This is a genomic window from Glycomyces amatae, assembly GCF_020991375.1.
Lineage (GTDB): Bacteria > Actinomycetota > Actinomycetes > Mycobacteriales > Micromonosporaceae > Glycomyces > Glycomyces amatae.
Window position 1 is genome coordinate 1 of record NZ_JAJLQZ010000005.1, and the last position, 114,555, is coordinate 114,555.

The following is a 114,555-nucleotide window of genomic DNA, read 5'->3' on the forward strand; positions in this document are numbered from 1 at the left end:
CCCGTACCCGCCCTGCTGCTGCTGCCCGTACGGGTCCTGCTGCTGCCCGTAGGGGTCGTTCGGGGCGTAGCCCTGCCCGAAGGCGGGGGACTGCGGGGGCTGGCCTTGCTGCCATGCCGGGTTGGGCGTCCCGCACTGCTCGCAGAACTGGGCTTGCGGAAAGGCGCCGCAGGCGCACTGGTACCCGCCCGGCTGCGGGGCACCGCCGTAGGTCGGCTGGTAGGTCAAGGTCGTCCCCCTCCAAGCATTTGGGTGTACTCGGCCTCGCTGACGACACCGAGCAGCGGGGCGGCCCCGTCGCCCTGGTCCTGGGGGCCAGGATCGGCATGCTCCTGCGCATGCGCGTCTCCCTGGACCGAACCGGGGGATTCGAGTTCCACCACCGCGACACTGATGTTGTCATGCCCGCCGTTGGCGAGCGCTTGTCGTGTCAACGCTACCGCCTTGTCGCCAACACCGCCCTCCGGCAGTGGCAGAAGGTCGTGATCGTCATTGAAATAGCGCGACAGACCGTCGCTGCACACTACGACATGGCCGCCCCCGAGCTCCACGCGGAGGAGGTTCGGGTTCAGGGTCGGCGCATCGGCCCCGAGCCACGCCAGCAGGGCTTTCGCATACGGGTTCTTGTAGCGATCGTCCGAGGGGTCCACGCCCTGGTACTCCAGCCGGGCCTGGATCGTGTCGTCCACGGTCAGGCACCGGGCCTCCTTCTCGCCGGCCCAGTACGCCCGCGAATCGCCCACCCAGCACAGGATCGCCTGGTTCCCCTCCACGACCGCCGAGACGTACGTCGAGGACGGCGGCGAGTTCGGGTACTGCTTGCCGACCGCGGCCACGGCCGAGTGGGCCGCGCCCACCCCGCGCCGCGAGGCGTCCTCCGCCGACAGGCCCTCGCCGAGCGCGGCGCGGATCTCCGTGACCGCCGCTTCCACCCCTGCGAGTGACGCCCGCTCCGAGTCCGAGGCCCCCGAGACCCCGTCGCAGACCACGGCGATCTTGCGCCCGTCGTCGGCGACGGCGATCGCGATCGAGTCCTGGTTGTAGTGGTGCCGCTTGCCCACGTCGGTGGCCGCCCCGATCGACGGCAGCGTGAACGCCAGGTGGTCGTCCGAACCGCCCGGGTGCTCCGGGTTCTCCTCGGCCGCGGCCGAGGACAGCCACGGCGCCGACTCGGCCGGCACCGCGAACTCCTCCAGCTCGCCGCCGCAGTCCTCGCAGTATCGGCCGAGGTCGGCGGGGAGTCCGCAGGCGGTGCACCGCTTCGCGGCGCCCATGGTGGGTGAGGGCTGCATAGGGCTCCTTCGCTACAGCATCGTGCGGGGGCGGTGACGGTTGGCCAGGTCGAAGTAGTACACCTGGTCCTCTCTGCGGGTGCAGGCGTGGGCCAGGTCGCGGTAGGCCCGCTCCAGCGCCAGCCGCAGCTCCCGCTCCTCGGGCGGGGCCCCGAAGACCCGCGGCTCCTGCGCCGGCCCGGTGAGCCGGACCGTCTCCAGCGCCTGGTGGAGGATGCGGGTCGACACCAGGTGGCGGCGGCGCGGCTCGAGCTTGAGCTCGTCGAGGCGCCCGGCCATGTGGTGCAGGTCCAGCAGCGACGGCGGGGCCGTGCGGCTGTGCAGCGCGGTCTGGATGGCCGCGGTCTGCGCGATCCCGTACTGCGCCGAGGTCTTCGGCACCTGGTGGAGCGTCGTGATCGCGTCGGTCGAGTGGCCCTCGAGGTCCAGCAGGCGCGCCCGCCCGTACGCGGCCGAGACGAACCGGTGGTCGCAGGCCCAGATCCGCGTGTAGTGCGGGAGCGCGAGGTCCCGGCGCCCGGCCAGCTCGGCGCAGGCCGCCAGCGCCAGGCGCGGGGCCAGCTCGCCGGGGAGGTGGGAGTAGACGGCGTCGAAGTGCGCCGCCGCCGTCGCGAAGTCCGCGGCCAGCAGCGAGATGGTCCCGCGCAGCCACGTGACCTGCCACGTGTTCCCCTCGCGCTGCGCGAACTGGTCGAGCGCGGCGGCGGCCTGGTGGAGCTCCCCGGCGTTGACGAGGGTCCGCACCCGCCGCAGCTGCACCTCGGGGCTCTGGGACGGCGCGGCGGCGAGCTCGGCGAGGATGCCCGCCGCGTCGGTCGCCTGGAGCGTCGCCAGGAACGCGGCCATCGGGTCGGCCAGGTCGACCATCGGCGTCGGCAGCGCGTGCGCGACGTCGAAGGGGTCGCCGACGGCGTGGACGTCGTAGTCCACGTCCGGCTCGCCGAACACCGACTGCTCGCCGCTGAACAGCGTCGAGGGCTCGAACCGCGGCTCGCCCCGCTGGACCGACAGGACCTCGTGGAGGACCCCGCGCACCTGGGTGCGCATCTCGTCGGCGTCCTGGAACCGCGAGCGCGGCTCGGCGTGGGTGGCGCGCAGCAGCAGCCGGTGGAACGCCCCGTACTCGGCGAACACCGGCGCCTCGGAGGCCGGCGGCAGCTTGTCGCGGTAGGTGCTCGTGAAGCCCTTGAAGTCGAGCGCGAGCACGGCCATCGAGCGGCCGATGGTGTACAGGTCCGAGGTCACCGACGGGCCGACGGACAGGATCTCGTCGTTGGGCACCGAGTAGCCGGGCGTGCCGTAGATCGCCGACTCCATGTCGTCGATGTGGCGCACGGCCCCCAGGTCGATGAGCTTGAGCCAGGTCTCGACGTGGATCATGTTGTCCGGCTTGAAGTCGCAGAACAGCAGGCCCCGGTCGTGCAGGTAGCTGAACGCGGGCAGCAGCTCGGCGGTGTAGGTGAGCACCCGCTCCAGCGGGAGCGGGCTGCGCTCGCCGTTCTCGTCCACCGCCTCCCGGATGTCGCGCAGGGACTTCCCGGCCAGGTACTCCATGACGATGTACGACTGGAGCTGGCCCGAGCGCGGGTCGGCGGCGGTGACGAAGTCGTGGATGTCGACCACGTTGGGGTGGTCGATGCCGACCAGGAAGCGCCGCTCGTTGATGGCGGCCTCGATCGCGTCCTCGTCGGAGGTGTTGATGAGGCCCTTGATGACGACCCACCGCTGGGTCAGGTCGTCGGCGAAGTTCTTGTCGTTGGCGAGGTAGATCCAGCCGAGCCCGCCGTGGGCGATCGCGCCGAGCACCTCGTACCGCTCCGAGAGCACGTCGCCGGGCCGGAGCGCGGGCGTGAACCAGTAGCGGGTGCGGCAGTGGGCGCAGTAGCCCTCGACGCGGCCGCCGCGGCCCGCCTGGGGCCGACCGACGGGCTTGCCGCACGAGGAGCAGAACCGCTTGTGCTCGGGCACCTGCGGGTGCTCCATGACCGCCTCTGCCGGGTCCCTGGGGGGCACCGGCGGCATGTCGGACAGGCCGCCGCGCTGGCGGGCGCTGGTGGTCGAGGAGCGCGTGACGGGGCCGGTGATCGGCTGCGGCAGCGGCGCGGCGGGGGCCCGGTGGGGCGCCGGGGGCGGCGAGATCGCGATGCTCACGGGCGCGACCTGCTGCGACTGCGCCACGTGGGCCTGCGGCGGCGCCGACACGGGCGGCACGGACGGCGACACCGGCGGCACCGACATGGGCGGGGCGGTGGTGCCCGGCGGGGCCGGCGGCGAGGGCGCGAAACCCGGCTGCGGCGGCACCGCGGGCGGGGTGCTGAGGCGCTTGCGCACGCGGAGCGTGTCGCTCTCCTCGGCGCTCGGCTGCGGCGGCTGCACCTGGCCCGGCTGGTACCGCTGGGTGTGCTCGGGCGGCGGCTGGTCGCTCATAGGCTCCCCTTAATCCCGGTACTGGGGGCTCGGCGGGGCGGCCTCCACGGCCAGCGGGCCCTCGAGCCACTCGTCGTAGGCCTGCTGCCACGTGCCCTCCGCGATGACGTCCTCGAGCGCCCCGTTCACGAAGCGCGCCAGGTCGGTGTTGCCAAGCTGCATCGCGATGCCGTAGGGCTCGTCGGAGAACGCCTCGCCGACGACGTGGAGCGTCGGGTCCTGGACGGCCATGCCCGCGAGGATCGTGTCGTCGATGGCGATCGCGTCCACGGTGCCCTGCTGGAGCAGCACCAGGCAGTCGTTGTAGTCCGGGACGGTGACCATCTCGGACTCGGCCTGCTCGGCGATGGTCCGCACCGACGTCGAGCCGTGCCCGGTGCACACCAGGTCCTCGGCGGTGAGGTCGGCGAGGCCGGTGATCCCCGAGGCCTTCGGGACGAGCAGGCGCTGCCCCGCGTGGTAGTACTCGGCGGAGAACTCGACCTCCGTCCACCGGTCGCAGGTCATGGTCATGGTCCGCACGATCATGTCGACCCGGTCCTCGTCGAGGGACGGGACGCGCTCGCTGGAGGTCATGGGCACCCAGCGGATGTCGGCGCCCTCGCCGAGGAGCTTCTCGGCGATCGCGGTGGCGATGTCGATGTCGAAGCCGGCGAGCGCGTTGGTCTCGGGGTCGCGGTAGCCCATGAGGTTCGTGGACTGGCTGATGCCGATGCTGATCCGGCCGTCGTCGTCGAGCTGGGCCCGCGCCTGCTCGGCGGTGACGGCGCCGGGGGCGTAGGACGCGAGGGCGTTGCACTCCTCGGGCGCCGCGGTCTCGACGTCGGGGTCGAAGTCGATGCCCGAGGGCAGCGGCGTGGGCACGTCGACGCTCGGCGGCTCCATGCTGGTCGGCCCCGAGCAGGCGGCGAGGACGAGGCACGCGGCCGCAGCGGCCGCGAGTCGGATCTGGTGTCGAATCATGCGTAGTACTCCGCCACTCGCATCTGGATGCCGACCGCGGCGCCGATGAGCGCGGCCAGGGACAGGGCCGCGAGCCCCGCCGCCGCGCCCGAGAGGGACCGCTGGGCGTCGCTCGTGGCCTCGACGAACCGGTCGGCGCTGACGTCGGTCGCCTCGGTCAGCGCGGTGTTGAGGGTCCTGAAGGAGGCCCACAGGCTCGTGTCGTCCTCGCCGACGGCCATGGCGACGGCGTCGGTGTACTGGCCCTCCTGGGCGAGCTTGATGACGTCGTCGTGGCCGGCGCGCCAGGTGTCGGCGGCCTCGCGGGCCGTGTCGACCTTCGCCGACATCCCGGCGTCGCCCGCGAAGGCCTCGTCGAGCCGGTCGAGCAGCCCGCCGTCCTCGGTGAGCTCGGTGAAGTGCGCCTCGTAGCGCGCGAGGGCGTCGGCGTCCTCGCCGCGGGCGATGAGCATCAGGGACTCCTCGGCGCGCGCCTGCTGGGCGGTGATCTCGGCCTGCGCGAGCAGTTCGAGCGGCCCGGCGCCCTCCTCGTGGGACCGGTCGGTGTGCCCGGCCGAGGCCAGCGACGCGAACGCCAGCCACCCCGCGAACAGCACCAGCAGCCCCGTGGCGCCCACGAGCCCGAGGTTGAACACGCGGTTGGTCTTGCGCGAGAGCCACAGCTGCGCCCACACCAGCGTTCCGAGCGCGGCGACCGCGAGGACCGCGGCGGCCCACGGGAAGGCCTGGGCGTCCGAGCGCGACTCGTTCAGCTGCCCGAGCGCGTTGTCCTGGAGGTCGTGCGCCGAGGGCAGCATCTCCTCGCGCATGAGCGTCGAGGCCTGCTCCTGGTAGGTCGCGCCGACCGGCTCGCCGAGCCGGTTGAAGGTCCGGGCGGACTCGACCAGCCCGGTGTAGACCGGCAGCCGCGCGTTCAGCTCCGCGACCAGCTGCGCGTCGTCCGCGGTCTTCACCTCGCCCGCGGCCGTGGCGAGCGCGACCGTGGCGTCGCGCAGGGCCTCGCGGTAGGTCTCGTTCATCTCGTCCGAGGGCGTGCCGGCCGTCAGGTACGAGGAGGTCGCGGCCGCGTCGGCCTGCGAGAGCGCCTGGTACAGCTGGAGGGCGGCCACCGACAGCCGGCCCGACTGGCCGGTGGTCTCCTCGATGACGGCCGACTTCGCGATGATCGCGGTCATGCCGGTGACGCCGGCGCCGAGGATCAGGGCGGCCAGGACGGCGAGCACGCCGCGCAGCTGCCCGGGCGTGTACCGCAGCGCGGCCAGGGCGCGGTCGAACCGTCCCGGAGCGGCTCCGGCGGCCGGTGCGGGCGCTTGCGCCTGCGCTGGAGGGGACTGGACGGACAACTACTGCACCTCACTAGGTTCGCGTCTCGCGAGTGTTCACGGAACCGCTGCGCTCGCCGTCGCGCGCACGTGGACGCGGCTGGAGTGTCGGGGGACTCCCACATGGTATCGGCCCGCGGCAACGGTCGCTGACGACCGTCTCGCGGCGGTCGGGGACGTGTCGGCGACGGTACCGTAGGCGCGTGACGAACGCCGAACCGGAATCCACAGTGGAAGACGAGCGCTGGATGGCCCGCGCCGTGGAACTGGCCGGGCGCTGCCCGCCGTCCGCGACCGCCTTCAGCGTCGGGGCCGTGATCGTCGCGGGCGGGCGCGCCGTCGGCGAGGGCTGGTCGCGCGCCGAGGACCCGCACGACCACGCCGAGGAGGTCGCCCTGCGCCGCGCCGGGGCGGCCGCGCGCGGCGCGACCGCCTACTCGTCCATGGAGCCGTGCGGGCGCCGCGCCTCCCGGCCCGACCCGTGCGCGCGCCTGCTCCTCGCGGCGGGCGTCGCCCGCGTCGTCTACGCCCTCGGCGAGCCCCCCAACTTCGTCGACGCGCCCGGCGGCGACGCGATCCTGCGCGGGGGCGGCGTGGCCGTGGCCGTGATGCCCGAATTCGGTGCGGCGGCCGAACGCCCCAACGCGCACCTCCTATAGCCTGGTGCACATGAGGCCACTGATCGACGCAGACCAGGCCGCCGCCCGGTCCGGAGCGGTCCGACTGGACGTCCGATGGACCCTGGGCGGGCCCCCGAGGGACGCCGACTACGCCGAGGGGCACCTGCCCGGAGCGGTCCGGCTCGACCTCGACCGCGACGTCTGCGGCCCCGCGGGCCCCGCGGGCGGGCGCCACCCGCTCCCCGACCCCGGGGCGCTCCAGGAGGTGCTGCGGGCCGCCGGGATCGACGACGACTCCACGGTCGTCGTCTACGACGACGGCGACCACATGGCCGCCGCCCGCACCTGGTGGACCCTCCGCTGGGCGGGCCTGGAGGACGTCCACGTCCTGCGCGGCGGCATCGAGGCCTGGACCGGCGCCGGGCTCCCGCTGGAGACCCAGGCGCCGCAGCCCCGGACCGGCACCGTCACCGTCCGGCCCGGGAGCCTCCCGGTGCTCGACGCCGACGGCGCCGCCGCGTGGGCCGAGGAGCGCGAGCTGGTCGACGTGCGCGCCCCCGAGCGCTACCGGGGCGAGTTCGAGCCGGTGGACCCCGTGGCGGGCCACGTGCCCGGCGCGGTCAACCTCTTCCTCGGCGAGGACGACCTCGCCGACACCGCGCGGCTGCGCGAGCGCTACGAACCGCACCCGGACGCCGCGTTCTACTGCGGCTCGGGCGTCGGCGCGGCCCGCACCGCCCTGGCCGTCACCGCGGCCGGGCTGCCGACGCCGCCGGTGTACATCGGCTCGTGGAGCGACTGGGTCGCGCAGGGCCGCGAGGCGGCCCGAGGGGAGGAGCGGTGAAGGCGCTCGCACTCGTCCCCGCCGCCATGCTGCTCGCGCTGGCGGCGTGCACCGCCGACGGCGAGGAGCCGGCCGAGGACCCGACGGACGCCCCCGCGAACGAGGCCTCCGACACCGTCCAGGAGGAGCCGGACCCGGTCGAGCTCGACCTGGCCGACGCCGAGGGCGCCTGCCCGTTCATCGACCCGGCGCTGCTCAACTCGACCACCGGCGAGGACTTCCGGTTCGCCTCGGGCGGGCCGGGCGAGGCCGCCGAGGACGAGGAGCTCCCGGCGCAGCTGACCTGCGCGGTCCAGACCGGCGAGGCCGCCTACCCGGACCTGACGCTGTTCATCATCGGCACCGACGCGAGCGCCGAGGTGTACGAGGAGGAGCTGGCCGACGGCACCGAGACGGTCGACGACCTCGGCGAGGCCGCCTACTGGATCGTGCACACCGAGGACACCGGCGCGGGCCCGGCCCTGGAGATGGGCTGGTACGACGGCGGGACCATCTTCGAGCTGCGCTACACCACGCCCGAGGGCACCGACGCGGCCGCGGTCGAGGAACTCGTGGGCGGCTTCACCGACCTGTCCAAGGGCATCTCGCAGGCCCACGCCGACGCCGGATAGGACACCGACGCGAACGCCGCCGCCGGGCAGAGCCCGGCGGCAGCGTCGTCGTTCGAACGCGGAAGGCGAGCGCCCTCCCCGCCGGGGGTGCGGGGAGGGCGCTCAGGTGCGGAGTCGAGTCGTCGCGTGCCCGTTTCCGGTGCTCGAGCCCCCGGAAGCGTGCTTCCGGCGTGTTGGAAACGTTTGCAACGCTTTGGACAGCCTACGCCGCGGTAGCGCACGGGTCAAGACTCGACACGAGGGACGTTCGCGACACGTGGTCGTTCCGCGACGCGGGAGTCAGACCGCCGGGACGGCGAAGATCTTGGCGGCGTCGTCGACCGACAGCCGGATGGTCGCCGCGCCCGAGGTCACCGCGACCTGGCCGTCGAGCCGGTCGATCGCGACCTCCGCGCCCGGGTCCACGCCCGCGTCGTGCAGCGACGCCAGCAGCTCGGGGTGGGTCTGCGCCGACTCGCACAGGCGCGTCACGCGCACCTTCGCACCGGAGGAGACCACGCTCATCGGCCGCTCGTCGGCCTCGTGCCCGACCGCGACGGCCGCCGCGTCGAGCTCCTGGAGCCCGGGGATCGTGTTGCCGTACGGCGAGCGGGTGGGGTGCTGGAGCAGCTCGTACACGCGCTTCTCGACCGAGTCGCTCATCACGTGCTCCCACTTGCAGGCCTCTTCGTGGGCCTCGGTGTAGGACATCCCGATGACGTCGACCAGGAGCCGCTCGGCGAGCCGGTGCTTGCGCATCACCGCGACCGCCTGGCGGCGGCCCTCCTCGGTGAGCTCCAGGTGCCGGTCGCTCTTGACGTTGAGCAGGCCGTGGCGCTGCATGCGCCCGACGGTCTGCGAGACGGTGGGGCCGCTCTGCTCGAGCCGCTCGGCGATCCGGGCGCGCAGCGCCGGCACGCCCTCCTCCTCGAGCTCGAGGATGGTTCGCAGGTACATCTCAGTGGTGTCGACGAGGTCCGTGGTCACAGCTTCGTTCCTTCACGTTGTCCGCCCGCAGGGCACCGAGCGGGGTGGGTCGGTAGCCGCCAGACCCCCTGTCCGCCTCAATGGTATACGGCCATCAGGCCGCATAACCACGCAGAGCCGGGGCGAACGCCGCGCTCAGGCCACGTAATCGGCGAGGCGGCCCGCGTAGTCGGGCTGGCGGAGGCGGTGCAGCGCGTTCTTCTCGATCTGCCGCACCCGCTCGCGGGAGAGGCCGAAGTCGGCGGAGACCTCTTCGAGGGTGCGCTGGCGCCCGTCGTCGATGCCGAAACGCAGGCGGAGCACGGTTTGTTCCCGCTCGGGCAGCGAGGCCAGCACGTTCGCGATGTGGCGGCGCAGCAGCGCGTACGACACCGCGTCCTCGCCGGCGTGCTCGCGCGGCAGGTGCGCGACCAGGTCGCCCAGGGCGGTCGAGTCGTCCTCGCCGACGGTCTGGTCCAGGCTCACCGGCTCCCGGTCGTAGGACATGAGCTCGAGGACCTTGCCGGGGGTGACGTCCAGCTCGGCGGCGATCTCCTCGTAGCGCGGCTCGCGGCCCAGCTCGGCCATGAGGTCCTGGCGCACGCGGTTCATCCGCTTGATCTGGTCCACGGTGTGGGCGGGCACCCGGATCGTGCGCGACTGGTCGGTCACGGCCCGGTTGATGGCCTGGCGGATCCACCAGGTGGCGTACGTGGAGAACTTGTAGCCCTTCTGGTAGTCGAACTTCTCGACGGCGCGGATGAGCCCGAGGTTGCCCTCCTGGATCAGGTCGAGCAGGCTCATCCCGGCACCGGAGTAGCGCTTGGCGACGGAGACGACCAGGCGCAGGTTCGACTCGAGCATCCGCTGCTTGGCCGCGCGGCCCTCGGCCGCGACGCGGGCCAGGTCCGAGCGGAGGTCGGGGTGGGTGATCTCGGCGATGCGGCACTCGGCCATGAGGCCGGCCTCGATGGCCTTGGCGCACTCGACCTCTTCGGAGGCGGTGAGCAGCCGGTGCTTGCCGATGCCGTTGAGATAGGCGCGAACCGGGTCGCCGGAGTACTCGGTCGCGCGCTGCGCCGGTCGCTGGGCCGGACGCTGACGGATGCTGTCGACAGGTGCCATCGAATTCGCCTTTCGCTGCATACCCCCCGTGCGGGAGAAACCGCACGTCACCCCCGGTGGGCACCGGGTGTCGGGCTACCAGCTTGCAGCGGATCCGGGGCTTTGCGACCTCCCGGCCGCAAGGGTGGCACGAAGTCGGGAGACAGCGTCAGAATTTCGGTTTCGGGGCTTCCCAGCGATACCTGATGGCCACCATCCGTACGACGAAGACCGCCGCGATGGCGATCAGCATCAGCGTCCAGTGGCCGATCCGCGACTCCCACCGCTCGCCCACCGACACGATGACCGCGCCGATCACCGCCGCCATGGCGTAGAAGTCCTCGCGCAGGACCGCCGGGATCTCCTGGACCAGGACGTCCCGCAGGATGCCCCCGCCGATTCCGGAGAGTACACCGACGATGCAAGCCGCGTACACGGCGAAGCCGTACTCCAGGCCCTTGACGGTCCCGACCACCGTGAACAGGGCCAGGCCCGCCGCGTCGAGCACGAGCATCGTCGCCCGCATGCGCGAGAGCGCCGGATGGAAGCGGAAGACGACCAGCGCGGCGGCCACGGCCACGAGCGGGTAGCGCCAGTCGGTGAGCACCAGGGGCCTGGCGTCGATGAGGACGTCGCGCACCGCGCCGCCGCCGAGGGCGCACAGCACCCCGATGACCACCACCCCGAACAGGTCCAGCCGCTTGCCGACCGCGGCGCTCGCGCCGGAGGCGGCGAAGACCGCGGTGCCGACCAGTTCGGCGACCAGGCTCATCGTGTTCGCGTCGATCTCCACAGCATCAGGCCCCACCCGAGCGTTATAGCAGGTGGGGCCGGGTAGAACGGCTCGTCTCGCGGAAGGCGGAGACTAGCCGCGCATCTTCTCGAAGATGTCCTTGCAGTTGGGGCAGATCGGGAAGCGGTCGGGATCGCGGGTGGGGACCCACATCTTCCCGCACAGCGCCTTCACCGGGATGCCGTCGACCATAGCGGCCATGAGCTTGTCCTTGGGGACGTAGTGCGAGAAGCGGTCCTCGTCGCCGTCCTCGTAGGTGTAGTTCGGCTTGGTCTCGGTCTGCTCCTCGAGCAGGGTCGAGCCGGAACCGGTCGAATCGGATCCGCCAGTGGTGGGCAGCTCGCTCACGTCAACTCACTCCTCATTCGCGGGCAAGACCCGTCAATCTTGCCACGCCGGAGCCGATAACTCCGAATCGATCATGGGACGCTCGGGCGCCTCGAGCGTCCGGGCGCGTCGGCCCCGCCCCCCGAACCGGGGCGGCTTCTCCTTCGCCAGGCGGTCGTTCGCCAGCAGGACCGCCAGCCACGGCAGGACGGCCATGCCGACCGCGCACAGCGGCAGCCACACGACCAGGAACGGCGCGTCGGCCATGACCAGGACGCCGCACAGGACCACCAGCACGATCCTGATGGACATCATGACGATGTACCGGGTCGTCCTGATCCGGCGCTCGTCCTCGACCGACATCACCGCGTCGGTGATGTTCACTGCCTTCTGCCGTGCCACCCTTCGAGCGTACGCCTGGAGCGTGCGGCAGGATCGACGGCATGAGAGCCGTGGTCCAGACCGTCAGCGAAGCCGAAGTCACCGTCGAGGGGAGGAGCGTCGGCGCCATCGGCGAGGGCCTCCTCGTCCTCCTGGGCGTCACCCACTCCGACGGCGGCGACGAGGCCCGCTGGATCGCCGAGAAGATCTGGAGCCTCAGGATCATGCGCGACGAGCGGTCGGCATCCGATCTGGACGCGCCGGTACTCCTCGTCAGCCAGTTCACCCTCTACGCCGACACGCACAAAGGCCGCCGCCCTTCCTGGAACGCCGCCGCGCCCGCGCCGGCGGCCGAGCCCCTCGTCGAGGCCGTCGCCTCCCACCTGCGAGGACTCGGCGCCCGCGTCGAGACCGGCGAGTTCGGCGCCATGATGGAAGTGCGCAGTGTCAACGTCGGCCCCAACACGATCCTCCTGGAGCGCTGAACCCGCCCGCCGCCGCGGCCTAAAATCAACCGGGTCCGCCGCCGTCCGAGAGGAGCCCGCATGATCCCGGCCGCCCCACCCGAAACGCTTCCCTCGCTTCGGGTCTGGCAGCGCAAGGCAATGGTCTCCTACCATCGGGGTCAGGCGCGCGACTTCCTGGCCGTCGCCACGCCCGGCGCCGGCAAGACCACGTTCGCGCTGCGCATCGCCTACGACCTGCTCGCCGACGGCACCGTCGACACCGTCACCGTCGTCTGCCCGACCGAGCACCTGAAGACCCAGTGGTCCGGCGCAGCCGCCCGCTTCGGCATCCAGCTCGACCCGGCCTTCAGGAACGCGCACGTCCACAACGCCGCCGACTACCACGGCGTGGTCGTCACCTACGCCCAGATCGGGGCCGACCCCGCGGTGCACCGCCGCCGCACCCTGGCCCGCCGGACCCTCGTCATCCTCGACGAGATCCACCACGCCGGGGACGCCCGCACCTGGGGCGAGGGCGTCCAGACCGCCTTCGACGAGGCCGAGCGCCGCCTGGCCCTGACCGGCACCCCCTTCCGCAGCGACGACAACCCGATCCCGTTCGTGGAGTACGAGGAGGACCCCGACGGCACGAAGCGCTCGCGCCCCGACGCCCTCTACGGCTACCGGGACGCCCTGGCCGACGGCGTGGTCCGCCCCGTCATGTTCATGGCCTACTCGGGCGAGACGAAGTGGCGCTCCAGCGCGGGCGACGAGCTCGCCGTGCGGCTGGGCCAGCCGCTCACCAAGGACCTGACGAGCCAGGCCTGGCGCACCGCGCTCGACCCGGCGGGGGAGTGGATCAAGCAGGTCATCCGGGCCGCCGACCGGCGCCTCTCCTCGCTGCGCGCGGCGGGCATCCCCGACGCGGGCGGGCTCATCATCGCCTCCGACCAGGACAGCGCGCGCGCCTACGCGGGGATCCTCAAGCGCACCACCGGCAAGAGCGCCACCATCGTCCTTTCGGATGATGTGGGCTCCTCCGATCGGATCGCCAAGTTCGCCGAGTCCGATGAGGAGTGGCTGGTCGCCGTCCGCATGGTCTCCGAGGGCGTCGACATCCCGCGCCTGTCGGTGGGCGTCTACGCCACCAACGCCCACACGCCGCTGTACTTCGCGCAGGCCATCGGCCGCTTCGTGCGCTCCCGCCGGCCCGGCGAGACCGCCTCGGTGTTCCTGCCCAGCGTCATCCCGCTGCTGAGCCTGGCCGAGAACCTCGAGGCCGACCGCGACCACGTCATCAAGGCCAAGTCCGAGGACGCCGACCCCGAACTGCTGCTGGAGCAGGCGCAGCGGGTGCTCGACGAGGGCACCGAGCTCGGCGGCCAGCGCGAGACCCTGGAGTCGAGCGCCGAACTCGACCAGGTGATCTTCGACGGCGGCTCGTTCGGCCTGCCGGTGCAGGCCGGCAGCGCCGAGGAGCAGGAGTACCTGGGCCTGCCCGGGCTCCTGACGCAGGAGCAGGTGCACCTGCTGCTCCAGAAGCGCCAGCGCGAGCAGCTGGCCAAGCAGAAGAGCGGGCCGCGCCCCCAGGCTCCCGAGCGCCCCGCCGAACCGGCGATGACCAACGCGCAGAAGCGCCTCAAGCTGCGCAAGCAGCTGAACGCGCTCGTGGGCGCCCGCTCGTTCGCCACGAACGAGCCGCACGGGAAGATCCACGCGAAGCTGCGGTCCTCCTGCGGCGGCCCTCCGAGCGCCCAGGCGACCATCGAGCAGCTGGAGGAGCGGATCGCGACGATCCGCTCCTGGTGAGCCCCCGGAGGGCCCGAACGCGCCGAAGGGCGGCCGGTCTCCCGGCCGCCCTTCGGCGTCGGCGCCGCGGCAGCGGCGCCCCGTTCTTCACCTGTACGTGTGAGGGCCCGGGCGGTCTCCCGCCCGGGCCCTCCCCTAAGTCTGCGTGGGCGTCAGTTCTCAGAGGCCATGAGGTCGGTGCCCCGCCACTCGAATTCGGGGTCTGCCGTGAAGTCGATGGCGATCGGCACGAGCTTCTCAGCGAACTGGTTCGCGTGGTGACCGCAGAAGACGAGGTCGCCGCCTTCGGCCAGGGTCACGCGAAGCTTCGCCGCGGCGCTACACCGATCGCAGCGCTCGCCCGCGATCGGACGTTCCTCCGTCTGGGGCGGGGGCGTCAGGGTGGATGTCATACCAGGTCCTCCGCTGCGTTCGGTCGCTGTGTCTATGACACAGATGGATACTTACGTCGAACCGTTGACCGGCTCGTTCCGTTCAACGCCTGCACTGTACTACCTCTTCCCGACACCGACCGACTGAGACTCGGCTCACTCGGCGGCTCGCTCGCGATAGTTGCTCCACACCGTAGCCCACGGAACGGCGATCGACAACCCGGCGCGTCCTGTGGGTACCCACCCGTTCGGGTGATACACCCCCGCTCGCGGCCTTGTTCGAAAAGCGAGTCCGCAAGCGCGGGCGGTGAAAAGCGAGTTTCGCGGCCCTGATCGAGGTAGTCAGTCGAGGTAGTCGCGCAGGACCTGGGAGCGGGACGGATGACGCAATTTGGACATCGTCTTCGACTCGATCTGGCGGATCCGCTCGCGGGTGACGCCGTAGACCTGTCCGATCTCGTCCAGGGTCCGCGGCTGGCCGTCGGTGAGTCCGAAGCGCAGCCGCACGACGCCCGCCTCGCGCTCGGAGAGGGTCTGGAGCACCTGCTGGAGCTGGCCCTGGAGGAGCGAGAAGGAGACCGCGTCGACGGCCACAATGGCCTCGGAGTCCTCGATGAAGTCGCCGAGCTGGCTGTCGCCCTCGTCGCCGATGGTCTGGTCGAGGCTGATCGGCTCGCGCGCGTACTGCTGGATCTCGAGGACCTTCTCCGGGGAGATGTCCATCTCCTTGGCCAGCTCGTCGGGGCTGGGCTCGCGGCCGAGGTCCTGGAGCAGCTCGCGCTGTATGCGGCCGAGCTTGTTGATGACCTCCACCATGTGGACCGGTATGCGGATGGTCCGCGCCTGGTCGGCCATGGCGCGGGTGATGGCCTGCCGGATCCACCAGGTGGCGTACGTGGAGAACTTGTAGCCCTTGGTGTAGTCGAACTTCTCGACGGCGCGGATGAGGCCGAGGTTGCCCTCCTGGATCAGGTCCAGGAACGCCATGCCGCGGCCGGTGTAGCGCTTGGCGAGCGAGACGACGAGGCGGAGGTTCGCCTCCAGGAGGTGGTCCTTGGCGCGGTCGCCGTCGCGGATGATCCACTCGAGGTCCCGGCGCATCTGCGTGGGGATCTCCTCGCCGCCCTCCTTGAGCTGCTTGAGGCGCTCGACGGCGTACAGGCCGGCCTCGATGCGCTTGGCGAGCTCGACCTCCTGGGCCGCGTTGAGGAGCGGGACCTTGCCGATCTGCTTGAGGTAGGCGCGGACCGAGTCGGCCGAGGCGGTCATCTCGGCGTCCTTGCGAGCCTGCTTGAGCGCTTCGGAGTCCTCCTCGTCCCACTCGAAGCCGTCCTCGTCGTCGCCGTCCTCGTCGTCCTTCTTGGACTTGCCGCGGGTCGCCGCCTTCTTCGCGGCCTTCTTGCGGGAGGCCTTCTTGGCGGGGGCCGCCGCGGCGGCCTCGGCGAGCGCGTCGTCGTCGGCGCCCGCGTTCAGCTCGGCCTCGTCGGGCTCCTCGCCCTCGGCGGGCTTCTTCGGGGCGGCCTTCTTGACGGCCTTCTTGGCGGTCGCCTTCTTCGCGGTCTTCTTGGCCGCCTTCTTGACCGGGGCGGCCTCGTCGGCATCGACCACGGCGGCGGCCTTCTTCGCAGTCGTCTTCTTCGCCGTGGCCTTCTTGGCGGTCTTGGCGGTGGCGGTGCGCGAGGAGGTGGCGGTGCGGGCGGCGGGGACGCGCTTGCGCGTGGAGGAGGAGCCGTCCACGACCACGGTGACGTCGGCCTCGGCGAGCGCGCGCAGGACCTTCTTGCCCTCGGCGGGGGAGGCCTGCACCGACTCGAGGACCTGAGCGACTGTCGCGGACGTCAGCTGCCCGTTGCTCTCTCGGGCCAGAGCGAGCAGCGAGTCGGTCAGGGAATTGACGTCTGTGCCGGTGGGACGTGCGTCAGTCACGAGCAACCTTCCGAGGCAATGGCGGGCACGGCGCGGCCGGGCTCCATGGCGGGTGAGCGTTGGATATTGGATCGGCAGCCCAGGTCGGCACACGACCGGGCAGGCGTGAATTGTAGCGCCGAAATTCGCTATCGGCCCGTCCGTGGTGCTGTTTCGAGCTGAGTTTCCGCATTTTCAGTTTCAGTGTCGCGGGCCGGGGGCGGCGGCGTCCTATTCTACCGCGCAGGTGCCCTCGGGCGGCTCGATGCCGCCGCTCTGCGCGAACGACTGGCGCGCGTCGGAGGTGGATCGGACCTCCTGGAAGCCGTCGCCGAGGATGATGGTGATGGGCTTGTCCCAGTCGAGGGAGAACTCCTGGCGCCCGCCGAGGAAGTACGCGTGCGCGTGGACGCCCGAGGCGAACTGCTCGGGTCCGAAGAACACGACCGCGGGCTCCTCGACCTTCTCGTCGGTGTCGCCCACTTCGGTGACGACGAACCCGCGGTCCTCCAATTGGGAGGCGGCCTGCTCGCCCAGGCCGGTGCGGTCGGTGCCGTTGAGGACGACCACCTCGATCTCGGAGGGGTCCGGGATGGGCGCGGTCTTGATCTCCACGGCGCCCGGTTCGCAGTCGTCGCTCGCCGACACCTGCGAGTCGTTCCGGATCGCCCACAACGTGACCAGACCCGCCACCAGCGCCAATGCGCACAACACCGTCAACGCGCGGATACGAGCGATACGCACGGCTGCCTCCCCGAATCTCCAGAACAGAGCGAACTGATCTCCGGCCCTTAGACGAGCCGACGCCCCGAAAACGTTGCCATGGGAAGGCTATCGTGCGCAGGACCTCCCCGTGGGCGAGAGGCGGTACACTCGCTCTCCCTGCCACGTAAGTGTTGTTCACCACAATGGGGATGAAAAAGTGGGGGGCATCGTGTATAGGAATGGACTGCACGCGGTAAGGTACGCCGCCTGCAGGGACGGAACCGAACCCGCCAGGAACCCGAGCCGAGCCGCCGTGTCACCCGAACACTCCGGCGGCACCCGTCGCGCTCGGGTCCGGAGCCGCAGAAGCAACCAATGGGAGTGGAAAACGATGGCAACCGACTACGACGCCCCGCGCCGGGACAAGGAAGAGAACGCCGGCCCCGACGGCATCGAGGCCCTTGCCAAGGGACGCACCGATCAATCGGGGTCGGTGGACGTCGACGAGGCGGAGGTGGCCGAGAACTTCGAGCTGCCGGGGGCCGACCTCGGCGACGAGGAGCTGTCCGTCAAGGTGCTGCCCATGCAGCAGGACGAGTTCCGATGCTCGAGCTGCTTCCTGGTCCACCACCGCAGCCAGTTCGCCAAGGAGAAGAACGGCCAGCCGGTCTGCAAGGACTGCGCGTAAGCACTGAACCGACCCCTCAGACGGCGCACGGCTCGCGGGTCCGCCCGCGGGCCGTATCGCTGCCCGGGGTCAGCCCCGCGGCCCGCCCGAGGCCGCCGCGCCTTCGAGCGCGGGCGCCAGGGCCGCCCGCAGCCGCTCGGGGCGCCGTGAGGCGACCACCCACGACGGGGTCGGGTCCTCGGGGTCGTCCAGGACGATCCGCACGCCGCGGTTGATCCACGGCCGCTGGACCACGAACGTCAGCGGGTGCAGGGCCACCCCGAGCGCGTCGGAGTAGGCCACCGGCTCCAGGACCTCGACCTCGGCGACCGCCGACATCGGCAGCCGCGCGTCGTCGACGTGGAGCCACACCTCGCCGTCGGTCTCGACCACGCGCACCGGCAGCCGGCCCATCCACCACGCGGCCGCCACGGGCGCGACCAGGATCACCAGGCTCGCGGCCACCCGCCACCAGCGCATGTCGCCCAGGTTGGACAGGGCGGCGGCGATCACCGCCGTGGCGAGCACGGCGAGCCAGCCCCCCGCCGGCAGCGACATCCGCTCGGCGTACCGTTCCCCACTCCTCATGTCTGAGACCATATCCCCGCGGCGCCGGCGCCTACCGGCCCGTACGCCGGGAGTGACGACCGCGCCGGGCCCCGCGGTGAGACCGAGACCACGCCGCCGGCCCCGGCCCCGATCGGACCGCCGTCGCCGAAGGCGGGGGCCGTGTCGCACAATTGGTAGTCCAACCGGTTGTGCGAACCCGTCTCACCGGGGGCCGCGACCCGGCGCCGAAGCGGCGCGGGCGGCCGCGGGCCGCCGGCGGGCACCGCCGACTTGCAGAGGAGAGCGAACGTGTTCAAACGGCGACGGTCGTCGAAGAAGCAGCGCCCCGCCGAGGGCGCGGTCCTCGACTCCCTGGCCGAGAGCGGCGAGGAGTACGAGTACGAGGCCACCGAGGGCCCCTACGACGTCGCCGACGCCCCCGACGACGACGTGCGGCGCATCGACCTGGGAGCGATCCGCCTGCCCGTCCCCAAGGGCGTGGGCTTCCAGGCGCAGACCGACGCCAAGGGCAACATCAGCCAGGTCCTGCTGACCACCGGCTCCTCCGCGCTCCAGCTGCTCGTGCGCGCCGCGCCCCGCAGCGAGGGCATCTGGCCGGAGTTCCGCGAGGAGCTCGCCGCCCAGGTCACCGGCCAGGGCGGGAAGGTCGAGGAGGTCGAGGGCCGCTGGGGCGCCGAGCTCATCGCCAAGGTCGCCTCCAAGAAGGGCACCAACACGGTGCGCTTCTGCGGGGTCGACGGCCCCCGCTGGTTCGTGCAGGCCACCTTCCAGGGCCAGCGGGCCCTCGACGAGGCGGCCGCCCCCGAACTCGACGAGGCCCTGCGCGACCTCGTCGTCGACCGCGGCTCGACCGCGATGCCGGTGCGCGAGCCCCTGCCGCTGAAGCTGCCGCCGAAGATGGCCGAGGAGGCCGCCGCGCGCATCGCCCAGCGCAAGGCCGAGGGCGGCGACGGCAACCGCGCCATCATCGCCGCGGGGGACACCCCCAAACCGCAGGTGCGCCGCAAGCCCTCGCCGCGCCCCAAGCGGTGAGCCCCGCCTCGGCGATGGCGCGCGGACGCCGCGACGCGGGACCGCGGCGGGGCGGCCGGTTCAGGTCCTGGCTCCGCCTGCGGGCGCTGCGGCGCCTCGCCCTGCCGCCCCAGGAGCTGCTCGCCGAGGAGATCCGGCGCGAGTCCGACCGCGACACGACGCCGGTCGACCGGTTGCGGGCGCGCGAGCTGGCGGCCGTCGCCGGGCGCCTCAAGACCGTCGTGCTGCGCGCCGACGGGCGCTCGCCCTCGGTCGAGGCGGAACTCTTCGACGGCACCGGACAGGTCGCATTGGTCTGGATGGGCCGACGGCGTATCGTGGGCCTGGAGGCCGGGACCAGGCTCGTCGCCCGCGGCCGCGTGGCCCGCCTGGGCGACGGACGCCTCGTGATCTACAACCCGACCTACGAGCTGCGCCCCTGAGCGCGGACCGGCCAATCGAACTGGAAGGCCCGCATTGAGCACCGAGACGCCGACCCGCAAGCCGGACCCCGATCCGGACGAGGCCAGGGGCGAGGACGAGCTCCCGCCGTTCACCGAGCAGCTCTCGCAGCAGCTCGGCGGCGTCAAGGGCGTCGTCGAGGCCGCGGTGCCGATCACCCTGTTCGTGGTGCTCAACCCGCTCCTGCCCGACCGGATGGGACCGCTGAGCGGCCTCCAGTGGGCGATCGTCATCTCCGCGGCGAGCGCCCTGGCCATCGCCGCCTGGCGCGCGATGCGCAGGGAGTCGGTCCGACACGCGCTCAACGGCCTGTTCGGCATCGCCCTGGGCGCGTTCCTCGCCTGGCGGTCCACGGACGCGCGCGACTTCTACCTGCCCGGAATCATCCAGGGCGCGATCTACGGCGTCCTGCTCGTCGTCTCGGCGCTGGTGCGCCACCCGATCATCGGCTGGATCTACGCCGTGGTCGCCCAGGGCGGCAAGAAGGAGTGGCGCCAGAACAAGCCGCTGGTGGACGTCCTCAGCCGGATCACGATCCTGTGGGGGGTCGTGTTCATGGCCAAGAACGCCCTGCGGATCTGGCTGTACCTCATCGACGCCGAGAACGCGCTCGGCCTGGTGACGCTCTTCGGCGGCTGGCCGGTCACGATCGCGCTGACGGCCTTCACGATCTGGGCGGTGCGCCGCCACATGAGGGCCTCCGGGGACACCACGGGCATCGAGGGCACGGTCGTCGACACCGCGCCCGCGCCGCGGCCCGAGCACGGCTGACGGCGCGGAGCCGAGGCCCCGCGCCGTCCTCGAGCGTCTGCCGGCAGGGGGCACCCCCTAGCTCGGCAGGCAGTCGAACTCGGGTGCCGCGCTGATCTCCCCGGAGACGTTGATCCCGAACTCGATCGAGCCGCCGACCGGTATGGCCTGGTTCCAGCCCACGGGTTCGGCCATCTCCATCCCGCCCATGGTCGAGTGCTCGGCGTTCCACACCTGGGACACCGCCACGCCGCTGGGCCACGTCCAGTGGAGCATCCAGTTGTGGATGGCCTGCGTGCCGGTGTTGGTCACCGTCACGCCGACCGTGGCGCCCGAGCCCCAGCTGTTGACCGTCGCGGTCGCGGTGCAGGCGTACCCGCCCGGCCCGCCCGTGGTGGGCTCTTCGCCCGGCTCCTCGGTGGTCGGCTCCTCGGTGGGCTCGGGGTCCTCGGTCGGCTCCCCGGTGGGCTCCTCGTTGGGCTGGCCCTCGCCGAACCACACGTCGGAGCAGGAGTAGAACGACTGGTCGAAGTGGCTGGCCTGCCAGATCATGTACACGATGTGGTGGCCCGACCGGCCCGGCGCGGAGACGTCGATGTCGACGAGGGTGCCGCCGCCCGAGGGCGGGGTGCGCCCGACGCCCGGGTCGATGTCGCCGGTGTCCGCGACCAGTTCGAGGTCGGCCCAGTCGAGGGCGTCGTTCTCGGCGTCGTACCCCTGCTCGGTGACGTAGATCCGGTAGTAGTCGGCGCCGTGGTTCGCCTGGTCCCAGTTGGTGAACGTGAAGTTCGAGTCCACCTGGGTGGTCTTCCACGCGCCCGGGTCGTCGAGGGGCGCGTACCGGGTGCCCCCCGTCTGCCCGCCGCTGCACAGCTGGTTGTCGGGGATGGCGCCCTGGTGGTCGCCGCCGACCTGCTCGCGGTAGAGGCCGTTCCAGTTCCACATGGCGCTGGGGTCGTTCTGCCAGGCGGCCCAGCACATGGGGTCCTCTTCGGCCATGGCCGGGTTCTGGAAGTCCGACCCCCACCGCTCCCAGCAGCTGTAGTGCCGCGAGGAGGGGCCGATGGCGGTCCCGTGGCCCGAGGCGGGCTGCACGAACAGGACCGCCGCGGCGCCGGCCGCGACGAGCGCGGCGACGAGGACGACGAGGCCGCGGAGGCTCATCCGGCGCGGTCCGCCCTGCCGGGGCGGGTCGAGCCGGTGGAGCCCGAAGCGTTTGACATTGATCATGATAGCGCTCCCAAGATATAGGCGCATTGAGAACTTTCAATGTAACTGTTCTAGAGCGCGCTAGTGAACCCTGCGGGCGTTATTTTCGATGATCGACCCATCGAATTCACCGCAGGTCCGACCCGCGAGGCGCTCCGCGTCCCCCTGGAGGCGCCGCTCCCGCGGAACCCGCCCCGCGGCGCGCGGACACGGCGAGGGCGCCGACATCGTCGACCCCTCGCCTTCCCCCGCCCCGCGGGCGCGCGGACGCGGCCCCGGCCGCGAGGGCCGGGGCCGCGTCGTCGCCGCTGCTCCAGAGGTGGAACCTCCTAAGCGGAACCTCCTAAGAGGCGAGGCAGTCGAACTCGGGCGCCTCGCTGATCTCACCGGAGACGTTGAAGCCGAAGGACACCGAGTCGCCCGGCTGGATCGCCTGGTTGTACCCGACGGGCGCCGCCATCTCCATCTCGCCCATCGTGGAGTGCTCGGCGTTCCACATGTTGCTCACCGAGACGTCCGCGCTCGCCCAGGCCCAGTGGAGCATCCACGAGTTGACCGTCCGGGTGCCGGTGTTCGCCACGGTGACCGTGACCGTGGCCCCCGAGCCCCAGCTGTTGACCGAGGCGGTGGCCGCGCAGCTCAGGTCTCCGGGCTGCTCGGTCGGCTCCTCGGTGGGCTCTTCCGTGGGCTCCTCGGTGGGTTCCTCAGTGGGCTCCTCGGTCGGCTCCTCGCTGGGGCCGCCGTCGCCGAACCACACGTCCGAGCAGGAGTAGAAGGCCTGGTCGATGTGGCTGGCCTGCCAGACCACGTAGACGATGTGGTGGCCGGTGCGCCCGGGGGCGCTCACGGGGATGTCGACGGCCTCGCCGGGCTGGTAGACGCCGGTCGAGACGACCCGCTCGAGGTCGGCCCAGTCGAGGGCGTCGGTCTCGGCGTTGTAGCCCTGCTTGGTGACGTACACCCAGTAGTAGTCGCCGCCGTGGACGGCGGTGTCCTCGTAGTGCAGGTTGAAGTTGTTCTCGAGCGGCGTCGTGTGCCAGGGGCCGGCGGCGTCGAGGGAGTTGTAGCGGCCGCCTTCGGCCTGGCCGCCGGAGCAGAGCTGGTTGTCGGGGATGCGCGACTCGTGCTGGCCCTGCATCCCCTCCCGGAGGAGGCCGTTCCAGTTCCACATGGTGTTGGGGTTGGCCTGCCAGGCCTGCTGGCACATGGGGTCGGTGTCGCCCATGTCGGGGTTGAGGTGGTCGTCACCCCACCGCTCCCAGCAGCTGTACTGCCGGGAGGGGGGACTGGTGGCGGTGCCGTGGCCGGCGGCCGGCTGTATGAAGAAGAACGCCGAGGCGCCCGCGGCCGCGAGTGCGGCGACGACGACGATCACCTGCTTGAGGCGACGTCGGGAAGACTTGAACATGGTAGCGCTCCCAATCCGAAAGAAAATTGATAACTATCAATGTAACGTGATCAGGGTCGCCTGTAAAGTCCGGAACCGCCCTTTCCCCGCGCGCCCCTCAGCGGCGCTTGCCCAGGATCACCGAGCGGGTGTCCTCCTCGGCGTCCTCATGGCACACGAACACCAGCTCGTCACCCGACTCGAGGGTGTCGTCGGGCGTCGGCGCGATGACCCGCCGGCCCCGGATGATCGCCACCAGCGCGCAGTCGTGCGGCAGCGGCACCTCGGCGACCCGCTTGCCCACGTGCGGCGCCTCCGGCGGCAGCGTGATCTCGACCAGGTTCGCCTGCGACTGCCGGAAGGTCAGCAGCCGCACCAGGTCGCCGACGCTCACCGCCTCCTCCACGAGCGCGGCCAGCAGCCGCGGCTTGGAGACCGAGACGTCCACGCCCCACTCCTCGTTGAACAGCCACTCGTTCTCGGCCCGGTTCACCCGCGCGACCACGCGCGGCACCGCGAACTCCGTCTTCGACAGCAGGCTCACCACCAGGTTCACCTTGTCGTCCCCGGTCGCCGCGACGGCCACGTCGCACCCCTCCAGGTGCGCCGAGCGCAGCACCTCCAGCTCGCACGCGTCCGCGAGCAGCCACTCGGCCTCCGGCACGCGCTCGGGCCGCATCGAGTCGGGGTCCCGCTCGATCAGGAGCACCTGGTGGCCGTTGCCGACCAGCTCGGCGGCGATCGAGCGGCCCACGTTCCCGGCCCCTGCGATGGCGACCCTCATGCCGCACCCCCCTGCGGGACCGCGCCCGCGATCTGGCGGATCTTCGCCTCGTCCCCGTCGGCCACCAGCATGTACACCTGGTCGCCGTCCTGGAGCACCGTCGAGGCCGTCGGCAGCGTCGCCCGCCCGAACCGCGTCACGTACGCCACCCGGTGCCCCGTGGCCTGCTCCAGCGCCGACAGCGGCAGCCCGTACCAGCCCTCGTCGCACAGGACCTCGACCATCGACAGCGACGCGGTCGGGTCCCGCCACAGCGGCTCCTGCCCCTCCGGCAGCAGGTGGCGCATGAGCCGGTCGGCCGTCCACCGCACCGTCGCCACCGTCGGGATGCCCAGCCGCTCGTACACCGTGGCGCGCTGCGGGTCGTAGATGCGGGCGATGACCTTCGGGACGCCGTAGTTCTCGCGCGCCACCCGCGCGGCGATGATGTTCGAGTTGTCGCCCGAGGACACCGACACGAACGCGTCGGCGCGGTTGATCCCCGCCTTCGCCAGGACCTCCCGGTCGAACCCCACGCCCCGCACGGTCGTCTCGTCGAAGTCGGGGCCGAGCCGGCGGAACGCCTTCGGGTTCTGGTCGATGATCCCGACCGTGTGCCCGCGCTCGACCAGGCCGCGCGCCAGGGACGAGCCCACGCGCCCGCACCCCATGATGACCACGTGCACGCGGATCACCCCTTCCCTACGACGACGACGTGACCATACCGCGCCCGCGGCCCCGACAGGCCCGCACCGAGCCCGCGGATAGAAGCCGGACGATACGCTACGGCCGTGACCCGGTCCTTGTCCGTCTTCAAACGGCTGCTCGTCGGCGAGCCGTTCGCCTCCGGGCACCGCCGGCCCTCGCTGGTGCTCTCCAAGCGCTACGCGATCCCGCTGCTGGCCGTCAACCCGATCTCCTCGGTCGCCTACGCCCCCGAACAGGTCTTCCTCGTCCTCGGCGCCGCCGGGACCGCCGCCTACGCCTTCTCCATCTGGACCGGCGTCGCCGTCGCCGCCGTCATGGTCGTCGTCATCGCCTCCTACCGCTACACCGTCCAGGCCTACCCGGGCGGCGGCGGCGACTACCGGATCGTCGCCGCCAACTTCGGGCCCCGCGCCGGACGCCTGGCCGCCGCCGCGCTCGTCCTCGACTACATCCTCACCGTCGCCGTCTCGACCGCCGCCGCCGTCGCGGCCCTCGACGCCCTCTGGCCCGCCCTCCACCCTTGGCGCGAGTGGATCGCCGTCGCCGCCATCGCGGTCCTGGCCGCCTACAACCTCCGTGGCCTGCGCGTCTCCGGGCGCTTCGCCGCCGGCGTCACCCTCGCGTTCGTCGCCGGCATGGCCGCCCTCCTCGCCGTCGGCTTCGCCCGCATCGGCGGCGGCGAGGACCTCGCCGCCGCCTCCGCCGGCTACGAGACCGCCGAGACCAGCGAATGGACCGCCGCGGCCCTGCTCGTCCTGTGCGCCAGGGCCTTCGCCGCCGGGTCCGTAGCCCTCACCGGCATCGAGACCTTCACGACCCGCGTCCGCTTCTTCCGGCCCCCTCGCGGGCGCAACGCCGCCGCCGCGATCACCGCCGTCGGCGGCGCCACCCTCGCCCTGTTCATCGGCATCGTCGTCCTCGCCAAGCTCACCGGCGCCCAGTCCTCCGCCGAGCCCGGCCCCGCCGACTACCTCGCCCACCCGCTCATCGCCCAGCTCACCGACGCCGTCTTCGGCGCCTCGCCCGCCGCCCTGTGGCCGATCATGCTCGCCACCGCCGGGGTCCTGCTCCTGGCCGCCAACACCGCGTTCGTGGGCTTCCCGCAGCTCGCGTCGATCTTCGCCGGGGACTCGCTCCTGCCGCGCCAGCTCCACAAGCGCGGCGACCGGCTCGTCTACTCCAACGGCATCCTCATCCTCGCCGTCGCCGCCGCGTTCCTCGTCCTGCTCTTCGGCGGCGGCGCGCACGACCTCATGGACCTGTACATCGTCGGGGTCTTCCTCTCGATGGCCCTGGCCCACGCCGCGATGGTCCGTCACTGGCGCGGCGTCCTCGACGTCGAGCGCGACCCCGCCCGCCGCCGCCGCGCCCACCGCGCCCGCGCCACCGCCCTCGCCGCGGCCGCCGCCTGCGCGGCCGTCCTCGCCATCGTCGTCCTCGCCGACCACCGGCGCGGCGGCTGGATCGCGGTGCTCGTCATCGGCGGCTGCTACCTGCTCATGCTGTTCATCTCGCGCCACTACACGGCCGTCCGCGAGGAGATCGAGCTGCCGCCTGGCAAGCCGCGCCTGCCCGCCCGCAGCCACGCGGTCGTGCTCGCCTCCAGCGTGAACCTGCCGCTGATGCGGATGCTCGCCTACGCCAGCGCGGCCCGGCCCGACACGATCACCGCGCTGACGGTGAACGTCGACGCGGCCGCCTCGCGCCAGCTCCTCGCCGAGTGGGACCGGCGGGGCTTCACGGTGCCGCTGACGGTGGTCGACTCCCCGTACCGGGAGATCACCGGGCCGATCGTGGACTACGTGAAGGAGCGGCGCCGCGGCGCCCCGCGCGACGTGGTCACGGTGTACCTGCCCGAGTTCGTGGTCGGCCAGGGCCGCCAGAAGGGCCGGGTGCGCCGCGGCTACTTCAACTGGACGACGAACCTGCTGCACAACCAGACCACGAAGGCCATCCGGCGCCAGCTGAAGTACGAGGCGGGGGTCATGATCTGCATCGTGCCGTGGATCCTCGGCGAGAGCACCGAACCGCCCCCGCTGCGCCGCGTCCACCGCTGAGCGCCGCAACCGGCGACCGCGCCGCCCGCCCCGTCGCGAGCGGAGCCCACGGCCCGGTCGTCGCGGTCGCCGCCCCGGCCCGCCCTGTCGCGAGCGGGGCTCACTGTCGGCCCCGGGGGATACGGTCGGTTCAGGGGATTCACACCGCGATGTCACACCCGCGTGGTAAGCGGCGGCCGGCCCCGAGGCTCCCCGTATCCTGGCGTGCGGCCCGACGCGGGCCGGACCGCCCGAACACCGAGTGCTTGAGGATGAGGACGATGATCGTCACCGTTGGAGACGTCGCCGCGGGCGGCCACTGCGTGGCCCGCGTGGACGGCGAGGTCTACTTCGTCCGCCACGCCCTGCCCGGCGAGACCGTCCGCATCGAGGTCAACGAGCGCAAGAAGCGGTTCGCGTTCGCCGACGCCGTCGAGGTCCTGGAGGCCTCGCCCGACCGCGTCGAGCCCCCGTGCCCCTGGGCCGGGCCCGGCAAGTGCGGCGGCTGCGACTTCCAGCACGCCGCCCCCCAGGCCCAGCGCCGCCTCAAGGCGAAGGTCCTGTTCGACCAGCTCACTCGCATCGGCGGCGTCGACCCGGCCCTCCTCGAAGGCGTCGAGGTCGAGGAGCTGCCCTGGCCCGAGGGCGCGCTCGGCTGGCGCACCCGGATGCAGTACGCCGTGGACGAGGCCGGCCGCCCGGGCCTGCGCGCCCACAAGTCGCACACCGTCGTACCGATCGACAGGTGCCCCATCGCCACCGAGCGCATCCGCGAGTCCGACGTGCTCGCGAAGCAGTGGGACGGCATGGGCGCCGTGGGCGTGGTCGACGCCGACGACGACGAGCTCGCCGTCTACACGCAGCTGCGCCGCACCGCCCGGCCGCACCACAAGAGCGGCCCCCGGCAGGTGCACCAGACGGTCGGCGGGCACCGGTTCGAGATCGGCTTCGACGGGTTCTGGCAGGTCCACCCGGCCGCCGCGCCCGCGTTCCTGGACTGCGTGCTGGACTTCCTCCAGCCGCGCGAGGGCGAGTCGGCGTGGGACCTGTACGCCGGGGCCGGGCTGTTCGCCGCCGGCCTGTCGGCCGCCGTGGGCGACACCGGCCGCGTGGTGGCGGTCGAGAACGCGCCCGCCTCGCGCACCGCCGCGAACCTCGCCGAGTACAAGAACGCCGGGGCGATCGAGCAGGACGTGGCCGCGATCGCGCCCGACCTCGGCGCGGTCGACCTCGTGGTCCTGGACCCGCCGCGCAGCGGCGCGGGCCCGGAGGTCGTGGTCGCGCTGGGGGAGGCCCGGCCGCGGGCGATCTGCTACGTCGCCTGCGACGCGGGCGCCCTGGCGCGGGACGCGAGCGACCTCGCGATCGAGGGCTACGAGCTCAAGCGCCTCCGCGCCTTCGACGCGTTCCCGATGACCCAGCACTTCGAGACGATCGCCCTGTTCGAACCCGTCGACTGACCGGGCCGCTGCCGCCCGGCCGCGCTGTCGAGCGGCCGGTCCGCGCGATGGGGTAGCGTAATGCGGCACCTGACCGCCCTGCTCGGAGCCGATCGATGACCAACTCTCCCTACACTTCCGGACCCGCCGACCACGGTCGGCCCCCGCAGCCCGGCCCTGCCGCGCACCCCGGCGGCCCCACCGCTGCGCCCGCCGGGCCCGCGCCGCTGTCCTTCCAGTACCAGCCGCACGACCCGCGCGCGACCTTCGCGCCCGGGCAGCCCGCCGGGCCCGTCCTGCCGCCGCCGCCCACGTTCGCCCAGCGCTGGGGCTTCACCGGCGCGGACGGCCGCCCGCGGCAGGTCACCGTGATCCTCCAGTCGCTGTGGCTCGGGCTCGCCGCCGCCGTGCTCGCCCTCGTCATCGGCCTCGCCGCGGCGAGCGGCGCCTTCTCGCTCGCCGCCGGCCTCGCGCTCGGGCTCCTCGCCGCCGCCGCGAGCCTCATCCTGATCTGGGCCTTCGCCCGAGAGCGCCTGGGCCGCTTCGGCCTCCAGAACCCGCGCCATCCCGTCTACATCGGACTCGGCATCCTGGCGCTCAACGCGCTCGTCGGGCTCTTCAGCGTCTGGAAGTTCGTGCCCGCACTCGTGCAGCTCGCCGCGGCCGCGCTCGTCCTGGTCCTGCTCTTCACCCGCCCGGCGCGCGCCTGGCTCCGCGACCGCAACCAGCCCCGCAAAGAGAAAGAGGAGGAGCGGCGCCCGCTGCCGGGCGAGGACTACCTGGCCGGTCAGCCGCAGCAGCAGTCCCCTTGGCCCGGAACGCAGCCGCCGCCCGGCGGCGGATACCACGCCCCCGGCGGGAACCCGCCGCGCTAGCGCCGCCCCCCGCCGAGGCCGGCGGGAGGCGCGGGACCGGCTGCAACGGGCGACCGCAGCCGAGCGGCCGCGACGGGCCCGGCGGCGCCGGGCCGCCCGGTCGCGGGGTCTCCAACGGCCGCAACGGGTCCGTTCAGTCGCAGCCGCAGGGGCAGCAGTCGCACGAGCAGCAGTCGCACCCGTCCCGGCAGCAGCCCTCGCGCCTGCGCCGCGACCACGGCCCCTCGTAATGCTCCCGGCAGCACATCTGGCAGGTGCAGCACAGGACCGTGAACGCGCACAGCCCCGAGAAGAAGTTCCGCGGCCGGTGCCGGTAGTAGTGGTCGTCGTCGTAGTCGCGCCGGTACTCCCGGCGCTCGCGGTAGCGGCGGTAGTCGCGGCGCTCGGCGCGCGGATAGGTCGCGCACGTCGAGCCGAACGTCTTCGCGACCGCATGGTGCGCATAGCGGTCGAGCAGCAGCCGCGACAGCGTCTCGTCCACGAGGGACGCCGACTCGAGGGCCGCCTTCATGTCCTCGAGCGCCCCGCGCGCCAGCGGGCGCGCCGCGTCGACCCCGGCGCCGGTGGCGGCGAGGGGGTTCCACGCGCCGCGCTCGGCGTCCTCGTCGAAGTCCTCGGCGGCGTCGAGCAGGTGCGCCAGGCGGCCGAAGGCGGCCCCGGCGCTGCGGAACGCCCCGGCGTTCTCGGGCCTGCCGCCCAGGACCGCCGCGTGCGCGAACAGCTCGGCGGTGGCCGTCTCGGTCGGGGCGGTGACGTCGGTGAGCGCGGTGCCCGGTCCGGCCGCCGACTCGACCTCGCGCTGCCGCCCGATCGCGGCGGCGAGCGGCTCGACGTCCAGCCCGATGGACTCGCCGATCGCGATCGCCTTGGCGCGCAACCGGTCCGCGCTGAAACCGGCGAGGCCCCGGGCGCCCGGCCGGGCGGCGAGGCCGTCGCCGTCCTCGACGTGGTCGCGGATCTTCGCGGAGGCGAGCAGGAGCGAGGCGGTCGCGGCCAGCCGGGGCCCGCCGCCGGTCGCGATGCGCTGGCGCCGCATCCCGCGCAGCGCGCAGGGCCCGGCGTCGCGCGCGCCCGACTCGTCGCCGAGCTGGGCTTCGACCAGCACCGACAGGGCCAGGGCGTCGTAGTTCGTGGTGAGCCGTGCGAGGTGCCCGGCATCGTCGCGGAGTTCGAGGCAGAGGCCGCAGAAATGCCCCATCCAGCGGGGTTTGAGGTCTTCCGGCGTGCGTGAGGGACAGGGCGAGAGGATGCCGAACACAGGTCTCCTAGCTCGTCGGCAGACGTGGGAGCGGCGCGGCGGTTCGGCCGCGGCTCGCTGTCGGAGCATCATACCGGTGGGACGCAACGCGACCGCCGAGCGCGGGTCGGCGGTCGCGTGCGGGAGGTCGGAAAGGTCTGCGCTCGCGGGCCGCGGACCCGCGGAGCCTGCGAACATATTAGCACACCTGCATGAATTCGGAGGTGTGTTCGAGCCGCGCCGGGCCCGCGGGACGGCCGCCCCGCGGGCCCGGCGGTCAGCCCAGCGGCTCCAGGTCCTCGGGCATCTCGTCCCAGGTCAGGCGCACGTGGGCGAGGGTGCCGAACCCGAGCGTGTCGTACCCGCCCGAGGTGGAGCCGTAGTCCCCGCCGCCGCCCTCGGGGCTGTTCGCGCCGCACATGTCGGCCACGTTCGGCATCGCGAAGCCCCGGCGGGAGGTGTAGTGGTGGAAGACCATCTCCCACACCGGCCGCGCCTGCCCGCGCCCGCCCGAGCCCATCGCGGTGTGCTCGCGGTAGGCGCAGTTCTGGCCGGTGCCCCAGCTGTACTTCGTGAACGGCAGGTCGTCGTGGCCGCGGTTGTACCGCGCCACGTACTCGGCGGCCTTCGCGAAGGCGTTGCCGTCGGCGCCGTACAGGTCGACGCCCTGGTTCCAGGCCATCTCCATGAACGTCGCCATGAGCCCGATCCCCATGATCGAGTGCCCCTGGTCGCGGCCGCTCTCCTGCCACTGGGCCAGGCCGCCGTCGTACGTGAAGGGGACGGCGTTCCCGATCGAGCCGTTGCCCTCGCCGTTCCAGAAGTAGTCGATCGCCTCGTCCACGACGCCCTGGTCGTCGCAGAGGATGCCGATGGCGAGCTTGCTCGCCATGTTGCACAGGTCCCAGTTGGCCCAGTAGTTGGTGATGCACGCGTCGTTGTGGCCGGTCAGGAACGACTCGTTCATGGGCAGGAAGACGCCCGTCATCATGTCCTGGAACGCGCCCAGGTCGAAGCCGCTCTGGCCGCGGACGATGTCGGCGGCGGCGCAGAACTGGTACCCGTAGATCCCGGCCGCGAGGAACCGGTCGGCGTTGCCCTGGACGCTCTCGAGCGTCGAGGACCAGGCGTTGAGGATCTCGATCGCCTTGTCGCGGTGGGCGGTCCCGCCGCCGACCTTCCAGCGCAGCGCGTTCTGGTAGGCGGCGTGGACGTCGTTGTACAGCTGCGGGTAGTTCTGGCCGGTGCCGCCGCGGATGATCACCGCGGTGGGCCGGGCCGTCCAGGTGCTCTGGGCGCGGCCGTTGGCGGTGAGCCGGTTCCAGCCCGAGAGCCACGGTTCGAGGCCCGCGTCGACCTTGGCGGCCATGCGGTCGAAGTCGGCCTGGGTGTGGAGCATCCCGGGGTGGACGGCGAGGGCGCCGGCGTCCTCGGCGCTCTCCTGGGCCCGGGCGATCCGGAGGCCGCCGGCGCCGGCGGCGGCGAGGCCGCCCGCGGCGGCCGCGCCCTGGAGGAGGCGGCGGCGCCCGAGTCCGGTTGCGCCCGAGGGGGCCGCGGGCTCGGCGGGAAGTGCTGTTCGTTGACCTGACATGGTGCTCCTATGCGCCATGCGGTGCGCGATGCCGGGGAATGCCACCGCTGAACTGCGGCGCCGGTCCGGGGGACCGGCGCCGCTCGCCATCGTAACCTATATATCAACAATTTTCAATACAATTGAACGGTTTCCGAAGGCGGCGTGCGGGACCGGCCGGGCCGGTCCCGCATCGCGCTACGCGATGAGCTCGCTGAAGTCGTTCTCGCCGAGCCACGCGGTCACGCCCGCGGGGACGTCACCCTCGTGGTCGGTGAAGACCGTGTTCTCCAGGTCCGCGAGCTGGTCGTCGGACAGCTTGAACTTCGCGAGCGCCTCGGAGACGTCCGCGAACTCCTCGCTGAAGCCCAGGTGCGCGAGCGTGTTGATGGTCTCGACGTCGCCGAGGGACCCCTCGGGGTCCTCGAGGTTCTTCAGGTCGTACTTGGCGTACGCCCAGTGCGGCTGCCACAGCGTCACCACGATCGGCTCCTCGGCCGCGATGGCCGAGTCGAGCTCGCTGAGCATGGACGCCGTGGAGGAGGTCTTCAGCTCCAGGTCGGTGATGCCGTACGTCGGGATGGCCCCCTGGACCGCCTCGGTCAGGCCCGCGCTGGGCTCGATGCCGATGATCTCGCCGCCGAAGAGCTCGGCGTTGTCGTTGAGCTCGGTCAGGGAGTTCACCTGGTCGACGTAGGCGGGGACGGCCACGGTCAGCGCGGCGTTGGAGTTCCACTCGCCGAGCTGCTCGAGCTGGTCGCCGTACTCCTCCATGTAGGTGGCGTGGGTGATCGGCAGCCAGCCGTCGAGGAACACGTCGACGTCCCCGTTGGCCAGGCCCTCGAAGAGGAGGCCCGCCTCGGCGAACTCCTGCGTGGTGACCGTGTACCCGGCGCTGGTGAGCGCCTGGTGCCATAGCTCGGTGGCGACGATGCCCTCGTCCCAGCCGGGGATGACGCCGAGGACGATCTCGCCTTCGCCTTCGGGCAGGCCGAAGTCGATGTCCGAGGAGTCGGGGGCGTCGCCCCCCTCGCTCTCGACCGAGCAGGCGGTCAGGGTGGCGGTCAGGGCGACGGCGGCACCGGTGGCCCAGGCGCCTTTCATGATCGAACGACGACGCATGTTTCCTTCTCTCTCCCGCGGGGACACGCGGGTTCTCATCCTTGGTGTGGGTGTGTGCTTTCGGAGCGGTCTACTGTGCGAACCGCGCGGCCTTGGCGACCGGGGTGCGGTCGGCCAGGCCCTGCATGACGCGGTCGAGGAAGATCGCGAGGATCACCACGGCGATCCCGGCGTTGAAGCCCTTGGCGATGTCGACCCGGCCGAGCGCGGACACGATGTCCTCGCCGAGCCCGCCGCCGCCGACCATGCCCGCGATGACGACCATCGACAGCGCCAGCATGATGACCTGGTTGAGCCCGGCCATGATCGTCGGCAGCGCCAGCGGCAGCTTGACGCGCACCAGCGTGCGGGACGGCGAGGAGCCGAAGGCCTGGGCGGCCTCGACGACCTCGCGGTCGACCTGGCGCAGGCCCAGCTCGGTCAGGCGCACGCCGGGGGGCATGCAGAAGATGATGGTGGCGATGATCCCCGGCGTCTCGCCGACGCCGAAGAGCATGACCACGGGCAGCAGGTACACGAACGCCGGCAGCGTCTGCATGAAGTCGAGGACCGGGCGCATGACCGCGGAGGCGGCCCGGTTCTCCGAGGCGAGGATCCCGATGGGTATCGCCAGCAGCGTGGCCAGGGCGGTGGAGACGACGACCATCGCGAGGGTCGACATCGTGTTGTCCCAGTAGGGCGTCCAGGCGACGACGAACATGCCGGCGCCGACGACCGCGGCGAGCCTCCAGCCCTTGGCGGCGTAGGCGATCCCGGCGAAGACGAGGATCATCAGGCCCGAGGGCAGCCACAGCAGGGCGTCGGCCAGGGCGAAGTAGAGGGACTCGAGGAAGGTCTCGACCCCGTCGAACAGGGGCGACCACGCGCTGCGGAGCCACCGGATGAGGCCGTCCATCCAGTCGCCGAGCGGCATGTCGGGCAGGGGTTTCCAGACGTACGTCCAGAACCAGTCGCGGATGTATTGGATCATGCCGGCCGGGCCTCCTGGCTGTCGTCTTCGCGTTCGCCGTCCGTCCCGGGCTCGAACGCCAGCGACCTGATGATGGACCTGGGCGTGACCACCCCGAGCGGGTCGTCGTTGCCGTCCACGACCAGCAAGGGGTCGGGGGAGCTCAGGACCGGTTCGTACAGTTCGTTCACGGTCACGCTGGACTCGACCGTGGTCAGTTCGCCGGTGTCCGCGGCGTGGTACGGCTCCATGACCGCCTCGGCGGTGAGCACGCGGCTGCGGTCGACGTCGGCGGTGAACTCGGCGACGTAGTCGTCGGCCGGGCGCATGAGGATGTCCTCGGCCGTGCCGATCTGCTTGACCTCGCCGTCGCAGATGGCGATCCGGTCGCCGATGCGCATGGCCTCGTTGAGGTCGTGGGTGATGAAGACGATGGTCTTGCCCAGTTTGGACTGGAGGTCGAGCAGCTGGTCCTGCATCTCCTGGCGGATGAGCGGGTCCAGGGCGCTGAAGGCCTCGTCCATGAGCAGGATCTCGGTGTCGGCGGCGAGGGCCCGGGCCAGGCCGACGCGCTGCTTCATGCCGCCCGAGAGCTGTGCGGGCAGCTTGCCCTCGTGGCCGGACAGGCCCACGAGCTCGACGGCCTCCCTCGCGCGCTCCAGGCGCTCGGCCTTGCCGAGGCCCTTGATCTCCAGGCCGAACGCGACGTTCTCGACGACGGTGCGGTGGGGCAGCAGCGCGAAGTGCTGGAAGACCATGCTGATCTTCTCGCGGCGCAGGCGGCGCAGCTCGGGGGGCGTGAGCGAGCCGAGGTCGACCCCGGCGATCTCGATCGTGCCCGCGGTGGGCTTGATGAGGCCGTTGAGCATCCTGATCAGGGTCGACTTGCCGGAGCCGGAGAGTCCCATGACGACGAAGATCTCGCCGGGCTCGATCGACCAGTTGTGGTCGATGACCGCGGCGGTGACGTTCTTGGCGCTCAACTGGTCGCGGGGCACGCCGTCCTTGAGCTGGTTCACGGCGCCTCGGGCTCCCTTGCCGAAGACCTTGTACAGGGAATCGACTGCTATCGCAGACATCGTTTCCTTTCACAACCTCACCGGGCGACGTGCGCGCTTGGGTGGAGGGCGCGATCGCTGGGCGGGGCTTCCGTTGGGGGCGGCAACCGTTGAAACATTAGTCAACAGCTGTGGTTTTTCAACCCGACCATTGGGTGAGAAGGTCAACACGAGAGGTGCGGAAGGGGTGTTTTCGCAGGTGAATGGCGTGTAATATAGTGTCGACTTGCCACTGGTTCGATTGTCTACAAATCGACATTCTGAAGAACTGACGCACGGCCTTGCCCGTATCGAGACCGATCCGTGACCGATTGGCCCGTCCTCCGGCGCCTCCGGCGAAGCGGCGGGTGCGCGGGGTTCCCGAACGACCCTCCTAGAGCCGGGACGCCTTCGCCGTCGCCGTCACGGCCTCCAGGTCCGCCTCGCTGAGCCCCAGGCCCCGCGCCCGCTCGTACTCGCCCGCGATCGTCGTCCCCATCCTCATCGGCGAGTCCGTCCCCAGCACCACCGGGATCCCCGCCTCCAGGAACCGCGGCAGCGGATGCGCCTCGATCGCCGGCACCATGCCCAGCACCACCGCCGAGGTCAGGCACACCTCCACCGTCATGCCCCGCGCCGCCAGCAGCCGCATGATCCCCGGGTCGCCCGCCGCCCCCACGGCGTGCCCGATCCGCCCGATCTCCTCGATCTCCGCCAGCGCCCCCAGGTTCGAGGCGTTGAACGCCCCCGCCGGCACCGTCACGCCCAGGCCCGCCGCGCCCGCCGCCTCGGCGACCACCCGGCCCCGCTTCCAGTCCGCCTCGGCCGCATACGGGACGTAGATGATCTCGATGCCCGCCAGGCCCGCCGCCGCCGCGTCCCCGAACGCGTCGCACAGCTCCCGCAGCATCGGGTCCCACAGGTTCATGCTCAGGATCGCGTCCGCCTCGAACCCCGGGAACTCCTCGGCCACGCTCGAGAGCGCCGCCTCGAATCGCTCCATGAACTGCGGGTACACCACCGACTCCTGCGGCAGCCGCAGCTCGGTGTAGGACGCGCCCCCGCGCGCGGCCGCCGCCAGGGCGTCCTCCAGGATGCCCTCGTACACCTCCGGGTCCACCGCGTCGAGGTCGAAGCGCGGCACCGCCGACATCCGCTGGAGCCGGGCCAGCCCCGGAGGCGCCACCGCCTGCACGGCGCGGCGCCGGTCGGCCCAGTCCACCGGGGAGGAGCTCAACACCTGGTCGAGACGCGCGGGCCATTCCGTGTTCTGGTGCAGGTCGATGAGATCCATGTTGGGATGATCACATTTCGATCACGGACCGGTCGGCCTTTCGCGCGGCGTGTCCCTTTCGGGGAGTGACTGCTTTCCGACACTCGCGCCCGCCGCGGCCCCGGCGTCCCCCCTTCGGATGAACTTCCGGTGCACCCGAGCGGACTCCGCTCGATCCGGCGGCCGCGTTCGCACCGCCCGGACGAACCGTGACCGTTCGGACTCCCGGCGGACGCCCTGACCACGGCCCCGCCGCCCATGAGACACCTCCCATCGCCGCTCGCGGAGGTGCCGCCGCCCCTGCGCCACCGTTAGACTTCCCCCTTATGAACCCGCACGACGAACCCGAGATGGGCCCGCTGCTGTCAGGCATCGGCAGGCTGGCCGATTTCAAGTCGCTCGACGAGGCCGAGCTCCCGCGCCTGGCCGAGGAGATCCGCGCATTCCTCGTCGGCGCCGTGGCCCGCACCGGCGGCCACATCGGCCCCAACCTCGGGGTCGTCGAGCTCACCATGGCGATCCACCGGGTCTTCGACTCCCCGCACGACCAGCTCGTCTTCGACACCGGCCACCAGTCGTACGTCCACAAGGCACTCACCGGCCGCGCCGGGCAGTTCGCGGGACTGCGCGGGCGCGGCGGCCTCACCGGCTACCCCAGCCAGGCCGAGTCCCCCCACGACCTCGTCGAGAACTCCCACGCCTCCACCTCCCTGTCCTACGCCGACGGCCTCGCCAAGGCCCACGCCCTGGCCGGCTCCGACCGGCACGTCGTCGCCGTCGTCGGCGACGGGGCCCTCACCGGCGGGATGTGCTGGGAGGCCCTGAACAACATCGCGGCCCGCGACGACCTCAAGCTCGTCATCGTCGTCAACGACAACGGCCGCTCCTACGCGCCGACCGTCGGCGGCCTCGCCAAGCGCCTCTCCGGCCTGCGCCTCAACCCCGGCTACGAGCCGACGCTGCGCAGGATCCAGGAGGCCGTCGAGAAGATCCCCGTCTTCGGCCGCGCCGCCTACGCGGGCCTCCACGCCGCCAAGACCGGCCTCAAGGACGCCCTCGCCCCGCAGGGCATGTTCGCCGACCTCGGCATCAAGTACGTCGGCCCCGTCGACGGCCACGACATCGCCGAGCTCACCGAGGCGCTCGAGCGCGCCAAGGGCTTCGGCGGCCCCGTGATCGTCCACGCCCTCACCGAGAAGGGCCGCGGCTGGGCCCCCGCCCGCGCCGACGAGGCCGAGCAGATGCACTCGCCTCCCGCGTTCGACCCCATCACCGGCGAGCCGACCGCCGCCTCCAAGCGCCGCTGGACCGGCGTGTTCGCCGACGAGCTGGTCGCCCAGGCGAACCTGCGGCCCGAGCTCGTCGCGATCACCGCCGCGATGCCCGGCCCCACCGGGGTCGACAAGCTCATGAAGCGCCACCCCGAGCGGGTCTTCGACGTCGGCATCGCCGAGCAGCACGCCGTCACCTCCGCCGCCGGGCTCGCCATGAACGGCCTGCACCCGGTCGTGGCCGTCTACTCCACCTTCATGAACCGCGCCTTCGACCAGACCGTGCTCGACGTCGCGATGCACCGCCTGCCGGTCACGTTCGTGCTCGACCGCGCCGGGATCACCGGCCCCGACGGCCCCAGCCACTACGGGATCTGGGACACCTCGATCTTCCGCGTCGTCCCCGGCCTGCGGATCGCCGCGCCGCGCGACGCCTCCACGCTCCGCGAGGAGTTCGCCGAGGCCCTCGCCGTCGACGACGGGCCGACCATGCTGCGCTTCCCGACCGGCGCGGTCCCCGCCGCCGACCTCCCCGCGGTCGACGTCCACGAAGGACTCGACGTGCTCCTCAAGCACGAGGACGACGAGCTGCTCATCGTCGCCTGCGGTTCGCTCGCGGGCACCGCGGTCGAGGCCGCGGAACTGCTCGCCGAGCGGGGCATCCGGGCCACCGTGGTCGACCCGCGCTGGATCTCGCCGGTGCCCGACCCGCTGGTGAAGCTCGCGGGGCAGTACCCGCTGGTGGCCACTGTGGAGGACGGCATCCGCACCGGCGGCTTCGGCGACGCGCTCGCCCAGTCGCTGCGCGACGCGGGCGAGGACGTCCCGCTGGTCGACTTCGGGGTCGAGCGGGGCTGGCACCCGCACGGGAGCCGCGCCGAGCTCCTGGCCGACCTCGGCCTGACCGCGGACGCGATCGCCGAGCGCCTCGCCGCCGAGGTCCACCGCCGCGGCGAGGACGACGGGCACCACCACTAGGCCCCGGCGGGCACCACCACTGCGGTGGCCGCCGCCACCGGCGAACCACTCGTCCGGGTGACATCGCGGCCGCGACGGGCCGTTCCTGTCGGACCCGGGCGGGAAGGTGGGACTACCTTTCCCCCGGGAGAGTGGGGGTTGGGGATGGTAGTAAGAGGACGAACAGCGGCGCGGCGGGCCCTGTAGGACCCGCCGCGCCCGGTGCTGTCGGATAGACGCCCGCAGGGCGCCGTCCGGTTGCACGCTCACCGCATGGTTTTCAATCCGTCCCTGATCCGGGCGAGGTCGCGGCGGCGCTTCTCGAAGGTCGCGCCCGCCAGGATCAGGACCGCGCCGCCGATCGCAGGCGGGATCCACACCGGGATGAGGTGCCACAGCAGCGACAGCTCGTTGACCGTGACCACCGCCAAGGCGACCGAGCCGAGCACGAGCGGGGCCTGCCAGCGCCGGTAGAGCCCGGCGAGGATCACCGCGATCGCGGCGGCGCCGACCCCCACGCGCCGGGCGGGCTCGCCCTCGCCGAGCGCCATGAGCAGGCTCGGGCCGATCCCGAGGAGGACCGGCAGCGCGAGCGCCGCCCACGACCCGGTCTGCGGCCGCCGCTCCAGGCGCCACAGACCGATGAGGAACAGGACCGCAGCAGGCGGGGCGGTGAAGAGCTCCACGGTCGTGACGTCCTGCGCGGCCAGCAGCGCCCACCACCCGAGCGTGCCGGTGCACAGGGCCGCGATCGCATAGCCCCACTTGCGGAACGGCGCCATCATCGCCGCCCCCACGAGGGCCAGCGTGTAGACCCCCAGCTGGGCTGCCGGGAACAGCTCGGTGCCCGAGCCCTCCAGCGACCACGCGATCCAATTGACCAGCCCGGCGAACACCGAGGCCCCGGCCAGCACGTGGGCGAGGACCGCCGCGAGCACCCGGTCGGGGCGGCTGCGGCGCGGCGCGCCCATCGCGACGACGAGCATCCCGGCGGCGGTCACGGTGACCCAGAACGGGATCCAGCCCTCGCCGGGGCGCATCGTCTCGCTCTCGGCGGCCGCCCCCGCGGTGATCGAGGTCCACACGGCGAGCGACGCCCAGCCGGTGCAGCGCCCGGCCACCGTGCCCGAGGCGATGGCCGAGATCAGCGCGATGACCCCGCAGGCGATGAAGCCGAGCGTGGGGACCGCGTCGTAGCGGGCCGGGTCCTCGCTCCACAACCGGACCGCGGCCGCCGCGACGGCGAGGCTCACCGCCAGCGTGGCGGCGTTGACCCGGAACCGCCGGGGGAGCAGGACCGCGGCGACGGCGAAGGCGGCCAGGACGATCGGCACCTCGAGGTCGATGCTCCACCCCAGTCCGGGCTGGAGCAGGACCACGACGCCGCCGAGGGTCGCGACCACCCCGGCCACGGCGGCGGTGCCCACGCCGACGAGGTAGGCCGCGTGCCGTAGGGCCTTGCCGAGCGGGTCGGCGGCGAACGGCGCGATCAGCCGCGCGGCGAGGAACGCGACGAAGTAGGCGCTCAGGTCGGGCGCGTCGAAGGCGACCGCCGCGAACGCGGCGAGCGAGGCGAGCCCGGCGACGAGGGCCGCCGTGAGCGGCCAGCGGCTCCTGCGGGCGTTCGTGAACAGGAACGGCAGCAGCGCGGCCGCGAACAGCGCGATCGAGGGGACGGCGAGCTCGCCCGCGTCCGAGCGGATCGCGAGGACCCACGCGGCCAGCACGAGCGACCCGGCGGCCGAGGCGGCCACGAGCACGGTCGTCAGGGAGGCGCCGAGGCGGCGGGTGAAGTGGACGCCGGCGAGGTTCGCGGCCGCGAGCATCGCCACGGCGGCGGCGACGGGCGGCACCACCGGGCCGTCGAGCCCGAAGGCCGCGCGCAGCCCCGCCGAGCAGGCGGCGACGATCGCGGCGCAGGTGAGGAACCGGGAGGCCCACGTGTCGGAGCGGGTGAAGTGCCCGGGGCGGTTGCCGGTGATCCAGGCGGCCGCGCCGAGGGCGAGGGCCATGGCGAGCATGAGCGTCACGGCCAGGCCCAGCGGACTCGCGGCCGCGTAGGAGGCGCCGACCAGGGCGAGCGGCGGGAGCGCCCAGCTGACGGCGCTGAGCTTCGCGGCGGCCCGGTAGACCGCGAGCACGGCCAGGACGGCGGCGGTCCAGGCGCCGACGGTCTCGGGGCCGAAGTCTGCGCCCGCCGGCCGGTACAGGTAGTACCCCGCCAGGGTCGTGCACCACAGTGCGAGGGCGCCGAGGGCCGCGAAGGTCTCGGCGGTGGCCCACAGCTTGAACCGCTTGCACGCGAAGGGGACCGCCAGGAGCAGCAGGGTGGCGCCGCCGAGGATGGCGGCGCGGCCGCCGTTGCCGAGGTTCCGCCAGGCCACGGCGGTGAAGATGATGATCGCGGCGGCCACGAGCAGGCCGCCGAGACTCAGGAGCACGGTCTGGACGGTCTTGGAGCCGACCTCGCCCCGCTCCGGGCGGGGCGCGGGGTGGCGGACGGGCGGCGCACCCGAGGGAGGGGTGTGCGGCGGCCGCGGCGCGGCGCCGGGCGCCATCTGGACCGGCTGGGCGGCCGGCGTCGGCGGGACGGGCCCGTGCGGCGGCGTGCCGGGCGCGGCGGCCTGGCTCTGCGGCAGGGGGGCCGGGGCCGCCTGGCTCTGCGGCGCGGCGCCGGGCGCGGCCTGCGGGGGTGCGGGCCGATCGGCCGCATGAGCCCGGTTCCGGGCCTCGGCGTGGTGCCGGGCGGCCGTCTCGGTGAGTTGTTCGAGCACGCCGCGCCGTTCGGCTTCGACGGCGGCGCGGCTCTGGAGCGTGGCGGGCATGGACGCGAGGACCGAGTCGAGCTCGCCGAGCCGCGCGAGGAGCGGCTCGGGCCCGCGGCCGCAGAAGCCGCATCGCTCGGCCGTGGAGGGGTGTCCGCAGCGTGGGCAGTTGTACGTCGTCATGTGCACAGTGTGGTGGGCCTGTCAAATCCGGGTTCGGGCAAAACGGACGTGTTTTGTAGGCGGTCCACAACGGTCCGCACACGTGACTCGAGCATACGGAACGAAATTCCGTAGGTTTCCTCCAAACGGACCGGGGTCCGACCAGTGGATTCGGCGGGCGGCGAACGAGGGCGGCGGCGCCCCGCCACGCCGTCGCCGACCGCCTGAGCACCAGTCATGAATCGGCCCGGCTTCGGCGGCACACCCGGGGCGAATCCTTCTCACGCCGTCGCCGCCCGCCCGAACCCCACCCGAGTACCGACCCGGTCCCGGTGATGCACCCGCACTCGCGCCCGGCCCTGCTCCTCCGTCGCCGAGCGCCCGAACACCGACCGACCCCTTAACCGAACGGCATCGCGTCAACGCACGCCGCAGACCCGGCCGTCCCGCGGCCGGGCCTGCTTCGAACGCCTTCTCAGCGCATCGCCTTGACCGACCTGCTCAGCCGCGCCAGGTCGCGGCGGCGCTGCTCCAGCGTCGCCCCGGCGGCGATGAGGACCGCCCCGCCCACCGACAGCGGCGCCCACATCGGCACCAGGCTCCACGCCAGCGCGATCTCGTTGACCGCCGAGGCCGCCAGCACCACGGCGGCGAGCACCAGCGGCGCCTGCCAGCGCCGGTTCGCCGCGGCCAGCAGGACCAGCAGCGCCGCCGCGCCCACGGCCGCGCGCCGCCACGGCTCGCCGTCCAGGCCGAGCGCCAGGACCAGCGAGGGCCCGAAGCCGACCGCGATCGCCGGGGCCAGCGCGACCCACGAGCCCCGCTCCGGGTCGCGCCGCAGCATCCACAGCCCGACGCCGAGCAGCAGCACCGCGGGCGGGACCGTGTAGTACTCGAGGGTGTAGGCCCCGGCGTAGGCGGTCAGCAGCAGCTGCGCCGCGATGGCCGCGCCGCAGGAGCCGAGGGCGTGCGCGAGGCGCCGCCGCGGGGACGCCAGCGCCGCCACCGCCAGCGCGACCGCGTAGGCGAGGAAGCCCAGGGGCGCGTAGAGCGTCACCCCGTCCTCCAGGGCCAGCGCGGACAGGACGGCCAGGTAGAGCCCCATGGACGCGTGGGCTCCGGCCCCGCCCGCGGAGCGGGCCGGGCCGCGCGTCAACTGGACGGCGGCGAGCAGGGCGCTCGCGACCACGGCGCAGGCGAGGAACGCCGGCTCGTAGTCGACGCCGCTCTCCCGCTCGTACGTCGCGGCGAGCGCCGCCACCGGCAGCGACAGGTAGGCCGCGGTCCAGCCCGCGACCCGGCGGCCCGCCCCCGGCGAGGTGAACGCCGTCAGCAGCGCGGCGGCGGTGACCAGCGCGAGCGACGCCGCCGGCGCCCACGGGCGGTCCCACACCCCGCCCGCGCCGAGCGCGGCCGCCGCGGCGGCGAGGGCCAGGAAGTCCCGCCTCCAGCCTTCGCGGACCGCTGCGGCCCCGACCGCGCACGCGGCGGCCGCGGCCGGGACCTCCCAGCGCAGCAGCGCGTTCGGCTCGGCGCCGAACGCGACCGGCAGGGCCGTCAGGCCCAGCGCGGCGCACCAGGCGAGCACGCCCGCCCCCACCGCGGCCGCCGCGCGTCGCAGCGCCTGCGACAGCGGCGCGGGGAAGACCGCGGAGGCGGCCAGGACCAGGAGCGCCGCGCCGCAGTACGCGGTGAGCGCGAGCGCGCCGGTGACGACCGCGCCGAGTGTCGCGAGCGAGGCGACGGCGACGGCGGCGGCGCCGGTCGGCGGCAGCCAGGCCGGGCCGTTCGGATCGCTCCCGGCCGCGAGCACGACCACGATCGCCGCCGCGAGCCCGAAGCCGGGCACCGCCAGCAGCGGCTCGTCCGTGCGCAGGGCCAGCGTCCAGGCGGTGGCGGTGAGCGCGGCGGTGGCCGCGCCGAGGATCAGCACGGTCGCCCGCGCCGCGCCGGTGCCCCGGGCGTGGGCGGTCGCCAGCAGCAGGGCCGAGGCGAGCAGGCACGCGGTCGCGGCCACGGCGGGCAGGAGCGCCGCGTCGAGCCCGAAGGCCGCCCGCAGGCCCGCGAGGAACACGACGGTGATCGCGGCGGCCGCGAGCACCCGGGCCGCCCACTGGTCGGAGGCGGCGTGGCGGGTCGGGACCGCCTTGACCGCGGCGGCCGCCCCGGCGAGCACCGCGCCGATCACTCCCATGTGGATCGAGGCCTCTAGCGGTTCGCCGAACGCGGCGAACGCCGTCCCGGCGGCCGCCAGCGGCAGCAGGGCCCAGCCGGGGGCGCTGACGCGGGCGGCGAACCGGTAGAGGACCGCGGCGGCGAGCACGAGCGCGGTCCACCGGGCCACCGCGACGGCGGTGAGCCCGGTGCCGCTCGGCAGGTACAGGTAGTACCCGGCCAGGGCCGAGCACCACAGGGCGAGCACGGCGGTGGCGGCCAGGGTCTCGGCGGTGGCCCACAGGCGGAACCTGGTGAGCGCCAAGGGCGTCGCCAGCAGCAGACCGGTGGCCCCGGCGAGGATGGTGAGCCGTCCGCCGTCGCCGAGCTGGCGCCAGGCGACGGCGGTGAAGACGATGATGCCCGCGGTCAGGAGCAGGCCGCCGAGGCACAGCAGGACCGTCTGGACGGTCTTGGCGGTGACCTCCGCGCGGCGTGCGGCGCGGGCGGTCCGCTCGGTGCGGGCGTCCTCCGGCCGCGGGGGCTGGTTGCGGAGGGGCGGGCGCTCGGGCCCGTGCTCAGGCGCGACGGATCGGTTCATACGGACAGTGTCGAAGCCGTGTCAAACCGTGAATCAGACAAATCGGGCCCAATTTGTATGGGCTCCACAAGGCCCGGACCCGACACGCCGGAGCCACAGTGGATATTTCGTGGATTCCTCTAAACGGTCCGGCCTCCGAACGGCCCGGCCCTCATCGGCCCGCGCCGCTCCCCGGAGCATGGGAACGGGCCCCGCGGCACTGCCGCGGGGCCCGTTCCGTCGGGAGGAGGAAAAGCTGCTTACCGCTCCGACTCGTAGGCGTCGATGATGTCCCAGGCGAGGTCTTCCCACTGGGCGTAGTAGTCGGGGTAGGCCGAGACCTGCACGGCCTGGGCGGCCGAGGCGATCGACATGCCCTCCCAGCCGTCGACGTCCTCGAGGGTGCCGTAGAACTTGCCCGCGGAGGTCGAGACGTCCATGAGCTCCTCGACGCTGCCCCAGCCCATCGAGGTGCGCTGCTGGAAGATGCCGACCGAGTCGTGGTCGGAGTAGGTGACGTCCGAGTCGGTGTACTCGAAGCTCTCCGGGACCGCCTCGGAGGCGGCGTTGTACAGCTTCGCCTCCTGCATCGCGGTGGCGAGGGCGACGGCCCAGCCGTTCTCGTCGAAGCCCATCTCCTCGCCGGTCTCGATGATCGTGACGGCGTTGGCCTCCTGCTCGTCGTCGATGTCGCTGACGTCGATGTCGACGGGGCCCTCGGGCTCGGCCTCGGGCTCGGGAGCCTCCTCGGCGGGGGCCTCGGGCTCGGGCGCCTCGGTGGTCGGGGCCTCGGTGGGCTCGGGCGCCTCGGCGGCGGGGGCCGGCTCGCCCGTCTCGGCGGACTCGGTGGTCTCGGCCGCGGCCTCGACCTCGGTCCCGGTCGGCTCGCCGGTGTTGCTGATGGCCCAGGCGGCGGTGGCGCCCGTGCCGGTGAACACGGCGGCCGCCACGGCGACCACGGTGAGGCGGCGCACGCGGTGGTGCTCCTTGAAGCCTTCGAGGGTGTCGGTCAGCCGCCGGGAGATCGAGGCGGCGGCGCTCCGGACTGTGCCGGTCACGCCTTGGGGGATCCTGCTGATCTGCACCGGGCAACCGTAAAGACTGCAATTCGCAGGTCAAACCCGCTTGGCCCGGCGTTTTCCAAAGGCGCGGCGAAGTTTCTAGCCGGTAAACTAGTGACACGGCAATTGCCCGGTATTGACGCTATCGCGGCATGTGTACGAGCACATCCCCGCTGCCGTCCGATCCCTTCGGGACACGGGACGAGCCCGGTCTCATCCGTTCGGACGAGACCGGGCTCGGCGCAAAGATAACGTGACGGCGCTTACTCAGCCCATGGCGCCGAACGGCTTACCGGACACCTCGGCCGAAACCCCCGCCCGGTCCAGGTACGGCGTGAGCCCGCCCAGCCAGAACGGGAAGCCCGCGCCCATGATCATCGCCAGGTCGACCTGCTTCGGCGAGGGCACCACGCCCTCGTCGAGCATCAGCTGGACCTCCTCGGCCAGGCCCCGCAGCACCCGCTGCTTGACCTCCTCGGCCGTCGCGGGCTGGTTCCCCAGCTCGACCAGGGCCTTCGCCTCCTCGGTGAGCTTCCCCTTGCCCTTCGCCGAGGCGTCGAACACCGGGAAGTCGGCCTCGGCGAGGCGCCGCAGGTTCTCCGAGGCCGGGAACCGCGGCCCCAGGTCCTCGTTCAGGTGCTGGCACAGGTGCCACGACACCTGGAGTCCCACGAGCTCCAGCAGCGCGAACGGCCGCATCGGCAGCCCCAGGTCGTCGAGCGCCACGTCGGCGACCTCGATCGGGGTGCCCGCGTCCACCACACCGGTGACCTCGGCGAGCATCCGGCCCAGGAGCCGGTTCACGATGAACGCCGGGCGGTCGGCCGAGCCGACCGCGGTCTTCTTCAGCTTCTTCGCCACCGCGTACGCCGTCGCCAGCGTCTCGTTGTCGGTCTTGTCGGTCGGGATGACCTCCACCAGCGGCATCACCGCCACCGGGTTGAAGAAGTGCATCCCCACCAGGCGCTCGGGGTGCGCCAGCTGCGAGGCCATCGCCGTGACCGACAGGCCCGAGGTGTTGGTGACCAGCAGGCACTCCTCCGAGACGATCGACTCGACCTCGGCGAACACCGCCTGCTTGACCTTCAGCTCCTCGAAGACCGCCTCGATCACCAGGTCGCAGTCGGCGTACACCGACTTGAGGGCGCTGGCCGAGACGAGCGCCCGCAGCTTCGCGGCCTTGAGCTTCGAGACGCGGCCCTTGGACTCCAGCTTGTCGATCTCGGACCGCACGTACGCCAGGCCGCGCTCGGCCCGGGCGGCGTCGAGATCGGTCATGACCACCGGCACCTCCAGGCGCCGCGCGAACATGAGCGCGATCTGGCCGGCCATGAGCCCGGCCCCGACCACGCCGACCTTGCCGACCTCCTTGGCCAGCCCGGGGCTCGGCGCGCCCTCGGGGCGCTTGCCCAGCGCGCGCACCAGGTTGAACGCGTAGATGCTCGCCTGGAACTGCGGCCCGGCCTCGAGGTCGGCCAGGGCCTCGTCCTCGGCCAGCGAGCCCTCCTCGAACGAGGCCGTCCGGGCGAGCTCGAGCAGGTCCACGGCCCGCACGGCCGCGGCCGAGGCGTTGTGGACCTTCTCCTCCACGAGGTGGCGCACACCCGCGATGACCTGCGGCCACGAGTCGCGGTCGACCTCCGGGCGCTGCACGGTGATCTCGCCGGTGGCGACCTTGACGGCCCAGTCGAGGGACTCCTCGAGGAAGTCGGCGCCCTCGAACTGCGCGTCGGCGATGCCCATCGGCACCAGGTCGGTGCCGCGCAGCATCTTGTTCTGGTTCAGCGGGTTGCCGACGATGACCTGCGCGGCCTTCTCGACCCCGATGAGGTTGGGGAGGATCTGCGAGCCGCCCCAGCCGGGGATGAGCCCGATGGAGACCTCGGGCAGGCCCAGGCCGTTCGCGGTGGTGCTCACCGTGCGGTAGTGGCAGTGGAGCGCCAGCTCGAAGCCGCCGCCGAGGGCGACGCCGTTGATGAACGCGAAGGTCGGGACCGCGGAGGCCTTGAGCCGCTTGTACAGCGAGTGCCCGGCCTGGGCGAGCATCAGGCCCTGCTCGCGCGACTCCAGGCTCGGCATGAGCTTGATGTCGGCCCCGGCCAGGAAGATGAACGGCTTCCCGGTGACGGCGACGAGCTTGACGCCCTCGGCGGCCTCGACCTCGTCGAGCGCCCGCCACAGGTTCTTGAGCCCGCCGGGCCCGAACGAGCTGGGCTTGGTGTGGTCGTAGCCGTTGTCGAGGGTGATGATCGCGGCCCTGCCCCCGAGCCCGCGCGGCTCCAGGTAGCGGACATGCGCCTCGGTGACGACCTCTTCCTCGAAGTCGGGAAGGTCGAGCGGCGTCGCGTACATTACTTGGCCCCCTTGAAGTTCGGGTTCTCCCAGATGACCGTGCCGCCCTGGCCGAGGCCGACGCACATGGTGGTGATGCCGTAGCGCACCTCGGGGTGCGCGGCGAACTCACGGGCGAGCTGCGTCATCAGGCGCACCCCGGAGGAGGCCAGCGGGTGGCCCATGGCGATGGCGCCGCCCCACGGGTTGACGCGCGGGTCGTCGTCGGCGATCTTGAAGTGCTCCAGGAACGCCAGCACCTGGACGGCGAAGGCCTCGTTGATCTCGATGAGGCCGATGTCCTCGATGGACAGGCCCGCGCGGGCGAGGGCCTTCTCGGTGGACGGGATCGGGCCCGAGCCCATGGTCTCGGGGTCGACGCCCGCGAACGCGAAGCCGACCATCCGCATCGCGACCGGGAGCCCCAGCTCGGCGGCGGTCTCGGCGTCGGCCAGCAGGCACGCGGTGGCGCCGTCGGTCAGCGGCGCCGAGGTGCCGGCGGTGACGCGACCGTGCGGCCGGAACGGCGTGCGCAGGCTCGCCAGGCCCTCCAGGGTCGTCTCGGGGCGCGGCAGCTCGTCGGCGACGGCGACGGTCCAGCCCTCGTCGGAGCGGGCGGCCATCGTGGTGATGTCGTCCTGGAGGCGCTCGACGGCGGCAGCGTAGCGCTGCTGGGTGCCCACGGCGTAGGCGTCGGCGCGGTCCTTGGTGATCGACGGGTACAGGTCGTGCAGGTTCTCCGCGGTGAAGCCCATCTGGAGCGCGTCGGGGTCGACCAGGCGCTCGGCGACGATGCGCGGGTTGGGGTCGACGCCCTCGCCCATGGGGTGGTTCGACATCGACTCGACGCCCCCGGCGATGGCGATGTCGTACTGGCGGGCCGCGATCGCGGAGGACACGCTGGTCACCGCGGTCATCGCGCCCGCGCACATGCGGTCGATGGAGTAGCCCGGGACGGAGCGGGGGAGCCCGGCCAGCAGCGCGGCCGTGCGGCCGAGCGTGAGCCCCTGGTCGCCGATCTGCGTGGTGGCCGCCAGGGCCACCTCGTCGACGCGCTCAGGCGGCAGCCCCGGGTTGCGGCGCAGCAGCGACCTGATGCAGCGGATGATCATGTCGTCGGCGCGGGTCTCTTCGAAGAGTTTCCCCGCCTTGCCGAACGGGGTCCGTACCCCGTCGACGAAGACGACATCGCGGATGGTGTCGTTCACGCCAGCCCCTCCTTTGGGTATGCAACGTCACAGCGAATGTTACCCGCAAGTAAGTTCGTTGTCACGGCGCACCCGCCCGTCGCGGCGAGGCGTTCCCCGCACCGGTGTTCAGGCAGGCAGCGGGCGGTCTTTGAGGGCCTCCGCCAGGCCCTCGGCCAGGAGCTCGATCTGCCACTCCCTCGCGCCGCCCTCGGCCAGGACCGTCCGCACGTGCCGCTCGGTGACCCGCTTCGGCGGCTCCCACGCCAGGCCCCGCACCAGCGCCGGGCTGATGAGGTTCTCCGCCGGCAGCCGGTGCTTCCCGGCCGTCTCCGCGACCACCTCGCGCGCGGCGGCGAGCCGCTCGGCCGCGACCGGGTCCCGGTCCGCCCACCGGTGCGTCGCCGGCGGCCCGTCCTGCGGCGGCGTCGTCGACGGCCACTGGTCGCCCGGCAGCGCCCGCGCCTCGGCCAGGGCCGCCAGCCACAGGCGCGCGTTCGACCGGCCGCCGCGGCGCCGGAAGCCCGACAGGCCCATCAGCTCGGCGAAGTCGGTCGGGTCCGCGGTCGCCGCCTCCACGATCGCCGCGTCCGGCAGCACCTTCCCGGGCGCGCGGTCGAGCTTGCGGGCCAGGTCGTCCCGGGCCTCCCACACCGCCCGCACGCGGGCGAGGGCCTTGGCCCCCCGCACCTTGTGGATGCCGCTGGTGCGCCGCCACGGCTCCTTGCGCGGCTTCGGCGGCCCCATGGTCCGCACGTGCTCGAACTCGGCGTGCGCCCACTCCGCCTTGCCCTGCTTGGACAGCTCCGCCGCGAGCTTGCCGCGCAGCTCGATGAGGAGCTCGACGTCGAGGGCGGCGTACACGAGCCAGTCGTGGGGGAGCGGGCGCGAGGACCAGTCGGCCGCCGAGTGCTGCTTCTCCAACCGGTGCCCGAGCAGCTGCTCGGTGATCGACGCGAGCCCGACCTTCTCGAAGTCGCACAGCCGCGCCGCCAGCTCGGTGTCGAACAGCCGCGTCGGCCGCAGCTCCAGCTCCTCCAGGCACGGCAGGTCCTGGCTCGCGGCGTGCAGGATCCACTCGGGCCCGGTGAGCGCCCGGCGCAGCGGCCCGAGGTCGTCGATCGGGATGGGGTCGACCAGGACCGAGCCCGCGCCCGCCCGCCGCAGCTGGATCAGGTACGCCCGGCCCGAGTAGCGGAAGCCCGAGGCGCGCTCGGTGTCGACGGCGATCGGCCCCGAACCGGCCTCCAGGCGTTCGGCGGCCTCGGCCAGATCGGCGGAGGTCTGGATGAGCGGGGGCATGCCTTCGCGCGGCTCGGTGAGGAGTGGTGCTTCGGGTTCGGGCTGGGGATCGGTCACCTGTTCACCGTACGGCCAGGTAACCTACGCGCGCTACTGCCCCGCCGCACAAGAGACCGATTTCCACCCGATAGTGGCCGGATAGACCGATTTATCCTCCATCGTGGACGCGGCGCCCCCGAGCGGCCCGCCACAGCGGCGCCCCGATTGCGGGCCACATCGCACTCGCCGCTGCGGGCGGCGGCCCCGGCGGCGTGGAAGGATGGCACCGTGTCCAACGCAGCAGCTTCCTCGACCCAGTCCCCGTTCCTCGCGGCCTGCCGCGGCGAGGAGCCCGCCCAGACCCCCGTCTGGTTCATGCGCCAGGCCGGGCGCTCCCTCCCCGAGTACAAGGAGGCCCGCGCCGGAACCTCCATGCTGGAGGCCTGCCGCACCCCCGAACTGGTCGCCGAGATCACCATGCAGCCGGTGCGCCGCTACGGCGTGGACGCCGCCATCTTCTTCTCCGACATCGTCGTCCCCCTCGCCGCCATCGGCGTCGACATCGAGATCGTCCCCGGCACCGGGCCCGTCGTCGCCGAGCCCTTCCGCACCGAGGCCGACGTCCAGCGCCTGCGCAACCTCGACCCCTGCGACGTCCCCTACATCACCGAGGCCATCGGCCTGCTCGTCAAGGAGCTCGGCGACACCCCCCTCATCGGCTTCGCCGGCGCCCCCTTCACCCTCGCCTCCTACCTCATCGAGGGCGGCCCCTCCCGCGACCACGCCAAGACCAAGGCGCTCATGCGCTCCGCCCCCCAGGTCTGGCACGGCATCGCCTCCCGCCTCGCCGCCATCTGCGGCGAGTTCCTCCGCGTCCAAGTAGAGGCCGGCGCCCAGGCCGTGCAGCTGTTCGACTCCTGGGCCGGCGCGCTCTCCGAGGCCGACTACCGCCGCTACGCCCTGCCGCACTCGACCGCCGCGCTCGCCGGCGTCGCGCAGTCGGTGCCGCGCATCCACTTCGGCGTCGGCACCGGCCACCTGCTCGAGGCCATGACCGAGACCGGCGCCGAGATCTCCGGCGTCGACTTCCGCATCCCCCTCGACCAGGCCGCCGCCCGCCTGCCCGACAAGGTCCTCCAGGGCAACCTCGACCCGGCCGCGATCCTCGCCGACGACGCCCCCCTCCTGGCCGAGACCGACGCCGTGCTCGCCGCCGCCAAGGGCGCCAAGGGCCACATCTTCAACCTCGGCCACGGCGTCCTGCCCGACTCCGACCCCGGGAAGCTCAAACTCGTCGTCGACCACGTGCACGAGGCCACCCGGCGATGAGCCCGATGACCCCCGCCCGCGTCACGGGCACCCCCGGCCGCACCCGCGTCCTGGTCGTGGGCGGCGGCATCACCGGCCTCGCCGCCGCGCACCGCCTCCGCGAGCGCCTCGGCCCCGACGCCGAGATCATCGTCGCCGAGCAGTCGATGCGCCTGGGCGGCAAGATCCGCACCGTCGACTTCGCCGGACGCCCGGTCGAGACCGGCGCCGAATCGCTCCTGGCCGCGCGCCCCGAGGCCATCGGCCTCGCCCGCGCCGTCGGCCTCGGCGACGCGATCGTCCACCCCGCGAACCTCAAACCCGCCCTGAGCATCGGCGGCCGCCTCGTCGACTTCCCGGCCGGGCACATGATGGGCATCCCCGGCGACCCCGCCGACGTGGCCGCCCTCGCCGACGCCAAGGAGCGCCCCGACAACGGCCTGCCGATCCTCGAGCCCGGCGCCGACATGTCCGTCGGCGCCCTCGTGCGCGAGCGCCTCGGCGACGAGGTCCTCGACCGCCTCGTCGCCCCCATGCTCGCCGGGGTCTACGCCGGCGACGTCGACCGCCTCTCCGTGCGCGCGGTCATGCCGCAGCTCGCCGCCGCCCTCGAACGCCATGCGCGCCTGACCGAAGCGGTCGCCGAGATCAAGCGGCCCACACCCGTCGCCCCACCCGCCGGCGTCGCAAGCGACGCCTCTCCCCAAACCGGAGCGGCCTCGCCGCACCTCAATCCCACACCCGCCGCGAGCGACCCCGCCCCCCGGGACGGAGCGGCCTCGCCGCGCCTCCAGGGCGCCAAACCCGTGTTCGCCACCATCGACGGCGGCCTGAACCGCCTCGTCACCGCGACCTCGGCCGCCGCGCGCGCCGAGATCCGCCTCGGCATGACCGTCCGCGAACTCCGCCAGACCCCCTACGGCTGGGAGGCCATCGCCGGGCCGGTCCCCGACCCGATCAAGATCACCGCCGACGCCCTGGTGATCGCGGTCCCCGCCTCCCCCGCGGCCGAACTGCTCCGGGCCGTCGAGCCCCAGGCCGCCGCCGCGCTCTCGGGCGTCGCCTACGCCTCGGTCGCCCTGGCCGCCTTCGCGTTCGACAGGCTCGAACTGCCCGAGCGCTCCGGGTTCCTCACGCCCGCCTCCGACGGCAAGACCGTCAAGGCCGCCACCTTCGCCTCCCAGAAATGGCCCCACCTCGGGCGCCGCCGCCAGATCGTGCGCGTCTCCATGGGCCGCCTGGGCGAGGAGGCGCTCCTCCAGTACGACGACGCGACCCTCGCCAAGACCGCCCTGCGCGAACTCGGCGAGCACCTCGGACAGCGCCTGCCCGACCCGGTCGAGCAGCGCATCGACCGCTGGGGCGGGGCGCTCCCGCAGTACACGCCCGGGCACCTCACCCGCGTGGCCGCCGCCCGCGAGGCCCTCGGCGACCACCGCCGCATCGCCATCGCCGGCGCGGCGGTCGACGGGGTCGGCATCGCCGCCTGCGTCGCCTCGGGCCGCAGCGCCGCCGAAGCCATCGCCGACCAGATCCTTGCCGACTCGAGATAAGAAGGGCCGCAACGTGACCGAACGCCAGTCCAACAACCCGAACGCGCAGCGCATCAAGGAGCTGAACGACACCATCAGGTACACCCTGTGGTCGGTGTTCCGCGTCGAGGAGCCCATGCCGTCGATCCGGCAGGACCTCGCCAGCGACATGGAGGCGTTCTTCGCGAAGCACTGCGGCGACCAGGGCGTGACGGTGCGCGGCGCCTACGACCTGACGGGCATGCGCGCCGACGCCGACCTCATGGTCTGGTGGCACGCCGAGTCCAGCGACCGGCTCCAGAAGGCCTACGCCGACTTCCGCCGCTCGCCCCTGGGCCGCCACCTCGCCCCGGTGTGGTCGAACATGGCGCTGCACCGCCCCGCCGAGTTCAATCGCAGCCACCTGCCGGCCTTCCTCACCGAGGAGCCCCGCGGCTACGTGTCCGTGTACCCGTTCGTGCGCTCCTACGAGTGGTACCTCCTGCCCGACGAGGAGCGCCGCGACCTGCTGCGCGAGCACGGGCAGATGGCCCGCGACTACCCGGACGTGCGCGCCAACACCGTCCCGGCGTTCTCGCTCGGCGACTACGAGTGGATCCTCGCCTTCGAAGCCGACGAGCTCCACCGCATCGTGGACCTCATGCGCGAGCTGCGCGCCTCCCGCGCGCGCCTCCACGTGCGCGAGGAGACCCCGTTCTTCACCGGCAGGCGCCGCAGCATCACCGACATCGTCAACGACCTGCCGTAGTGGGCGACGCATGGGGGACCGGCGTCCTCGTGGGCGGCGGCGTCGCGATCCTCGTCCTGATCGTCGGGGCGTCGCTGGCGGTGCTCGCGGTCCTCTCGGCGCTGGGGCTCACCTCGTACTCGGTGGCCCACCTGCTGCGCCGCCGCGACCGCGGGGGTCGCGACGAGAAGGACGACCCGAACGACGACGGGGGCATCGATGACCTCTTCTGAGTGGATCACGCCGCTGGCGCTGCTCCTCGCCGCGGCGCTCATGGTCGAGTCCGTGCGCCAGCTGCGGCGCCGGTGGGTCCTCGTCAAGGTCGAGGGCGCCTCGATGGAGCCGGAGCTGCGCGAGGGCGACGAGGTGCTCGCGAAGCGGACGCGCCGGATCGGGACCGGCGACATTGTGGTGGTCGCCGCGCCCGACCCGGACCTCGGCTGGGCGGAGGCCAAGCGCGCCAAGGCCCCCTGGTGGGTCAAGCGCGTCGCGGCCGGCCCCGGCGAGCCGATGCCCGGCTCGACGGCGGCGGTGCCGCCCGACCACTACTTCCTGCTCAGCGACAACCCGGCCGGCGCGGACTCGCGCCGCCACGGCCCGGTCCCGGCCCGGCTCGTGCTCGGCACCATGATTCGCAAGTTCTAGTCGCGTTTCGGGCGATGTCACACCTTGCGGGTACTATTGCGCCAGGGGTCCCTTAAGGGGATATTTCGGGAATATCATGACAACAGCCGTTTCATGTTCGACCCGACTTAGGGAATCCTAAGGTACGGGCGCTTCATCCCGCTATCCGAGACGTGGCAGACTTGAGCCATGCCAGCGCTTCGATCACGCACCTCCACCCATGGCCGCCAGATGGCCGGCGCCCGCGCGCTGTGGCGCGCCACCGGCATGACCGACTCCGACTTCGGCAAGCCGATCGTGGCCATCGCCAACTCCTACACCCAGTTCGTGCCCGGCCACGTCCACCTCAAGGACCTCGGCGAGATCGTCGCCGAGTCGATCGCCGAGGCCGGGGGCGTCTCCAAGGAGTTCCACACCATCGCCGTCGACGACGGCATCGCCATGGGCCACGAGGGCATGCTCTACTCGCTGCCCAGCCGCGAGATCATCGCCGACTCGGTCGAGTACATGGTCAACGCCCACTGCGCCGACGCGCTCGTGTGCATCTCCAACTGCGACAAGATCACCCCCGGCATGCTCATGGCCGCCATGCGCCTGAACATCCCGGTCGTCTTCGTCTCCGGCGGCCCCATGGAGGCCGGCAAGACCATCGACAAGGACGGCATCGTCACCCAGAAGCTCGACCTCATCGACCCGATGGTCGCCGCCGCCAACGACGACGTCTCCGACGCCCAGCTGCTGAAGATGGAGCAGGACGCCTGCCCCACCTGCGGCTCCTGCTCGGGCATGTTCACCGCCAACTCGATGAACTGCCTCACCGAGGCCATGGGCCTCTCCCTCCCCGGCAACGGCTCCACCCTCGCCACCCACACCGCCCGCCGCGCGCTGTTCGAGGACGCCGGGCGCACCGTCATGGACCTGGCCCGCCGCTACTACGAGCACGACGACGAGTCGGTCCTGCCGCGCAGCATCGCCAACCGGTCGGCGTTCGAGAACGCCATGGCCATGGACGTCGCCATGGGCGGCTCCACCAACACGATCCTGCACCTGCTGGCCGCCGCCCGCGAGGCCGAGCTGGAGTTCGAGGTCGCCGACATCGACGCCATCTCGCGCCGCGTCCCGTGCCTGGCGAAGGTCGCCCCCAACTCGGCGAAGTTCCACATGGAGGACTTCCACCGCGCCGGCGGCATCCCGGCCATCATGGGCGAGCTTCGCCGCGGCGGCCTCCTCCACGAGGACGTGCGCGCCGCCCACGCCGCGAGCCTCGACGAGTGGCTCGGCAAGTGGGACGTCCGCTCCGAGAGCCCCGCCCCCGAGGCGCTCGAGCTGTTCCACGCCGCCCCCGGCAACGTCCGCACCACGCAGGCCTTCTCGACCGCGAACCGCTGGAAGAGCCTCGACACCGACGCCGAGGAGGGCTGCATCCGCTCGGTCGAGCACGCCTACACCAAGGACGGCGGCCTGGCCGTCCTGTTCGGCAACCTCGCCGAGGACGGCTGCGTCGTCAAGACCGCGGGCGTCCCCGAGGAGAACTGGACCTTCACCGGCCCCGCGCACGTCTTCGAGTCCCAGGACGACGCGGTGCAGGGCATCCTCGACAAGTCCGTCAAGGAGGGCGAGGTCGTCGTCATCCGCTACGAGGGCCCCAAGGGCGGCCCCGGCATGCAGGAGATGCTGTACCCGACCTCGTTCCTCAAGGGCCGCGGCCTCGGCCGCAAGTGCGCGCTCATCACCGACGGCCGCTTCTCCGGCGGCACCTCCGGCCTCTCGATCGGGCACATCAGCCCCGAGGCCGCGGGCGGGGGCCTGATCGCGCTCGTCGAGGACGGCGACGTCATCGAGATCGACATCCCGGGCCGCCGCCTGGAGCTCAAGGTCGAGGACGCGGTCCTGGCCGAGCGCCGCGTGGCCCAGGAGAAGCGCGAGCAGCCGTTCACGCCCGTGGACCGCGCCCGCACGGTCTCGCGCGCCCTCCAGGCGTACGCCGCGATGGCCACGCCCGCCAGCGACGGCGCCGTCCGCAAGGTGCCGTAACACGTCCGAACCGGTCGGCGGGGTCCCCTTCGGGCCCCGCCGTTCGCGTTCCCCCCGCCCTGCGAACGCCTCGAACGCCTGGTGGCGCCCCCGGCCGCCGCCCCGCGCCCGCCCCGCCGGAGCCGCCGGCGGCCCGCCGCCCGGCGCCGGGCGCTTCCGCCGTCCGGCACATCCCGAGGGCCCGATGCCGAATCGCCGCACCATGCGGCATTCTGTAAAGCACGAGGCTTCCTACGATTGGGCCAGTGGATGACGCCAACCCCCCGCCGCGTCCGGCAGCTGCTGTCGTGGATCGCGACCGCCGCAGTCTGGTGCTCCGTGCTCGCCGCCGCGGTCGCCGTCGCCGCCCGCACCTCCCTCCGGTTCATCGACCTCGACACCGCCGCGGCCCTCGGCAGCATCGGCGCCGCCGGCGCCGGGCTCCTCATGTGGCGGGCGGCCGGGCACGTCGCCGCGGGGCGCCGCGTCACCTACCAGCTCATGGCCGCGGGCATCCAGACCACCGCGGCCGCCGTGGCCGCCGCCTGCTGGCTCCCGACGACCGCCGCCGACGTCGCCGCCGGGTGCGGCTTCTCGGCCGCCGTCGTCCTCTCCGCGCTCGCCCTGCTGCGCCTGCCCGACAGCGGCTGGGCGCCCCAGGGCGTCCAGCGCCGCCTCGTCGACGGCGCCTTCGTGGGGCTGTGCGCCCTCTTCGGCCTCTGGCTCCTGGTCGCGCGGCCCCTGTTCAAGGAGTTCCGCGGCCACCTCGCCGACGGCGACCTCGCCATCGTCATCCCCGCGATGATGGGCATCGTCATGCTCGGCGTCGGGTTCACCACCACCTTCCGCATCCGGCGCTGGCGCCGCCGCCACGCCTTCGCCTACATCGCGGTCTTCGCCGTCCACTTCACCGGGATGGCCCTGTACGCCTCCTGGCAGTGGGACCGGCCCGAGGAGCGCGTCCTGTGGTGGTCGGTCGCCTGGGTCGCCACCTGCGCGGGCCTCCTCGGCGTCACCTACCTCGCCCGCAACCAGAAGCCCGCCCCGATCGACAAGCCCAACTACCCGGGCGTCCACTACACGGTCATGGCCGGGGCCGCCGCCTTCGCCGCCGCGGCCGTGCTCATCCACGGCGCCGGGGCCGGGGCCGTCCCGCTCGACGCGGCCCTCATCGGCCTCGCCGCCACCGCGACCCTCGCCGCGCGGCTGATCCTCACCTACCTCGACGTCCGGCGCGTCGCCACCGAGGGGGCCGCCCGCCAGCGCCGGCTCACCGCCATCGTGGGCGTCGCCTCCGACACCGTGCTCGTCCTCGATCCCGACCTCACCGTCACCTGGCAGCCCGAGGACTCCGCGTGGCGGCCCGCCACCGACGGGGGCCGCTGCGTCGGCGCGTCCTTCCTCGAGCTCGTCCACGTCGACGACCGCCGCGGCGCCGAGGAGGACCTGCGCAGCCTCCTCGACGGCCTCGGGCACGCCGCCGGGCAGGTCTCGCTGAACATCCGCGTCCGCGACTCCTCGCGGCGCTGGCGCCACACCGAGACCGTCGTCTCGGACCTGCGCGGCCGGCCCCAGGTGCGCGGCCTGGTGGCCCGCATGGAGGACGTGGGGGCGCGGCGCAGCCTGGAGACCGAGCTCGCCCGCCTGGCCTACACCGACCCGCTCACCGGGCTCGCGAACCGCCGCGCGCTCCTCCAGTCCCTGGAGGACGGCGTCGCCGCCGAGGAGAACCAGACCGCGCTGCTCCTGCTCGACCTCGACGGGTTCAAGAACGTCAACGACACGCGCGGCCACGACTTCGGCGACGAGCTGCTCGTGGAGGTGTCGCGCCGCATCAAGGAGCTCCTGCGGCCCACCGACGTCGGGGCGCGCCTGGGCGGCGACGAGTTCGCGATCCTGCTGCGCGCCAGCTGGGCCGAGGCCGTCGCCACTGCGAAGGTCCTCGTCGAGCGCCTCGCCGAGCCGTACGAGTTCCACGACGACTCGACCGTGTTCGTCACCGGGTCGGTCGGGATCGCCACGGCCGGGGAGGGGCTCGGGGACCCCGAGATCCTGCTGCGCAACGCCGACCTCGCCCTGCGCGCCGCCAAGCAGGCCGGGAAGAACCGCTACGCGACCTACGACGCCGACTTCGACCGCCGGGTGCGGCGCAGGAACGAGCTCACCCAGGAGCTGCGCGGCGCGATCGACCGCGACGAGCTGCGCCTGGTCTACCAGCCGGTCTTCTCCGTCGCCGACCGCTCCATCGTGGGCGCCGAGGCGCTCATGCGCTGGCGGCACCCGCGCCTGGGCCAGGTCAGCCCGGGGGAGTTCGTCCCCGCCGCGACCGAGTCGGGCATGACCCAGGACCTCTCGGTGTGGGCGGTCAACCGCGCCGCCGAGCAGCTCGCGCAGTGGCACTCGGCCGGGATCAAGGCCTGGATCTCGGTGAACGTCTCGGTGAAGGAACTGCACACCGCCCTGTTCGCCACCGAGGTCAACACCGCGCTCATCGCCGCGGGCGTGCCCGCCCGCCGCCTCGTGCTCGAGGTCACCGAGCACGACTTCTCGCACCAGATGAACACCCTCGTGGCCCAGCTGGGGGCCCTGCGCGGCGCGGGCGTGCGGATCGCCCTGGACGACTTCGGGTCCGGGTACTCCTCGCTCGGCCAGCTCGACCGGCTCCCGGTCGACATCCTCAAGATCGACCGCGACCTCATCGCCAAGGACGACGGCGGCGTCGGGCCGCTCGCGGCGGTCACGGTCGAGCTCGGGCGCCTGCTCGGCATGGAGGTCATCGCCGAGGGCGTCGAGACCGACCTCCAGCTCAACGCCATGATCGCGGCCGAGGCCCCGCTGGTGCAGGGCTACCTGCTCGCCAAGCCCATGGAGCCCGACGACCTGACGCGCTGGCTCACCGAGGAGCCGAAGGCCCTCGCCGCCGAGCCCGCCGGCGCCGACGCGGCCCCCGATGCCGCAGACGGCGCGGACGCCGATCCCGACGGCGGCGACACGCCGACCGACGTCCCGGAGTCTGAGAAAAGTTGACTCACGGGCCGGAATCGTGCATTCTGGGGAGCGTGCCGAAGCAGAACTACGACATCGCCGCGACCGAGGCCTTCGCCGCCCGGCCGCTCGTCGTAGTACTTATCTAGCGCACCGTCGTTCTCCGACGGTGCGCTCGCCCCGTGCGTCTTAGCACGCGGGCGATTTTTTCTGCCCGCGGAACGACGCAGCATGTCGAACCAGCCACATCTCCCTATTGGACGAAGGACATGAGCACACCAGTGAAGGCACCGAAGCCAGGGCCGCAGGCTGCCAAAGCTCAGCCCGCCAGGCCGAAGGCACCCAGGCCGGCTCCTCCGATCGGCGCTCCCGCCGCAGCGCCCGTCCTCACCGGCGCGCAGGCCGTCGTCCGCGCGCTCGAGGAGCTCGAGGTCGACACGGTCTTCGGGATCCCCGGAGGCGCGATCCTCCCCGCCTACGACCCGCTGCTGGACTCCCAGCAGGTGCGCCACATCCTCGTCCGCCACGAGCAGGGCGCCGGCCACGCCGCCCAGGGCTACGCCCTCGCCACCGGCAGGGTCGGCGTGTGCATGGCCACCTCGGGCCCCGGCGCGACCAACCTGGTGACCCCGCTGGCCGACGCCCACATGGACTCGGTCCCGATCGTCGCCATCACCGGCCAGGTCGCCTCGACCGCGATCGGCACGGACGCCTTCCAGGAGGCCGACATCGTCGGCATCACGATGCCGATCACCAAGCACTCCTACCTGGTGACCACCGGCGAGGAGATCCCGCGGGTGCTCGCCGAGGCCTTCCACGTGGCCTCCACGGGTCGCCCCGGCCCGGTCCTGGTCGACATCCCCAAGGACATCCTCAGCGGCACGGCCCCGTTCGTGTGGCCTCCCAAGATGGACCTCCCCGGCTACCGGCCCACGACCCAGCCCCACGGCAAGCAGATCCGCGAGGCCGCCTCGCTGATCGCCGAGGCCAGGCGCCCGGTGCTCTACGTCGGCGGCGGCGTCGTCAAGTCCGGCGCGCACGCCGAGCTGCGCGAGCTCGCCGAGCTGACCGGCGCGCCCGTGATCACCACCCTGATGGCCCGCGGCGCCTTCCCCGACTCGCACCCGCAGCACCTGGGCATGCCCGGCATGCACGGCACGGTGCCCGCCGTCCACGCGCTCCAGAAGTCCGACCTCATCGTGGCCCTGGGCGCCCGCTTCGACGACCGCGTCACCGGCAAGCTCGACACCTTCGCGCCCGAGGCCAAGATCGTCCACGTCGACATCGACCCGGCCGAGATCGGCAAGAACCGCGAGGCGGACGTCCCGATCGTGGGCGACTGCAAGGCCGCCATCGCGGCCATGACCGAGGCCTACGGCGACGTCGGCAAGGAGCGCCTGAAGCCCTGGTGGGAGACGCTCGACGACCTGCGCGGGCGCTACCCCCTGGGCTACACCGACATCGACGACGGCCTCCTGACCCCGCAGTGGGTCATCCAGCGCCTCGGCGAGCTCGCCCCCGAGGGCACCATCTGGACCGCGGGGGTGGGCCAGCACCAGATGTGGGCCTCGCAGTTCATCAACTACGAGACCCCGGGCACGTTCCTCAACTCGGGGGGCCTGGGCACCATGGGCTTCGCCGTCCCGGCCGCCATGGGCGCCAAGATGGGCCGGATGGACCGCCCGGTGTGGGCCGTCGACGGCGACGGGTGCTTCCAGATGACCAACCAGGAGCTGGCGACCTGCGCGATCGAGGGCATCCCGATCAAGGTCGCGGTCATCAACAACGGCAACCTCGGCATGGTGCGCCAGTGGCAGACCCTGTTCTACGAGCAGCGGTACTCGAACACGAACCTGTCGACCCACCACTCCGAGGCGTCCCCGCGCGTCCCCGACTTCGTGAAGCTGGCCGAGGCCCTCGGCTGCGTCGGCCTCCGCGCCGAGACGCCCGAGGAGGTCGACGCGATCATCGCGCAGGCCAACGCCATCAACGACCGTCCCGTGGTCGTCGACTTCACGGTCGGCCCCGACGCCATGGTGTGGCCGATGGTCCCGGCCGGGGTCTCCAACGACGAGATCCTGTACGCGCGCGACGTGCGCCCGAACTTCGAAGACGAGGGGCAGATCTAGATGACCACGCACACGCTCTCCGTCCTCGTCGAGAACAAGCCGGGCGTCCTCGCCCGCGTGGCCGCCCTCTTCTCCAGGCGCGGCTTCAACATCGACTCCCTCGCCGTCGGCGAGACCGAGCACCCCGGCGTCAGCCGCATCACCATCGTGGTGGACGTCGAGGCGGGCTCGCTGGAGCAGGTCACCAAGCAGCTCAACAAGCTCATCCACGTCCTGAAGATCGTGGAGCTGGAAGCGGGCTCCTCCGTGCAGCGCGAACTGCTGCTGGTGAAGGTCCGCGCCGACGCCGCCACCCGCGGCCAGGTGATCGCCGCCGCCGAGCTGTTCAAGGCCCGCTCGGTCGACGTCACACCCGACACGGTCACCTTCGAGGTCACCGGGAACTCCGACAAGATCGAGGCGTTCCTGGAAGTCCTGGAGCCGTTCGGGATCAAGGAGCTCGTCCAGTCGGGGACGGTCGCGCTGGGGCGCGGCGCCAAGTCGATGGCGTCGCTGTCGCGCTATGTCTCACCGAACCAGTAAAGGAAGAGAAGTACACACATGTCCGCTGAAGTGTTCTACGACGACGACGCCGACCTGGCCCTCATCCAGGGCAAGAAGGTCGCCGTCCTCGGCTACGGCTCGCAGGGCCACGCCCACTCGCTGAGCCTCCGCGACTCCGGGGTCGAGGTCGTGATCGGCCTGCAGGAGGGCTCGAAGTCGCGTCCGAAGGCCGAGGAGGCGGGCCTGAAGGTGCTCACCCCGGCCGAGGCCGCCGCGTGGGCCGACGTCATCATGATCCTCGTCCCGGACACCGTGCAGGCCAAGCTGTACGCCGCCGAGATCGCCCCGAACCTGTCCGCCGGGAACAGCCTGTTCTTCGGCCACGGCTTCAACATCCGCTACGACCTGATCCAGGCCCCGGCCGACGTGAACGTCGCCATGGTCGCCCCGAAGGGCCCGGGCCACATGGTCCGCCGCCAGTTCGTGGACGGCAAGGGCGTCCCCGCGCTCGTCGCGGTGGAGCAGGACCCGTCGGGCGACACCCAGGCGGTGGCGCTGTCGTACGCGAAGGCGATCGGCGGCACCCGCGCGGGCGTCCTGAAGACCACCTTCAAGGAGGAGACCGAGACCGACCTGTTCGGCGAGCAGGTCGTGCTCTGCGGCGGCACCGCCGAGCTCATCCGCGCGGGCTTCGAGACCCTGGTGGAGGCCGGCTACGCGCCGGAGGCCGCCTACTTCGAGTGCCTGCACGAGCTGAAGCTGATCGTGGACATGATCTACGAGGGCGGCCTCACCAACATGTGGTACTCGGTGTCGGACACCGCCGAGTACGGCGGCGTCTCGCGCGGCTCGCGGATCGTCACCGACGAGACCCGCAAGGAGATGAAGCGCATCCTGGGCGAGATCCAGGACGGCACCTTCGCGAAGGAGTGGGTCGCGGAGTCCGAGAAGCGCGAGAACTTCAAGAAGCTCCAGGCCGTGCAGACCGACAACCAGCTCGAAGAGGTCGGCAAGAAGATGCGCGACCTCATGCCGTGGGTCCAGCGCAAGATCACGGAAACCGCCTAGACAGGACAGTTTCCGAGGCCTGATGAGCCGGGGATCGCGAAGCGGTCCCCGGCTCTCGTCTCCCAGGCGAGATAGTTGCTCTAGGCCTCTAGAGGTCGATAATCTAGGGCGATAGAGTCAACTGCATGATGATGATGGCTGCGCCGATCAAGCGGCGTGAAGTCGTGACGGCCCTGCTCAAAGCCGGGTGTTCCCCAAGAGGCACCGCCAAGCGCGGCGGTCATGAGATCTGGAACTGCCCGTGCGGGGCGCACGTGACCGCGTTGCCCCGGCATCGCGACATCAGCCCCGGCACTTGTGCCAGCATCATCAAGCACCTCGAATGCCTTGAGAAGGGGTGGCTTCGATGAAGGAATACACCGTCACCGCGACACGGGTTCAAGGCCTGTGGGAGCTGGATGTACCTGGTGTCGGCGTCACCCAGTCGACCACTGCAGGAGGCGCTGAGGAGATGGTCCGCGACTATCTCGACTGCCTTGGCGTCGCCGAAGCGGACACCGTGCCCATCAATCTCGTCTGGCGCATCGCCCCGGAGATCGACGCACGCATAGTGGAGGCCAGGGAGGATGCCGCGAAGGCCGCCGAGCTCCAGGCGCAGGCCTCGCGTATCAATCGCGAGACCGTGATGCTCCTCAAGGAATCAGGCATGACCGGCCGAGACATCGCGGCGGTACTCGGGATCTCGGAACAGCGTGTCTCCCAGCTTGCGAAGGCCGCTTGACCGGCTCCGCGATCGGGCGGCAAACATGGATGCGTGGGTTTCGTTCTGCCGCTGGGTCCAGTGCAAGACCACCGAGACGGCGTAGCCGCGAAGTGATCCAGAGGTCCGGCACCGGGACCGCCTGATCGTCTGGAAACGACCGAGGGCCGGGAACCGCGCAGCGGTTCCCGGCCCTCGCCGCTCACTGCGCCGCGCGGGCCTGCTCGCGCAGGACCTCCCGGGCCGCCGGGGTGAGGGCCGGGCCGACCTGGTTGATCAGGTTCGCCAGCTCGTGCCCGACCTGGCCGATGTCGCAGTGGAGACCGGCCAGCGCCAGCAGGCTGGCCCCGCTGGAGACCGACATGGAGAACATGTAGCCGCCGTTCATCTCCGTCAGGTTGCTGATCACCGGGTCGGCCTGGAGCGAGCGCGCCGCGCCCGCCAGCAGGCTCGTCAGGCCCGAGGCGATGGCCGCGAGCCGGTCGGCCTCGTCCCGCGGCAGCGAGTCGTTCGAGGCGATCAGCAGTCCGTCGGCGGCGACGGCGATGACATGCGCCACGTGGGGCACTCGCCCGACGAAGTCGGTGAGCAGGAAATCCAGATGAGAGCTGCTGGTCATGGACTTGTCCTCGTGTCGTTGGTGGGGCTGGGCTTCGTTCTACTGCCGGAGAGTCCGCGCGCGTAGGCCGAATAGGTCGCGCCGATGGTCCTGGCGTCGCGGTGGATCGGAGCGCCCGTGCGACCGGGCGCGGACTCGACCGCACCGGGGACCAGATTAGACATCGGCTGCCGCTTCGGCAAACCTCCCACCGTGCGCGCCATGGACATCGGGTCCGCCGCCGGCATCGCGTGGCCAGCACGCAGCGATGGTCCGGCGGACAGGTACCGCACGTCGAGCGTCAGTTCCGGGACGCGTTCGGCGCCCGGCCCGAGCCCGGATTCGATGGCCGTCAGCGGCAGCGGCGGCGCGGCCGTGCTGGAGAGGGCCATCGGCGCCGCCCGCACCGGCGGCGGGGGCGGCGGCGGCGAATCGGTGCGCTGCCGCGGCAGCCGCAGCGTCGGCGTGTCCTCGACCGAGTCCGCCGACGCCTGCTTCTGGTCGAACAGCGGCGCGTTGCGCCTGCGGATCAGCGGCTCCTCGGCGGGCGGCGCCCCCATCGGGAAGGCCTGCGCCACCGCCGGCGGCCGGGACGGCTTCCCGAACGAGAGGATCGCGCCGGGCACCGCGATCTCGGCGACCGTGCCGCCGCCGATCGACGGCCGCAGCTCCACCTCGATGCCGTGCCGGTTCGCCAAGTGCCCCACCACCGTGAGACCCATGGCCTGCATCGCGTCCAGGTCGATCGCGGCGCGGCTGCGCAGCCGCTCGTTGAGCTCGGCCATGCGCACCGGGTCGATGCCGATGCCGCGGTCGCGCACCTCGATCACCGCGCGGCCGGTCAGGACCCGCGCCATGACCTCGGCGGTGCTCTCGGAGTAGCGGGTCGCGTTGTCCATCAGCTCGGCCAGGAGCTGCACCACGTCGTCGACGACCTCGGCGTCCACCCACGCCCCGTCGTCGGCGGCCAGCTCGATGCGCGTGTAGTACTCGATGCGGCTCTGCGCCGCCGTGAGCACGTCGCCGAGCTTCGCGTCCGTGGTCCGCACCTTCGCGGCCGACGCGCCGCCGAGCACCAGCAGCGAGTCGTTGGCGCGCGACACCAGCGAGATCAGGTGGTCGAGCCGGAACAGCCGCTGGAGGCGGTCGGGGTCCTGCTCGTTGCGCTCGGCCTCGTCGAGCTCGGCGGTGAGGCGGCCGGTCAGCGAGTGGCCGCGCCGCGCCAGGCGCACGAAGATCGAGCCGACGTGGAACCGCAGCACGGCCTGCTGGGCCGCGACCCGGATCGCCTCGCGGTGCACGATGTTGAACGCCTCGCCGACCTCGGAGAGCTCGTTCTCGCCCTTGGTCTTCAGCGGCGGCGTGGTGCGGGCCGCGAACTCGGCCGCGGACAGCCCGCCCAGGCCCTCCTGCTCGTCGACGCGCCGGACCGCGCTCGGCAGGTCCACCATCGCGATCCGGCGGGCCGAGTCGGACAGGTCCCGCAGGCCGCGGGTGACCGAGCGCCCGATGCCGAAGCCGATGAGGACGGAGATCGCCAGCGCCAGCACGGCGGCCGCGCCCTCGATCGCGAGGCGCCGGACCACCGACTCGCGGATGTCGGCCGCGAGGTCCACCGTGGTCGCCAGCGACTGGTCGACCAGGTTGGCGGTCGCCGCGTGCCTCGCGTCGTAGGCCAGCATGAGCGAGTCGTGGTTGATCTCCTGCTCGTCGTCCGAGCGGGCGCTCGCGACCTGGCTGTCGAGCCGGTTCGCCGGGCGGGCCGGGGCCTCGCCGAGGCCGCCGACCTCGAACACCGCGGCGTCCGGGTCCGACTCGGCCATCATGCGCCGGTACTCGCCCAGGGACTCCTCGCGGGCCGTGGCCAGCCGCATGAACGGCCGGTAGTCCTCGGCCAGCGGCTCGCCGTCCTCCAGGCCCAGCACCAGGATCTGCATCTGGGCCGAGCTCTCGTCGATCTCGTGCAGCAGGCTCGCGGCGCGCAGGTGGCGGCTCAGCTCGGCCGAGTCGGCCGCGTCCACGGCCCGGTCGATGACCGCCGACAGGCGCGTCACGAGCGAGTTGTAGACCGTCAGGTGGACCTCGGCGACCGTCTGGCCGTAGACCGCGTCGCGGGCCGTGCCCAGCCGCTCCAGCGGCTTGTCGGCGCGCTCCAGCAGCGCGGTCACGGCCTCGTCCAGGCCGGTGCCCGACCGGGCGTCGTCCAGGCGCGCCAGCTGTTCGTCGGTGGCCGCCTCGGCGGCCTCGAACGAGGCGGTGAGCGTCTCGGGGTCGCTCAGGCCGGTGTTCTCCTGGAACACCAGCATGGCCGCGGCGAGGCGCTCGCGCTGGACCGCGTGGAGGGCGTCGGCCGCGATCCCGGTCAGCTCGACGACCTCGGCCGTCCCGGTCACCGCCTGGGCCTCGGTGCCGGACTCGTAGAGCCGCACCCCGACCATGCCCGCGAGCGCGAGCGCGGGGATGAGCAGCATGACGGTCAGCTTGGTCCGGATCCTCACCGACGACCAGCCGCGGCGGCTCCTGCCGCCGTCCTGTGCCGCGGGGGCGGGGTGCTCCTCCGTCATCGGGGTGTTCCTCGGCTTTCCGTGAAGGGTGTCATTCGATCCCCAGGTACGCCTCGACGACCTTGGGGTGTTGCAGGAGTTCGGAGGCGGGCCCCGAGTGGGCGAGGGCGCCGGTCTCCAGGACGTGCCCGGTGTCGGCGACGCGCAGCGCCCGGCGGGCGTTCTGCTCGACCAGCACCACGGTCACCCCCTGGGCGCGGATCTTCTCGATCACCGTGAAGACCTCGTCGACCATCTTGGGGGACAAGCCCATCGACGGCTCGTCCAAGAGGACGACGCGCGGCCTGGCGATCATCGCACGGGCGATCGCCAGCATCTGCTGCTCCCCGCCGGACAGCGCGCTCGCGGGCAGCGCCCGCCGCTCGTCGAGCACGGGGAAGAGCCGGTACATGTCGGCCTCGGGGGCCGCTTGGCGGCGGCGCCGGTGGGCGCCGAGCCGCAGGTTCTCGGCGACGGTGAGGCTGCCGAGGATCTGGCGGCCCTCGGGGACGAGGACGAGGCCGTCGGCCACCCTGCGGTGGACCGGCCTGCGGGTGATGTCCTCGCCGTCCAGGCGGACCGCGCCCGACCGGGGCCGGACGAGGCCCGAGACGGCGCCGAGCACCGAGCTCTTCCCGGCGCCGTTGGCGCCGATGAGGGCGACCAGGCCGCCCTCGGGGACCTCGAAGGAGACGTCGCGGACGGCGTCGACGCGGCCGTAGGAGACGTGCAGCGCCTCCACGGTCAAGAGCGGACTAGGCATACTCGTGCTCCCCGGTCTCGTCGGCGCCCAGGTAGGCCTCGACGACCGCGGGGTCGGCGATGACCGCCCGCGGCTCGCCCTCGGCGATGACCTCGCCGAAGTTCATGACCACCAGGCGGGTGCAGGTGTCGACGACCATCTTGACGTTGTGCTCGATGAGGAGCACCGTGATGCCGTCCTCGGCGAGCGAGCGGACGAGGCCGGCGAGCTCGGCGGCCTCGACGTGGTTCATCCCGGCGGCGGGCTCGTCGAGCACCAGCAGCGTCGGGTGGGCGGCGAGGGCGCGGGCGATCTCGAGGCGCCGCTGGTCGCCGTAGGAGAGCGCCCCGGGCCTCAGGCCCGCCTGCTCCGCCAGGCCGACCCGCCGCAGCTGCGCCCAGGCGAGCGCGGTCGCGCGCCGCTCGTCGCGGCGCGCCGAGGGCAGCCACAGGAGCCGGCGCCCGAAGGTGCCGCGGCTGACCGCGTGGGTGCCGACCAGGACGTTGCCGAGGACGGTGAGTCGCCCGAACAGCTTGGAGTGCTGGAAGGTCCGGGCCACCCCGGCCCGCGCGTAGCGGTGCGCGCCGCCCTTCGAGCCGAGCGCGACGCCGAGCACGTCGCCCTCGCCCGAGGTCGGCGGCTCCAGCCCGGTGAGCATGTTGATGAGCGTGGTCTTGCCCGCGCCGTTGGGGCCGATGACGCCGAGGACCTCCCCGGCGGCGAGGTCGAGGTCGACGCCGCGGACGGCCTGGACGGCGCCGTAGGCCTTGCCGAGGCCCCGCACCCGGGCCACCGGGGACCCCGGCTCGGGCAGCGGCGGCAGGTCCGGGACCGGGGCGTCCGCGGGGGCCTTCGGGGCCCGGTCCGGCCGCAGCCGCGCGGCCAGGCTCGAGAGCCCGCCGGGCAGGTACAGGACGACGGCGAGCAGGAGCACGCCGGTCAGCAGCGGGTGGATCCACCCGGCCTCGAGGCCGAGCCCCTCCTGGAGTTCGGGTACGGCCGTGAGGAACCCGGCGCCGAGCACCGGTCCGAAGAACACGAGGTACCCGCCGAGGACGGCGGTGACCAGGCCGTCGACGGTCATGGCGAAGTCGAAGGAGCCGGGGGTGATGCGCCCGAAGAAGTACGTGAACAGCACCCCGTAGACCCCGGCGATCGCGCCCGAGGCGAGGAACGAGGTCATGCGGGTGCGCACCACGTCGACGCCCATGGAGCCCGCGGCCAGCTCGTCCTCGCGGACGGCGGCGAAGGCGCGGCCGGTGCGGGAGGGCCCGAGCCGCCAGAACACGTACACCAGGACGGCGAGGACCAGCCACACCAGGTCCGGCGTGGCCCACTTCTCGAGGCGCAGGCCCAGGGCCCCGTTCGTCCACTCGGCGTTGGTCATGAAGACCCGCACCATCTCCCCGAACGCGAGGGTCGCGATGGCGAGGAAGACCCCGCGCAGGCGCAGCACCGGCAGGCCGAGCAGCAGCGCGGCCGCGGCCCCGACGGCCGCGCCCACGGGCAGTCCGATCAGGACCGGCGAGAGCGAGCCGAGCAGCGGCGCGTCCGGGACGACGAGCGTGGACGTGTACGCCGCGAGCGACGCGAACCCGGCCTGGCCGAGGCTGAGCTGCCCGGCCATGAGCACCACGTGGAACGAGTAGGCGAGGATCGCGCCGAGCGCGATGGTCGTGATGAGCGTGTCGTACCCGGCGAGCATCAGACCTCCCTGACCTTGACGGCGCCGAACAGGCCCCGCGGGCGCAGCACCAGGATCGCGAACAGGAGCGCGAAGGCGACCAGGCCCTTCCACGTGGAGTCGAAGTAGGTGACCGTCAGCGCCTCGGCGACGCCGAGGATCAGCCCGGCGGCCATGGCCCCCCACAGGGACCCGAGACCGCCGACGATGATCACCGCGAAGCCGATGAGCTCGATGGACGCGCCGAGGTCGCGGTCGGCCTGGCCGATGTTGAGCGCCAGCAGCGCCCCGGCCACGGTCCCCAGCGCCGAGGACAGCGCGTAGGTCCCGGAGGTGACGAGCCCGGTGTTGACGCCCAGGACCTTGGCGGCCCGGGGGTTCTCGGCGACGGCCCGCATGGCCCGTCCCATCGGCGTGGACGAGACGAGCCATGCGAGTCCGAGCATGAGCACCAGCGCGAGCCCGAGCGTCACCAGCTGCATCAGCGTGACCCCGATCCCGCCGAACTCGAAGAGCCGGTTGGGGAAGTACTCGGTCGGGAAGCTCTGCGGCTCGGTGCCGTACCGGGCCTGGAGCGCCGCGATGAGGATCCCGCCGAACGCGACCGAGGAGATCAGTCCGGCGAAGTGCTCGTCGTCGCGGCCCGCGAGCGGGCGGAACGCGACGCGCTCGAGGAGCACGCCCGCGAGTCCGCCCGCCGCGGCCACGGCCGGGATCAGCGCCCACATCGGCAGGCCGAGCCGGGTGGCCAGCTCGATGCCGACGAAGGCGCCGGCGGTGAAGATCGCCGGGTGGGCGAGGTTCAACTGGCGCAGGATCCCGAACACCAGCGTGAAGCCGATGGCGAAGAGCGCGTAGATCGATCCGGCGAAGACGCCGTTGGCGAGCTGCTGCAGCATGTCGTGGTTTCTCTGGACGGAGTCGCTCGTGCGGTCTAGCCCTCGAGGAGCTTGAACTCGCCGTTCTCGACGATCTGGACGAACGGTTCCTGGCTGACCTCGCCGCTCTCGCTGAGCGAGATGGTGCCGAGGATCGAGTCGTACTCCAGGATCTGGCCGAGGTTGTCCTTGACGGCCTCGCGGTTCGCGTCGCAGTCGGCGCGGACGGCCTGGTCGATCATGTACGCGGCGGTGTAGGCCTGCGCGGCGAACTGGTCGGGCTCCCGGTCGTACTTCTCCATGTAGTTCGCGATGAACTCGGCGTTGCCGGTGGTGTCGGCGTCGGCGCTCCAGGCCCCGCCGACGATGAGGCCCTCGGCGGCGTCCTCGAGGGTGCCCACCAGGACGGGGGAGTTGAAGGCGTTGCCGCCCACGATCGGCGCGGTGATGTCGAGGTCGCGGGCCTGCTTGACCAGCGGGCCGGTCGCGGCCGGCAGCGCCGAGAGGATGACGGCGTCGACGTCGGCGTCCTTGACCTTGGTCAGCTGCGCGGAGAAGTCGGTGTCGGCGGTCTCGAAGCTCTCGTCGACGACGACCTCGATGTCCTCCTCGGCGAGCACGTCGGTGATCGTGTTGTAGGCCGAGGCGGTGAACTCGTCGGCGCTGTCGTAGAGCACGGCGACCTTGGTGATCCCGAGGGTCGCCTTGGCGGCCGGGATGCTGGCGGCGAGCGCGACCTCCTCGGGGAGCGAGTTCCGGAAGATGTAGTCGCCGAGGTCGGGAATGCCCTCGGCGGTGGTGGAGATGCCCAGGGCGGGGACGCCCGCGCTCTCGGCGTCGGGGAAGGTCGTGAACGCCATGTTCGAGAGGGTGGGGCCGACGATGGCGCTGACCTTGTCGCGGTTGATGACCTTCTCGAAGGCCACGACGGAGTCCTCGACGCTGGTCTTGTCGTCCTCGACGATGAGCTCGTACTCGACGCCGCCGGCGGCGTTGAGCTCCTCGAAGGCCAGCTCGATGCCCTCCTGCTGGTACAGGCCGGCGAAGGCCGCGCCCTCGGTGAGGCTCAGGACGGCGCCGATCTTGACGGTCTCGTCGATCTCGCACTCGTCGCCCGTGCCGGTGCCGACCAGGGAGTCGTCGCTGGAGGCGTTCGTGGTGTCCTCCGAGACGCAGGCCGCCGAGGCGGCGAGGAGGAGTGCGGCCAGGCCCGCGCCGGAGATGCTCTTGAAACGCATGTGATTCCTATAGGGGTCGGTGTCAGATGTGAGGTCTGGGGGACCGGTCCGCCGAACGGGGGGTCAGCCGTCGGCGGCACGGAGTCACACTATCGGGGCGATTCGAGGCGGACAAGACTTACCCTGATTTTCTTTCGGAAAGGCTGGTGAACCATTGGTTTCCCGGAGGCTGTGCACATCCCGGGGCACAACGTATGCGCAGGCCAGGCAGTGACTGAGCGATCACATGGAACGCTTTGACCCTCTCATGTCCTTTCCCGGAGCGCGGGCGTTCGCGGAAACACGCATCGTGCGCGGACGCGTGCGCTCCGCAGTGGATCCGGCCCTGACCGTGTGACGGGGCTCGCGTCTATCCTGGGGGGGTGGCTCAGCAAGGTGTGAAGACCTACCAGGTCAAGACGTACGGCTGTCAGATGAACGTGCACGACTCCGAGCGCATCGGCGGCCTCCTCGAAGAGGCCGGGTACGTGCCCGCCGCCGGCGGGGACGCGCCCGACCTCGTCGTGTTCAACACCTGCGCGGTGCGCGAGAACGCCGACAACAAGCTCTACGGCAACCTCAGCCACCTCGCGCCGGCCAAGTCCGCGAACCCCGACATGCAGATCGCCGTCGGCGGCTGCCTGGCGCAGAAGGACCGCGGCGAGATCGTCAAGCGCGCCCCGTGGGTCGACGCGGTCTTCGGCACCCACAACATCGGCTCGCTCCCGGCCCTGCTCGACCGCGCCCGCCACAACCGGGCCGCCGAGGTCGAGATCCTGGAGTCCCTGGAGACCTTCCCCTCGGCGCTGCCCACCAAGCGCGACTCGACCTACTCCGGCTGGGTCTCGATCTCGGTGGGCTGCAACAACACCTGCACGTTCTGCATCGTGCCCAGCCTGCGCGGCAAGGAGAAGGACCGGCGCCCCGGCGAGATCCTCGCCGAGGTCCGGGCCCTGGTCGCCGAGGGCGTCTCCGAGGTGACCCTGCTGGGCCAGAACGTCAACACCTACGGCGTCGAGTTCGGCGACAAGCTCGCCTTCGGGAAGCTCCTGCGCGCCTGCGGCGAGATCGACGGCCTCGAGCGGGTGCGCTTCACCAGCCCGCATCCGAAGAACTTCACCGACGACGTCATCGCCGCCATGGCCGAGACCCCGAACGTGTGCCACCAGCTGCACATGCCGCTCCAGTCCGGTTCGGACCGCGTGCTCAAGGAGATGCGCCGCTCCTACCGCTCCGGCAAGTACCTGGAGATCCTCGACAAGGTCCGCGCGGCGATGCCCGACGCGGCCATCACCACCGACATCATCGTGGGCTTCCCCGGGGAGACCGAGGAGGACTTCCAGGCGACCCTCGACGTGGTCGAGCAGGCCCGCTTCTCCAGCGCCTTCACGTTCCAGTACTCGATCCGGCCCGGCACGCCCGCCGCCACGATGGCCGACCAGATCCCCAAGGCCGTCGTGCAGGAGCGGTACGAGCGCCTCGTCGCCCTCCAGGAGCGCGTGTCCTGGGAGGAGAACCGCAGGCTCGAGGGCACCGAGGTCGAAGTCCTGGTCACGGTGGGCGACGGGCGCAAGGACGCGGCGACCGGCCGCCTCTCGGGCCGCGCCCGGGACGGGCGCCTGGTGCACTTCGGCGTCGCGCCGAGCGAGACCGACCCGGCCGGCAACGCCGCGGGCATCCGACCCGGGGACGTGATCACCACCGCGATCACCTACGGCGCCCCGCACCACCTGGTCGCCGACGGCGAGGTCCTGACCCACCGGAAGACGAAGGCGGGCGACGCCTGGGCCGCGGGCAAGGCCACGAAGCTCCCCGGCGTCAGCCTCGGCATGCCCACCATCGGCAGGAAGCCCCAGCCGAAGCAGGAGGCCCCCGGCTGCGCCTGCTAGGACACCGAAACGCAAGCGGCCCACCGGCGCGGCCGGTGGGCGTCGAACTGGGGGAGTGCGGGGGTCAGTCGGCTTCGCCGGGAGGCACCACCCACTCGGTCGGCTGGCCGGTGACCTTCGCGATCCGGTCGAAGTCGTGGTCGTAGTGAAGCATGGTCACGCCGTGCCGCTCAGCGGTGGCTGCGATGACCAGGTCGGGGATCTTCACCGTGCGGTGGAGCGAATCTCGGATCAGTTCACGCTGCACCTCGGTCACTCGCGAGTACACGGTGTCCGGAATCGACAGCCGCTCGAAGTTCGCGAGCCAATCGATGAGCTGGTCGCCTTCGCGGAGGTTCCGAACGCTGAACAGCATCTCGGCTTCCACCATGCCGCAGATCGCCAGCAGCCCGCGCTCCGCCAGCGGGATCAGCCGCTGGGCGACCGGCTGCTTGGTCTGCCTGGCGAATACGCTCTTGTCGACCATGAAACGCGCTATCGCCATGCCGACTCCATGATCTCGGGGTCGGCGAGGTCGGGGAGGTTGCCTGCGGCGAGCCACTCCAGGAACTCACGGCGCTTGTGCTGCGCGACGAGTTCCTTGAGTGCCGCGTTCACGGTGCTGACCTTGGTGGTCGTGCCGAGGATCTCCGCCGCCTGCGCGCAGAGCTCGTCGTCGAGGTTGATGACTGTTCGTGACATTGTTTTCACCTCCTCAACCTAGCCAGGCACGGACTTCCAGTATACCTTTCGAAGAGGTGTGTCGCGATCTTTTGAGTCGGGTTGTCGACGTTTCTATACGATGGGAATAGATATCTATATGAATCTTCTTATGATATCGATCAATCATGGTTACGAGGACTCGCCGCATCCGATCCGGGCCCAGGCGATCTGCCACAATGGCTCGGTATGGAACAGGAATCGGACATCCAGGCGCAGCGCGACCTCATGTACGGGGAGCTCGACCTCGGGTCCCTGACGATCTTCTCCGGGTCGTTCATCAACTACGGCTACTGGGGCGACGTCGCCCCCGGCCGCGAGATCACCCTCGCGGAGCGCACCGCCAGCCAGGCCGAGCTCTACCGGCGGGTCGTCTCGCGCCTCTCCATGCCGCTCGGGGCCGAACTCCTCGAACTCGGCTCCGGCATCGGCGTCGGGGCGGCCCTCGTCGCCCGTGAGTTCGGTGCCGTCGTCTCCGGGCTCGACCGTTCCGCCGCCCAGCTCGGGCGCGCCGCCGAGGCCAACGCCGCGACCCTCGCGGACATGCCCGGCCGCCTCTCCTTCTACGAAGGCTCGGTCACCGCGATCCCCTTCCCCGACGCCTCCTTCGACGGCGTCTACGCCGTCGAGATGCTCCAGCACGTCGACGACCTCGCCGCCGTCGCCCGCGAGGTCCACCGGGTCCTGCGCCCCGGCGGGCGCTTCGCGACCGCCACGTTCTTCGCGCCCGACGGCGCCGGCGAGACCCCCGTCGCCGACCTCATCGAGACCGTCGCCTCCGGCGTCGACGTCGTGCGCCCCATCGGCGAGTTCACCGCCGACCTGGAGGCCGCGGGCCTCCGGGAGGTGACCGCCACCCCGATCGGCGAGCACGTCTGGCGCCAGTTCGACCAGTGGGTCGCCCAGACCGAGTTCCGCGACTCCTGGGGCCGCAACTGGCTGCGCTGCTACGAGAACGGCTGGATCGACTACTACCTCGTGACCGCCGCGCGCTGACTCACCACCAGTAGGACGCGCCCAGGACGAAGAACAGGATCCACACCGGGACGCTCACGGCCCCGAGGATCAGCCCTGCCAGCGCGAAGGACCGGTTGTCCGCCTCGCCCTTGCGGTGCTTCTCGATCCCGATGAGCCCGAAGACGACCGCCAGGATCGTGAACGGCACGAAGCTCACGAACGACATCACGCCCATGCCGAGCGCGATGTGCCCCATCAGGTTCCCGGAGCCCTCGGGCTCCGCCGGAGCGGGCGCGGGCTCCGGCGCGGGCGGGACCGGCAGGTTCGCCGCGGGCAGGTCCTCGAGCAGGCGCCCGACCTCGGCGTACGTCTGCGACTCGTAGAGGTCGCGGCTCCGCTCGTCGAACTCGTGCAGGTTCAGGCGGCCCGCTTCGAGCGCGTCGCGCAGCTGGGCGGCCACCGCCGCGCGCTCGTCGTCGGAGATCCGCATCCGGCCGGGATCGGGCTGGGGCATGGCACTGGTCCTCCAGGGGGTCGGGTGGCCCGTCAAGCGTATACAGCGCCCTGTCCCATGCTGGAGACGATCGAGGGCCCCGGCCGACGGCCGGGGCCCTCGAGGGGTCTCACACGAGCGAGTCCTCCCACTGTCGGTGCAGGGTCGCGTACTCGCCGCCGTGGTCGATGAGGTCGCTCGGGCGCCCGTCCTCGATGACGCGGCCGTGCTCCAGGACCAGGACCCTGTCGGCGATCTCCACCGTGGACAGCCGGTGCGCGATGATGATCGCCGTCCGGTCGGCCAGGATCGTGCGCAGCGCCCGCTGCACCAGCCGCTCGGACGGGATGTCGAGCGAACTGGTCGCCTCGTCGAGGATCAGCACCCGCGGGTCGGCCAGGAACGCCCGCGCGAAGACCACCAGCTGCCGCTGGCCCGCCGAGAGCCGCCCGCCGCGCTTGCGCACGTGGGTGTCGTACCCGTCGGGCAGCGACTCGATGAACTCGTGGGCGCCGACCACCTTGGCCGCCTCCACGATCCGCTCCCGGTCCGCGCCGGGCCTCCCCAGTTCGATGTTCTCGGCGATCGTGCCGTTGAACAGGAAGTTCTCCTGCGTGATCATCACGACGTTCGCCCGCAGGTCCGCCTCGGAGAGGTCGCGCAGGTCCACGCCGTCGAGCGAGACCGAGCCCCCCTTCGGGTCGTAGAACCGGCTCACGAGCTTCGCGATCGTGGTCTTGCCCGCGCCCGTCGCGCCCACCAGGGCCGCGGTCTGGCCCCCCGGGATGCGCAGGTCCAGGCCCGGCAGCACCACCTGGTCGTCGCGGTACTGGAACCGCACGCCGTCGAAGCGCAGCTCGCCCCGCGGCCGCTCGATCGGGCGCGGCTCCTCGGGCTCGGCCACCTCGACCGGCTCGTCCAGGACGCCGGAGATCTTCTCCAGCGCCGAGGTGCCCGACTGGAGCACGTTGTAGAACTGCACCAGCTCGTTGAGCGGGTCGAAGAACCGCTTCATGTACAGCAGGAACGCCGCGAGCACGCCGAGCTCGGTGTTGCCCTGCATGACCTGCCAGCCGCCGAACAGCAGCACCACCACCGTGGCGAGGTGCCCGATGCCGCGCATCCCGCCGGCCATGAACGCGTTCTGCTGGTGCCCGGCCGCCTGCGCGAACCGGTTGTCGGTGTTGAGCCCCGCGAACAGCTCCCGGTCGCGGCCCTCGCGCCGGTACGCCTGGACCGCGCGCACCCCGCCCATGGACTCCACGAAGTAGACGATGAGCAGCGCCACCGTCTCGCGGGCCTTGCGGTACGCGATCGCCGAGACCCGGCTGAACCAGCGGCCCAGCAGGAGCATGAGCGGGAACGTCAGCAGCGTCACCGCCGCCAGGCGCGCGTCGATGACCAGCATGACCACGGTGATGGTGACGACGTTGAGCCCGGCGAGGACCAGGTCGTCCACGCCGTTCTCGGTCATCTCCCGGATCGACTCCATGTCCGAGCTCTGCCGGGCCGTGACGCGCCCGGAGGTGAACCGCTCGTGGAAGGACACCGACAGCTGCTGGAACTTGCGGAACACCTTGCCGCGCAAGGCGTACAGCATCGCCGCGCTCACCTTCGCGGACTGCGCGATGTAGAGGCGCACGCACAGGTACTCCAGGATCGCGACGACCGCGAAGGCCACGCCGATCATGATGACGATCGAGTGGTCGCCGTGGTCCGTCAGCGCCGGGATGCCGTGGTCGATGCCGTACATGACCAGCAGCGGCGTGGCCATGCTCGCGAAGTTCTGCACCACCAGGACGCCCACGAGGAACCACAGCGCCCGCTTGTGGGGCAGCAGCATCGAGCCGAGCAGGCGCCGGGACTGGGCCCGCAGCTCCTTGATCGACTCGGCGTCGTCCACCTCGGCGCTGGTCCGGTCCGCCTCGGAGGACTCGGCGTGGCCGCGCCAGTGCGCGTGCTTGTCCGATTTCCCGTTCGCCTTGTCCGCCAAGGTCATGCCGCCACCTCTTCCGCCGTCGCCGAGAGCACGTCCACGTACTCGGGGCTCGTGCCCATCAGCTCGGAGTGCTTCCCGACCGCCGCGATGCGCCCCTCGTGGAGCAGCGCCACCCGGTCGGCCAGGGCCACCGTGGAGGGCCGGTGCACGACCACGAGCGCGGTGGTGTCGCGCAGGACCTGCGCCAGGGCCCGCTCGACCAGCTCCTCGGTGTGCACGTCGAGCGCCGAGAGCGGGTCGTCGAGTACGAGCACCGCGGGCTTGACGACCACGGCGCGGGCGAGCGCGAGGCGCTGGCGCTGGCCGCCGGACAGGGACAGGCCCTGCTCGCCGATGCGGGTGTCGAGCCCGTACGGCAGGTCGTGCACGAACTCGGCCTGGGCGACGCGCAGCGCCTCCTCGATGTCGCGCTGGTCGGCGTCGGGCCGCCCGAGCGCGAGGTTCTCGCGCACGCTCATCGAGAACAGCGTGGCCTCCTCGAACGCGGTGGTGACCACCGAGCGGAGGTTCGCCAGCCGCAGGTCGCGGATGTCGGTGCCGTCCAAGAGGATCCGCCCGCCCGTGGGGTCGTTGAGGCGCGAGGGGAGCGACACGAGCGTGGTCTTGCCCGAGCCGGTCTTGCCCGCGATTGCCACGGTCTCGCCGGGGCGCACCGTCAGGTCCACGCCGCGCAGGATGTCGCGCGAGTCGTCCTCGTACCCGAATCGCACGTCCTCGAAGACGAGCTCACCGCGCACCGCGCCGCGGTCGACGACCTTGGCGCCGGGCCGGTCCTTGATGGCCGGCTCGGTGTCGAAGACCTCGTAGACGCGGTCGGCGGCCGTCATGGCCTCGTTGCCGTGGGCCATGACCCAGCCGCTCGCCTCGATCGGCCACAGGATCGCCAGCTGGAGCATGATGAACGCGGTCAGACTGCCGACCGACATCGCGCCGTCGGCGACCATGATCGAGCCGAACACCAGCGTCGCGCCGAGCGCCGCGGAGGCGATCGCGGTGAACCCCGACCAGGACCGGGAGGCCACGAGGCTCTTGCGGACGCTCCGGTCGCGCAGATCGGCGGCCTCCCGCTCGAAGCGGGTCGCCATGAGCGGGCCGCGCCCGAGGGCCTTGATCGCCCGGATGCCCAGGGCCGACTCCTCGGCGGCGCTGGAGACCTCGCCGGACTGGTCCTGCTCGGCGCGGGCCAGCGGCAGGTAGTTGCGGAAGAAGCCGCGCCCGATGAGGAACAGCGGCACCGCGGAGGCGGCGACGATGAGGGCCAGGCGCCACTCGATGAACAGCAGCTGGCCCATGATGATGGCGATCATGCCGATCGAGGTGATCGCGAAGACCATCCCGCCGGCGAAGAAGCGGCGGATCATGCCCAGGTCGGTGGTGACCCGGGCGAGGAGCTGGCCGGTCTGCCAGCGGTCGTGGAAACCGGTGTGCAGCCGCTGGAGGTGCTCGTAGAGCCCGCCGCGGATGTCGGCCTCGATCGCCATCGCCGTGGTGGTCTGGAAGTAGCGCCGGGTCAGGTTGAGGAGCGCGTCGGCGGCGCCGAGGGCCGCGATGATCCCGACGATGCGCCACAGCCCGGGGATGTCGCCGTCGGTGATCGGGCCGTCGATGGCCCGGCCGACCAGCGGGGGGATGGCCAGTCCGGAGACGATGTTCAGCAGGACCATCGTCCACAGCACGGCCAGCCGGTACCGGTAGGGGTACAGGTACTTCTTCATCCGCCACAGGTTCGTCAGCGCCGTCCGACGGGGCGGGGGAGTGTCCGTTTCTGATTCTTCTGGAGTTTTCAACCGCTCTGAGCCCACCGCTCCAACCTACGAGGAGGGCCCGACATCCGGCAACCCAAATTTCACCTGCCGACCGGTAAGTAATCCCACTGCGTCGACAGGATTCGTTGAGCCCCTTTGAAAGCGATATCAAAACGGCGCGGCGCCGCGTCCCAGACACCGGGACGCGGCGCCGCTGACGTTCGGGCGGCGGGCTAATCGAGCAGCTGCGCCCGCAGCTCCTCGGTCCGGTCGAAGCCGATCGCCGAGATGTACGCGGACATCGACCCGAAGCGGGCGCTCATCTCCTCCAAGGTCTCCAGCATCGCCTCGGCGGGCGTGGTCAGGCCGCCCTCGGTCGCGGGCTTGCCCATGTTGGCGTCCCGCCAGGCGCGCCAGCGCCTGATGCCGTGGAGCGACAGCTCGTAGTCGGCGGCGATGTCCTCCTCGGCGACGCCCAGCACCGACAGGAGCGCGGCCGCGACCAGGCCGGTGCGGTCCTTCCCGGCCATGCAGTGGAACAGCACCGGCTCGCCGGAGGCGATCACCTCGAGCGAGTCGCGGACGGCCGCGTACCCGGCCTCGTACATGCCCGAGTAGCGCTGGCGCAGGAACCGCACCACCTGGTCGTGCGGCGTCTCGCCGTCGATTCCCAGGTCGATGGCCTCCCACCGGACGTGGAGCAGCTCGAAGTGGTGGAACTCGACGCCCTCGATCTCGGGGAACCGGCCCGCCTGCTCCAGCTCCCCGCCCCGGCGCAGGTCGATGACGTGCCTGATCCCGAGCCGGTTCACCAGCAGGTCCTGGTCGGCCTCGGTGACCATCCCGAGGTTGTCGGAGCGGAACACGCGGCCGGTCCTGACCTTCTTGCCGCCGGCGGCGTCCCATCCGCCGATGTCGCGCAGGTTGAAGATGGTCTCGGCGTCGATGAACTGGTGGGGGAGGGTCTCGACTGACATGCGGCTGCCTTCCTGTCGGGGTGACTGACGTTCGGCCGTGGGACGACGGACGGCGCGGACCGAAGCGGTCCACGCCGTCGTAGCCCTGCTCCATTATCCCGGTCCGTCCGCGAACGTCCTCACGCGTCGCTCAGAACCGCCGGACAACAGCAGGTTGCGTCTATTTCGAGCCTTCGGCCAACCGAAGGCTGCGCTGCTCGGGTCGCCTGCGGCGACCCCCGGCCGGCGCCGGGGTTCCTTCCGCAAGCTCCAGGCTGCGCTACTCGGGGTCGCCTGCGGCGCCCCCGGCTGCCGCCGGGGTTCCTTCCGCAAGCTCCAGGCTGCGCTACTCGGGTCGCCTGCGGCGACCCCCGGCCGGCGCCGGGGTTCCTTCCGCAAGCTCCAGGCTGCGCTACTTGGTTCCTTCCGCAAGCTCCAGGAACTGCTTCTTGCTCGCCAGGTCCTGCTCGGCCTTCTTGATCCGGCCCGCGTTCCCGTCGGCCTTGGCCCGCTCCAGCTTCTCCTCGGCCTCGGCGACCTGCTGGCGCATCTGGAGCAGCAGCGGGTTCTCCTCGACCGGGACCTTGCGCCACGCGGTGTCCAGTGCGTCGCGGAGCCGGTCCTCGACGTTGCGCAGGCGCCGCTGGAGCTTCGCCTGGTTCTTGCGCGGGACCGCGCCGATGTCGTGCCATCCGGCCTGGAGCTCGCGGAACGCCTGCTGCGCGGCCTTCGGGTCGGCCTCGATGTCCAGCGCCTCGGCCTGCTTGAGCAGCTCCTCCTTCGCGGCCTGGTTGGCGTCCAGCTCCGCGTCGCGGGCCGAGAACACCTCCGAGCGCGCGTTGAAGAACACGTCCTGCGCGGCGCGGAACCGCTTCCAGGCCTTCTGCTCGGCGTCCGGCGCCAGCCGCCCGGCGTCCTTCCACTCGGCCATGAGGCCCTTGAGCCGGTCGGCGGTGGGCCCCCAGTCGGTCGAGGTCGACAGCTCCTCGGCCTGCTTGATGAGGGACTCCTTCTGCTGCGCGATCACCTTGCGCTCGGAGTCCAGCTGCGAGAAGTAGGCGCCCCGGTGCCGCGTGAACGTGTCCCGCGCGGCCGAGAACCGGCGCCACAGCTTCTGGTCGGTCTTCCGGTCGACCCCGTGGATCGCCTTCCACTCCTCGATGATCTCGCCGAAGCGCTGGCCCGAGGCCTTCCAGTGGCTGTCGCGGGCCGCGAGCTCCTCCGCCTCGGCCACGAGGGCCTCCTTGGCGGCGACGGCCTCGGCGCGCTCGGCGTCCTTGGCGGCCTTGAACTCGCCGAGCTTCTCGTCGGCGTGCTTGGACAGCCCGTCCAGGCGGTTCGCCAGGCCCTCGACGTCCCCGACCACGGCCGCGGTGTCCAGGCCCTCGCGGAGCTTGCGCAGCTGCGAGGCCGCCTGCTCCACGTCGGCCGACTCCGAGTTCAGGCGCGCGGCGATGAGATCGACTTCGACCACCAGGTCGGCGTACTTCCGGGCGAAGTGCGCGAGCCCCTCATCGGTGGAGCCGGCCTGCCAGGAGCCGACCGCGCGCTCGCCGGAGGAGGTCTTCACATAGACCGTGCCGTCGGCGTCGATGCGGCCGAAGCTGGTCCAGTCTCCGAGGTCACTCATCGCGGTAATCTCAAATCCTTCACACGAACTAAGGGACGTACTTCCCGTACCTTACGGTGGTCAGCGGGTCGCCGCCAGCCGGGTGGGGCCGCACGAACCGAGGGGGTCATTCAGTTGCGCCATCCCGAGCCACGGCTCCCGACCTCCGCCGAGAGCGCCGACTTATGGGTCACGGACTCCGCCGGGAGGCGGTCGACGGTAACCCCACCCTACAGCCGCCGGTGATCGCCGTCGTAGGCCCCACCGCGGCCGGGAAGACCGCGCTGTCCGTCGCGCTGGCGAAGGCCCTGGACGGCGAGGTGGTCAACGCCGACTCGATGCAGCTGTACCGCGGGATGGACATCGGCACCGCCAAGATCACCGACGAGGAGCGCGACGGCGTCCCCCACCTCGTGTTCGACGTCCTCGACGTCACCGAGCCCGCCGACGTCGCCAGCTACCAGCGCCTCGCCCGAGGGGCGATCGCCGACATCCGCTCCCGCGGGAGGCGCCCGATCCTCGTGGGCGGCTCCGGCCTCTACGTCCAGGCCGCCCTCGACGAGATGGACTTCCCCGGCACCGACCCGGTGATCCGCGCCCGCATCGAGGCCGACCTCGCCCTCGTCGGGCCCGCCGCGCTCTGGGAGCGCCTCAAGGAGCGCGACCCCGATGCCGCGAAGGCGATCCTGCCCTCGAACGGGCGCCGCGTCGTGCGCGCCCTCGAGGTCGTGGAGCTCACCGGCTCCTTCACCGCGAGCCTGCCCGAGCCCCGGGCCCACCTCGAGGCGGTCCGCGTCGGCGTCGACCTCGACACCGCGGTCCTGGACGAGCGCATCGAGCGGCGCGTGCGCCGCATGTGGGACGCCGGGCTCCTCGACGAGGTCCGCGACCTCGAGGCGCGGGGCCTGCGCGAGGGCCGCACCGCCTCCCGCGCCCTGGGCTACCAGCAGGTCCTGGCCCACTTCGGGGGGGAGCACGACGAGGACGAGGCCTTCCGGCTCACCGTCCAGGGCACCCGCCGCTTCGTGCGCCGCCAGCGCTCCTGGTTCAAAAGGGACGGCCGCATCGAATGGTTCGATGCGGCCGATCCTCGGCTCTTCGAGCGCGTCCTCGCCTTCATCCGCGAACGCGGGGAGGCCCCATAGGGCTCACGCGCGCGGGTTCGGCGCCGTCGTCTCCTTCGGGTCGGTGACCGACACCGGCGCGAACAGCTCGTTGATCTTCGCGTAGGTCTCCTCCGGCAGCTTCACGCCGACGGCCTTGACGTTCTCCTCGACCTGCTCGGGGCGGGTCGCGCCGATGATCGCGGCGGAGACGTTCGGGTTCTGGAGCACCCACGCCAGGCTCAGCTGCGCGATGGTCAGGCCCAGCTCCTCGGCGATCGGCCCGAGCTGCTGCACCCGCTCGAGCACGTCGTCCTTGAGCCAGTTCTCGACGAAGCGCCCGAACTTCGGGTCGGCGCCGCGCGAACCGGCCGGGGCGCCCTGGCCCGGCTTGTACTTGCCGGTGAGCACGCCGCCGGCCAGCGGGGACCACACGATCTGGCCGATGCCCAGCTCCTCGGAGGCCGGGACGACCTCGGCCTCGATGACCCGCCACAGCAGCGAGTACTGCGGCTGGCTCGAGACGAGCTGGATCTTCAGGTCCTTCGCGAGCCCGGCCGCGGCGCGGATCTGCTCGGCGTTCCACTCCGAGACGCCGATGTAGTGCGCCTTGCCCGAGTGCACCACGTCGGCGAACGCCTGCATGGTCTCCTCGAGCGGGGTCTCCACGTCCCAGCGGTGGGCCTGGTACAGCTCCACCCGGTCGGTCTGGAGGCGCGTCAGCGAGTTGTCGATCGACTCCTTGATGTGCTTCGCGGACAGGCCCCGGTCGTTCTTGCCCGGGCCCATCGGCCAGTAGACCTTGGTGAAGATCTCGATGCCGTCGCGGCGCTGGTCCTTCAGCGCGCGGCCGATGACCTCCTCCGCCGCGCCCTGCGCGTACACGTCGGCGGTGTCGAAGGTGGTGATGCCGGCTTCGAGGGCGGCGTTGACGCACGCGACCGCGGCGTCCTCCTCCACCTGCCCGCCGTGGGTGATCCAGTTGCCGTACACCAGTTCGGAAATAACGAGGCCAGAGCGGCCGAGATGACGAAACTCCATGCCATGAGATTACCTGCCGAGCGGCAAGCGTCAACGAAACCGAGGTCACAGATGCGCGCGCGTGCCGGTAGTCCTCCCGCGCGGGCTACCGGCCGCCCTCAGCTCTCGGGAGCGGGGCTGCGCTGCCTGAACGGCGCCTCGCTGAGCAGCATCTGGACCTCCGAGGGCTCGATCGGCTGCGCCTCGGCCTGCTGGTCGGGGAAGACCCCGCTGCGCACGTCCATGACCGACTGGTAGCTGTTGACGCGCATGCGGGGGATGCAGTGCGGGTGCTCGTCGACGATCCAGCGGATCATGTGCTCGCGCACGTCGCACCGGAGCGTCCACTGGTGGGAGGGGTTGGCCGCCGAGATCGTCATGCGCAGGCGCATGTACGGCCCGGTGGCGTCGTTGACCTCCATGCCGTGGCTGCGCCCGTCCCAGAGCGGGTTGGTCCCCAGGTAGCGCAGCAGCTCGGCGCGCGCCTGGTCGACCGGCAGCCGCCAGTCGGCGTCGAGCAGGATCGTGCCGAGCACGGCCGGGTCGTTGCGGGTCCAGTTGACGTACGGATGGGTCTTGAAGTACGAGGTCGGCAGCACGAGCCGCCGCTCGTCCCAGATGCGGACCACCACGTACGACAGGGTGATCTCCTCGATGCGGCCCCACTCGCCCTCGATGACCACGACGTCCTCGAGCCGCAGCGCGTCCCCGAACGCCAGCTGCATGCCCGCGAAGAGGTTCTGGAGCATCGTCTGCGCGGCCAGCGCGGCGATCACGCCCGCGACGCCCGCCGCCCCCAGCAGCGAGGTGCCGAGGACCTTCAGGGAGGGGATGTTGAACAGTATGATCCCCGCCGCCACCATCCACACCCCCGCCGCGACCAGCCGGTAGGTCACGATCGCCTGGGTGCGCCGGCGCCGCCCGCCGACGTCGTTCTCGTTGAGCGAGCCCCACCGCTCCTGGAGCGGCACCTTCCAGACGCTGAGCAGGTTGGAGACCAGCCACGCGCCCGAGATCACGGTGCCGAACATGAGGACCCGGCTGAGGCTGATGTTCCATCCGTCGTCCCACCCCTGGGCGGCGACGTCGCTCTGGGCGAACAGCAGGATCTGCACGCCGCCGGTCGCGGCCATGAGCTGCGCGGGCCGCAGCGCCTTGCCGACGACGAGGGACTGGCGCTCGGAGGCGTGGCGCAGCAGCAGCCACTTGACGAGCAGGCGGGCGAGGCTGACCGTGACGGCGGACAGGACCGCCACGAGGACGACGGCGAGCCAGGGGGCGAGGTTCGGCATGGCTCTCAGGCTATCGAGGAACGCGGGCGCGCCGTGTACCGCTAGAGGGGCCCGTCGTCGATCGAGACGACCGCGTCGAGGGTCCGCAGCGCCTCGGCGCGCTCGGTCCTGGCGGGCACGACCTCGCCCCCGTCCAGGCCCAGGGCGCCCCAGGAGTACCCGTCGGTGACCAGGAACCCGGCCGGGTGGACCTCGACCCGCTGGTAGCGCGGCGGCACCACCACGCGTCCGGACTTGTGCACCACCAGCACCCGCCCGCGCTGCGCCGCGACGGCCACGCCGTTGACGAAGCCGGTGACGGTGCGCCCGTCGGCGGTCGGCGTCTCCATGGCGCCGTAGAGCATCGGGACCACCACGGTGCCGTTGCGGTCGATCGCGCCCCAGTCGGCCTGGCACACGGCCGCGACGCCGCCGCGGAAGTCCCCGGCCTGGCTGAACGCGGCCTGCACCACGGGCCGCCCGTTCGGCCCCAGGTAGCCCCAGCGGCCCGTCTGCGAGTCCTGGAACCGCTCGGGGGCGGGGTGCCCGGCGCGCTCGGGCCAGCCGCGCGGCGGCGGCCCGAACCCGGCCTTGGCGGCGCGCTCCTCGATGAGCCCCAGCGCGGTCTCGACGATCTGCATGACGAACCCGTGCGGGTTCTGCTCGGAGGCGCGCTGGACGTGGATGAGCGACTCGGTGATGCGGCCCTGGGCGATGCACGACAGCCCGGCGTAGGCGCGGACCGCGCCGGTGAGCGTGCGGGGAAGCTCCCCGGCCTCGGCGAGGGCGAACAGCTGGTCGGCCTCCTCGTAGCGGCCGCGCACGCGCAGGACCTGGCCGAGGCGGGCCCGGGCCGGGGCCAGGAGGAGGTCGGCGCCGACGGCCTCGGCGTACTTGACCGCGGCGGCGGCGTCCACTTCGGCCCCGTCGAAGTCGCCGAGGACGCGCAGGACGACCGCGCGGACCCCGAGCAGCCGCGACTGGTCGGCCTCGGCGGCGTGCCGGGCCAGGCGCAGCGTGGACTCCTCGCGGATCTGCTGGAGGGCGACGGTGTCGGCGATCGCGTGGCGCATGGTGGCGCGATCGAGGGGGCCGAGGGCGCGGAACAGCCCCGCCCGCAAGTCCGCCGCGACATCCACCACGTTGGCTACTTTCCGGGGTCAGAGAGGATTACGACAATTCGAGGGTAAGCCATCGGTGACCCGGGAGTGAGGGCAGAACGATCTCGGGCCTGATCGGCTGGTGAGAGGTGAGGCGGGTCGGGGCGGGCGGCCCCGACCCGCTACTTGACGACCTTGCCGAGGTCGTCCTCCGTGGCCTTGTAGCTCATGCGGGCGCGCGGGTTGCGCATCGAGCGGGGCATGATGCTCCGCTGGATCGCGTACCAGTACAGGCCGCCCTTGCGCTGCTCCGTCTTGGGGAAGCGCTTGAAGACCAGGCGCTTGACGCGCCGCGACAGGAGGATCGACTCGACGACGATGACCGCGGTGAGGGCCAGCAGCCCGATGAACAGGTAGCTCTGGAGCTGGGCCGAGCCCGAGGTGGAGAAGATGAGGATCGCGAACGCGCCGAACATGTAGTACTGCCCGACCGACCAGCGGGAGTCGACGATGTCGCGCACCAGCAGGCGCTCGGGCCCGCGGTCGCGCGCGAGGTGGTACTTGTCGAAGAGCGGGTCGCCCTTCCACTGGCCCTCGGCGATGCGGGCGCGCTCGTTGCGGAGGTCCTCCTTGGCCTGCCGCTTCTGCTCCTTGGTCAGCGGGCCGGACTTCTTGAGCGCCTCCCGCTTCTCCTTGTTCGACATGGGCGGGTTGGCCGGGGGACGGGCCTTGGCCTGGCTGGGCCGCTTGGGGGTGGCCTTCCCCTTCTTGCCGGTCGCGGCGACGGGCTTGGGCTCCACCGTGCCACTCGGTGCGGTGGCAGGTGCTGCCTGGGCGGACTTCTTCGCCACGGACGATCGGCCTTCCTCAACTCGCTACGGGCTGCTGTCCTCCAAGCATACCTACGTGTGCTTCGCGCTCGGACGCTCGATCTTGGCGCCCAGCCCGAGGAGCTTCTCCTCGAAGTTCTCGTAGCCGCGGGTGATGTAGCGGTCGACGCCGTAGACGCGCGAGGTGCCCTCGGCGGCCATGGCGGCGATGAGGTGGCTGAACCCGGCGCGCAGGTCGGGGATCTGGAGGTCGGCGGCGTGCAGCTTCGAGGGCCCGGCGATGACGGCCGAGTGCAGGAAGTTGCGCCGTCCCCAGCGGCACGGCGTGCCGCCGAGGCAGTCGGAGTACAGCTCGATGTTCGCGCCCATGCCGCGCAGCTCGCGGGTGTAGCCGAAGCGGTTCTCGTACACGGTCTCGTGCATGATCGACAGGCCGTCGGCCTGCGTGAGCGCGACCACGATCGGCTGCTGCCAGTCGGTCATGAGGCCCGGGTGGACGTCGGTCTCGAGCGCGACGGGCTTGAGCGCGGTGCCCGGGTGCCAGAACCGGATGCCGCCCTCGTTCGGGTCGTCGTCGACCTCGTAGGCCCCGCCGATGGAGCGGAAGACGTTGAGGAAGGTCATCATGTCGGCCTGCTGGGCGCCGCGCACGAACACGCTGCCCTCGGTCGCCAGCGCCGCCGAGGCCCACGAGGCGGCCTCGATGCGGTCGGGGAGCGCCCGGTGCCGGTAGCCCTTGAGCTCGTCGACGCCGACGATCTCGATGACCCGGTTGGTGTGGACCTTGATGATCGCGCCCATCTTCTGGAGGACGCAGATGAGGTCGATGATCTCCGGCTCGATCGCGGCGTTGCGCAGCTCGGTGGTGCCCTTGGCCATGACGGCGGTGAGCAGGACCTGCTCGGTGGCGCCGACCGAGGGGAACTCGAGCTCGTAGCGGATGCCGTGGAGGCCGTTGGGGGCCGACAGGTGCGTGCCGGCGGCGTCCTTCTCGACGACCGCGCCGAACTGGCGGAGCGCGTCGAGGTGGAAGTCGATGGGGCGGCCGCCGATGTTGCACCCGCCGAGGTCGGGGATGAAGGCGCGGCCGAGGCGGTGCAGCAGCGGGCCGCACAGGAGGATCGGGATGCGGCTGGTGCCGGCGTGGACGTTGATCTCCTCGACGCCGGCGGACTCGACCGAGGTCGGGTCCATGTAGAGGGTGTCGCCGTCGAGCTCGACGTCGACGCCGTGGACGCGCAGGAGGCCGGTGACGACCTCGACGTCGCGGATGGCGGGGACGGAGCGCAGGACCGAGGGGGAGGTGCCCAGGAGGGCCGCCACCATCGCCTTGGAGACGAGGTTCTTCGCGCCGCGGACGGTGACCTCGCCTTCCAGGGGGGTGCCGCCGTGAATGATCAGCATGTCGTTGGAAGACACAGTTTCGGGGGTGGCGTCGGTGCTGCTCAACAGGTCTCCTCGATGGGTGGAGTTCTGGGAAGGAAGCCGGGAACCGGGAGTGGAACCCGAGGTGTCCGGCCGGTGCCGTCCAGGGCGCGTTCTCGCTCCGCGGACCAACGATAACGGAATAGCCACAAGGAAAACGCCCAGGTAGCGGCATAACTTACGGTGATCATGCGCACGACGCGATCGCGCAACCGAATATCGCGGGAAGCCGTGTGGGGACCGCAGATCGTATAGGATCTGCGGTCCCTTGTTCGGCTTACGGCAGCGCCAGCATCCGGTCGAGCGCCTCGCGCGCGTACGCGGCGGTCGCGGCGTCCACGGTGATCGTGTTCGGCACGCGGCCGGCCACCAGTTCCTCCAGCGCCCACACCAGGTGCGGCAGGTCGATCCGGTTCATCGTCGAGCAGTAGCAGACCGTCTTGTCCAGGAACGAGATCTTCTTGTCCGGGAAGCGGTTCGCCAGGCGCCGCACCAGGTTCAGCTCGGTGCCGATGGCCCACGACGAGCCGGGCTCGGCCGCCTCCAGCTTCTTGATGATGTACTCGGTCGACCCCACGTAGTCCGCGGCCTCGACCACCTCGTGCTTGCACTCGGGGTGGACCAGGATGTTGACCTCGGGGTCGAGGCGGCGCATGTCCTCCACGCACTCCAGCGTGAAGCGCCCGTGTACCGAGCAGTGGCCCTTCCACAGGATGATCTTGGCGTTCCGCAGCTCCTCGTCGGTGAGGCCGCCGTTCGGCTTGTGCGGGTTGTAGAGCACGCAGTCCTCGAGCGCGTAGCCCATCTCGCGCACCATCGTGTTGCGGCCCAGGTGCTGGTCGGGCAGGAACAGGACCTTCTCGCCCTGCGCGTAGGCCCACCGCAGGGCCCGCTCGGCGTTGGACGAGGTGCAGACCAGGCCGCCCTCGCGCCCGACGAAGCCCTTGATCGCGGCCGTGGAGTTCATGTACGTGACCGGGACGGTGACGTCGCTGACGCCGACCCGCTGGAGGTCCTCCCAGCACTGCTCGACCTGCGAGGCGGTCGCCATGTCGGCCATGGAGCAGCCCGCGGCCATGTCGGGCAGGATCACGCGCTGGTGGTCGCCGGTGAGGATGTCGGCGCTCTCGGCCATGAAGTGCACGCCGCAGAAGAGGATGTACTCGGCGTCGGGGCGCGCCGCCGCCTGCTGGGCGAGCTTGAACGAGTCGCCGGTGACGTCGGCGAACTGGATCACCTCGTCGCGCTGGTAGTGGTGGCCGAGGACGAACACGTTGCCGCCCAGGGCCTCCTTCGCGGCGCGGGCGCGCTCGACCAGGTCGGGGTCGGAGGGCGCGGGCAGCTCGCCGGGGCAGTCGACGCCGCGTTCGGCGCCCGCGTCGGTGCCGCGCCCGAGGAGGAGCAGCGCGGTCTGGGTGCTAGCAGGTTCATTGAAGCCCGTCATACGGGCCATCCTAATCCGTCCCGAGCGCTTCTCGGCTTCTCAGAACTCCCGCAAGAGCCCCGTCACCCCGACCGCCTCGGGCCTGGCGCGCCGCGCCGCCGGACCGCGGGCCCGCTCCTCGGGGCGCCGCTCAGACCCCGGCCCCGGTCCCCGGGTCGTTGTCGTACCCCGCGGGCACCATCGAAGCCGGGGCGGCCGCGCGCGACACACCCGGCCCCGGGGGCGCCGCCCCGCCCTGGCGGCCGCCGGCCCGTTCCGCCAGGGGCCCGGACCCACCATCGGCAAGCGATTACCTCTCGTCTTCGCCCATCCATTACCCTCGTGGTGTGCGCATCCTCATAGCTCCCGACAAGTTCGCCGGCACCATGAGCGCCGCCGAAGCCGCCGACGCCATCAGCGACGGCTGGCGCCGCGCCAGGCCCGGCGACACCGCCGTCACCCTCCCCCTCGCCGACGGCGGCCCCGGCTTCATCGACGTCCTCGACCGCGCCCTGCCCGGCGCGACCCGCCGCACCGTCGACGTCCTCGACCCGCTCGGGCGCCCCGTCGAAGCCGACTACCTGCGCGAAGGCGACACCGCCTACGTCGAGTCGGCCGCCGCCTGCGGCCTCCACCTCCTCGACCCCGCCGAACGCGACCCGCTCCGCGCCACCAGCTACGGCCTCGGCCTCCTCCTCTCCCACGCGATCGAGGACGGCGCCCGCCGCCTCGTGGTCGGCCTCGGCGGCTCGGCCACCAACGACGCCGGGGCCGGGATGCTCACCGCCCTCGGCTGCGTCTTCCGCGACGCCGCCGGCGAGCCCCTCCCGTACGGCGGCGCCGGCCTGGCCCTCGCCCACTCGGTCGAATGGCACCCGCGCACGCGCGGCGTCGAGTTCGTCGCCGCCTCCGATGTCGACTCCCCGCTCCTGGGTCCCCAGGGCGCCACCCACGTCTTCGGCCCGCAGAAGGGCGCCGACCCCCGCCGGGTCGCGCTCCTCGAGCAGGCCCTCGGGCACTTCGCCGAGGTCGTCGAGGAGCAGGTGGCGATGCCCGGCGCGGCGAGCGAGCCCGGCGCCGGCGCGGCCGGCGGCCTCGGCTTCGCGCTCTTCCTCCTTGGCGGCCGCCGCGAGTCCGGCGCCCGCCTGACCTGCGACGCCGTCGGTCTGGACGCCGAGATCGCCGCCGCCGACCTCGTCGTCTCGGGCGAGGGCTCCTTCGACTCCCAGAGCCTGCGCGGCAAGCTCGCCGCCGAGGTCGCCTCCGGCGCCGCCGCCCACGGCACGCCGTGCCTCGTCATGGCCGGCCGCTCCGACCTCGCCTCCCACCCCGACCTCGCCGGGGTCCACTCCGTCGCCGAACTGGTCGGCGGCCCCGAGGCCGCCATGGCCGCGCCGGTCGAGGGCCTCACCGCCCTGGCCGAGAAGGTGGCGGGGGAGTGGCGGGAATAGGTACCGTCGGACACGGAAGCGGATCACGCGTCATCCGCCTGTGACGGCGGGCCCGGCCAGTGTTCTACATCCCGATCGCTTCGCGCAGGGAATAGCGACGCGCCTGATCCGGTTGGGTACTGTTGACGGGTCGAGGCGACCCGTTCGACCGACCATTCGACTGAGCCGTTCGAGACTGAGCCATTCGATCAGGATCTCGCATTTATCAGAGGAGTTGCTAGTGAGCGCCACTCAGCAGGCCGAGGACGTCAAGGACAACGCCAAAGTCGGCGTCGTGCTCACGGACGCTGCGGCCGCCAAGGTCAAAGCCCTGATCGAGCAGGAAGGCGAGGAAGGCCTCCGCCTGCGCGTCGAGGTCAGCCCCGGCGGCTGCTCCGGCCTGCGCTACGGCCTGTACTTCGACACCGACACGCGCGACGGCGACGTCATCCAGGACTACGAGGGCTTCGGCGTCGTGGTCGACAAGATGAGCGTCCCCTACCTCATCGGCGCGAACATCGACTTCGCCGACCGCATCGACGCCCAGGGCTTCACCATCGACAACCCGAACGCCCAGGGCTCCTGCGCCTGCGGCGACTCGTTCCACTAGGCCCGTCCACGCGGGCCCGCCGGGTTCGCGGACGACCTTCGCCGGCCCGGCCGGGCGGCCCGTCGCGGTCCGCCCCGCCGGGCCGCGCCGTACCCGGCCCACATTGGCCCGTGCTACGGTTACCGCTCGCCCGGCTCCCGCCGATAGGCGTCCAATCCCCGCAGCTCATCGCTGCTTCATTGCGGGCCAACGGCAACCGCCGTTCCCAACGCATCTCGTCCCTGACTGAACGAGGACCTTTGCTGTGGCACTCGTAGTGCAAGGCATGAAGACCGCCGTCACCGGCACCGACGCCGACTCGATCGGCCACGGCCTCGGCCGACTGGGCCAGGCCCCGGTGGTGGTCGACGGCGACGAGCTCGACCTCATCGAGGTCATGGAGCGCGGCGGCACCCTCGGCCTGGTCCACATCGGGCCGGGCGAGGCCAAGGCCATGCACGCCTACGCCGACCAGTGCCGCGACCTCGGCCTGGAGTTCAGCGCCGACCCCGGCGACCTGGAGGGCGAGGAGGCCGTCGAGTTCCTTACCGGCGCGAAGTTCCTCGTCACCAGCCAGGACCGGTACCACCTGCTCCAGGCCACCACGGGCCTGAGCGACCACGAGCTCCTCGAGCGGGTCCGCGTCCGCGTGACCACACTGGACCAGGACGGCGTCGAGATCGCCGGCCACGACGTGGACCGCATCCGGGTGCCCTCCGCGCGCGCCCGCGAGGTCATCGACCCCGCCGGCGGCCGCGAGGCCTTCGCGGCCGGGCTCCTGGCCGGGCTCGGCTGGGGGATGGGGCTGCGGCGCGCCGCCGAGGTCGGCGGCCTGCTGACCGCGATCGCGTCCGAGACGGTCGGCCCGCAGGGCTACGCGATCAACCCGGTGGAGTTCGTGCAGCGGCTGGAGCAGTCCTACGGCCCCGCCGCGGCGGCCGAGGCCTCGGCGTACCTGTTGCCCGATTGATCCTGCCACCGGACTTGACCCGTAATGGAAGCCCTTGCCCCGCAATGGGTCTTACGGCACCGATGGGGCTGAAATATGCGCCCGCCAAGGTCTCCGCCTGCCGTCCGACAGGTAACGATTTCACAACGCACTCTTTCTTTTAGTTGTGTTGTGCGACATGGTGTGAGTTATCCCACGAACCACTCACACCCTGGAGCATCAGTGCGACGAATGCGAATGACGGCTGCGGCGATCGCCGCAGCCGGCATGGTGGTCACCACCGCGGCCTGTGCCGGAGACGAGAGCGACGTCGACGGCGAGGGCGGCGGCGACGCGATCATCAACATGCAGATCGGCGAAGTCCGCAGCCTCGTCCCCGGCGGCTCGGGCGAGTCCGAGGGCTACCGGATCATCAAGAACGTCTACGACGGCCTGGTCTACTACAACATCGACACCGGCGAGCCGGAGAACCTGGCGGCCGAGGAGATCACCTCCGAGGACAACCAGACCTGGACGATCAAGATCAAGGAAGGCCTGACCTTCCACAACGGCGAGCCGGTGAACGCCGACGCGTTCATCCGCTCCTGGGACCGCACCGCCTACGCGCCGAACGTGCTGCCGCTCAACTACTTCTTCGCGACCTTCGAGGGCCACGCGGAGATGAACCCCGACCCGCTGCCCGAGGACCAGTGGGCCGACCCCGAGGTGCCCGAGTACGCCCCCGTGGACGTCACCCACCTCTCCGGCGTCACCGCCGTCGACGACCTGACCATCGAGGTCAAGCTCACCGCGCCGTTCATCGGCTTCCCGACCATGCTCGGCTACGAGGCCTTCTACCCGATCGCCCAGGAGTGCCTGGACGACCTGGAAGCCTGCGAGAAGAAGCCGATCGGCAACGGCCCCTTCATGTTCGAAGAGGAGTACGACATCGAGGCGGGCGGCACCGCCGTCGCCTGGGAGGACTACGCGGGCGGCAAGAAGCCCTCGATCGACGGCGTGCGGTGGCACGTCTACCTCGAAGGCGACGACTGCTGGGCCGACTTCCAGACCGGCGACATCGACGTCTGCAGCCCCGCCGCGGCCGACTACGAGGCCGCGATGAACGACCCGGAGCTCGCCGAGCGCCTCATCCAGGAGCCGGACCCGAGCATCCTCATGCTGGCCTTCCCGCTCTACGACGAGAAGTACCAGAGCGTCGAGCTGCGCCGGGCCATCTCGATGGCCATCGACCGCGAGGGCGTCGCGAACGTCGTCGGCCCCGAGCGCTTCCAGCCCCTCGACGAGTGGGTCCCCGCCTCGATCCTCGGCGGCGGCACCAACTCGTGCGGCGAGTACTGCACCTACGACCCCGACGGGGCGAAGGACCTGCTCGCGCAGGCCGGCGGCTGGCCCGAGGGCGAGAAGCTGCGCATCTGGGTCAACGACGCCAGTGACAACCTGGACGTCTTCCGCGCCATCGGCGACTCCATCAGCGAGAGCCTCGGCATCGAGTACGAGCTGGTCCCGATGGAGTGGACCGAGTTCCTGACCGCCCGCGAGGGCCACTCGCTCGACGGCCCGTTCCGCTCCGGCTGGGGCCCCGACTACAACCTGAACGAGAACTTCCTGGAGCCGATCTACGGCGGCGGGTCCTCGGTCAACGACCAGGGCTGGGAGAACGCCGACTACGACGCCAAGATCGCCGAGGCCGGCGCCGCCGCGACCCTCGACGAGGCGGTGGCGCTCTACGCCGAGGCCGAGGCGATCCTCGCCGCGGACATGCCGAGCGTCCCGGTCTTCGGCCAGCAGTACAACTACTTCTACACCGACCGGCTCGACAACGTCCAGGTCCACCCGATCTACGCCGGACCGCGCGGCGACTGCGAGCTGCGCGACGTCGTGATCACCGAGTAGCAGTGCCCGCATAACCCGACGACTCCCGGGCGGGCCGGCCGCGCGCCGGCCCGCCCGGGAATCTAGAACTGGAAAAATATGGGACGCTATGTCATCCGCCGTCTTCTCCAGGCACTCCTGACACTCGGGATCGTGCTGTTCCTGCTGCACTACCTGATGGCCCTGTCCGTCCAGATCAGAGGGAACCCCGCGCTGCTGTTCTTCGGCGGCGACCGCGCCCCCGACCCGGCCATGCTGGAGCAGGTCGAGCGCCTCTACGGCCTCGACAGCCCCTGCTACGAGCGGGTCGGCGACCCGTGCCTGCTGCCGTTCGTCGACCGCCTCCAGGGCTTCGCCCAGGGCGACCTGGGCACCACCCTCAATGGCAACCGGGACGTCGCGCAGCTCCTGTCGGTCTACATCCCGAACACCCTGCGGCTCTTCGTCTTCTCGGTCATCACGCTCGTGGTGGTCTCGATGCTGCTGGGCACCTGGGCCGCCCGCCACCGCGGCAGGTTCATCGACCACACCGTGCGCGGCACCACGATCCTCGCCGACTCGGTCCCGGTGTTCCTCATCCTCCTGACCTACGTCTACATCGCGGCGGTGCCGCTGACCCGCTGGGCCCGAGGCATATGGGGCTCCGAGTCCTTCATGGGGCAGGTCTTCAGACCCAACTACAACCCCGACTATCCATGGACGACGATCATCATCCCGGGCATCATCGTCGGCACCGTCGGGCTCGCGACCATGACCCGCCTGATCCGCGCCTCCCAGCTGGAGAACCTCGGCTCCGACTTCGTGCGGACCGCCCGGGCCAAGGGGCTCAAGCCCATGCGGATCACGATCGTGCACGTCATCCGCAACTCGATGATCCCGATCATCACCGGCGTCGGCTTCCTGTTCGCGTTCATGCTCTCCGGGGCCGTCCTCACCGAGGGCGTCATGGGCATCCCGGGCATGGGCCGCATGATCTTCCAGGCGGTGCAGCGCCAGGAGGGCAACCTCGTCATCGTCGGGCTCACCGTCTCGGCGTTCGTGGTGGTCTTCGTGAGCCTGGTCGTCGACCTCCTCTACGCCGCACTCGACCCGAGGATCCGCTATGAGTGAGCTGACCGCGCCCGTACCCGCCGCCGAACGGCAGGCCTCGCTCTGGTCGGACGCCCTCCGCACCATGATCAGGCGCCCCGATGTCATCATCGCCGGCCTGGTGCTGCTGCTGGTGTTCACGATGGCCGCGTTCCCGGGGCTGTTCACCGACAAGGACCCGACGGTGTGCCGCGGCCGCGAGGCCAAGCTGCGCCCCGACACCTGGTTCACCGGCGACCATCCACTGGGGACTGACGCGTTCGGCTGCGACTTCGCCGCCACGCTCGTGCACGGCACCCGGCCCACGATCGTCCTGGCGCTCACCGTCATCATCGTCTCGGTAGCCGTCGGGCTGGTCCTGGGCATCTACGCCGGCTACTACGGCGGCTGGCTCGACACCCTGATCTCCCGGGCCCTCGACGTGTTCATCGTCATCCCGATGCTCATGGGCGCCATCCTCATCCTGAGCCTGTTCCGGGGCCGCGTCTCGGCCGACACCCTGTTCGAGACGATCGCCGCGCCGGCGCTCGCGCTCTCGCTGTTCGGGTGGATGGAGTTCTGCCGCTACACCAGGGCGGCCACATTGGAGACGAAGAACCTCGACTACGTGGTCGCGGCCAAGTGCCTCGGCGCCTCGGACCGGCGCATCATGTTCAAGCACATCCTGCCGAACGCGATCGTCCCGGTCACGGCCGTCGTCCCCACCACCATCGGCGGCATCATCGTCACCGAGGCGGCCCTGGCGGTCCTCGGCATCGGCGTCCAGCCGCCGGCGACCAGCTGGGGCGTGCTGCTGTCCAAGGGCACCGAGTGGGCCGGCGGCGGGTACGTGTACCTGTTCGCGTGGCCGCTGGGACTGCTCGTCCTGACCGTGTTCGCGTTCGCGACCTTCGGCGACGCGCTGCGCGACGCCCTCGACCCGAAACTGAGGTGAACCGGTGGCAGAGACCATCCGCGTCATCGGCGACACCCTCCCCGGCGCCGACCTGAACGCACCGCTGCTCGAAGTGGACGACCTCCGCGTCGAGTTCCAAGTGCGCGGCAAGCGCGTCCCCGCCGTGCGGGGCGCGAGCTTCACGCTCGAGCGGGGCCGCACGCTCGCCGTCGTCGGCGAGTCCGGCTCGGGCAAGTCCGTGACCTCCCAGGCGGTCATGGGCATCCTCGACACCCCGCCGGGGCACATCACCGGCGGGGCGGTGCGCCTGCACGGCGTCGACCTCCTCGACAAGGACGAGGAGACCCGCAGGACCATCCGCGGCAACCACATCGCGATCGTCTTCCAGGACGCCCTCTCGGCCCTCAACCCGCTGTGGTCGGTCGGGTTCCAGATCGGCGAGCTGTTCCGCGTCCACCGCGGCACCGGCCGCAAGGAGGCGAGGCGGAGGGCGGTCGAACTCCTCGACCTCGTCGGCATCCCCGACGCCGCCAACCGCGTCGGGGACTACCCGCACCAGTTCTCCGGCGGCATGCGCCAGCGCGTGATGATCGCGATGGCGCTCGCCCTGGACCCCGAGGTCCTCATCGCCGACGAGCCCACCACGGCGCTCGACGTGACGGTGCAGGCCCAGATCATGCGGCTGCTCAAGCGGATCCAGGCCGAGCGGAACATGGGCCTGATCCTCATCACGCACGACCTCGGCGTGGTCGCCGACGTCGCCGACGACGTCGCGGTCATGTACGCCGGGGAGGTGGTCGAGCGCGCGGGCATCCGCGAGGTGTTCAAGCGCCCGGCCCACCCGTACACGAAGGCGCTGCTGCGGGCGATCCCGCGCGTGGACGCCGTCGGCCGGGAGCTGGAGGTCATCGGCGGGCTGCCGCCGAACCCGGCCTCGCTGCCGAGCGGGTGCCCGTTCCATCCGCGCTGCTTCGCCGCCGAGGACAAGTGCGCCGCCGAGGTGCCGCCCTGGCTGGAGCCGGCCGAGAACCACGGCAGCCGCTGCCACTTCGCCCAGGAGGTCTACACCGATGAACGCTGAACTGGGGCAGGCGAACGCGGCCGAGCCGGTGCTGGAGGCGAAGGACCTCGTCAAGCACTTCCCGATCCACCGCGGGATCGTCGTGAAGCGCACGGTCGGCCACGTGCAGGCCGTCGACGGGGTCGACCTCCAGCTCCATGCGGGCAAGACCCTCGGGGTCGTGGGGGAGTCGGGCTGCGGCAAGTCCACGCTCGCGAAGCTCCTCGTCGGCCTCGAGACGCCCACTTCCGGGTCGATCAAGTTGCAGGGCAAGGAGATCGGCAACCTCTCGCAGCGCAGGATCAGGCCGTTCCGGCGGGACGTCCAGCTGGTGTTCCAGGACCCGTACACCTCGCTCAACCCGCGGCTGACCGTGGGCGACATCGTGGGCGAGCCCTTCGAGATCCACCCTGACGTGATCCCGAAGGGCAACCGCGCCAAGGAGGTCAAGGAGCTGCTGGACATGGTCGGGCTCAGCCCCGACCACATCAACCGCTACCCGCACCAGTTCTCGGGCGGGCAGCGCCAGCGCATCGGGATCGCCCGGGCCCTGGCGCTGCGCCCGCAGGTGCTGGTGTGCGACGAGCCGGTATCGGCCCTGGACGTGTCGATCCAGGGGCAGGTGATCAACCTGCTGGAGCGGCTCCAGGACGAGCTGGGTCTCGCGTACGTGTTCATCGCGCACGACCTGTCGGTGGTGCGGCACATCGCCGACGAGGTCGCGGTGATGTACCTGGGGAAGGTGGTGGAGCGGGGCACGGGCCGGGAGATCTACGACCATCCGCGGCATCCGTACACGCAGGCGCTGCTGTCGGCGGTGCCGGTGCCGGACCCGGAGCTGCGCGGCCACCGCGAGGAGATCGTGCTGCAGGGCGACGTGCCCTCCCCGATCAACCCGCCGTCGGGCTGCCGGTTCAGGACCCGCTGCTGGAAGGCCACGGAGCACTGCGCCGAGGAGGTCCCCACGCTCGAGGTGGGCGACAAGGGCACGCATCCGACGGCCTGCTTCTACGCCGAGGAGAGGGACGTCACGCACGCCGTGAAGTGACGAGCGAGTGAACCCGAAGGGCGCCCTCTTTGCCCGAAGAGGGCGCTTTTCGTTTCGTTATATGTGAACGCGCTCTCTCGGCTTGACAACTTTTCACGACCCTCTTACTGTCTACCTCTCTCGCCAGAAATTGTCTTGCCGACAATATACGGGTCGGTAACGTCACGGCGAGTATCGGATTGGAGCGGAGGGGGCGATCGATCGTCCACTTCGCACTCACTTCTCGATGTTGGAGACGACGCATGACAGCGAACCACACCACCTTCGGCGGGGCCGCAGGCCACGGTGCACCGCAGCTGCGAGGCCGGTAGCCGGACTTCGCAGATGACCACCCACAACCCGCCCTCCCCGCAGTTCAGGCTGGCGGGGCCGGCCGAGGCCCGCGGGAACCTCACCACCTGGCACGTGTGCGTTCGCACGTACCTGGACCCCGACCTCCGGGACTTCGTCCTCAACGACGTCTACGAGCCCCTGGGGAAGCCGCTCGCCCCCGACCCGGCCATCGACTCGATGCTCGTGGTGGGCCACGGCAAGCGCGCGCGAATGATCAACTTCGGCGTCATGATGACGCTGGTCGCGCTCGCCGCGGTCCTCCTCTCCCTCGAGTCCCCGCTGAACCGGGTGCTCCTGGCCGGCTGCTTCCTGCTCTGGCTGTCGCTGGCGGGCATCGCCCACCGGCCCTCGGCCGCGCCCTCGCTGAGGATGGAGAGCTACACGGCCGCGGCGTACCTCCTCAACCCGCTGCTGTTCAAGTGGCTCTTCTGGGGAGCGGTCGCGTCGCTCGCGTTCGGAACGGTCGCCGGTCTCGCCTCCGGCAACACCCTGTGGTGGCGCGTCCCTCTCGAACTCACGGCGCTCGGGCTGGTCAGCGCCGCAGGCGGGCTCATCCGGGCCGGATGCATCGCGGCGATCCCGAAGCAGAAGCAGCCGAGGGGCATCCGCGGTCCTCGCCACAGGCGGATGGCGTCGAGCCAGGACGCCGAGGTGGTGACCTACAGCGGGAACAAGCTGGCCCTCGTCGGATTCGGCGAGATCGGCGCGCTCCGCCAGATCCCCGTGCCGCTGGCGGCGCCGAGGGGCGCCTCCTCGCCCGAGGAGATCGACCTGGAACTGGTGATGAAGGAGTTGTGGGCGCAGACCGAGGCGCTGGCCGTGAAGCCGGAGGAAGGGGAGGAGGCGCCTCGCGGGCTCGCCTTGCTGACGGTGTTCAACCAGGTGTTCGTCAAGGACTCGGCGACCCGTGAACCCGTCTCGCTCATCGAGGAGCTCAACATTCGCGGGCGGGGGTACGAGTCGTTCTCGGAGATCCTGAAGGATCGGGTGCTCTCGGTCAGGCCCTACCTGCGCATCCAAGTCATCCAAGGGGAAGGCGAACTCGTCACGAACCTGTTCGTTCGCGTCGAGCAGCGGGCCGGCGTGCTGGTGGTCGAGTTGGTGCCCTGCCGCCTGCTGCCGACGCTGGAGTGCTTCAAGCTGTTCGAGACGGGCGATCTCCGGCGGGCCCCGTTCATGTGCCGCGCCGGGGCCGTGGGGTTCGGGACCATGCCCCTGGCCGTGTTCCAGGCGCCGTTCAGCGCGGGCAAGACCCTGGGGCGGTGGTCGATGCGCGGGAAGCGCCGGTTCGACCAGTGGTGGGAGTTGCAGCCCGGAGGGCGCGCGACGAACGCCGGCATCCGGCAGGAGAGCTCCGGGAAGCCGGAGAACAGCCCCAACGAGGCGGCGGACGCCGCGTTCATGGAGCTCGTCCTGGTGCACCACTGCCTGAAGACCTTGCGCGACTACTTGAGGGGGAAGATCGACGTGGGACCGCTGGAGGCCGCGATGGGGATCGCGCCCGGCCGGCCGGAGTACCAGATCGTCAACAACGGGGGGAGCGTCTCGATCGGGACGGTGGGAGCCAATGGCCAGACCATCGCGGGTGCGATCGGCAGTGGCAGCAAGGGCTTCGTGGGCAAGTTGAAAGAGCTGCTCAAGCCCTGAACCGGCGAGGGGAGTCGCGGTTCGGGAAGCGCTTGAGAAGGAGCGGGAGAGACGGTCCGACGAAGAAGCGGCCCCGCGAACGCGGGGCCGCCTGAAGCGTCGCCGGGGGACCGGAGCGTCAGCCCGCGGTGTGGAGCAGGGCCGAGAAGTCCTCAGGAGACAGGTCGAACACGGGGGACTCCGCGGAGAGTTCGGAGTCCCGCAGGTGGAAGCCGTCCTCGGCGCCGTTCGGGCTCATGCGCTCGGGGATGCGTGGTCGGCGTCTGTGTCGACGATTTCGGCGAGGGCGGTAGTGATCGATTGGACGCGTTCGGGTCCGGTGATCGCGCCCCAGTGGGCTTGGAGGTCGGCGAAGAAGGCTTCGCCGGTCTCGGCGGCGTGGATTCCTCGTTCGGCGTAGACGACGACGCGTCCCCGCCTGTCATCGGGGTCGGGGATGCGGCGGATGTAGCCGCGCTGCTCCAGGTGGCCCACCAGCTCGCTCATGGCCTGCGGTGTGATCCCGGCCCGGCGGGCGAGCAGGGTGGGGCGGGTGCCGTCGCAGTCCATGAGCCGCAGGACGTTCAGCACGTGGGTGGGGCGCAGATCGTCGTAGCCTGCCGCCACGAGATGGCGGTGGAGCCCGTCGATGACCAGGTCGAAGGCCTGAATGACCAGTTGCGGCGCCAGCATCGCACGCGGACTTGCGTTTACTTCGGGCACCTTATAACCTCTCCTTCTAAGGTTTCCTGAATATTTGCAGTCTAGCGGAACGGACCACATGCAGCACCGCAGTCGCCCCGGGCCGATCGCCCGCCCCACGGCCGCAGGCCCTCCGGTACCGGCCGGAGCCGACCCCCACGCGCAGCGAGCACCAGGAGCACCGCAATGACCTGGCGCAGTGCCGCACGAGTGATCGTCGGCCTCGTCCTGATGCTCCTCGGTCTGCTGTGGGCACTTCAGGGCGCCGATCTGGTGCGGATCGAGCCGATCCTGTGCGTTGCCGACTGCGAGCCGGTCACCGGCGGCTCGACCGGATGGCTGATCGCCGGCGTCGCGAGCGCATTGATCGGGCTGACCGTGGCCGCAGCGCCATGGCGACGACGCCGAGGCGGCCGCCGCGGGACGCGTCCGCAGCCCAGTCTCGGGCGCCCTTGATGTCGGGCACGTTCCCCGCCGTCGTGAGGGTCGCGAGCGGGGTACCGGCCGAGTCGCAGGCGATGTGGTGCTTCGAGCCGGCCCGGCCGTGGTCCACCGGCGAAGGACCGGTCCCCTCGCCTCTTTCCGGCCCGAACATGGGAGCCGTCAAGACCGACCGCGGGCCAGTCAATTGCCCCGAGCGCACGGAGTTCGGAGAGCAAACACTGATGCAAGGCCTCCCAGGCGCCCGTCTGGCGCCAATGGCGAAAGCGCCGCCAGCAGGCGACGCCCGATCCGAAGCCGAGCTCGGGAGGAAGATGCCTTCAGCCGATGCCGGTGCACAACGCCAATAGGACGCCCTGCATGCACTTGCGGTCACTGAGCGGAACCGGACCGCGCCAGGCCGATGCGCCGGCGGCGGCCCCCACGCCGCCTACGCCGGGGCGCTCGAACGGCTCCGCAAGGGCGGCAAGCCCAAAGACCTCGCGTTCATCGAGGTGATCGGCCCCGACGCCACGGCCTGGAGCGTCGCGGAGTACTCCCGGTTCAACCAGCTCGCGGTCATGTCCGACCCCCTCACCCTGGCCACCATGAAGACCGTCGTCATGCGCTCGCTCTGGTCCGACCCCAGGGCACCCTCGCCGGCATCCCCCGCCACATCAAGTCCATGGGCTTCGCCGAACAGGTCGGCCCCGAGGCCATGGTGATCGACGAGTACACCGAAGGGACCGTCTTCGACCTGCCGTTCTTCATCTTCCAAGGCGACCAGGACGCCATCACCCCGCCCGAACCCGCCCGTCGCTTCTACGAGTCGGTCACGGCCCCGCACAAGGAGTTCGCCCTCATCGCAGACGCCAGCCACTTCGCCGCCTACCGCCGCCCCGAGCAGTTCCTCGACCTCCTGCTCACCAAGGTCCTCCCCGCCGTCGAACCCGCACGCCAGCAGCACTGAGGCCGACGCCCAGGACCCGAGCACCGACCGCTCTCCGGGCCTTCGACATAAGAGAACGGCCCTGGGCACCCTCCTGGCCCGACCGGGTCCTGCTCGTGACCGCCTACTGGCGGACCGACCCGACCCTCCGACAGCTCGCACCACGACCGCCGGTGTCGGCCGAGCCGGGTCGAGGTCTCGATGCCGTGCTGCGCGATCCGGTCGGTGATATCGGACCGGGCACGGTGCTCCTTGTCGCTCAGGGGATTTCGTGACTGCTGCGCCTGCGCTGGTTATTCGGCTCCCGGTGCGGGAGGAATCGTGTCGAGCAGCGCCCTGGTCGCCTCGGCGAGTCGTTCGGCGTCGGCGGGGTCGAGCGTTCGCAGCGTCAGAGGCAGGGAGGTGCCGCGGTCGATCGCCACGAGGGGGACCGGCGGTGGGCTGTCGATGAACCCGTGAACGGGTGCGATGGACTGCTCGACCGGGCGCGCGGCCACCTTGGCCGCTGCGCGGATGAACAGGCGGGCCGCCGTCGGCAAGGGGCTGAGGTCGCCGCTCTTGGTGAAGCCGGGATGGTAGAGGACGTATCGGATGGGGTTGTGCGGCTGGGCGGCGTAGGCGACGCCGAGCAGGTCGTTGGCGCGGCCGGCCTGGAGCTGGGCGCCGATCGTGCTGTATTTGCGCTCGAGCTGGAGGTCGCCCCAGGAAACCGCGCCCTTGGTCATGCCGACGCCGGCGACGTTGACGATCACCGGGGCCCGGCTGCGGCGCAGCTGCGGCGAGAGTCCATGGCTGAGCAGGTAGCGGCTGAGGTAGTACAGCGCGAAGGTGCGTTCGAGCCCTTCCGGGGTCGTGGCGCGCTTGGGCGATTGCCGGTTCGCGAACAGGCACAGGGCGTCGATGGCCTCATGGCGTGCGCCGATCTGGCGGATCGCCTGTCGTGTGGCCGCGACGCTGGACAGGTCGGCCTGGAGGAACCGCACCCGGTCGGCGACGCCGATTCGGTCGGCCTCGTCGATCAGGTGCCGCCCTTTGGCGGGATTGCTGCCGAGTGCGACGACCCGGTCGCCGCGTTCGGCACGGGCGAGGGCCAGAGCGCGCCCCATCCCGTCGGTGCCGCCGCTGATGACGATCACGGCGGGCTTGCGAGTGTTCGGTTCCTGGACAGGCATGTGCGACTTCCTCAGGCAGTTACTTTCAGTAAGCACTACTATCTTCAGTAACCGCATTCGAGCGCGCAAGGAGGCACTTTGCAGTCTGATGCGCACATGCATGTGCCTTCCATGGTCAGCGCGCCCCTGCCCGACCCGGTGCCGGCCGAGGAATACGAACAGTGCCCGGTCACCGACGTCCTTCGCCGGGTCGGCGACAAATGGTCGGTCCTGGTGGTCGTGCTGCTGGGCAGGCGCCCGCATCGCTTCAACGAGCTCCACCGCGGGATCGCGACCATCAGCCAACGCATGCTGACCCGCACGCTCCGCGGGCTGGAGACCGACGGCCTGGTCCATCGCGAGGTGTTCCCCACCAATCCGCCCAGCGTCGAGTACCGTCTCACACGGCTCGGACAGAGCCTGCTCGTACCGCTGTCGGCCCTCGCCGACTGGGCCGTGGAGCACCGAACCGAGATCGCGGCCGCGCGATCGGCGCACGCCCTCGACCGCGAACATGACATCACGGCCATCGCAAAAGATGAACAAGCAACGTGATTATCGAAAAGGCATCATATCGGTCACCGACTCAACTCGCCCATGCCCTGCATGTTGCCGTCGAGGATCCCGAGGCCTCCGCCTCGGGGCCCTCGACGCGTCGCGGGAGCGGCGTCACTCGATTCCGAGCCACAGTTCGTAGACGACGCGGTTGTTGCGTTCCGCCGTCCGGCACTGATAGAGATAGCCTTCGTCCTCGTACACCTCGCCTTTCGTCAGGCAGTCGATGCGGCGGACGAAGAAGTCCTCGTAGAACCAGTGCACCTGGGCCGTGTATTCGCCGGTGACGGACGAGGACGTCTCGGCCCGGTCGGCGCCGGGGGCTGCCGAAGCGGTGCCGGCGACGGCGACTCCCGCGAGGGACGCCGCCATAGCGAGTCCGGCGAGCGTCGCCGAGACCCTTCGGATGTTGCCTTTGAGGAGACTGTTGAGGGACATCGTGTTCCTTCCGCCGCAATCGTCGTGCAATCCGTTTCCCCCGGAGGAGGACCGAGTTCGGGACTCGGCCGACCGCCCGGGGCGGGACGACCGAGAAGGGTCGTCGCCACAGCGATCAGTCTGGCGGCGGGGGCGCGGCCGGAACAAGGCCGGACACCGGCAAGACAGGGGCAGGACGGGGAGACCCGCTCGAACCGCTCTTGCGCGCCAGCGGCCTGTGCCAGGGTGAACCATATGGGGGCGGCGCCGGGGATCAGATCGACGCCGATGATCGCCACGGGCAATACGACCGCGATGACGCGCAGGCGCCCGTAAGCGGATCGGGATCCTCGTGCCGCTGCGGTGGTCAGCAGTGGACAATCCCGGCGCCGGCGAGGCTCAGCGGTGAGCGGATCCACTCGAATGAGGTGGTCGCATGCCCGGTGGCCCAGACTCCGGCGACCGCGGCCAGAGCGGCGGCGCCCCTCGCTCCGACTGGCGCACGAGGCGGTCGAACCGGCGGCACGAGTCCGGAGGAGGGCTCTGTCCAAGACTGCTGCGAGGCCGTCTGCGCCTTTGCCGCACCGGTGGCGACCGGTCTTCTAGTCGGCGAGTTGCCCGCACAGCGCCCAGATCGTGTCGCGGGTGCGTTCGTCGAGCACGGCGTCGGGCCATGGGGTGGCCCGCGACCGGGTGTTGAAGTAGGTCTGGTGGACGCCCTCGACGTGCGGGCTGGCGGCGAGGTGGACGCTGGATCGCGATGCCTTGACCACCGCCCGGTGTCCGTACAGGACGGGCATCGCGAGCCGCAGGAGCGGCACGATCGGCCGCGCCGGCGCCGGGTAGGCCCCGGTCGTCAGGCTCTGGTTCATCGAGGTGTAGGCGTGGCCCGGATAGGCCACGTTGAGGGTCACCCCGGTGCCGGTCAGGTGCTCGGCGAAGGTGTAGCTCATGGCCATCAGCGCCAGCTTGGTCTGGTTGTAGTGCGACAGGCCCACGAAGGCCCGCTCGCCTTGCAGGTTGTCCACGTCGATCCGCCCGCGCGGCACGCCCCCGGTGATGTTGACGACCCGGGCCGCTCGCGCGCGGGCGAGCGCCGGTCGCAGGAGCCGGGTGAGGGTGTACGGCGCGATGACGTTGGCGGCGAAGGTGGTCTCGACGCCGTCCTCGGTCAGTTCCCGCCGCTCCATGGTCACGCCGGCGTTGTTGACGAGCACGTCGAGCGTGTCGTGGCGGGCGGTGACGGCTTCGGCGAGCCGGTGCAGGTCGCCGCGGCGGGTCACATCGGCGGTGAGGGCGCTGATCTCGTCGTTGCCGGTGTCGGTGCGGAGTTCGGCGGCGGCCGCCCGGGCGCGGTCGGCGTCGCGCCCGACGAGCACGACGCGCGCGCCCAGCCGCGCCAGTCCTCGTGCGGTCTCCTTGCCGATGCCGCCGGTGCTGCCGGTCACTAGGACGGTCTTGCCGTGCAGGGTCATGAGTCGCCTCCTTGCGTCGGGTCTTCCTCGACTTTACGACATTCAATGAAACTTGTGACACCTGGTGTCATGAAGTAGACTGGAGTGCATGCCAGAGGGACTTCGGGAGCGGACGCGCCGAGCCGTGCGCGCCGAACTGGCCGCGATCGCACTGGACCTGTTCGCCGAGCGCGGGTTCGAGGACACGACCGTCGAGGAGATCGCCCGCGCGGCCGGGCTCACCAAGCGGAGCTTCTTCCGGTACTTCCCGGCCAAGGAGGACGCGGTCTTCGAAGGCATCGACGTCACCGGCGACCAGGTCGTCCGGGACCTCCTGGCGCGACCGGCCGACGAGGCCCCCTGGCAGTCGCTGCGCGCCGTGCTCTCGGAATCGGAGCGGCAGATCCACGCCTCCGGCCAGGCGGTGGCCGGCCTCAAGCTGATCGAGTCGACGCCGTCGCTGCGCGCCCGCGTCCACGAGAAGCGGTCCCGGTGGCGCCAGCAGGTCAGCCGAGCCCTGCGCGACCGGCCCGGCGCCGACCTCGACGCGTTCACCGCAGACCTGCTCACCAACGCCGCCACCGCCGCACTGGACACCGCGTCGCAGGCATGGCTGCGCTCCGACGGCACCGCCGACCGCGCCGCGCTGCTCGACCGCGCCTTCGACCTCCTGCAGCCGACGACGGCCTGACCCACGCCCCCTCACCACTCCAGTTCCCGCGGACTCCCGCGGCCAAAGCCCTGAACCGGCGACGGGACGAGCCTTAGGAGGGCGCCATGCACTTCGCGATCGAACTGTTCCTCGACGAGCAAGCCGATCGCCGGGTCAGGCGGATCTGGGCCGCCCTCGACCGGGAAGGCGTTCGATCCCTCGGCCCGGCTGCTCGACCTGCACAGAGAGGTCGACCGGGCGATCGAGCCCATCGTGGACGGCGTCTGGCCCTACTACCGGCCCGGCGCCCTCCTGCCGCACTGCACTCTCGCGATGAAGGTCGCCGAGCCGGGCAGGGCGCTCGAGATCGCGGCGGGCTTCGAGCTCCCGATCATGGCGCGGGTCGCAAGCGCCCACCTCGTTGCGGTGCCGGGAGGACGGCTAGCGGCACGGTTGGACGCCGAGGCGTGAGGCGTCGAGGACGGCATCCCGAACAGCCCGAGCGCGAACGCCCGTTTTCCGACCGCGTCACGGCGTAACCGGTGACTCCGGCATTCGCCCGCGCCCCGGGCTCCGCGCGCATCGGCGGCTTTCGGGGACCAGACGCCGAACCACTGCTCGGCGCCCCACTCCTCGAACCGCTCCACCTCGGTGAACCCCAGCTTCGCCGCCAGGCGCAACGAGCGCTCGTTGGCGGTCTGCGTCGTGAGCACCACCGGCTCGCCGGGCAGCGCTCGGGCACACCACTCGAGTGCCGCCGCGCACGCCTCGGCAGCGTACCCGCGCCCCCACGCCTGCGGCAGGAACATGTAGCCGAGCTCAGCCTCCGAGGCCGCCGGGCGGACGTGGACCGGATGATCGGGGTCGCGGCGGTCGAGCGTGACGATCCCGATCATCGCCCCGCCGAGATCGACCACGAAAAGGCCGGGGCGCCGCTTAGGGGTTTCGGGCACCGCGCGCTCGAACTCCTCACGCGGCCGAGGACCACCGATGTAAGCGCCCACCTCCGGCGAGGTGAACAGCTCGATGATCGCCGCCCGGTCCCCGACCTCGGGCTCGCGGAGCACGAGCCGCTCGGTCGTGATCGGACGGGGCGGCCAGTCGACAGATCCGAGTTCAGGCATGGCAGACAACCTATCGCGGCCGTGAAAGCGAGAAAGGTCGGAGCGCGCCCACTCGGCGGCTTGGCCGGTCCAGGGCAAGGCGCGCTGGTGGCTGCGGGGCGTGAGGGCCGGTCGGCGAAGCACCGGTGAAGGGACGCGGGTGCACCGCCGAAGCCGTAAGCGCCGGTCTCCCCGGTCCCGCCTCGTGTTCGGCGGCGCGCCGGTGTTCAGCGGGTGAGCGCGGAGACCAGCGCCAGGACCGCCGAGACGAGGAGGACCGGGCCCGTGGTCGCGCCCACGACCGCGCTCACCGTCAGGGACTTGGCCCGCGCGACGAAGACCGATGCGATCGAGGCGACCGTGACCAGCGCGGCCGTGACGTGCAGTGCCGGGATCTCGAAGACCACCGCCACCGGGAACAGGTGCACCCCCACCACGAACGCGATCCACGCCGACATCAGGTCGGCGCGCCTGCGCCAGGCCAGCAGGCCCGCCCCGAGCCCGGCGGCGGCGAACTCGACGCCCACGATGACGCCGAAGACCGGCCCGGTGCTCTCGTCGATGACCGACCCGTCCGACCAGTGCCGCCACACCAGCAGACCGCCCGCCACCGCCGTCAGCCCGCTGAGGACCGAGCCGATCCGCAAGGGCCACAACCAGGAGGTGGGCGGCTTCTCCTGCGCCCAGCCGAACCAGGACATGGCGAAGAAGCCGAAGACGGCCGCGATCCCGGCGGCGTCGCGAAGATGTTCGGGGCTCACAAGCGGGTACCGATCTACGTGGGGGTAGCGGAAGGGCGGCCTGCGCGAGCAGTGCCGTCCTGTGGAGTGCGAGCCTATCCGGCGCGCGCTTCGGCGCCGCGAGTTCCTCGGGGGCCGTTGTCACCGTGCCCGGCGCCGAGGCGGCGACCGTCGCTCGGACGCGTTGCGGCCCTGCACGGAAGCAGTACTGGAGGACTGCTCCGGAACCGCCGCTGCCTTACGATGGGGGCTCATCCCATCGTCTTCAGGAAGCGCGGCCGCACATGCTCGACGAGGCTGAACGTCGTATCCGGGAAGCGAAGCGCACCGGCCTGACCGAACTCGACCTGTCCGGCCTCGACCTCGAAGCGCTCCCCGAGGAGCTCGGCGACCTCACCGCTCTCCGCGTGCTCAACCTCCAATCGAACGATCTGCGGGCACTGCCGGAGTGGATCGGGAACCTGCGCGCATTGACCAGTCTCGACTTGATGGGCAACGACCTCACGGCGGTGCCCGACTCGATCGGGAACCTGGCCGCGCTCACCGGCCTCGACCTCAAGGACAACCGGTTGACCGTGTTGCCGGAGTCGATCGGGAACCTGGCCGCGCTCACCGAACTCGACCTCCACAGCAACCGGCTGGCCGTGCTGCCCGACTCGATCGGGAACCTGGCCGCGCTCACCGAACTCGACTTGATGGACAACGACCTCGCAGCGGTGCCCGACTCGATCGGGAACCTGCGCGCGTTGACCAACCTCGACTTGATGGACAACGACCTCACCGAGCTCCCGGAGTCGATCGGGAACCTGACGGCCCTCGCCTCCCTCGACCTCAGGGACAACCGGTTGGCCGTGCTGCCCGACTCGATCGGGAACCTGGCCGCGCTCACCGAGCTCTATCTGGGCGGCAATCGCCTCACCGAGCTTCCGGGGGCGATCGGGAACCTGACTGCGCTCACCGAACTCGACCTGGACGGCGATCGCCTCACCGAGCTTCCGGGGGCGATCGGCGACCTCACCGCCCTCACCCGGCTGGTGATCAGGGAAAACCGTCTCACCGCGCTGCCGGAGTCGATCGGGAACCTCACTGCCCTGACCGAACTCGACCTCCACGGCAACAGGTTCACTGAGGTGCCCGAATGGATCGGGAACCTCACCGCCCTCACCGGGCTCGCCCTCGACGGCCACGGCTTGACGACGCTGCCCGAATGGATCGGGAACCTCACCGCCCTCACCGAGCTCAACCTTCACGACAACAGACTCACCGCGGTGCCCGAGTCGATCGCGAACCTGGTGGCCCTGGAACACCTGGACCTGGGAGGCAACGACCTCAAGGCGCTGCCGGAATGGATCGGGAATCTCACCGCGCTGACCGGACTGGTTCTTCGCGACAACCGCCTCACCTCGTTGCCGGAGTCGATCGGGAACCTCACCGCACTGGTCGGCCTCGATCTCCGCGACAACCGCCTCACCGCGCTGCCGGAGTCGATCGGGAACCTCACCGCCCTCACCGAACTCGACCTCCACGACCACCGCCTCACCGAGCTGCCGGAGTCGATCGGGAACCTCACCGCCCTCACCGAACTCGATTTGAGCGGCAACCGCCTTGCCTCCCTGCCCGATTCGCTGGGGAACCTCACCGGACTCCTCCAGCTCAAACTCAGGGAAAACGACCTGGAGACACTGCCGGAGTCGATCGGGAACCTGGCCGCGCTCACCGAACTCGATCTCAAGGAGAACAGTCTGGCCGCCCTGCCGGAGACGATCTGCCGACTGACCTCGCTGACGAAACTCGTCCTCTGGGACAACCGCCTCACGTCGCTGCCGGAGTCGATCGGCGACCTCGTCGCCCTCACCGAACTCGACCTCGATGAGAATCGGCTCACCGCGCTGCCGGAGACGCTCGGCGGCCTTACCGCGCTCGTTGAACTCCAACTCGCGAACAACCGCCTCACCGCCCTGCCCGAGTCGATCGGGGACCTCACCGCCCTCACCCGGCTCAACCTGGGCAACAACCGCCTCACCGCGCTGCCCGAGTCGATCGGGGACCTCACCGCGCTGGCCCAACTCGACCTTTGGGACAACCGCCTCACCGCCCTGCCGGAGTCGATCGGGAACCTCGCCGCACTCACCGAACTCGACCTCGACGACAACCGCCTGGTCATGCTCTCCGAACGACTGGCCCTGATCCCAGGCCTTGCGAAGGTCTCCGTCGATGACAACCCCCTCCCTCCGGAGGTCAAGGCCGCCGAAGCCGTCGGTCCCGAAGGCCTCATGGCGTTCCTGAAAGAGGTCCTCAACGAAGGAGTCGCGGTCCGCGAGGCGAAGCTCGTGCTCGTCGGCGAGGGCGAGGTCGGCAAGAGCACGCTCCTGAGCGCCATGCTCGGCGAGCGGTTCGACCCCGACCGCTCCTCGACCCACGGGATCGAGGTCAAGTCCCTGCCACTGGCCCAGGGCACCCCCGACGAATGCGTCCTCAACACCTGGGACTTCGGCGGCCAGCCGACCTACCGGCCCACCCACCAGCTCTTCTTCACCGCGCCCGCCGTCTACCTGGTCGTCTGGAAGCCCCGCCACGGCCCCGGACCCGACCTCGTCAACGAGTGGATCGAGCTGGTCCGCCGCCGCGCCGGCGACGAGGTCCGCATCCACGTCGTCGCGACCCACGGCGGCCCCAAGGACCGCTTCGCCCACATCGACGAAGCCGGTATCCGCCGTCTGCACGGCGACACCATCGCCGGCTTCCACCACGTCGACAGCAGCACCGGCGCCGGAATCGAGGAGCTCAAGACCGCCGTCCAGCGGACGGCCGCCGCGCTCCCGCACTTCACCAGGAGGCTTCCGGCGAGCTGGCTCCGGTTCCAGGCCGAGCTGCGCACGACCGGCGAGCCCTATCTGGACTATCCGGAGTACCTGCGCCGCGCCGAGGCGCACGGCATCGCCGAAGTCTCCGCGAAGACCCTCGCCGGCGTGGCCACCGACCTGGGCTACTGGTGCTACTACCCGCACATCCCCGGCCTCGACCAGGTCGTCGTCCTCAAGGGCGACTGGCTCAGCACCGCGGTCAGCCTGGTCATGGAGGACCCGCGGACCATCGAGGACCACGGCCTCATCGAGCACGCCCGCCTCAACGCCGTCTGGGACGACCCGACCAACCCGCCGCACCTGCGCTACCCGCCGAAGGTCCACCGGATCCTGCTGCGGCTCATGGAGGAGTACGAGATCTCCTACCGCGTGAGCGACGAGGGCGGCGACCGCCCGCCCACCAGCCTGGTCGCGCAGCTGGTCGACTCCCGGACGCCGGACCTGGCACCGTGGGAGGAGTACCACCCCGGCCTGCCCGTCCAGACGCGGATCTGCCGGTTCAGCGACGCCTCGGACAACTTCCACATCCCCGAAGGCCTCGTCTACCGCCTCATCGTGCGCCTGCACCGGTTCTCCCTGGGCCGCGCGGACCACGCCCAGAGCCTGCACTGGACCGGCGGCCTCGTCGCCGACCACGGCCTCCACGGCCGGGCGCTGATCGAGCTGGGCCGCAACCAGGTCGCCGTCACGGTCAAGGCGGCGTTCCCGCTGTACCTCCTCAACCTGATCGTCGAGGACATCGAGGCGCACGTCCGCGAGTTCTGGCAGGGGGTGAAGGTGCACAACCTCGTCGGCTGCGGCGACTCCTGCGTCGACCCGGGGCGCTCCCGGCGGGGCCGGTGGGAGCTCGAGCGCCTCATCAACCGGCGGCTGAAGGGCAAAGCCGAGATCACCTGCCCCGCCTGCGACGAGGACGCCTCGATCGACGTGCTCATGAACGGCGTCTCGGCGTCGTCGAACCCCGCCGACCGGATGGGGGAGGCCGTCAGCGAGACGCTCGACGCGAAGTTCGCCGCACTGCTCGACCGGATCCACGGGGAGGGCGTCCTCACCCGGGCGACCATCGGCAGCGAGGCCACGCGCGTGATCTCCCGCGGGGAGTCCTATCTCCAGGACATCCTCAAGGCCCTCAACGACGAGGCCGCGCACGGGCCCCGCCTGTTCACGCTCGAGAACGTCCGCCAGGCGAACTCGCTGAACCCGGCGTTCGTCGAGTACCGGGCGGTGCTGTGGTGCGAGTACTCGCGCAAGCCGCTGCGGACGCTGAACGACGATCCCGGCAGCGGGGTCTACCGGATCAGCGTGCCGCGGGAGTGGCTCGTCAAGGCCGCCCCCTGGATCAAGGCCGTGGGGCGCCTGCTGCGCGCCATGCTCCCGGTCGCGCTCGACGGCATGAAGCTCGACCTCGGCGACGACCAGTGGAAGGCCCTCGAAGAGCAGGCGAACCTCACGCGCGCCGCGATCGGCGGCACCGCCGAGACCGCGGAACTCCTCGCCGACCACGTCCGCACCGACCAGCGCCTGCGCGACGACGACCCGCCGGGCGAGCAGCTGCGGACCCTGCACGCGCTCCTGCGGGAGCAGGACCCCGACTTCGGCGGCCTGGTGCGGGTGCTCGACCGCGGCCGGTTCCTGTGGGTCCACCCGCGGTACGTCGACCGCTTCAACCCCGGCCTGCCGGAGATGGGCGGCCCCGGCGAGCGCTGACCCCGGGCGGCGGCCCCGCGCCGCCCCGGAGGCCTCGCCCGACGTGTGCGGCCTCGCCCGAAACGGTCCGGCGACAGTGGATTCGCCTCGCGGCATCTCGTAGTATTGACAGTTCGCCGCCGATGATCGGAGCCTCCCTTGATCCGACCGATGACCGGACTCGACCTCGTCCCCCGCAGGCCCCTCGCGGCGACCTGGCTGGCCCTCGCCGTCGCCGGGGTCTCCCTGGCGTGCGCCGTCGCCGCCTGGGCCGCCGCCTCCCGCGCCCACGCCGACACCGCCGCCCGCCTGCTCGACCGCGACGACGAGTTCACCCAGTACTACCTGCTGCGACTCGACGAGATCGTGCAGTTCCGGTTCCTGGACCTGGCCCTCGCCTACCTCGCCGGCGCGGTCCTCTTCGCCGCCCTCGCCGTGGCGGTCCGCTTCGGCCCCCGCTGGTCGGTCGTGCTCACCGGGACGCTCAGCGTCGCCGGAGCGCTCATCATCGCCTGGTTCGGCCTCGGCCGCGTACTGGCCGGCGTCCCCATGCTCGGCGAGTGGGGCTACGACGAACTGGCGCCCATGCTGATGGAGGGCGCGCCCTCCTGGTTCGGCACCGCCGAGCAGCTGCCGCTGCTGGCGACCTTCGCCGGACTGCCGCTCATCCTCGTGCTCCTGTTCATCGGCCGCTTCCGGGCCCGGGCGGAGCACGGCGCGGACGGGCCCGAACTGGGCTGGTGAGCCGAAAAGCCCGTGCGCCCCACCGCGCGCACGGGTATCGTGCGTTCCGCCTCCGACGAAAGGAACGCGCATGATCCCCGATCCGGGAGCGCTGCACCCGATGCCCGGCTTCCCCCGAGTGGTCTTCCTGAAGCCGCTCATCGAGTCCGAGAAGATCGAGGTCGGCGACTACACCTACTACGACGACCCCGACGACGCGACCGCGTTCGAGGAGAAGAACGTCCTCTACGGCTACGGCCCCGAGAAGCTCGTGATCGGCAGGTACTGCGCGATCGCCACCGGCACCCGCTTCCTCATGGCCGGGGCCGACCACCCGATGGTCGGCGTCTCGACCTTCCCCTTCGCGATCTTCGGCGGCGACTGGGCCGAGAAGACCCTCGACATCGTCATGAACGTCGACAGCCGCGGCGACACCGTCGTCGGCAACGACGTCTGGTTCGGCTACAACACCATGGTCATGCCCGGCGTGACCATCGGCGACGGCGCGATCATCGCCTCGGGCTCCGTGGTCACCGGCGACGTCGCGCCGTACACGATCGTCGGCGGCAACCCCGCCAAGCCGATCCGCCGCCGCTTCGACGACGCCGGTATCGAGCAGCTGCTGCGCGCCGCCTGGTGGGACTGGCCGGTCGCGCTCGTCACCGAGCACGCCCGCACGATCATGTCCGGCGCCCCCGCCGACATCGCGGCCGTCGCCGCCGAGCACGGACTGGAGCGATCCTTGTGAGCGCCTACGTCACCAGCGCGATCCGCGTCGCCGACGACAAGGCCGGCCCCTACGCCGTCACGACCGGCCCC

The 114,555-nt window shown here is 71.5% G+C and carries 98 protein-coding genes and 3 pseudogenes (1 of these 101 only partly in view); 46 read left to right on the forward strand and 55 right to left on the reverse strand.

What is annotated here, in order from left to right; translation table 11 throughout:
* From LO763_RS09270 to LO763_RS09290, 5 genes and pseudogenes are all read right to left on the reverse strand, one after another.
* Positions 1-228 (reverse strand): annotated as a pseudogene (locus tag LO763_RS09270) (hypothetical protein); the annotation flags it as partial.
* Entirely contained in the window at positions 225-1,292 is a 1,068-nt protein-coding gene (locus LO763_RS09275; RefSeq protein ID WP_230601693.1) for a PP2C family protein-serine/threonine phosphatase, read from the reverse strand. The gene LO763_RS09275 and the pseudogene LO763_RS09270, both read right to left, overlap by 4 nt.
* Before the next feature lie 12 nt (positions 1,293-1,304).
* Positions 1,305-3,719: a serine/threonine-protein kinase gene (locus LO763_RS09280; RefSeq protein WP_230601694.1), complete on the reverse strand. Its 2,415-nt coding sequence runs from the start codon at positions 3,717-3,719 to the stop codon at positions 1,305-1,307.
* Between the two features lie 9 nt (positions 3,720-3,728).
* Positions 3,729-4,682: a glutamate ABC transporter substrate-binding protein gene (locus LO763_RS09285; RefSeq protein WP_230601695.1), complete on the reverse strand. Its 954-nt coding sequence runs from the start codon at positions 4,680-4,682 to the stop codon at positions 3,729-3,731.
* On the reverse strand, positions 4,679-6,025 hold the full coding sequence (locus LO763_RS09290) for a GlnX family signal transduction membrane protein (RefSeq protein WP_230601696.1): 1,347 nt from the start codon (positions 6,023-6,025) through the stop codon (positions 4,679-4,681). Before LO763_RS09290 ends, LO763_RS09285 begins: the two co-directional genes overlap by 4 nt.
* A gap of 182 nt (positions 6,026-6,207) precedes the next feature.
* Here LO763_RS09290 and LO763_RS09295 point away from each other — a divergent pair, with 182 nt between their 5' ends.
* From LO763_RS09295 to LO763_RS09305, 3 genes are read left to right on the forward strand one after another with little or no spacing between them, the layout of a single operon-like run.
* Entirely contained in the window at positions 6,208-6,663 is a 456-nt protein-coding gene (locus LO763_RS09295) for a deaminase (protein ID WP_230601697.1), read from the forward strand.
* A 10-nt stretch (positions 6,664-6,673) separates the two neighbouring features.
* Positions 6,674-7,468 carry a sulfurtransferase gene (locus LO763_RS09300; protein ID WP_230601698.1) on the forward strand — a complete coding sequence of 265 codons (795 nt, stop codon included), beginning with the start codon at positions 6,674-6,676 and terminating at the stop codon, positions 7,466-7,468.
* Entirely contained in the window at positions 7,465-8,079 is a 615-nt protein-coding gene (locus tag LO763_RS09305; protein WP_230601699.1) for a hypothetical protein, read from the forward strand. Before LO763_RS09300 ends, LO763_RS09305 begins: the two co-directional genes overlap by 4 nt.
* 279 nt (positions 8,080-8,358) lie before the next feature.
* Here the strand turns inward: LO763_RS09305 and LO763_RS29705 are convergent, their stop codons facing one another.
* The 5 genes from LO763_RS29705 to LO763_RS09330 form a co-directional block, all read right to left on the reverse strand.
* Positions 8,359-9,045, reverse strand: a complete 687-nt coding sequence (locus LO763_RS29705) for a metal-dependent transcriptional regulator (protein WP_230601700.1) — start codon at positions 9,043-9,045, stop codon at positions 8,359-8,361.
* A 135-nt stretch (positions 9,046-9,180) separates the two neighbouring features.
* A complete protein-coding gene (locus tag LO763_RS09315) occupies positions 9,181-10,149 on the reverse strand; it encodes a sigma-70 family RNA polymerase sigma factor (RefSeq protein WP_230601701.1) in 969 nt (322 codons plus the stop codon).
* 148 nt (positions 10,150-10,297) lie between these two features.
* Positions 10,298-10,936: a trimeric intracellular cation channel family protein gene (locus LO763_RS09320; RefSeq protein WP_230601702.1), complete on the reverse strand. Its 639-nt coding sequence runs from the start codon at positions 10,934-10,936 to the stop codon at positions 10,298-10,300.
* 57 nt (positions 10,937-10,993) lie between these two features.
* Positions 10,994-11,260, reverse strand: a complete 267-nt coding sequence (locus tag LO763_RS09325) for a DUF3039 domain-containing protein (RefSeq protein WP_255672173.1) — start codon at positions 11,258-11,260, stop codon at positions 10,994-10,996.
* Between the two features lie 42 nt (positions 11,261-11,302).
* Positions 11,303-11,650: a DUF3099 domain-containing protein gene (locus LO763_RS09330; protein WP_230601704.1), complete on the reverse strand. Its 348-nt coding sequence runs from the start codon at positions 11,648-11,650 to the stop codon at positions 11,303-11,305.
* 41 nt (positions 11,651-11,691) lie between these two features.
* Here LO763_RS09330 and dtd point away from each other — a divergent pair, with 41 nt between their 5' ends.
* Both dtd and LO763_RS09340 read left to right on the forward strand, forming a co-directional pair.
* Positions 11,692-12,114 (forward strand): D-aminoacyl-tRNA deacylase, encoded by a 423-nt coding sequence (dtd, locus tag LO763_RS09335; protein WP_230601705.1) that lies wholly within the window; start codon positions 11,692-11,694, stop codon positions 12,112-12,114.
* Between the two features lie 60 nt (positions 12,115-12,174).
* Positions 12,175-13,884, forward strand: a complete 1,710-nt coding sequence (locus LO763_RS09340) for a DEAD/DEAH box helicase (RefSeq protein WP_369431952.1) — start codon at positions 12,175-12,177, stop codon at positions 13,882-13,884.
* A gap of 152 nt (positions 13,885-14,036) precedes the next feature.
* Here the strand turns inward: LO763_RS09340 and LO763_RS09345 are convergent, their stop codons facing one another.
* The 3 genes from LO763_RS09345 to LO763_RS09355 all read right to left on the reverse strand — a co-directional run bounded on the left by LO763_RS09345 (position 14,037) and on the right by LO763_RS09355 (position 16,904).
* Positions 14,037-14,276: a DUF7455 domain-containing protein gene (locus tag LO763_RS09345; protein ID WP_091053111.1), complete on the reverse strand. Its 240-nt coding sequence runs from the start codon at positions 14,274-14,276 to the stop codon at positions 14,037-14,039.
* Between the two features lie 321 nt (positions 14,277-14,597).
* Positions 14,598-16,181, reverse strand: coding sequence for an RNA polymerase sigma factor (locus LO763_RS09350; RefSeq protein WP_369431953.1), 1,584 nt, complete (start codon positions 16,179-16,181; stop codon positions 14,598-14,600).
* Positions 16,182-16,391: 210 nt separating this feature from the next.
* Entirely contained in the window at positions 16,392-16,904 is a 513-nt protein-coding gene (locus tag LO763_RS09355) for a LytR C-terminal domain-containing protein (protein ID WP_230601707.1), read from the reverse strand.
* A 352-nt stretch (positions 16,905-17,256) separates the two neighbouring features.
* Between LO763_RS09355 and LO763_RS09360 the strand changes: the two genes are divergently transcribed.
* Positions 17,257-17,553 (forward strand): DUF4193 domain-containing protein, encoded by a 297-nt coding sequence (locus LO763_RS09360; protein WP_230601708.1) that lies wholly within the window; start codon positions 17,257-17,259, stop codon positions 17,551-17,553.
* A gap of 69 nt (positions 17,554-17,622) precedes the next feature.
* Here the strand turns inward: LO763_RS09360 and LO763_RS09365 are convergent, their stop codons facing one another.
* Positions 17,623-18,120 carry a DUF3093 domain-containing protein gene (locus LO763_RS09365; protein WP_230601709.1) on the reverse strand — a complete coding sequence of 166 codons (498 nt, stop codon included), beginning with the start codon at positions 18,118-18,120 and terminating at the stop codon, positions 17,623-17,625.
* A 270-nt stretch (positions 18,121-18,390) separates the two neighbouring features.
* Between LO763_RS09365 and LO763_RS09370 the strand changes: the two genes are divergently transcribed.
* Genes LO763_RS09370 through LO763_RS09380 form a run of 3 tightly spaced genes read left to right on the forward strand, consistent with a single transcriptional unit; the run spans position 18,391 to position 20,346 of the window.
* Positions 18,391-19,134: a DUF3710 domain-containing protein gene (locus LO763_RS09370; protein ID WP_230601710.1), complete on the forward strand. Its 744-nt coding sequence runs from the start codon at positions 18,391-18,393 to the stop codon at positions 19,132-19,134.
* Between the two features lie 14 nt (positions 19,135-19,148).
* A complete protein-coding gene (locus tag LO763_RS09375; RefSeq protein WP_230601711.1) occupies positions 19,149-19,556 on the forward strand; it encodes an OB-fold nucleic acid binding domain-containing protein in 408 nt (135 codons plus the stop codon).
* A gap of 34 nt (positions 19,557-19,590) precedes the next feature.
* Entirely contained in the window at positions 19,591-20,346 is a 756-nt protein-coding gene (locus LO763_RS09380) for a DUF3159 domain-containing protein (protein WP_230601712.1), read from the forward strand.
* Between the two features lie 57 nt (positions 20,347-20,403).
* Here the strand turns inward: LO763_RS09380 and LO763_RS09385 are convergent, their stop codons facing one another.
* From LO763_RS09385 to LO763_RS09400, 4 genes are all read right to left on the reverse strand, one after another.
* Positions 20,404-21,555: a lytic polysaccharide monooxygenase auxiliary activity family 9 protein gene (locus LO763_RS09385; RefSeq protein ID WP_230601713.1), complete on the reverse strand. Its 1,152-nt coding sequence runs from the start codon at positions 21,553-21,555 to the stop codon at positions 20,404-20,406.
* 322 nt (positions 21,556-21,877) lie between these two features.
* Complete coding sequence (locus LO763_RS09390) at positions 21,878-22,942, reverse strand: lytic polysaccharide monooxygenase (RefSeq protein ID WP_230601714.1); 1,065 nt, start codon at positions 22,940-22,942, stop codon at positions 21,878-21,880.
* 97 nt (positions 22,943-23,039) lie between these two features.
* Positions 23,040-23,705 carry a potassium channel family protein gene (locus tag LO763_RS09395; RefSeq protein WP_230601715.1) on the reverse strand — a complete coding sequence of 222 codons (666 nt, stop codon included), beginning with the start codon at positions 23,703-23,705 and terminating at the stop codon, positions 23,040-23,042.
* Positions 23,702-24,370 carry a potassium channel family protein gene (locus tag LO763_RS09400; protein WP_230601716.1) on the reverse strand — a complete coding sequence of 223 codons (669 nt, stop codon included), beginning with the start codon at positions 24,368-24,370 and terminating at the stop codon, positions 23,702-23,704. The genes LO763_RS09395 and LO763_RS09400 overlap by 4 nt, the downstream gene beginning before the upstream one ends.
* Before the next feature lie 105 nt (positions 24,371-24,475).
* On the opposite strand from LO763_RS09400, the gene LO763_RS09405 reads away from it, so the two are divergent.
* The 3 genes from LO763_RS09405 (at position 24,476) to LO763_RS09415 (ending at position 28,742) form a co-directional block, all read left to right on the forward strand.
* Positions 24,476-26,449 carry an APC family permease gene (locus tag LO763_RS09405; protein WP_230601717.1) on the forward strand — a complete coding sequence of 658 codons (1,974 nt, stop codon included), beginning with the start codon at positions 24,476-24,478 and terminating at the stop codon, positions 26,447-26,449.
* A gap of 260 nt (positions 26,450-26,709) precedes the next feature.
* Entirely contained in the window at positions 26,710-27,888 is a 1,179-nt protein-coding gene (locus LO763_RS09410) for a class I SAM-dependent RNA methyltransferase (RefSeq protein WP_230601718.1), read from the forward strand.
* Between the two features lie 95 nt (positions 27,889-27,983).
* Entirely contained in the window at positions 27,984-28,742 is a 759-nt protein-coding gene (locus LO763_RS09415; RefSeq protein ID WP_230601719.1) for a hypothetical protein, read from the forward strand.
* 133 nt (positions 28,743-28,875) lie between these two features.
* Here LO763_RS09415 and LO763_RS09420 read toward each other — a convergent pair whose 3' ends face one another.
* The 6 genes from LO763_RS09420 to LO763_RS09445 all read right to left on the reverse strand — a co-directional run bounded on the left by LO763_RS09420 (position 28,876) and on the right by LO763_RS09445 (position 35,951).
* A complete protein-coding gene (locus LO763_RS09420; RefSeq protein ID WP_230601720.1) occupies positions 28,876-29,940 on the reverse strand; it encodes a DUF5685 family protein in 1,065 nt (354 codons plus the stop codon).
* A gap of 316 nt (positions 29,941-30,256) precedes the next feature.
* Positions 30,257-31,570, reverse strand: coding sequence for an alginate lyase family protein (locus LO763_RS09425; RefSeq protein WP_230601721.1), 1,314 nt, complete (start codon positions 31,568-31,570; stop codon positions 30,257-30,259).
* Between the two features lie 177 nt (positions 31,571-31,747).
* Entirely contained in the window at positions 31,748-32,653 is a 906-nt protein-coding gene (locus tag LO763_RS09430) for a glycine betaine ABC transporter substrate-binding protein (RefSeq protein WP_230601722.1), read from the reverse strand.
* Between the two features lie 88 nt (positions 32,654-32,741).
* Positions 32,742-33,641 carry an ABC transporter permease gene (locus LO763_RS09435; protein WP_230601723.1) on the reverse strand — a complete coding sequence of 300 codons (900 nt, stop codon included), beginning with the start codon at positions 33,639-33,641 and terminating at the stop codon, positions 32,742-32,744.
* Positions 33,638-34,699 (reverse strand): quaternary amine ABC transporter ATP-binding protein, encoded by a 1,062-nt coding sequence (locus tag LO763_RS09440; RefSeq protein WP_230601724.1) that lies wholly within the window; start codon positions 34,697-34,699, stop codon positions 33,638-33,640. The genes LO763_RS09435 and LO763_RS09440 overlap by 4 nt, the downstream gene beginning before the upstream one ends.
* A 352-nt stretch (positions 34,700-35,051) precedes the next feature.
* The gene (locus LO763_RS09445; RefSeq protein ID WP_230601725.1) at positions 35,052-35,951 is read right to left on the reverse strand and encodes an amidohydrolase family protein; all 900 of its coding nucleotides are present in this window, start codon (positions 35,949-35,951) and stop codon (positions 35,052-35,054) included.
* A 305-nt stretch (positions 35,952-36,256) separates the two neighbouring features.
* On the opposite strand from LO763_RS09445, the gene dxs reads away from it, so the two are divergent.
* On the forward strand, positions 36,257-38,179 hold the full coding sequence (gene dxs, locus LO763_RS09450) for a 1-deoxy-D-xylulose-5-phosphate synthase (protein ID WP_230601726.1): 1,923 nt from the start codon (positions 36,257-36,259) through the stop codon (positions 38,177-38,179).
* A gap of 245 nt (positions 38,180-38,424) precedes the next feature.
* Here the strand turns inward: dxs and LO763_RS09455 are convergent, their stop codons facing one another.
* From LO763_RS09455 to LO763_RS09480, 6 genes are all read right to left on the reverse strand, one after another.
* Complete coding sequence (locus LO763_RS09455; RefSeq protein ID WP_230601727.1) at positions 38,425-41,106, reverse strand: SCO7613 C-terminal domain-containing membrane protein; 2,682 nt, start codon at positions 41,104-41,106, stop codon at positions 38,425-38,427.
* A gap of 454 nt (positions 41,107-41,560) precedes the next feature.
* Complete coding sequence (locus tag LO763_RS09460; protein WP_230601728.1) at positions 41,561-43,840, reverse strand: SCO7613 C-terminal domain-containing membrane protein; 2,280 nt, start codon at positions 43,838-43,840, stop codon at positions 41,561-41,563.
* A gap of 239 nt (positions 43,841-44,079) precedes the next feature.
* The gene (locus LO763_RS09465; protein ID WP_230601729.1) at positions 44,080-44,877 is read right to left on the reverse strand and encodes a hypothetical protein; all 798 of its coding nucleotides are present in this window, start codon (positions 44,875-44,877) and stop codon (positions 44,080-44,082) included.
* Between the two features lie 270 nt (positions 44,878-45,147).
* Positions 45,148-47,232: a 3-hydroxyacyl-CoA dehydrogenase NAD-binding domain-containing protein gene (locus tag LO763_RS09470; protein WP_230601730.1), complete on the reverse strand. Its 2,085-nt coding sequence runs from the start codon at positions 47,230-47,232 to the stop codon at positions 45,148-45,150.
* Positions 47,232-48,419 carry a thiolase family protein gene (locus LO763_RS09475; RefSeq protein ID WP_230601731.1) on the reverse strand — a complete coding sequence of 396 codons (1,188 nt, stop codon included), beginning with the start codon at positions 48,417-48,419 and terminating at the stop codon, positions 47,232-47,234. The genes LO763_RS09470 and LO763_RS09475 overlap by 1 nt, the downstream gene beginning before the upstream one ends.
* Positions 48,420-48,527: 108 nt before the next feature.
* On the reverse strand, positions 48,528-49,757 hold the full coding sequence (locus LO763_RS09480) for an HRDC domain-containing protein (RefSeq protein WP_230601732.1): 1,230 nt from the start codon (positions 49,755-49,757) through the stop codon (positions 48,528-48,530).
* A gap of 210 nt (positions 49,758-49,967) precedes the next feature.
* Here LO763_RS09480 and hemE point away from each other — a divergent pair, with 210 nt between their 5' ends.
* The 12 genes from hemE (at position 49,968) to LO763_RS09540 (ending at position 63,269) form a co-directional block, all read left to right on the forward strand.
* A complete protein-coding gene (hemE, locus tag LO763_RS09485; protein WP_230601733.1) occupies positions 49,968-51,008 on the forward strand; it encodes a uroporphyrinogen decarboxylase in 1,041 nt (346 codons plus the stop codon).
* Positions 51,005-52,540 carry a protoporphyrinogen oxidase gene (hemG, locus tag LO763_RS09490; RefSeq protein WP_230601734.1) on the forward strand — a complete coding sequence of 512 codons (1,536 nt, stop codon included), beginning with the start codon at positions 51,005-51,007 and terminating at the stop codon, positions 52,538-52,540. The genes hemE and hemG overlap by 4 nt, the downstream gene beginning before the upstream one ends.
* Positions 52,541-52,553: 13 nt before the next feature.
* The gene (gene hemQ, locus LO763_RS09495; RefSeq protein ID WP_230601735.1) at positions 52,554-53,267 is read left to right on the forward strand and encodes a hydrogen peroxide-dependent heme synthase; all 714 of its coding nucleotides are present in this window, start codon (positions 52,554-52,556) and stop codon (positions 53,265-53,267) included.
* On the forward strand, positions 53,267-53,479 hold the full coding sequence (locus LO763_RS09500; protein WP_230601736.1) for a hypothetical protein: 213 nt from the start codon (positions 53,267-53,269) through the stop codon (positions 53,477-53,479). Before hemQ ends, LO763_RS09500 begins: the two co-directional genes overlap by 1 nt.
* Positions 53,466-53,891, forward strand: a complete 426-nt coding sequence (locus LO763_RS09505; protein WP_230601737.1) for a S24/S26 family peptidase — start codon at positions 53,466-53,468, stop codon at positions 53,889-53,891. The genes LO763_RS09500 and LO763_RS09505 overlap by 14 nt, the downstream gene beginning before the upstream one ends.
* Positions 53,892-54,059: 168 nt before the next feature.
* Positions 54,060-55,904 carry a dihydroxy-acid dehydratase gene (gene ilvD, locus LO763_RS09510; RefSeq protein WP_230601738.1) on the forward strand — a complete coding sequence of 615 codons (1,845 nt, stop codon included), beginning with the start codon at positions 54,060-54,062 and terminating at the stop codon, positions 55,902-55,904.
* A 249-nt stretch (positions 55,905-56,153) separates the two neighbouring features.
* Positions 56,154-58,910, forward strand: a complete 2,757-nt coding sequence (locus LO763_RS09515; RefSeq protein WP_230601739.1) for a putative bifunctional diguanylate cyclase/phosphodiesterase — start codon at positions 56,154-56,156, stop codon at positions 58,908-58,910.
* A gap of 227 nt (positions 58,911-59,137) precedes the next feature.
* On the forward strand, positions 59,138-60,997 hold the full coding sequence (locus tag LO763_RS09520; RefSeq protein ID WP_230601740.1) for an acetolactate synthase large subunit: 1,860 nt from the start codon (positions 59,138-59,140) through the stop codon (positions 60,995-60,997).
* A complete protein-coding gene (gene ilvN / locus LO763_RS09525; RefSeq protein ID WP_230601741.1) occupies positions 60,998-61,519 on the forward strand; it encodes an acetolactate synthase small subunit in 522 nt (173 codons plus the stop codon).
* 18 nt (positions 61,520-61,537) lie between these two features.
* Positions 61,538-62,548, forward strand: a complete 1,011-nt coding sequence (gene ilvC / locus LO763_RS09530) for a ketol-acid reductoisomerase (RefSeq protein ID WP_230601742.1) — start codon at positions 61,538-61,540, stop codon at positions 62,546-62,548.
* 125 nt (positions 62,549-62,673) lie between these two features.
* Complete coding sequence (locus LO763_RS09535) at positions 62,674-62,898, forward strand: type II toxin-antitoxin system HicA family toxin (protein ID WP_230601743.1); 225 nt, start codon at positions 62,674-62,676, stop codon at positions 62,896-62,898.
* Positions 62,895-63,269, forward strand: a complete 375-nt coding sequence (locus LO763_RS09540) for a sigma-70 family RNA polymerase sigma factor (protein ID WP_230601744.1) — start codon at positions 62,895-62,897, stop codon at positions 63,267-63,269. The genes LO763_RS09535 and LO763_RS09540 overlap by 4 nt, the downstream gene beginning before the upstream one ends.
* 181 nt (positions 63,270-63,450) lie before the next feature.
* Here LO763_RS09540 and LO763_RS09545 read toward each other — a convergent pair whose 3' ends face one another.
* The 6 genes from LO763_RS09545 to LO763_RS09570 are packed head-to-tail and all read right to left on the reverse strand — an operon-like array spanning position 63,451 to position 70,931.
* Positions 63,451-63,867, reverse strand: coding sequence for a roadblock/LC7 domain-containing protein (locus tag LO763_RS09545; protein ID WP_230601745.1), 417 nt, complete (start codon positions 63,865-63,867; stop codon positions 63,451-63,453).
* Positions 63,864-66,410 carry a sensor histidine kinase gene (locus tag LO763_RS09550; RefSeq protein ID WP_230601746.1) on the reverse strand — a complete coding sequence of 849 codons (2,547 nt, stop codon included), beginning with the start codon at positions 66,408-66,410 and terminating at the stop codon, positions 63,864-63,866. The genes LO763_RS09545 and LO763_RS09550 overlap by 4 nt, the downstream gene beginning before the upstream one ends.
* Before the next feature lie 31 nt (positions 66,411-66,441).
* Positions 66,442-67,152 (reverse strand): ABC transporter ATP-binding protein, encoded by a 711-nt coding sequence (locus tag LO763_RS09555; protein WP_230601747.1) that lies wholly within the window; start codon positions 67,150-67,152, stop codon positions 66,442-66,444.
* Complete coding sequence (locus LO763_RS09560; protein ID WP_230601748.1) at positions 67,145-68,836, reverse strand: branched-chain amino acid ABC transporter ATP-binding protein/permease; 1,692 nt, start codon at positions 68,834-68,836, stop codon at positions 67,145-67,147. Before LO763_RS09560 ends, LO763_RS09555 begins: the two co-directional genes overlap by 8 nt.
* The gene (locus LO763_RS09565) at positions 68,836-69,714 is read right to left on the reverse strand and encodes a branched-chain amino acid ABC transporter permease (protein WP_230601749.1); all 879 of its coding nucleotides are present in this window, start codon (positions 69,712-69,714) and stop codon (positions 68,836-68,838) included. Before LO763_RS09565 ends, LO763_RS09560 begins: the two co-directional genes overlap by 1 nt.
* A 35-nt stretch (positions 69,715-69,749) precedes the next feature.
* Positions 69,750-70,931 carry an ABC transporter substrate-binding protein gene (locus tag LO763_RS09570; RefSeq protein ID WP_230601750.1) on the reverse strand — a complete coding sequence of 394 codons (1,182 nt, stop codon included), beginning with the start codon at positions 70,929-70,931 and terminating at the stop codon, positions 69,750-69,752.
* A 362-nt stretch (positions 70,932-71,293) separates the two neighbouring features.
* Between LO763_RS09570 and miaB the strand changes: the two genes are divergently transcribed.
* On the forward strand, positions 71,294-72,799 hold the full coding sequence (gene miaB / locus LO763_RS09575; RefSeq protein ID WP_230601751.1) for a tRNA (N6-isopentenyl adenosine(37)-C2)-methylthiotransferase MiaB: 1,506 nt from the start codon (positions 71,294-71,296) through the stop codon (positions 72,797-72,799).
* 64 nt (positions 72,800-72,863) lie between these two features.
* Here the strand turns inward: miaB and LO763_RS09580 are convergent, their stop codons facing one another.
* Together LO763_RS09580 and LO763_RS09585 are read right to left on the reverse strand one after the other, a co-directional pair.
* Positions 72,864-73,283, reverse strand: coding sequence for a PIN domain nuclease (locus LO763_RS09580; RefSeq protein WP_230601752.1), 420 nt, complete (start codon positions 73,281-73,283; stop codon positions 72,864-72,866).
* Positions 73,274-73,480 (reverse strand): type II toxin-antitoxin system VapB family antitoxin, encoded by a 207-nt coding sequence (locus tag LO763_RS09585; protein ID WP_230601753.1) that lies wholly within the window; start codon positions 73,478-73,480, stop codon positions 73,274-73,276. The genes LO763_RS09580 and LO763_RS09585 overlap by 10 nt, the downstream gene beginning before the upstream one ends.
* Positions 73,481-73,687: 207 nt before the next feature.
* On the opposite strand from LO763_RS09585, the gene LO763_RS09590 reads away from it, so the two are divergent.
* Positions 73,688-74,494 (forward strand): class I SAM-dependent methyltransferase, encoded by an 807-nt coding sequence (locus tag LO763_RS09590; protein ID WP_230601754.1) that lies wholly within the window; start codon positions 73,688-73,690, stop codon positions 74,492-74,494.
* 1 nt (position 74,495) lies between these two features.
* Here LO763_RS09590 and LO763_RS09595 read toward each other — a convergent pair whose 3' ends face one another.
* The 5 genes from LO763_RS09595 to LO763_RS09615 form a co-directional block, all read right to left on the reverse strand.
* Entirely contained in the window at positions 74,496-74,969 is a 474-nt protein-coding gene (locus tag LO763_RS09595; RefSeq protein ID WP_230601755.1) for a DUF1707 and DUF4190 domain-containing protein, read from the reverse strand.
* A gap of 109 nt (positions 74,970-75,078) precedes the next feature.
* Complete coding sequence (locus tag LO763_RS09600) at positions 75,079-76,947, reverse strand: ABC transporter ATP-binding protein (protein ID WP_230601756.1); 1,869 nt, start codon at positions 76,945-76,947, stop codon at positions 75,079-75,081.
* A complete protein-coding gene (locus LO763_RS09605; protein WP_230601757.1) occupies positions 76,944-78,662 on the reverse strand; it encodes an ABC transporter ATP-binding protein in 1,719 nt (572 codons plus the stop codon). The genes LO763_RS09600 and LO763_RS09605 overlap by 4 nt, the downstream gene beginning before the upstream one ends.
* A gap of 263 nt (positions 78,663-78,925) precedes the next feature.
* Positions 78,926-79,669 carry a tyrosine-protein phosphatase gene (locus LO763_RS09610; protein ID WP_230601758.1) on the reverse strand — a complete coding sequence of 248 codons (744 nt, stop codon included), beginning with the start codon at positions 79,667-79,669 and terminating at the stop codon, positions 78,926-78,928.
* Positions 79,670-80,060: 391 nt separating this feature from the next.
* A complete protein-coding gene (locus LO763_RS09615) occupies positions 80,061-81,278 on the reverse strand; it encodes a DUF349 domain-containing protein (protein ID WP_230601759.1) in 1,218 nt (405 codons plus the stop codon).
* 164 nt (positions 81,279-81,442) lie between these two features.
* On the opposite strand from LO763_RS09615, the gene miaA reads away from it, so the two are divergent.
* Entirely contained in the window at positions 81,443-82,402 is a 960-nt protein-coding gene (miaA, locus tag LO763_RS09620) for a tRNA (adenosine(37)-N6)-dimethylallyltransferase MiaA (protein WP_255672124.1), read from the forward strand.
* Between the two features lie 3 nt (positions 82,403-82,405).
* On the opposite strand, the gene LO763_RS09625 is transcribed toward miaA, so the two are convergent.
* The 6 genes from LO763_RS09625 to nadA form a co-directional block, all read right to left on the reverse strand.
* Positions 82,406-83,401 carry an aldo/keto reductase family protein gene (locus LO763_RS09625; protein WP_230601761.1) on the reverse strand — a complete coding sequence of 332 codons (996 nt, stop codon included), beginning with the start codon at positions 83,399-83,401 and terminating at the stop codon, positions 82,406-82,408.
* A 98-nt stretch (positions 83,402-83,499) separates the two neighbouring features.
* Positions 83,500-84,672: a mechanosensitive ion channel family protein gene (locus LO763_RS09630; protein ID WP_230601762.1), complete on the reverse strand. Its 1,173-nt coding sequence runs from the start codon at positions 84,670-84,672 to the stop codon at positions 83,500-83,502.
* A gap of 41 nt (positions 84,673-84,713) precedes the next feature.
* On the reverse strand, positions 84,714-85,793 hold the full coding sequence (locus tag LO763_RS29710) for a WG repeat-containing protein (protein ID WP_230601763.1): 1,080 nt from the start codon (positions 85,791-85,793) through the stop codon (positions 84,714-84,716).
* Positions 85,794-85,933: 140 nt separating this feature from the next.
* Positions 85,934-86,551 carry a DUF3043 domain-containing protein gene (locus LO763_RS09640; RefSeq protein WP_230601764.1) on the reverse strand — a complete coding sequence of 206 codons (618 nt, stop codon included), beginning with the start codon at positions 86,549-86,551 and terminating at the stop codon, positions 85,934-85,936.
* Positions 86,552-86,653: 102 nt separating this feature from the next.
* Complete coding sequence (gene murA / locus LO763_RS09645; RefSeq protein ID WP_369431959.1) at positions 86,654-87,985, reverse strand: UDP-N-acetylglucosamine 1-carboxyvinyltransferase; 1,332 nt, start codon at positions 87,983-87,985, stop codon at positions 86,654-86,656.
* Positions 87,986-88,283: 298 nt separating this feature from the next.
* On the reverse strand, positions 88,284-89,450 hold the full coding sequence (gene nadA / locus LO763_RS09650; RefSeq protein ID WP_230601766.1) for a quinolinate synthase NadA: 1,167 nt from the start codon (positions 89,448-89,450) through the stop codon (positions 88,284-88,286).
* Between the two features lie 326 nt (positions 89,451-89,776).
* On the opposite strand from nadA, the gene LO763_RS09655 reads away from it, so the two are divergent.
* The 9 genes from LO763_RS09655 (at position 89,777) to LO763_RS09695 (ending at position 100,341) form a co-directional block, all read left to right on the forward strand.
* Positions 89,777-90,880: a glycerate kinase family protein gene (locus tag LO763_RS09655; protein WP_230601767.1), complete on the forward strand. Its 1,104-nt coding sequence runs from the start codon at positions 89,777-89,779 to the stop codon at positions 90,878-90,880.
* Positions 90,881-91,100: 220 nt separating this feature from the next.
* Positions 91,101-91,469 (forward strand): iron-sulfur cluster insertion protein ErpA, encoded by a 369-nt coding sequence (erpA, locus tag LO763_RS09660; protein WP_230601768.1) that lies wholly within the window; start codon positions 91,101-91,103, stop codon positions 91,467-91,469.
* A gap of 244 nt (positions 91,470-91,713) precedes the next feature.
* Positions 91,714-92,418: a carbohydrate kinase family protein gene (locus LO763_RS09665; RefSeq protein WP_230601769.1), complete on the forward strand. Its 705-nt coding sequence runs from the start codon at positions 91,714-91,716 to the stop codon at positions 92,416-92,418.
* Between the two features lie 210 nt (positions 92,419-92,628).
* Positions 92,629-94,290, forward strand: a complete 1,662-nt coding sequence (locus tag LO763_RS09670) for a peptide ABC transporter substrate-binding protein (protein ID WP_230602050.1) — start codon at positions 92,629-92,631, stop codon at positions 94,288-94,290.
* A gap of 78 nt (positions 94,291-94,368) precedes the next feature.
* Entirely contained in the window at positions 94,369-95,379 is a 1,011-nt protein-coding gene (locus LO763_RS09675) for an ABC transporter permease (RefSeq protein WP_230601770.1), read from the forward strand.
* Complete coding sequence (locus LO763_RS09680) at positions 95,372-96,292, forward strand: ABC transporter permease (protein WP_230601771.1); 921 nt, start codon at positions 95,372-95,374, stop codon at positions 96,290-96,292. The genes LO763_RS09675 and LO763_RS09680 overlap by 8 nt, the downstream gene beginning before the upstream one ends.
* Before the next feature lie 4 nt (positions 96,293-96,296).
* The gene (locus LO763_RS09685) at positions 96,297-97,334 is read left to right on the forward strand and encodes an ABC transporter ATP-binding protein (RefSeq protein WP_230601772.1); all 1,038 of its coding nucleotides are present in this window, start codon (positions 96,297-96,299) and stop codon (positions 97,332-97,334) included.
* The gene (locus LO763_RS09690) at positions 97,324-98,361 is read left to right on the forward strand and encodes an ABC transporter ATP-binding protein (RefSeq protein WP_255672127.1); all 1,038 of its coding nucleotides are present in this window, start codon (positions 97,324-97,326) and stop codon (positions 98,359-98,361) included. Before LO763_RS09685 ends, LO763_RS09690 begins: the two co-directional genes overlap by 11 nt.
* Positions 98,362-98,685: 324 nt before the next feature.
* Positions 98,686-100,341 carry an AbeC-like domain-containing protein gene (locus LO763_RS09695; RefSeq protein ID WP_230601773.1) on the forward strand — a complete coding sequence of 552 codons (1,656 nt, stop codon included), beginning with the start codon at positions 98,686-98,688 and terminating at the stop codon, positions 100,339-100,341.
* A gap of 234 nt (positions 100,342-100,575) precedes the next feature.
* Here the strand turns inward: LO763_RS09695 and LO763_RS09700 are convergent, their stop codons facing one another.
* Entirely contained in the window at positions 100,576-101,013 is a 438-nt protein-coding gene (locus LO763_RS09700) for a MarR family winged helix-turn-helix transcriptional regulator (protein WP_230601774.1), read from the reverse strand.
* Between the two features lie 195 nt (positions 101,014-101,208).
* Here LO763_RS09700 and LO763_RS09705 point away from each other — a divergent pair, with 195 nt between their 5' ends.
* From LO763_RS09705 to LO763_RS09715, 3 genes and pseudogenes are all read left to right on the forward strand, one after another.
* On the forward strand, positions 101,209-101,478 hold the full coding sequence (locus tag LO763_RS09705; RefSeq protein ID WP_230601775.1) for a hypothetical protein: 270 nt from the start codon (positions 101,209-101,211) through the stop codon (positions 101,476-101,478).
* Between the two features lie 649 nt (positions 101,479-102,127).
* On the forward strand, positions 102,128-102,412 hold the full coding sequence (locus tag LO763_RS09710) for a serine aminopeptidase domain-containing protein (RefSeq protein ID WP_230601776.1): 285 nt from the start codon (positions 102,128-102,130) through the stop codon (positions 102,410-102,412).
* A gap of 50 nt (positions 102,413-102,462) precedes the next feature.
* Positions 102,463-102,555 (forward strand): annotated as a pseudogene (locus tag LO763_RS09715) (IS5/IS1182 family transposase); the annotation flags it as partial.
* A 129-nt stretch (positions 102,556-102,684) separates the two neighbouring features.
* On the opposite strand, the gene LO763_RS09720 reads toward LO763_RS09715, so the two are convergent.
* The gene (locus LO763_RS09720; RefSeq protein WP_230601777.1) at positions 102,685-103,563 is read right to left on the reverse strand and encodes an SDR family NAD(P)-dependent oxidoreductase; all 879 of its coding nucleotides are present in this window, start codon (positions 103,561-103,563) and stop codon (positions 102,685-102,687) included.
* A gap of 111 nt (positions 103,564-103,674) precedes the next feature.
* On the opposite strand from LO763_RS09720, the gene LO763_RS09725 reads away from it, so the two are divergent.
* On the forward strand, positions 103,675-104,097 hold the full coding sequence (locus tag LO763_RS09725; RefSeq protein WP_369431960.1) for a winged helix-turn-helix transcriptional regulator: 423 nt from the start codon (positions 103,675-103,677) through the stop codon (positions 104,095-104,097).
* A 114-nt stretch (positions 104,098-104,211) separates the two neighbouring features.
* Here the strand turns inward: LO763_RS09725 and LO763_RS09730 are convergent, their stop codons facing one another.
* Together LO763_RS09730 and LO763_RS09735 are read right to left on the reverse strand one after the other, a co-directional pair.
* Positions 104,212-104,535 (reverse strand): hypothetical protein, encoded by a 324-nt coding sequence (locus tag LO763_RS09730; protein ID WP_230601779.1) that lies wholly within the window; start codon positions 104,533-104,535, stop codon positions 104,212-104,214.
* Positions 104,536-105,116: 581 nt separating this feature from the next.
* Positions 105,117-105,989, reverse strand: a complete 873-nt coding sequence (locus LO763_RS09735) for an SDR family NAD(P)-dependent oxidoreductase (RefSeq protein WP_230601780.1) — start codon at positions 105,987-105,989, stop codon at positions 105,117-105,119.
* Between the two features lie 88 nt (positions 105,990-106,077).
* Here LO763_RS09735 and LO763_RS09740 point away from each other — a divergent pair, with 88 nt between their 5' ends.
* Positions 106,078-106,659 (forward strand): TetR family transcriptional regulator, encoded by a 582-nt coding sequence (locus LO763_RS09740; protein ID WP_230601781.1) that lies wholly within the window; start codon positions 106,078-106,080, stop codon positions 106,657-106,659.
* Positions 106,660-107,213: 554 nt separating this feature from the next.
* Here LO763_RS09740 and LO763_RS29715 read toward each other — a convergent pair.
* Both LO763_RS29715 and LO763_RS09750 read right to left on the reverse strand, forming a co-directional pair.
* Positions 107,214-107,744, reverse strand: a pseudogene (locus LO763_RS29715) (GNAT family N-acetyltransferase); the annotation flags it as partial.
* Positions 107,745-107,950: 206 nt separating this feature from the next.
* Positions 107,951-108,484, reverse strand: coding sequence for a hypothetical protein (locus LO763_RS09750; RefSeq protein ID WP_230601783.1), 534 nt, complete (start codon positions 108,482-108,484; stop codon positions 107,951-107,953).
* Between the two features lie 263 nt (positions 108,485-108,747).
* Between LO763_RS09750 and LO763_RS09755 the strand changes: the two genes are divergently transcribed.
* From LO763_RS09755 to LO763_RS09770, 4 genes are all read left to right on the forward strand, one after another.
* Positions 108,748-113,034, forward strand: coding sequence for a leucine-rich repeat domain-containing protein (locus tag LO763_RS09755; protein WP_230601784.1), 4,287 nt, complete (start codon positions 108,748-108,750; stop codon positions 113,032-113,034).
* A 138-nt stretch (positions 113,035-113,172) separates the two neighbouring features.
* Positions 113,173-113,757 carry a hypothetical protein gene (locus LO763_RS09760; protein WP_230601785.1) on the forward strand — a complete coding sequence of 195 codons (585 nt, stop codon included), beginning with the start codon at positions 113,173-113,175 and terminating at the stop codon, positions 113,755-113,757.
* A 70-nt stretch (positions 113,758-113,827) separates the two neighbouring features.
* Positions 113,828-114,484 (forward strand): CatB-related O-acetyltransferase, encoded by a 657-nt coding sequence (locus LO763_RS09765; protein WP_230601786.1) that lies wholly within the window; start codon positions 113,828-113,830, stop codon positions 114,482-114,484.
* On the forward strand, positions 114,481-114,555 hold the start of the coding sequence (locus tag LO763_RS09770; RefSeq protein ID WP_230601787.1) for a Vgb family protein. The gene runs 813 nt beyond the window's last position; only the first 75 of its 888 coding nucleotides appear in the window; its start codon is at positions 114,481-114,483; its stop codon lies off the right edge, out of view. Before LO763_RS09765 ends, LO763_RS09770 begins: the two co-directional genes overlap by 4 nt.

What these genes read in the sequence shown, in the direction of transcription:
- LO763_RS09545 (WP_230601745.1), bottom strand. Translation starts at nt 63,867, where the DNA reads ATGACCAGCAGCTCTCATCTGGATTTCCTGCTCACCGACTTCGTCGGG.
- LO763_RS09515 (WP_230601739.1), top strand. Translation starts at nt 56,154, where the DNA reads ATGACGCCAACCCCCCGCCGCGTCCGGCAGCTGCTGTCGTGGATCGCG.
- LO763_RS09590 (WP_230601754.1), top strand. Translation starts at nt 73,688, where the DNA reads ATGGAACAGGAATCGGACATCCAGGCGCAGCGCGACCTCATGTACGGG.
- LO763_RS09520 (WP_230601740.1), top strand. Translation starts at nt 59,138, where the DNA reads ATGAGCACACCAGTGAAGGCACCGAAGCCAGGGCCGCAGGCTGCCAAA.
- LO763_RS09435 (WP_230601723.1), bottom strand. Translation starts at nt 33,641, where the DNA reads ATGATCCAATACATCCGCGACTGGTTCTGGACGTACGTCTGGAAACCC.
- ilvN (WP_230601741.1), top strand. Translation starts at nt 60,998, where the DNA reads ATGACCACGCACACGCTCTCCGTCCTCGTCGAGAACAAGCCGGGCGTC.
- LO763_RS09430 (WP_230601722.1), bottom strand. Translation starts at nt 32,653, where the DNA reads ATGAAAGGCGCCTGGGCCACCGGTGCCGCCGTCGCCCTGACCGCCACC.
- LO763_RS09765 (WP_230601786.1), top strand. Translation starts at nt 113,828, where the DNA reads ATGATCCCCGATCCGGGAGCGCTGCACCCGATGCCCGGCTTCCCCCGA.
- LO763_RS09470 (WP_230601730.1), bottom strand. Translation starts at nt 47,232, where the DNA reads ATGTACGCGACGCCGCTCGACCTTCCCGACTTCGAGGAAGAGGTCGTC.
- LO763_RS09705 (WP_230601775.1), top strand. Translation starts at nt 101,209, where the DNA reads ATGACCTGGCGCAGTGCCGCACGAGTGATCGTCGGCCTCGTCCTGATG.
- LO763_RS09375 (WP_230601711.1), top strand. Translation starts at nt 19,149, where the DNA reads ATGGCGCGCGGACGCCGCGACGCGGGACCGCGGCGGGGCGGCCGGTTC.
- LO763_RS09505 (WP_230601737.1), top strand. Translation starts at nt 53,466, where the DNA reads ATGACCTCTTCTGAGTGGATCACGCCGCTGGCGCTGCTCCTCGCCGCG.
- LO763_RS09285 (WP_230601695.1), bottom strand. Translation starts at nt 4,682, where the DNA reads ATGATTCGACACCAGATCCGACTCGCGGCCGCTGCGGCCGCGTGCCTC.
- LO763_RS09460 (WP_230601728.1), bottom strand. Translation starts at nt 43,840, where the DNA reads ATGAACCGATCCGTCGCGCCTGAGCACGGGCCCGAGCGCCCGCCCCTC.
- nadA (WP_230601766.1), bottom strand. Translation starts at nt 89,450, where the DNA reads ATGACGGGCTTCAATGAACCTGCTAGCACCCAGACCGCGCTGCTCCTC.
- ilvC (WP_230601742.1), top strand. Translation starts at nt 61,538, where the DNA reads ATGTCCGCTGAAGTGTTCTACGACGACGACGCCGACCTGGCCCTCATC.
- LO763_RS09540 (WP_230601744.1), top strand. Translation starts at nt 62,895, where the DNA reads ATGAAGGAATACACCGTCACCGCGACACGGGTTCAAGGCCTGTGGGAG.
- LO763_RS09315 (WP_230601701.1), bottom strand. Translation starts at nt 10,149, where the DNA reads ATGGCACCTGTCGACAGCATCCGTCAGCGTCCGGCCCAGCGACCGGCG.
- LO763_RS09630 (WP_230601762.1), bottom strand. Translation starts at nt 84,672, where the DNA reads ATGCCGAACCTCGCCCCCTGGCTCGCCGTCGTCCTCGTGGCGGTCCTG.
- LO763_RS09710 (WP_230601776.1), top strand. Translation starts at nt 102,128, where the DNA reads ATGGGCTTCGCCGAACAGGTCGGCCCCGAGGCCATGGTGATCGACGAG.
- LO763_RS09605 (WP_230601757.1), bottom strand. Translation starts at nt 78,662, where the DNA reads ATGAAGAAGTACCTGTACCCCTACCGGTACCGGCTGGCCGTGCTGTGG.
- hemG (WP_230601734.1), top strand. Translation starts at nt 51,005, where the DNA reads ATGAGCCCGATGACCCCCGCCCGCGTCACGGGCACCCCCGGCCGCACC.
- murA (WP_369431959.1), bottom strand. Translation starts at nt 87,985, where the DNA reads ATGCTGATCATTCACGGCGGCACCCCCCTGGAAGGCGAGGTCACCGTC.
- LO763_RS09455 (WP_230601727.1), bottom strand. Translation starts at nt 41,106, where the DNA reads ATGACGACGTACAACTGCCCACGCTGCGGACACCCCTCCACGGCCGAG.
- LO763_RS09725 (WP_369431960.1), top strand. Translation starts at nt 103,675, where the DNA reads ATGGTCAGCGCGCCCCTGCCCGACCCGGTGCCGGCCGAGGAATACGAA.
- LO763_RS09690 (WP_255672127.1), top strand. Translation starts at nt 97,324, where the DNA reads ATGAACGCTGAACTGGGGCAGGCGAACGCGGCCGAGCCGGTGCTGGAG.
- LO763_RS09445 (WP_230601725.1), bottom strand. Translation starts at nt 35,951, where the DNA reads ATGGATCTCATCGACCTGCACCAGAACACGGAATGGCCCGCGCGTCTC.
- LO763_RS09395 (WP_230601715.1), bottom strand. Translation starts at nt 23,705, where the DNA reads ATGAGGGTCGCCATCGCAGGGGCCGGGAACGTGGGCCGCTCGATCGCC.
- LO763_RS09670 (WP_230602050.1), top strand. Translation starts at nt 92,629, where the DNA reads ATGCGAATGACGGCTGCGGCGATCGCCGCAGCCGGCATGGTGGTCACC.
- LO763_RS09740 (WP_230601781.1), top strand. Translation starts at nt 106,078, where the DNA reads ATGCCAGAGGGACTTCGGGAGCGGACGCGCCGAGCCGTGCGCGCCGAA.
- dxs (WP_230601726.1), top strand. Translation starts at nt 36,257, where the DNA reads ATGAACCCGCACGACGAACCCGAGATGGGCCCGCTGCTGTCAGGCATC.
- LO763_RS09580 (WP_230601752.1), bottom strand. Translation starts at nt 73,283, where the DNA reads ATGGCGATAGCGCGTTTCATGGTCGACAAGAGCGTATTCGCCAGGCAG.
- ilvD (WP_230601738.1), top strand. Translation starts at nt 54,060, where the DNA reads ATGCCAGCGCTTCGATCACGCACCTCCACCCATGGCCGCCAGATGGCC.
- LO763_RS09755 (WP_230601784.1), top strand. Translation starts at nt 108,748, where the DNA reads ATGCTCGACGAGGCTGAACGTCGTATCCGGGAAGCGAAGCGCACCGGC.
- LO763_RS09365 (WP_230601709.1), bottom strand. Translation starts at nt 18,120, where the DNA reads ATGAGGAGTGGGGAACGGTACGCCGAGCGGATGTCGCTGCCGGCGGGG.
- LO763_RS09595 (WP_230601755.1), bottom strand. Translation starts at nt 74,969, where the DNA reads ATGCCCCAGCCCGATCCCGGCCGGATGCGGATCTCCGACGACGAGCGC.
- LO763_RS09425 (WP_230601721.1), bottom strand. Translation starts at nt 31,570, where the DNA reads ATGTCAGGTCAACGAACAGCACTTCCCGCCGAGCCCGCGGCCCCCTCG.
- LO763_RS09275 (WP_230601693.1), bottom strand. Translation starts at nt 1,292, where the DNA reads ATGCAGCCCTCACCCACCATGGGCGCCGCGAAGCGGTGCACCGCCTGC.
- dtd (WP_230601705.1), top strand. Translation starts at nt 11,692, where the DNA reads ATGAGAGCCGTGGTCCAGACCGTCAGCGAAGCCGAAGTCACCGTCGAG.
- LO763_RS09610 (WP_230601758.1), bottom strand. Translation starts at nt 79,669, where the DNA reads ATGTCAGTCGAGACCCTCCCCCACCAGTTCATCGACGCCGAGACCATC.
- LO763_RS09420 (WP_230601720.1), bottom strand. Translation starts at nt 29,940, where the DNA reads ATGGGGCATTTCTGCGGCCTCTGCCTCGAACTCCGCGACGATGCCGGG.
- LO763_RS09600 (WP_230601756.1), bottom strand. Translation starts at nt 76,947, where the DNA reads ATGACCTTGGCGGACAAGGCGAACGGGAAATCGGACAAGCACGCGCAC.
- LO763_RS09730 (WP_230601779.1), bottom strand. Translation starts at nt 104,535, where the DNA reads ATGTCCCTCAACAGTCTCCTCAAAGGCAACATCCGAAGGGTCTCGGCG.
- LO763_RS09550 (WP_230601746.1), bottom strand. Translation starts at nt 66,410, where the DNA reads ATGACGGAGGAGCACCCCGCCCCCGCGGCACAGGACGGCGGCAGGAGC.
- LO763_RS09735 (WP_230601780.1), bottom strand. Translation starts at nt 105,989, where the DNA reads ATGACCCTGCACGGCAAGACCGTCCTAGTGACCGGCAGCACCGGCGGC.
- LO763_RS09585 (WP_230601753.1), bottom strand. Translation starts at nt 73,480, where the DNA reads ATGTCACGAACAGTCATCAACCTCGACGACGAGCTCTGCGCGCAGGCG.
- LO763_RS09390 (WP_230601714.1), bottom strand. Translation starts at nt 22,942, where the DNA reads ATGTTCAAGTCTTCCCGACGTCGCCTCAAGCAGGTGATCGTCGTCGTC.
- LO763_RS09415 (WP_230601719.1), top strand. Translation starts at nt 27,984, where the DNA reads ATGACCAACTCTCCCTACACTTCCGGACCCGCCGACCACGGTCGGCCC.
- LO763_RS09300 (WP_230601698.1), top strand. Translation starts at nt 6,674, where the DNA reads ATGAGGCCACTGATCGACGCAGACCAGGCCGCCGCCCGGTCCGGAGCG.
- LO763_RS09625 (WP_230601761.1), bottom strand. Translation starts at nt 83,401, where the DNA reads ATGGAGTTTCGTCATCTCGGCCGCTCTGGCCTCGTTATTTCCGAACTG.
- LO763_RS09700 (WP_230601774.1), bottom strand. Translation starts at nt 101,013, where the DNA reads ATGCTGGCGCCGCAACTGGTCATTCAGGCCTTCGACCTGGTCATCGAC.
- LO763_RS09280 (WP_230601694.1), bottom strand. Translation starts at nt 3,719, where the DNA reads ATGAGCGACCAGCCGCCGCCCGAGCACACCCAGCGGTACCAGCCGGGC.
- LO763_RS09570 (WP_230601750.1), bottom strand. Translation starts at nt 70,931, where the DNA reads ATGCGTTTCAAGAGCATCTCCGGCGCGGGCCTGGCCGCACTCCTCCTC.
- LO763_RS09410 (WP_230601718.1), top strand. Translation starts at nt 26,710, where the DNA reads ATGATCGTCACCGTTGGAGACGTCGCCGCGGGCGGCCACTGCGTGGCC.
- miaA (WP_255672124.1), top strand. Translation starts at nt 81,443, where the DNA reads ATGGGTCACGGACTCCGCCGGGAGGCGGTCGACGGTAACCCCACCCTA.
- LO763_RS09560 (WP_230601748.1), bottom strand. Translation starts at nt 68,836, where the DNA reads ATGCTCGCCGGGTACGACACGCTCATCACGACCATCGCGCTCGGCGCG.
- LO763_RS09565 (WP_230601749.1), bottom strand. Translation starts at nt 69,714, where the DNA reads ATGCTGCAGCAGCTCGCCAACGGCGTCTTCGCCGGATCGATCTACGCG.
- LO763_RS09535 (WP_230601743.1), top strand. Translation starts at nt 62,674, where the DNA reads ATGATGATGATGGCTGCGCCGATCAAGCGGCGTGAAGTCGTGACGGCC.
- LO763_RS09615 (WP_230601759.1), bottom strand. Translation starts at nt 81,278, where the DNA reads ATGAGTGACCTCGGAGACTGGACCAGCTTCGGCCGCATCGACGCCGAC.
- LO763_RS09695 (WP_230601773.1), top strand. Translation starts at nt 98,686, where the DNA reads ATGACCACCCACAACCCGCCCTCCCCGCAGTTCAGGCTGGCGGGGCCG.
- LO763_RS09360 (WP_230601708.1), top strand. Translation starts at nt 17,257, where the DNA reads ATGGCAACCGACTACGACGCCCCGCGCCGGGACAAGGAAGAGAACGCC.
- LO763_RS09385 (WP_230601713.1), bottom strand. Translation starts at nt 21,555, where the DNA reads ATGATCAATGTCAAACGCTTCGGGCTCCACCGGCTCGACCCGCCCCGG.
- LO763_RS09340 (WP_369431952.1), top strand. Translation starts at nt 12,175, where the DNA reads ATGATCCCGGCCGCCCCACCCGAAACGCTTCCCTCGCTTCGGGTCTGG.
- LO763_RS09675 (WP_230601770.1), top strand. Translation starts at nt 94,369, where the DNA reads ATGGGACGCTATGTCATCCGCCGTCTTCTCCAGGCACTCCTGACACTC.
- LO763_RS09440 (WP_230601724.1), bottom strand. Translation starts at nt 34,699, where the DNA reads ATGTCTGCGATAGCAGTCGATTCCCTGTACAAGGTCTTCGGCAAGGGA.
- LO763_RS09720 (WP_230601777.1), bottom strand. Translation starts at nt 103,563, where the DNA reads ATGCCTGTCCAGGAACCGAACACTCGCAAGCCCGCCGTGATCGTCATC.
- LO763_RS09555 (WP_230601747.1), bottom strand. Translation starts at nt 67,152, where the DNA reads ATGCCTAGTCCGCTCTTGACCGTGGAGGCGCTGCACGTCTCCTACGGC.
- LO763_RS09680 (WP_230601771.1), top strand. Translation starts at nt 95,372, where the DNA reads ATGAGTGAGCTGACCGCGCCCGTACCCGCCGCCGAACGGCAGGCCTCG.
- LO763_RS09345 (WP_091053111.1), bottom strand. Translation starts at nt 14,276, where the DNA reads ATGACATCCACCCTGACGCCCCCGCCCCAGACGGAGGAACGTCCGATC.